The organism is Kribbella sp. NPDC059898, assembly GCF_042730855.1.
Taxonomy (GTDB): domain Bacteria; phylum Actinomycetota; class Actinomycetes; order Propionibacteriales; family Kribbellaceae; genus Kribbella.
In genome coordinates this window covers 116,366-225,409 of sequence record NZ_JBHWKR010000009.1, presented here as the reverse complement: position 1 = coordinate 225,409, position 109,044 = coordinate 116,366, and the positions used below count along the sequence as shown (strand labels likewise).

At 68.7% G+C, this 109,044-nt stretch carries 123 protein-coding genes and 1 pseudogene (2 of these 124 only partly in view); 41 read left to right on the top strand and 83 right to left on the bottom strand.

The annotated features are described in order from the left end of the window. The 5 genes from ACFV9C_RS27335 to ACFV9C_RS27315 all read right to left on the bottom strand — a co-directional run. Nucleotides 1–1,157, bottom strand: the 5' portion of a protein-coding gene (locus tag ACFV9C_RS27335; protein WP_380198038.1) for a tRNA (adenosine(37)-N6)-dimethylallyltransferase. 34 nt of this gene lie to the left of the window's left edge; 1,157 of the gene's 1,191 nt are visible here — the first part of the coding sequence; the start codon lies at nt 1,155–1,157; its stop codon lies beyond the left edge, outside the window. Nucleotides 1,158–1,167: 10 nt separating this feature from the next. Next, the gene (locus tag ACFV9C_RS27330; protein WP_380198037.1) at nt 1,168–1,344 is read right to left on the bottom strand and encodes a hypothetical protein; all 177 of its coding nucleotides are present in this window, start codon (nt 1,342–1,344) and stop codon (nt 1,168–1,170) included. Then, complete coding sequence (gene bioB, locus ACFV9C_RS27325; protein WP_380198034.1) at nt 1,341–2,333, bottom strand: biotin synthase BioB; 993 nt, start codon at nt 2,331–2,333, stop codon at nt 1,341–1,343. Before bioB ends, ACFV9C_RS27330 begins: the two co-directional genes overlap by 4 nt. A 506-nt stretch (nt 2,334–2,839) precedes the next feature. Continuing rightward, nucleotides 2,840–4,540: a GMC oxidoreductase gene (locus tag ACFV9C_RS27320; RefSeq protein WP_380198032.1), complete on the bottom strand. Its 1,701-nt coding sequence runs from the start codon at nt 4,538–4,540 to the stop codon at nt 2,840–2,842. Further along, nucleotides 4,537–6,129 (bottom strand): succinic semialdehyde dehydrogenase, encoded by a 1,593-nt coding sequence (locus ACFV9C_RS27315; RefSeq protein ID WP_380198029.1) that lies wholly within the window; start codon nt 6,127–6,129, stop codon nt 4,537–4,539. Before ACFV9C_RS27315 ends, ACFV9C_RS27320 begins: the two co-directional genes overlap by 4 nt. 94 nt (nt 6,130–6,223) lie before the next feature. Between ACFV9C_RS27315 and ACFV9C_RS27310 the strand changes: the two genes are divergently transcribed. Continuing rightward, nucleotides 6,224–7,672 carry a hypothetical protein gene (locus tag ACFV9C_RS27310; protein WP_380198028.1) on the top strand — a complete coding sequence of 483 codons (1,449 nt, stop codon included), beginning with the start codon at nt 6,224–6,226 and terminating at the stop codon, nt 7,670–7,672. A gap of 46 nt (nt 7,673–7,718) precedes the next feature. Further along, entirely contained in the window at nt 7,719–8,609 is an 891-nt protein-coding gene (locus tag ACFV9C_RS27305) for a TIGR03086 family metal-binding protein (RefSeq protein ID WP_380198027.1), read from the top strand. On the opposite strand, the gene ACFV9C_RS27300 is transcribed toward ACFV9C_RS27305, so the two are convergent. From ACFV9C_RS27300 to groES, 12 genes are all read right to left on the bottom strand, one after another. After that, nucleotides 8,606–9,013, bottom strand: a complete 408-nt coding sequence (locus ACFV9C_RS27300) for a hypothetical protein (RefSeq protein ID WP_380198026.1) — start codon at nt 9,011–9,013, stop codon at nt 8,606–8,608. The two genes, ACFV9C_RS27305 and ACFV9C_RS27300, sit on opposite strands and share 4 nt — an antisense overlap. 69 nt (nt 9,014–9,082) lie before the next feature. Beyond that, nucleotides 9,083–9,529 (bottom strand): hypothetical protein, encoded by a 447-nt coding sequence (locus ACFV9C_RS27295; RefSeq protein ID WP_380198025.1) that lies wholly within the window; start codon nt 9,527–9,529, stop codon nt 9,083–9,085. An 85-nt stretch (nt 9,530–9,614) separates the two neighbouring features. Then, entirely contained in the window at nt 9,615–10,331 is a 717-nt protein-coding gene (locus tag ACFV9C_RS27290) for an acyl-CoA thioester hydrolase/BAAT C-terminal domain-containing protein (RefSeq protein WP_380198023.1), read from the bottom strand. Further along, on the bottom strand, nt 10,328–11,434 hold the full coding sequence (locus ACFV9C_RS27285; RefSeq protein ID WP_380198022.1) for a GuaB3 family IMP dehydrogenase-related protein: 1,107 nt from the start codon (nt 11,432–11,434) through the stop codon (nt 10,328–10,330). Before ACFV9C_RS27285 ends, ACFV9C_RS27290 begins: the two co-directional genes overlap by 4 nt. 24 nt (nt 11,435–11,458) lie before the next feature. Further along, nucleotides 11,459–12,973 (bottom strand): IMP dehydrogenase, encoded by a 1,515-nt coding sequence (guaB, locus tag ACFV9C_RS27280; RefSeq protein ID WP_380198020.1) that lies wholly within the window; start codon nt 12,971–12,973, stop codon nt 11,459–11,461. 136 nt (nt 12,974–13,109) lie between these two features. Beyond that, the gene (locus tag ACFV9C_RS27275; protein ID WP_380198018.1) at nt 13,110–14,822 is read right to left on the bottom strand and encodes a hypothetical protein; all 1,713 of its coding nucleotides are present in this window, start codon (nt 14,820–14,822) and stop codon (nt 13,110–13,112) included. Beyond that, nucleotides 14,815–15,438 carry an RNA polymerase sigma factor ShbA gene (shbA, locus tag ACFV9C_RS27270; RefSeq protein WP_380198016.1) on the bottom strand — a complete coding sequence of 208 codons (624 nt, stop codon included), beginning with the start codon at nt 15,436–15,438 and terminating at the stop codon, nt 14,815–14,817. Before shbA ends, ACFV9C_RS27275 begins: the two co-directional genes overlap by 8 nt. Nucleotides 15,439–15,568: 130 nt before the next feature. Next, entirely contained in the window at nt 15,569–16,615 is a 1,047-nt protein-coding gene (locus ACFV9C_RS27265; protein ID WP_380198014.1) for a CU044_5270 family protein, read from the bottom strand. Next, a complete protein-coding gene (locus ACFV9C_RS27260; protein ID WP_380198013.1) occupies nt 16,612–17,214 on the bottom strand; it encodes an RNA polymerase sigma factor in 603 nt (200 codons plus the stop codon). The genes ACFV9C_RS27265 and ACFV9C_RS27260 overlap by 4 nt, the downstream gene beginning before the upstream one ends. A gap of 37 nt (nt 17,215–17,251) precedes the next feature. Next, on the bottom strand, nt 17,252–17,704 hold the full coding sequence (locus ACFV9C_RS27255; RefSeq protein WP_380198011.1) for a GNAT family N-acetyltransferase: 453 nt from the start codon (nt 17,702–17,704) through the stop codon (nt 17,252–17,254). Nucleotides 17,705–17,785: 81 nt separating this feature from the next. Further along, nucleotides 17,786–19,405, bottom strand: coding sequence for a chaperonin GroEL (gene groL / locus ACFV9C_RS27250; RefSeq protein ID WP_380198009.1), 1,620 nt, complete (start codon nt 19,403–19,405; stop codon nt 17,786–17,788). A gap of 117 nt (nt 19,406–19,522) precedes the next feature. Then, nucleotides 19,523–19,819, bottom strand: a complete 297-nt coding sequence (groES, locus tag ACFV9C_RS27245) for a co-chaperone GroES (protein WP_130384566.1) — start codon at nt 19,817–19,819, stop codon at nt 19,523–19,525. Between the two features lie 214 nt (nt 19,820–20,033). Here groES and ACFV9C_RS27240 point away from each other — a divergent pair, with 214 nt between their 5' ends. Both ACFV9C_RS27240 and ACFV9C_RS27235 read left to right on the top strand, forming a co-directional pair. Further along, entirely contained in the window at nt 20,034–20,588 is a 555-nt protein-coding gene (locus tag ACFV9C_RS27240; RefSeq protein WP_380198007.1) for a peptidoglycan-binding protein, read from the top strand. Between the two features lie 10 nt (nt 20,589–20,598). Beyond that, on the top strand, nt 20,599–21,768 hold the full coding sequence (locus ACFV9C_RS27235; RefSeq protein ID WP_380198005.1) for a methyltransferase domain-containing protein: 1,170 nt from the start codon (nt 20,599–20,601) through the stop codon (nt 21,766–21,768). On the opposite strand, the gene ACFV9C_RS27230 is transcribed toward ACFV9C_RS27235, so the two are convergent. Continuing rightward, nucleotides 21,726–22,679 carry a zinc-binding dehydrogenase gene (locus ACFV9C_RS27230; RefSeq protein ID WP_380198003.1) on the bottom strand — a complete coding sequence of 318 codons (954 nt, stop codon included), beginning with the start codon at nt 22,677–22,679 and terminating at the stop codon, nt 21,726–21,728. The genes ACFV9C_RS27235 and ACFV9C_RS27230 overlap by 43 nt on opposite strands. Before the next feature lie 54 nt (nt 22,680–22,733). On the opposite strand from ACFV9C_RS27230, the gene ACFV9C_RS27225 reads away from it, so the two are divergent. Beyond that, nucleotides 22,734–23,510 carry an AraC family transcriptional regulator gene (locus ACFV9C_RS27225; protein ID WP_380198002.1) on the top strand — a complete coding sequence of 259 codons (777 nt, stop codon included), beginning with the start codon at nt 22,734–22,736 and terminating at the stop codon, nt 23,508–23,510. A 577-nt stretch (nt 23,511–24,087) separates the two neighbouring features. Here ACFV9C_RS27225 and ACFV9C_RS27220 read toward each other — a convergent pair. Together ACFV9C_RS27220 and ACFV9C_RS27215 are read right to left on the bottom strand one after the other, a co-directional pair. Next, the gene (locus tag ACFV9C_RS27220; protein ID WP_380198000.1) at nt 24,088–24,417 is read right to left on the bottom strand and encodes a hypothetical protein; all 330 of its coding nucleotides are present in this window, start codon (nt 24,415–24,417) and stop codon (nt 24,088–24,090) included. Nucleotides 24,418–24,477: 60 nt separating this feature from the next. Then, a complete protein-coding gene (locus tag ACFV9C_RS27215) occupies nt 24,478–24,666 on the bottom strand; it encodes a hypothetical protein (RefSeq protein ID WP_380197998.1) in 189 nt (62 codons plus the stop codon). A 331-nt stretch (nt 24,667–24,997) separates the two neighbouring features. On the opposite strand from ACFV9C_RS27215, the gene ACFV9C_RS27210 reads away from it, so the two are divergent. Then, a complete protein-coding gene (locus ACFV9C_RS27210; RefSeq protein WP_380197996.1) occupies nt 24,998–26,347 on the top strand; it encodes a hypothetical protein in 1,350 nt (449 codons plus the stop codon). 96 nt (nt 26,348–26,443) lie between these two features. Further along, nucleotides 26,444–26,914, top strand: a complete 471-nt coding sequence (locus ACFV9C_RS27205; RefSeq protein WP_380197994.1) for a GNAT family N-acetyltransferase — start codon at nt 26,444–26,446, stop codon at nt 26,912–26,914. 72 nt (nt 26,915–26,986) lie between these two features. Here the strand turns inward: ACFV9C_RS27205 and ACFV9C_RS27200 are convergent, their stop codons facing one another. From ACFV9C_RS27200 to ACFV9C_RS27185, 4 genes are read right to left on the bottom strand one after another with little or no spacing between them, the layout of a single operon-like run. Next, nucleotides 26,987–27,397 (bottom strand): immunity protein YezG family protein, encoded by a 411-nt coding sequence (locus tag ACFV9C_RS27200; protein ID WP_380197992.1) that lies wholly within the window; start codon nt 27,395–27,397, stop codon nt 26,987–26,989. Continuing rightward, nucleotides 27,394–28,314, bottom strand: coding sequence for a DNA/RNA non-specific endonuclease (locus ACFV9C_RS27195; protein WP_380197991.1), 921 nt, complete (start codon nt 28,312–28,314; stop codon nt 27,394–27,396). Before ACFV9C_RS27195 ends, ACFV9C_RS27200 begins: the two co-directional genes overlap by 4 nt. Nucleotides 28,315–28,322: 8 nt before the next feature. Further along, a complete protein-coding gene (locus ACFV9C_RS27190) occupies nt 28,323–28,583 on the bottom strand; it encodes a hypothetical protein (RefSeq protein ID WP_380197989.1) in 261 nt (86 codons plus the stop codon). A gap of 9 nt (nt 28,584–28,592) precedes the next feature. Continuing rightward, complete coding sequence (locus ACFV9C_RS27185) at nt 28,593–28,913, bottom strand: hypothetical protein (RefSeq protein WP_380197988.1); 321 nt, start codon at nt 28,911–28,913, stop codon at nt 28,593–28,595. Nucleotides 28,914–29,332: 419 nt separating this feature from the next. Here ACFV9C_RS27185 and ACFV9C_RS27180 point away from each other — a divergent pair, with 419 nt between their 5' ends. Together ACFV9C_RS27180 and ACFV9C_RS27175 are read left to right on the top strand one after the other, a co-directional pair. After that, complete coding sequence (locus ACFV9C_RS27180) at nt 29,333–30,754, top strand: hypothetical protein (protein ID WP_380197986.1); 1,422 nt, start codon at nt 29,333–29,335, stop codon at nt 30,752–30,754. Next, nucleotides 30,751–31,746 carry an o-succinylbenzoate synthase gene (locus ACFV9C_RS27175; protein ID WP_380198271.1) on the top strand — a complete coding sequence of 332 codons (996 nt, stop codon included), beginning with the start codon at nt 30,751–30,753 and terminating at the stop codon, nt 31,744–31,746. Before ACFV9C_RS27180 ends, ACFV9C_RS27175 begins: the two co-directional genes overlap by 4 nt. A 177-nt stretch (nt 31,747–31,923) precedes the next feature. Here the strand turns inward: ACFV9C_RS27175 and ACFV9C_RS27170 are convergent, their stop codons facing one another. Genes ACFV9C_RS27170 through ACFV9C_RS27125 form a run of 10 tightly spaced genes read right to left on the bottom strand, consistent with a single transcriptional unit; the run spans nt 31,924 to nt 40,506 of the window. After that, complete coding sequence (locus tag ACFV9C_RS27170; RefSeq protein WP_380197984.1) at nt 31,924–32,805, bottom strand: alpha/beta fold hydrolase; 882 nt, start codon at nt 32,803–32,805, stop codon at nt 31,924–31,926. After that, nucleotides 32,802–33,248, bottom strand: a complete 447-nt coding sequence (locus ACFV9C_RS27165) for a GNAT family N-acetyltransferase (RefSeq protein ID WP_380197982.1) — start codon at nt 33,246–33,248, stop codon at nt 32,802–32,804. Before ACFV9C_RS27165 ends, ACFV9C_RS27170 begins: the two co-directional genes overlap by 4 nt. Beyond that, nucleotides 33,245–34,294 (bottom strand): tRNA (adenosine(37)-N6)-threonylcarbamoyltransferase complex transferase subunit TsaD, encoded by a 1,050-nt coding sequence (gene tsaD / locus ACFV9C_RS27160; protein WP_380197980.1) that lies wholly within the window; start codon nt 34,292–34,294, stop codon nt 33,245–33,247. The genes ACFV9C_RS27165 and tsaD overlap by 4 nt, the downstream gene beginning before the upstream one ends. After that, nucleotides 34,291–34,740 (bottom strand): GNAT family N-acetyltransferase, encoded by a 450-nt coding sequence (locus ACFV9C_RS27155; protein WP_380197978.1) that lies wholly within the window; start codon nt 34,738–34,740, stop codon nt 34,291–34,293. Before ACFV9C_RS27155 ends, tsaD begins: the two co-directional genes overlap by 4 nt. Next, complete coding sequence (gene tsaB, locus ACFV9C_RS27150) at nt 34,737–35,453, bottom strand: tRNA (adenosine(37)-N6)-threonylcarbamoyltransferase complex dimerization subunit type 1 TsaB (RefSeq protein WP_380197977.1); 717 nt, start codon at nt 35,451–35,453, stop codon at nt 34,737–34,739. The genes ACFV9C_RS27155 and tsaB overlap by 4 nt, the downstream gene beginning before the upstream one ends. Before the next feature lies 1 nt (nt 35,454). After that, entirely contained in the window at nt 35,455–36,381 is a 927-nt protein-coding gene (gene tsaE / locus ACFV9C_RS27145) for a tRNA (adenosine(37)-N6)-threonylcarbamoyltransferase complex ATPase subunit type 1 TsaE (protein ID WP_380197975.1), read from the bottom strand. Nucleotides 36,382–36,412: 31 nt separating this feature from the next. After that, a complete protein-coding gene (locus tag ACFV9C_RS27140; protein WP_380197974.1) occupies nt 36,413–37,531 on the bottom strand; it encodes an alpha/beta fold hydrolase in 1,119 nt (372 codons plus the stop codon). A gap of 6 nt (nt 37,532–37,537) precedes the next feature. Then, complete coding sequence (gene alr, locus ACFV9C_RS27135; RefSeq protein ID WP_380197972.1) at nt 37,538–38,683, bottom strand: alanine racemase; 1,146 nt, start codon at nt 38,681–38,683, stop codon at nt 37,538–37,540. A 15-nt stretch (nt 38,684–38,698) separates the two neighbouring features. Beyond that, complete coding sequence (locus ACFV9C_RS27130; protein ID WP_380197971.1) at nt 38,699–39,340, bottom strand: HAD family hydrolase; 642 nt, start codon at nt 39,338–39,340, stop codon at nt 38,699–38,701. 17 nt (nt 39,341–39,357) lie between these two features. After that, nucleotides 39,358–40,506 (bottom strand): hypothetical protein, encoded by a 1,149-nt coding sequence (locus ACFV9C_RS27125; protein WP_380197968.1) that lies wholly within the window; start codon nt 40,504–40,506, stop codon nt 39,358–39,360. Between the two features lie 153 nt (nt 40,507–40,659). Between ACFV9C_RS27125 and ACFV9C_RS27120 the strand changes: the two genes are divergently transcribed. Both ACFV9C_RS27120 and ACFV9C_RS27115 read left to right on the top strand, forming a co-directional pair. Beyond that, nucleotides 40,660–41,433, top strand: coding sequence for an META domain-containing protein (locus ACFV9C_RS27120; protein WP_380197967.1), 774 nt, complete (start codon nt 40,660–40,662; stop codon nt 41,431–41,433). Between the two features lie 5 nt (nt 41,434–41,438). Further along, nucleotides 41,439–41,915, top strand: a complete 477-nt coding sequence (locus ACFV9C_RS27115; RefSeq protein WP_380197966.1) for a hypothetical protein — start codon at nt 41,439–41,441, stop codon at nt 41,913–41,915. Here ACFV9C_RS27115 and ACFV9C_RS27110 read toward each other — a convergent pair. From ACFV9C_RS27110 to ACFV9C_RS27090, 5 genes are all read right to left on the bottom strand, one after another. Beyond that, nucleotides 41,864–44,788, bottom strand: a complete 2,925-nt coding sequence (locus tag ACFV9C_RS27110) for a PIG-L family deacetylase (protein WP_380197965.1) — start codon at nt 44,786–44,788, stop codon at nt 41,864–41,866. The two genes, ACFV9C_RS27115 and ACFV9C_RS27110, sit on opposite strands and share 52 nt — an antisense overlap. Nucleotides 44,789–44,883: 95 nt before the next feature. After that, complete coding sequence (locus ACFV9C_RS27105) at nt 44,884–46,380, bottom strand: NAD(P)H-hydrate dehydratase (protein ID WP_380197964.1); 1,497 nt, start codon at nt 46,378–46,380, stop codon at nt 44,884–44,886. 4 nt (nt 46,381–46,384) lie between these two features. Next, nucleotides 46,385–46,735 carry a holo-ACP synthase gene (locus tag ACFV9C_RS27100; protein WP_344191789.1) on the bottom strand — a complete coding sequence of 117 codons (351 nt, stop codon included), beginning with the start codon at nt 46,733–46,735 and terminating at the stop codon, nt 46,385–46,387. A 72-nt stretch (nt 46,736–46,807) separates the two neighbouring features. Further along, complete coding sequence (locus tag ACFV9C_RS27095; protein WP_380197961.1) at nt 46,808–47,812, bottom strand: LacI family DNA-binding transcriptional regulator; 1,005 nt, start codon at nt 47,810–47,812, stop codon at nt 46,808–46,810. A gap of 196 nt (nt 47,813–48,008) precedes the next feature. Beyond that, a complete protein-coding gene (locus ACFV9C_RS27090) occupies nt 48,009–49,856 on the bottom strand; it encodes an alpha-glucuronidase (RefSeq protein ID WP_380197960.1) in 1,848 nt (615 codons plus the stop codon). A gap of 150 nt (nt 49,857–50,006) precedes the next feature. On the opposite strand from ACFV9C_RS27090, the gene coaA reads away from it, so the two are divergent. Beyond that, nucleotides 50,007–50,960, top strand: a complete 954-nt coding sequence (gene coaA, locus ACFV9C_RS27085; protein WP_380197958.1) for a type I pantothenate kinase — start codon at nt 50,007–50,009, stop codon at nt 50,958–50,960. Here the strand turns inward: coaA and ACFV9C_RS27080 are convergent. Together ACFV9C_RS27080 and ACFV9C_RS27075 are read right to left on the bottom strand one after the other, a co-directional pair. Next, nucleotides 50,941–51,315 (bottom strand): MFS transporter, encoded by a 375-nt coding sequence (locus tag ACFV9C_RS27080; RefSeq protein ID WP_380197956.1) that lies wholly within the window; start codon nt 51,313–51,315, stop codon nt 50,941–50,943. The genes coaA and ACFV9C_RS27080 overlap by 20 nt on opposite strands. A 47-nt stretch (nt 51,316–51,362) precedes the next feature. Continuing rightward, nucleotides 51,363–52,004: pseudogene (locus tag ACFV9C_RS27075) on the bottom strand (MFS transporter); the annotation flags it as partial. A 194-nt stretch (nt 52,005–52,198) separates the two neighbouring features. On the opposite strand from ACFV9C_RS27075, the gene ACFV9C_RS27070 reads away from it, so the two are divergent. The 6 genes from ACFV9C_RS27070 (at nt 52,199) to murQ (ending at nt 60,243) form a co-directional block, all read left to right on the top strand. Beyond that, the gene (locus tag ACFV9C_RS27070; RefSeq protein WP_380197955.1) at nt 52,199–52,732 is read left to right on the top strand and encodes a 4'-phosphopantetheinyl transferase family protein; all 534 of its coding nucleotides are present in this window, start codon (nt 52,199–52,201) and stop codon (nt 52,730–52,732) included. 81 nt (nt 52,733–52,813) lie between these two features. After that, nucleotides 52,814–55,369: a glycoside hydrolase family 3 N-terminal domain-containing protein gene (locus tag ACFV9C_RS27065; RefSeq protein ID WP_380197952.1), complete on the top strand. Its 2,556-nt coding sequence runs from the start codon at nt 52,814–52,816 to the stop codon at nt 55,367–55,369. A 10-nt stretch (nt 55,370–55,379) separates the two neighbouring features. Further along, complete coding sequence (locus ACFV9C_RS27060) at nt 55,380–56,654, top strand: exo-beta-N-acetylmuramidase NamZ domain-containing protein (RefSeq protein ID WP_380197950.1); 1,275 nt, start codon at nt 55,380–55,382, stop codon at nt 56,652–56,654. Then, nucleotides 56,651–58,375 (top strand): serine hydrolase, encoded by a 1,725-nt coding sequence (locus tag ACFV9C_RS27055; RefSeq protein ID WP_380197948.1) that lies wholly within the window; start codon nt 56,651–56,653, stop codon nt 58,373–58,375. The genes ACFV9C_RS27060 and ACFV9C_RS27055 overlap by 4 nt, the downstream gene beginning before the upstream one ends. 36 nt (nt 58,376–58,411) lie before the next feature. Next, a complete protein-coding gene (locus ACFV9C_RS27050; protein ID WP_380197946.1) occupies nt 58,412–59,299 on the top strand; it encodes a MurR/RpiR family transcriptional regulator in 888 nt (295 codons plus the stop codon). 59 nt (nt 59,300–59,358) lie between these two features. Next, complete coding sequence (gene murQ / locus ACFV9C_RS27045) at nt 59,359–60,243, top strand: N-acetylmuramic acid 6-phosphate etherase (protein WP_380197945.1); 885 nt, start codon at nt 59,359–59,361, stop codon at nt 60,241–60,243. Here murQ and ACFV9C_RS27040 read toward each other — a convergent pair. Beyond that, nucleotides 60,226–61,392, bottom strand: coding sequence for a low temperature requirement protein A (locus tag ACFV9C_RS27040; protein ID WP_380197943.1), 1,167 nt, complete (start codon nt 61,390–61,392; stop codon nt 60,226–60,228). The two genes, murQ and ACFV9C_RS27040, sit on opposite strands and share 18 nt — an antisense overlap. Nucleotides 61,393–61,402: 10 nt before the next feature. Next, nucleotides 61,403–62,848 carry a ketol-acid reductoisomerase gene (locus tag ACFV9C_RS27035; RefSeq protein ID WP_380197941.1) on the bottom strand — a complete coding sequence of 482 codons (1,446 nt, stop codon included), beginning with the start codon at nt 62,846–62,848 and terminating at the stop codon, nt 61,403–61,405. A gap of 176 nt (nt 62,849–63,024) precedes the next feature. On the opposite strand from ACFV9C_RS27035, the gene ACFV9C_RS27030 reads away from it, so the two are divergent. Then, complete coding sequence (locus tag ACFV9C_RS27030; RefSeq protein ID WP_380197939.1) at nt 63,025–64,263, top strand: LysR substrate-binding domain-containing protein; 1,239 nt, start codon at nt 63,025–63,027, stop codon at nt 64,261–64,263. Here ACFV9C_RS27030 and ACFV9C_RS27025 read toward each other — a convergent pair. Further along, nucleotides 64,187–65,251, bottom strand: coding sequence for a LacI family DNA-binding transcriptional regulator (locus ACFV9C_RS27025; RefSeq protein WP_380197938.1), 1,065 nt, complete (start codon nt 65,249–65,251; stop codon nt 64,187–64,189). The two genes, ACFV9C_RS27030 and ACFV9C_RS27025, sit on opposite strands and share 77 nt — an antisense overlap. Nucleotides 65,252–65,397: 146 nt before the next feature. Between ACFV9C_RS27025 and ACFV9C_RS27020 the strand changes: the two genes are divergently transcribed. Genes ACFV9C_RS27020 through ACFV9C_RS27000 form a run of 5 tightly spaced genes read left to right on the top strand, consistent with a single transcriptional unit; the run spans nt 65,398 to nt 70,244 of the window. Beyond that, nucleotides 65,398–66,627, top strand: coding sequence for an ABC transporter substrate-binding protein (locus ACFV9C_RS27020; protein WP_380197937.1), 1,230 nt, complete (start codon nt 65,398–65,400; stop codon nt 66,625–66,627). A 16-nt stretch (nt 66,628–66,643) separates the two neighbouring features. After that, complete coding sequence (locus ACFV9C_RS27015; RefSeq protein WP_380197935.1) at nt 66,644–67,582, top strand: carbohydrate ABC transporter permease; 939 nt, start codon at nt 66,644–66,646, stop codon at nt 67,580–67,582. A gap of 9 nt (nt 67,583–67,591) precedes the next feature. Continuing rightward, nucleotides 67,592–68,392 (top strand): carbohydrate ABC transporter permease, encoded by an 801-nt coding sequence (locus tag ACFV9C_RS27010; RefSeq protein WP_380197933.1) that lies wholly within the window; start codon nt 67,592–67,594, stop codon nt 68,390–68,392. Nucleotides 68,393–68,407: 15 nt separating this feature from the next. Then, the gene (locus ACFV9C_RS27005) at nt 68,408–69,175 is read left to right on the top strand and encodes a ThuA domain-containing protein (protein WP_380197931.1); all 768 of its coding nucleotides are present in this window, start codon (nt 68,408–68,410) and stop codon (nt 69,173–69,175) included. Then, nucleotides 69,168–70,244, top strand: coding sequence for a Gfo/Idh/MocA family protein (locus tag ACFV9C_RS27000; RefSeq protein WP_380197928.1), 1,077 nt, complete (start codon nt 69,168–69,170; stop codon nt 70,242–70,244). The genes ACFV9C_RS27005 and ACFV9C_RS27000 overlap by 8 nt, the downstream gene beginning before the upstream one ends. 77 nt (nt 70,245–70,321) lie before the next feature. Here the strand turns inward: ACFV9C_RS27000 and ACFV9C_RS26995 are convergent, their stop codons facing one another. Then, the gene (locus tag ACFV9C_RS26995; RefSeq protein WP_380197925.1) at nt 70,322–71,182 is read right to left on the bottom strand and encodes a LacI family DNA-binding transcriptional regulator; all 861 of its coding nucleotides are present in this window, start codon (nt 71,180–71,182) and stop codon (nt 70,322–70,324) included. Between the two features lie 73 nt (nt 71,183–71,255). Between ACFV9C_RS26995 and ACFV9C_RS26990 the strand changes: the two genes are divergently transcribed. From ACFV9C_RS26990 to ACFV9C_RS26950, 9 genes are all read left to right on the top strand, one after another. After that, a complete protein-coding gene (locus ACFV9C_RS26990) occupies nt 71,256–72,464 on the top strand; it encodes an ROK family protein (protein ID WP_380197923.1) in 1,209 nt (402 codons plus the stop codon). A gap of 147 nt (nt 72,465–72,611) precedes the next feature. Continuing rightward, nucleotides 72,612–74,306, top strand: coding sequence for an ABC transporter substrate-binding protein (locus ACFV9C_RS26985; RefSeq protein WP_380197922.1), 1,695 nt, complete (start codon nt 72,612–72,614; stop codon nt 74,304–74,306). Next, entirely contained in the window at nt 74,306–75,295 is a 990-nt protein-coding gene (locus ACFV9C_RS26980; RefSeq protein WP_380197920.1) for an ABC transporter permease, read from the top strand. The genes ACFV9C_RS26985 and ACFV9C_RS26980 overlap by 1 nt, the downstream gene beginning before the upstream one ends. 12 nt (nt 75,296–75,307) lie before the next feature. Then, complete coding sequence (locus tag ACFV9C_RS26975) at nt 75,308–76,216, top strand: ABC transporter permease (RefSeq protein WP_380197919.1); 909 nt, start codon at nt 75,308–75,310, stop codon at nt 76,214–76,216. Next, a complete protein-coding gene (locus ACFV9C_RS26970) occupies nt 76,213–77,055 on the top strand; it encodes an ABC transporter ATP-binding protein (RefSeq protein WP_380197917.1) in 843 nt (280 codons plus the stop codon). The genes ACFV9C_RS26975 and ACFV9C_RS26970 overlap by 4 nt, the downstream gene beginning before the upstream one ends. Beyond that, on the top strand, nt 77,052–77,852 hold the full coding sequence (locus tag ACFV9C_RS26965) for an ABC transporter ATP-binding protein (RefSeq protein WP_380197915.1): 801 nt from the start codon (nt 77,052–77,054) through the stop codon (nt 77,850–77,852). The genes ACFV9C_RS26970 and ACFV9C_RS26965 overlap by 4 nt, the downstream gene beginning before the upstream one ends. A 622-nt stretch (nt 77,853–78,474) precedes the next feature. After that, on the top strand, nt 78,475–78,645 hold the full coding sequence (locus ACFV9C_RS26960; RefSeq protein WP_380197913.1) for a hypothetical protein: 171 nt from the start codon (nt 78,475–78,477) through the stop codon (nt 78,643–78,645). Further along, nucleotides 78,642–79,184, top strand: coding sequence for a DUF6879 family protein (locus ACFV9C_RS26955; RefSeq protein WP_380197912.1), 543 nt, complete (start codon nt 78,642–78,644; stop codon nt 79,182–79,184). The genes ACFV9C_RS26960 and ACFV9C_RS26955 overlap by 4 nt, the downstream gene beginning before the upstream one ends. Before the next feature lie 4 nt (nt 79,185–79,188). Further along, nucleotides 79,189–80,049 (top strand): helix-turn-helix domain-containing protein, encoded by an 861-nt coding sequence (locus ACFV9C_RS26950; protein WP_380197910.1) that lies wholly within the window; start codon nt 79,189–79,191, stop codon nt 80,047–80,049. A 29-nt stretch (nt 80,050–80,078) separates the two neighbouring features. Here the strand turns inward: ACFV9C_RS26950 and glmM are convergent, their stop codons facing one another. From glmM to rplM, 3 genes are read right to left on the bottom strand one after another with little or no spacing between them, the layout of a single operon-like run. Continuing rightward, the gene (gene glmM, locus ACFV9C_RS26945) at nt 80,079–81,425 is read right to left on the bottom strand and encodes a phosphoglucosamine mutase (protein ID WP_380197909.1); all 1,347 of its coding nucleotides are present in this window, start codon (nt 81,423–81,425) and stop codon (nt 80,079–80,081) included. A 7-nt stretch (nt 81,426–81,432) separates the two neighbouring features. Further along, the gene (gene rpsI / locus ACFV9C_RS26940; RefSeq protein ID WP_209692871.1) at nt 81,433–81,954 is read right to left on the bottom strand and encodes a 30S ribosomal protein S9; all 522 of its coding nucleotides are present in this window, start codon (nt 81,952–81,954) and stop codon (nt 81,433–81,435) included. Between the two features lie 35 nt (nt 81,955–81,989). Beyond that, nucleotides 81,990–82,433 (bottom strand): 50S ribosomal protein L13, encoded by a 444-nt coding sequence (gene rplM, locus ACFV9C_RS26935; RefSeq protein ID WP_131286311.1) that lies wholly within the window; start codon nt 82,431–82,433, stop codon nt 81,990–81,992. A 287-nt stretch (nt 82,434–82,720) separates the two neighbouring features. Between rplM and ACFV9C_RS26930 the strand changes: the two genes are divergently transcribed. The 4 genes from ACFV9C_RS26930 (at nt 82,721) to ACFV9C_RS26915 (ending at nt 85,364) form a co-directional block, all read left to right on the top strand. Then, on the top strand, nt 82,721–84,007 hold the full coding sequence (locus ACFV9C_RS26930) for a citrate synthase (RefSeq protein ID WP_380197907.1): 1,287 nt from the start codon (nt 82,721–82,723) through the stop codon (nt 84,005–84,007). 346 nt (nt 84,008–84,353) lie between these two features. Next, a complete protein-coding gene (locus tag ACFV9C_RS26925; RefSeq protein ID WP_380197905.1) occupies nt 84,354–84,812 on the top strand; it encodes a helix-turn-helix domain-containing protein in 459 nt (152 codons plus the stop codon). A gap of 1 nt (nt 84,813) precedes the next feature. Then, a complete protein-coding gene (locus ACFV9C_RS26920) occupies nt 84,814–85,005 on the top strand; it encodes a hypothetical protein (protein ID WP_380197903.1) in 192 nt (63 codons plus the stop codon). After that, complete coding sequence (locus ACFV9C_RS26915; RefSeq protein ID WP_380197902.1) at nt 85,005–85,364, top strand: hypothetical protein; 360 nt, start codon at nt 85,005–85,007, stop codon at nt 85,362–85,364. Before ACFV9C_RS26920 ends, ACFV9C_RS26915 begins: the two co-directional genes overlap by 1 nt. A gap of 67 nt (nt 85,365–85,431) precedes the next feature. Here the strand turns inward: ACFV9C_RS26915 and ACFV9C_RS26910 are convergent, their stop codons facing one another. The 3 genes from ACFV9C_RS26910 to ACFV9C_RS26900 all read right to left on the bottom strand — a co-directional run bounded on the left by ACFV9C_RS26910 (nt 85,432) and on the right by ACFV9C_RS26900 (nt 87,791). After that, nucleotides 85,432–86,076: a hypothetical protein gene (locus ACFV9C_RS26910; protein ID WP_380197900.1), complete on the bottom strand. Its 645-nt coding sequence runs from the start codon at nt 86,074–86,076 to the stop codon at nt 85,432–85,434. Further along, nucleotides 86,073–86,570, bottom strand: a complete 498-nt coding sequence (locus tag ACFV9C_RS26905; protein ID WP_380197899.1) for a SigE family RNA polymerase sigma factor — start codon at nt 86,568–86,570, stop codon at nt 86,073–86,075. The genes ACFV9C_RS26910 and ACFV9C_RS26905 overlap by 4 nt, the downstream gene beginning before the upstream one ends. Before the next feature lie 765 nt (nt 86,571–87,335). Continuing rightward, nucleotides 87,336–87,791 (bottom strand): nuclear transport factor 2 family protein, encoded by a 456-nt coding sequence (locus tag ACFV9C_RS26900; protein ID WP_380197896.1) that lies wholly within the window; start codon nt 87,789–87,791, stop codon nt 87,336–87,338. A 122-nt stretch (nt 87,792–87,913) separates the two neighbouring features. On the opposite strand from ACFV9C_RS26900, the gene ACFV9C_RS26895 reads away from it, so the two are divergent. Continuing rightward, nucleotides 87,914–88,462 carry a TetR/AcrR family transcriptional regulator gene (locus ACFV9C_RS26895; protein WP_380197895.1) on the top strand — a complete coding sequence of 183 codons (549 nt, stop codon included), beginning with the start codon at nt 87,914–87,916 and terminating at the stop codon, nt 88,460–88,462. Next, on the top strand, nt 88,459–89,463 hold the full coding sequence (locus ACFV9C_RS26890; RefSeq protein WP_380197894.1) for a hypothetical protein: 1,005 nt from the start codon (nt 88,459–88,461) through the stop codon (nt 89,461–89,463). Before ACFV9C_RS26895 ends, ACFV9C_RS26890 begins: the two co-directional genes overlap by 4 nt. On the opposite strand, the gene ACFV9C_RS26885 is transcribed toward ACFV9C_RS26890, so the two are convergent. Next, the gene (locus ACFV9C_RS26885) at nt 89,460–91,142 is read right to left on the bottom strand and encodes an ABC-F family ATP-binding cassette domain-containing protein (protein ID WP_380197893.1); all 1,683 of its coding nucleotides are present in this window, start codon (nt 91,140–91,142) and stop codon (nt 89,460–89,462) included. The genes ACFV9C_RS26890 and ACFV9C_RS26885 overlap by 4 nt on opposite strands. 102 nt (nt 91,143–91,244) lie before the next feature. Here ACFV9C_RS26885 and ACFV9C_RS26880 point away from each other — a divergent pair, with 102 nt between their 5' ends. Further along, nucleotides 91,245–91,436 (top strand): hypothetical protein, encoded by a 192-nt coding sequence (locus ACFV9C_RS26880; protein ID WP_380197891.1) that lies wholly within the window; start codon nt 91,245–91,247, stop codon nt 91,434–91,436. Here the strand turns inward: ACFV9C_RS26880 and ACFV9C_RS26875 are convergent, their stop codons facing one another. From ACFV9C_RS26875 to ACFV9C_RS26820, 12 genes are all read right to left on the bottom strand, one after another. Beyond that, a complete protein-coding gene (locus ACFV9C_RS26875) occupies nt 91,437–92,192 on the bottom strand; it encodes a hypothetical protein (RefSeq protein ID WP_380197890.1) in 756 nt (251 codons plus the stop codon). Further along, nucleotides 92,185–92,718, bottom strand: coding sequence for a SigE family RNA polymerase sigma factor (locus ACFV9C_RS26870; protein ID WP_380197889.1), 534 nt, complete (start codon nt 92,716–92,718; stop codon nt 92,185–92,187). The genes ACFV9C_RS26875 and ACFV9C_RS26870 overlap by 8 nt, the downstream gene beginning before the upstream one ends. Nucleotides 92,719–92,734: 16 nt before the next feature. Then, a complete protein-coding gene (locus ACFV9C_RS26865; RefSeq protein ID WP_380197887.1) occupies nt 92,735–93,343 on the bottom strand; it encodes a class I SAM-dependent methyltransferase in 609 nt (202 codons plus the stop codon). Further along, on the bottom strand, nt 93,336–94,148 hold the full coding sequence (truA, locus tag ACFV9C_RS26860; RefSeq protein ID WP_380197886.1) for a tRNA pseudouridine(38-40) synthase TruA: 813 nt from the start codon (nt 94,146–94,148) through the stop codon (nt 93,336–93,338). Before truA ends, ACFV9C_RS26865 begins: the two co-directional genes overlap by 8 nt. A 60-nt stretch (nt 94,149–94,208) precedes the next feature. After that, entirely contained in the window at nt 94,209–94,907 is a 699-nt protein-coding gene (rplQ, locus tag ACFV9C_RS26855) for a 50S ribosomal protein L17 (protein WP_380197884.1), read from the bottom strand. Between the two features lie 68 nt (nt 94,908–94,975). After that, nucleotides 94,976–96,001, bottom strand: a complete 1,026-nt coding sequence (locus ACFV9C_RS26850) for a DNA-directed RNA polymerase subunit alpha (RefSeq protein ID WP_380197882.1) — start codon at nt 95,999–96,001, stop codon at nt 94,976–94,978. A 106-nt stretch (nt 96,002–96,107) separates the two neighbouring features. After that, nucleotides 96,108–96,716 (bottom strand): 30S ribosomal protein S4, encoded by a 609-nt coding sequence (rpsD, locus tag ACFV9C_RS26845; protein WP_380197880.1) that lies wholly within the window; start codon nt 96,714–96,716, stop codon nt 96,108–96,110. A 26-nt stretch (nt 96,717–96,742) separates the two neighbouring features. After that, nucleotides 96,743–97,150, bottom strand: coding sequence for a 30S ribosomal protein S11 (rpsK, locus tag ACFV9C_RS26840; RefSeq protein WP_131286332.1), 408 nt, complete (start codon nt 97,148–97,150; stop codon nt 96,743–96,745). Between the two features lie 35 nt (nt 97,151–97,185). Then, nucleotides 97,186–97,557, bottom strand: a complete 372-nt coding sequence (rpsM, locus tag ACFV9C_RS26835) for a 30S ribosomal protein S13 (RefSeq protein WP_141854777.1) — start codon at nt 97,555–97,557, stop codon at nt 97,186–97,188. Between the two features lie 175 nt (nt 97,558–97,732). Next, nucleotides 97,733–97,846 (bottom strand): 50S ribosomal protein L36, encoded by a 114-nt coding sequence (gene rpmJ, locus ACFV9C_RS26830; RefSeq protein WP_008361054.1) that lies wholly within the window; start codon nt 97,844–97,846, stop codon nt 97,733–97,735. Between the two features lie 32 nt (nt 97,847–97,878). Further along, nucleotides 97,879–98,100 carry a translation initiation factor IF-1 gene (gene infA / locus ACFV9C_RS26825; protein WP_012923661.1) on the bottom strand — a complete coding sequence of 74 codons (222 nt, stop codon included), beginning with the start codon at nt 98,098–98,100 and terminating at the stop codon, nt 97,879–97,881. 92 nt (nt 98,101–98,192) lie between these two features. Next, entirely contained in the window at nt 98,193–98,516 is a 324-nt protein-coding gene (locus ACFV9C_RS26820) for a winged helix-turn-helix transcriptional regulator (RefSeq protein WP_380197877.1), read from the bottom strand. Nucleotides 98,517–98,592: 76 nt separating this feature from the next. Here ACFV9C_RS26820 and ACFV9C_RS26815 point away from each other — a divergent pair, with 76 nt between their 5' ends. After that, a complete protein-coding gene (locus ACFV9C_RS26815) occupies nt 98,593–99,456 on the top strand; it encodes an NAD(P)-dependent oxidoreductase (protein ID WP_380197874.1) in 864 nt (287 codons plus the stop codon). On the opposite strand, the gene ACFV9C_RS26810 is transcribed toward ACFV9C_RS26815, so the two are convergent. From ACFV9C_RS26810 to rpsC, 19 genes are all read right to left on the bottom strand, one after another. After that, complete coding sequence (locus ACFV9C_RS26810) at nt 99,440–100,252, bottom strand: hypothetical protein (RefSeq protein ID WP_380197872.1); 813 nt, start codon at nt 100,250–100,252, stop codon at nt 99,440–99,442. The genes ACFV9C_RS26815 and ACFV9C_RS26810 overlap by 17 nt on opposite strands. Further along, nucleotides 100,249–100,701 (bottom strand): DUF1707 domain-containing protein, encoded by a 453-nt coding sequence (locus ACFV9C_RS26805; protein WP_380197870.1) that lies wholly within the window; start codon nt 100,699–100,701, stop codon nt 100,249–100,251. The genes ACFV9C_RS26810 and ACFV9C_RS26805 overlap by 4 nt, the downstream gene beginning before the upstream one ends. Before the next feature lie 81 nt (nt 100,702–100,782). Continuing rightward, complete coding sequence (map, locus tag ACFV9C_RS26800; RefSeq protein ID WP_380197869.1) at nt 100,783–101,616, bottom strand: type I methionyl aminopeptidase; 834 nt, start codon at nt 101,614–101,616, stop codon at nt 100,783–100,785. 9 nt (nt 101,617–101,625) lie between these two features. Beyond that, nucleotides 101,626–102,198 (bottom strand): adenylate kinase, encoded by a 573-nt coding sequence (locus ACFV9C_RS26795; protein WP_380197867.1) that lies wholly within the window; start codon nt 102,196–102,198, stop codon nt 101,626–101,628. Beyond that, nucleotides 102,198–103,499 (bottom strand): preprotein translocase subunit SecY, encoded by a 1,302-nt coding sequence (secY, locus tag ACFV9C_RS26790; protein ID WP_380197866.1) that lies wholly within the window; start codon nt 103,497–103,499, stop codon nt 102,198–102,200. The genes ACFV9C_RS26795 and secY overlap by 1 nt, the downstream gene beginning before the upstream one ends. Nucleotides 103,500–103,634: 135 nt before the next feature. Next, nucleotides 103,635–104,075, bottom strand: a complete 441-nt coding sequence (gene rplO / locus ACFV9C_RS26785) for a 50S ribosomal protein L15 (protein ID WP_130441472.1) — start codon at nt 104,073–104,075, stop codon at nt 103,635–103,637. Between the two features lies 1 nt (nt 104,076). Beyond that, nucleotides 104,077–104,259 carry a 50S ribosomal protein L30 gene (gene rpmD, locus ACFV9C_RS26780; RefSeq protein WP_130384629.1) on the bottom strand — a complete coding sequence of 61 codons (183 nt, stop codon included), beginning with the start codon at nt 104,257–104,259 and terminating at the stop codon, nt 104,077–104,079. Next, nucleotides 104,259–104,858 (bottom strand): 30S ribosomal protein S5, encoded by a 600-nt coding sequence (gene rpsE, locus ACFV9C_RS26775; RefSeq protein ID WP_380197864.1) that lies wholly within the window; start codon nt 104,856–104,858, stop codon nt 104,259–104,261. The genes rpmD and rpsE overlap by 1 nt, the downstream gene beginning before the upstream one ends. 30 nt (nt 104,859–104,888) lie before the next feature. Next, nucleotides 104,889–105,272, bottom strand: coding sequence for a 50S ribosomal protein L18 (rplR, locus tag ACFV9C_RS26770; protein WP_380197862.1), 384 nt, complete (start codon nt 105,270–105,272; stop codon nt 104,889–104,891). Nucleotides 105,273–105,274: 2 nt separating this feature from the next. After that, nucleotides 105,275–105,817 carry a 50S ribosomal protein L6 gene (gene rplF / locus ACFV9C_RS26765; RefSeq protein ID WP_380197861.1) on the bottom strand — a complete coding sequence of 181 codons (543 nt, stop codon included), beginning with the start codon at nt 105,815–105,817 and terminating at the stop codon, nt 105,275–105,277. A 27-nt stretch (nt 105,818–105,844) separates the two neighbouring features. After that, the gene (gene rpsH, locus ACFV9C_RS26760; RefSeq protein WP_380197859.1) at nt 105,845–106,252 is read right to left on the bottom strand and encodes a 30S ribosomal protein S8; all 408 of its coding nucleotides are present in this window, start codon (nt 106,250–106,252) and stop codon (nt 105,845–105,847) included. Nucleotides 106,253–106,346: 94 nt separating this feature from the next. Continuing rightward, nucleotides 106,347–106,532: a type Z 30S ribosomal protein S14 gene (locus ACFV9C_RS26755; protein WP_012923674.1), complete on the bottom strand. Its 186-nt coding sequence runs from the start codon at nt 106,530–106,532 to the stop codon at nt 106,347–106,349. Between the two features lies 1 nt (nt 106,533). Continuing rightward, nucleotides 106,534–107,106 carry a 50S ribosomal protein L5 gene (rplE, locus tag ACFV9C_RS26750; protein ID WP_380197856.1) on the bottom strand — a complete coding sequence of 191 codons (573 nt, stop codon included), beginning with the start codon at nt 107,104–107,106 and terminating at the stop codon, nt 106,534–106,536. Then, nucleotides 107,106–107,495, bottom strand: a complete 390-nt coding sequence (gene rplX / locus ACFV9C_RS26745; RefSeq protein ID WP_380197854.1) for a 50S ribosomal protein L24 — start codon at nt 107,493–107,495, stop codon at nt 107,106–107,108. Before rplX ends, rplE begins: the two co-directional genes overlap by 1 nt. A gap of 1 nt (nt 107,496) precedes the next feature. After that, nucleotides 107,497–107,865, bottom strand: coding sequence for a 50S ribosomal protein L14 (rplN, locus tag ACFV9C_RS26740; RefSeq protein ID WP_077019238.1), 369 nt, complete (start codon nt 107,863–107,865; stop codon nt 107,497–107,499). Nucleotides 107,866–107,974: 109 nt separating this feature from the next. Next, complete coding sequence (gene rpsQ / locus ACFV9C_RS26735) at nt 107,975–108,271, bottom strand: 30S ribosomal protein S17 (RefSeq protein WP_380197852.1); 297 nt, start codon at nt 108,269–108,271, stop codon at nt 107,975–107,977. Further along, nucleotides 108,268–108,549, bottom strand: coding sequence for a 50S ribosomal protein L29 (gene rpmC / locus ACFV9C_RS26730; RefSeq protein ID WP_380197850.1), 282 nt, complete (start codon nt 108,547–108,549; stop codon nt 108,268–108,270). Before rpmC ends, rpsQ begins: the two co-directional genes overlap by 4 nt. Continuing rightward, on the bottom strand, nt 108,549–108,968 hold the full coding sequence (gene rplP, locus ACFV9C_RS26725) for a 50S ribosomal protein L16 (protein WP_380197848.1): 420 nt from the start codon (nt 108,966–108,968) through the stop codon (nt 108,549–108,551). Before rplP ends, rpmC begins: the two co-directional genes overlap by 1 nt. Nucleotides 108,969–108,971: 3 nt before the next feature. After that, nucleotides 108,972–109,044, bottom strand: partial view of a 30S ribosomal protein S3 gene (rpsC, locus tag ACFV9C_RS26720; RefSeq protein WP_380197847.1) — the 3' end only. 797 nt of this gene lie beyond the right edge of the window; only the last 73 of its 870 coding nucleotides appear in the window; its start codon lies off the right edge, out of view; its stop codon occupies nt 108,972–108,974.

The window sequence follows — 109,044 nt, the reverse complement described above, 5'->3', positions numbered from 1 at the left end:
TCGGGGGCTTTGCCCGAGCCGCGTCCGGACGAGGAGTTGGGGTTGCGACCCGAGGCGCCACCAGTGCGCTCGGTCGGGGAGCCGGCACCGGCGCGGCGGCCGGTCGCGTTGCTCGACGTTCTGCCGGTCGTCGCGCCCGGACCGCCGCCTGAGCGCGGTTTGGAGCGTTGGGCGCCGCGGGGTGGTTCGGGGGCTTCCAGGGTTTTCTTGACCTGGGTGAAGGCGTCGTCGGCGTTGCGGATCGGGCGGACGCCGGTGAGTTTGGGGATGGCGGCGCGTTGCCGGCGGGTGTGGGTCTGGATGCGTTCGACGACGCGGCTGCGGACCTCGGCCTGGTCGGTCTCGTCGAGGTTCTCCACCGACCGGCCGCGGTCGAGTGCCACGTCGAACCACTCGGTGTACCCGTGCGTGTGGACGACCTGGTTCGGCGACTTCTGGCCGAGCCGGCGGTACTGCGCGAGGAGGTCGTACCGCTCCTCCAGCCCGAGCACCTCGTCGCGCAGGCCGCGGGCGACCTGGTGGTCGTACGTCGCGGCGACGCGCTGGTCGATGTCCGTGGGCGAGCGGTCGACGGCGAACACCACCTGCCGGGTGGCCGGGGCGACGGCACGTTCGGGGTCGTTGCCCATGGCCCGTGCCAGCGCGTTCACGACCGCGTCGTAGTTGTTCTCGTGGATCTTCCCGGCGGCCTTCGGGTCGAGGCGGGCGAGTACGGCGTACGCGTCCTCGGCCATGCTCCGCGGGAAGTCGCGGCGGATCGCGTTCCTGGCGTCGGCGACCGCGTCCACCTCCCAGCCCTCGAGCAGCGAGCGGACGTACACGCTGGTGCCGCCGACGATCACCGGGACGCCGCCGGAGGTCCAGCAGTCCTCCATGTGCCGGCGCGCCTCGGCGACGAACGTCTCCAGCTCGAGCTTCCGGACCGGCTCGGTGACGTCGATCATCGTGTGCGGGACGCCGCGCATCTCCTCCGGCGTGGTTTTGCTGGTGCCGATGTCCATGTACCGGTACACCTGCCGCGAGTCCGCCGACACCACCATCGGCGGCATCCCCAGCTCGTCCCGGATCCGCAGGCAGAGATCGACCGACACCGCGGTCTTCCCCGCCGACGTCGGCCCGTACAGGGCGACCAGCAGGCGCGGCGAGGTATCGGGCATACCCCCAACCCTAGCTGGACGCGGTCAGCTCGCCGTGGACGGAGCAGCGGGCGGTCCAGCCGGTGGGGTGGACCTGGACGATCATCCGGCGGCGGCACTCGGTGCAGTACCGGGGTGGTTCCAGGGCCAGCGCCCGGACGCAGGCCTCGTGGCGGCCCTCCTCGCCGCAGCGTCCGCAGTACGTCACAGCGACTTCTGGAGTTCCTTCACCGGCATCTTCAGCTCGGCGAGGAGGTCGAGGTCGGCGGTGGCGGGGCGGCCGAGGGTGGTCAGGTAGTTGCCGACGATCACCGCGTTGATGCCGCCGAGCAGGCCGTCCCGGGTGCCCAGGTCGCCGAGGGTCAGTTCGCGGCCGCCGGCGTACCGCAGGACCGTCCGCGGCATCGCCAGCCGGAACGCCGCGATCGTCCGCAGCGCGTCCTTGCCGTCCATCACCTCGAGGTCGCCGAACGGCGTGCCCGGGCGCGGGTTCAGGAAGTTCAGCGGGACCTCGTGCGGGTCGAGCTCGGCGAGCTGGGCGGCCAGTTCGGCGCGCTGCTCGAGCGTCTCGCCCATCCCGACCAGGCCGCCGCAGCACAGCTCCATGCCGGAGTCGCGCACCATCAGGCAGGTCTCCCAGCGCTCCTCGAACGAGTGCGTGGTGACCACGTCGCCGAAGTACGACCGGGCCGACTCGAGGTTGTGGTTGTACCGGTGCACGCCCCACGACTTCAGCTCGTCGACCTGTGCCTGGGTGAGCATGCCGAGCGAGCAGGCGATGTTGATGTCGACCTCGGCGTTGATCGCCTCGATGCCGGCCTTCACCTGGGACATCAGCCGCTCGTCCGGCCCGCGCACGGCGGCCACGATGCAGAACTCGGTGGCGCCGGTCTTCGCGGTCTCCTTGGCCGCCTCGACCAGCTCGGGGATGTTCAGCCAGACCGCGCGCACCGGCGAGGTGAACTGGCCGGACTGCGAGCAGAAGTGGCAGTCCTCGGGGCAGCCGCCGGTCTTCAGCGAGATGATCCCCTCGACCTCGACCTCCTCGCCGCACCACTTCACCCGGACGTCGTGCGCGAGCGCGAGCAGTTCCGGCAGCCGGTCGTCCGGCGTCCGGAGCACCTCGACCAATTGCTCTTGGCGCAGACCGGTGCCCTGCTCCAGAACCTGCTCACGTGCCACGTCCAGGATTTCCATGCTTCTCCTGCCTCATCAGAACGGTCGGGCTCACAGTAGGTCAGAGTGGTACGCCGGTACTGCGGCGGGCGTCACGTGGAACACCTCGGCGCGAAGTGCCTCACGACCACTCTCCGCACTTCCCGGAAAAGTTTTTGGCTTTTTCTCCGGAACCTCGTAACCCCCCGTAGATGGGCTCGTTGATGTGTGCAGAGGCGGTTACCGCAAGGAAGACCGCCACCCGATTACCAAGAGCGACTGAAGCTGATCATTACAGTCAGCACGCAGAGTGGTCACAAGGCCTGGAGCTCGCGGAAATCGGAGGTAAGGTAGTGACCAAGAGCTCGGGTCGCCAGCCATGGTTGGCGATCCGATCCCAAAGCGCCGGGCGCCTCACCCCGGCTTGAGTGGGTCCCTCGGGAAACGATTTGGGCGGAAACGTTCCCGAGGGACCTGCTCCCTTTTCTGGGCCATTTCGAAAAGCCTCAGCAACTTACTGCTGAGGCTTTTTCATGTGCTTTGGTGTGTTACGGCTCCGTCACAGACTGCTTCGGGAAGATCGGCAGCCGCAACGCCCCCGGGGCAGCGTCCGGTACGACGGGATTCGCCGGCTTCACCGGCGGGATCCGCTTGTACTCCGCCCCGACCGCCGGGCGCGGGTCGTCGGCGCCCATGTTCGGCCAGAAGGACAGCGCACGCTCGGCCTGGGCGGTGATCGTCAGCGACGGGTTCACGCCGAGGTTCGCGGAGATCGTCGACCCGTCGACGATGTGCAGGCCGTCGTACCCGTAGACCCGGTGGTACGGGTCCACCACGCCGGTCGCCGCGGAGTCGCCGATCGCGCAGCCGCCGATGAAGTGCGCGGTCATCGGCACGTTGAACGGCTCGCCGATCGTGCCGCCCGGGGTGCCGTTCATCAGCTTGGCCATCCGCCGGACGACCTGGTTCGCGACCGGGATCCAGGACGGGTTCGGCGCGCCGTGGCCCTGCTTCGAGGTCAGCTTCCAGCGGCCGAGCCGGTCACGCTTGCCGTATGTCGTGATCGAGTTGTCCGCGGTCTGCATCACCAGCGCGATCACGGTCCGCTCCGACCAGTGCTTCAGGTCGTACAGCCGGCGGATGTTCTTCCGTTGCACCCCGAGCTCGCGCAGCCAGGTCCGCCAGCGCGGCTTGTCGCCGTCGCCGTCGGTCAGCACGGTCTGCAGCAGCGACATCACGTTGCTGCCCTTCCCGTACCGGACAGGCTCGATGTGCGTGATGTCGTCCGGATGGAACGACGACGTGATCGCCACACCGCGGGTGTAGTCGACGTCGGTGTCCCGGGAGATTGCCCCGAGCAACGACTCGGAGTTGGTCCGGGTCAGCACTCCGAGCCGGTCCGACAGCCGCGGCAGCTTGCCCTCGTCGCGCAGCCGGTGCAGCAGCTTCGCCGTACCGAGCGCCGACGCGGCGAACACCACCTGCTGGGCGGTGAAGCGGCGGGTGGCCTTCTTGTTCGACGTACGGCGGGTGTCGATCGCGTAGCCGCCGTCCGGCAGCGGCTCGACCGAGGTGACCGTGGTCAGCGAGTAGACCTCGGCGCCGGCCTTCTCGGCCAGGTAGAGGTAGTTCTTGGTGAGCGTGTTCTTCGCGTTGTGCCGGCAGCCGGTCATGCACTCGCCGCAGTCGATGCAGCCGGTACGCCGCGGTCCGGCGCCGCCGAAGTACGGGTCGTCGACCTCGACACCGGGCTCGCCGAAGAACACGCCGACCGGCGTCGGGTGGAACGTCTCCCCCACGCCCATGTCCTCGGCGACCTGCTTCATCACCTTGTCGGCGGGCGTGAACCCCGGGTACGTCGTGACGCCGAGCATCCGCTTCGCCTGGTCGTAGTACGGCGCGAGCTCGGCCTTCCAGTCGGTGATGTGCGACCAGGCGCGGTCGGTGTAGAACGCGGGCAGCGGTTCGTACAGCGTGTTCGCGTACACCAGGCTGCCGCCGCCGACGCCCGCGCCGGACAGGATGATCACGTCCCGCAGCGCGCTGATCCGCTGGATCCCGTACATCCCCAGCTTCGGTGCGAAGAGAAACCGCTTGGTGTCCCACGAGTTCTTCGCGTACGACGCGTCGTCGAACCGCGCGCCCGCCTCCAGTACGGCGACCCGGTACCCCTTCTCGGTCAGCCGCAGCGCCGACACCGACCCGCCGAAGCCGGACCCGATGATCAGAACGTCGTAGTCGAAACTCATGGGCGGCCGATCTTCTTCAGCACCCGCAGTGCGCCGGTCATCAGCTCGGCGAACTTCTCGTCGGAGATGCCGTGCGAGGCCGCGATCGGGATCAGCCGCTGGGTCGCGATCGCCTGTGGCTCGACGTACCGGCGGATGCCCTCGACGCCCTGGCGGCGGCCGAGGCCGGACGAGCGCATGCCACCCATCGGGGTGTCGATCGAGCCGAACGTCGCGCCGTACCCCTCGTTGACGTTCACGGTGCCGGCCGTCAGCTGCGCGGCGACCGCGCGGCCGCGACGGCCGTCGCGGGTCCAGACGCTCGCGTTCAGGCCGTACTCGCCCTCGTTCGCGCGCTGGATCGCCTCGGACTCGTCGGAGAACCGGTAGATCGAGACGACCGGCCCGAAGGTCTCGTTGTCGAAGCACTCCATCGCGGGCGTGACGCCCGACAGGACGGTCGGCTCGTAGAACAGCTCGCCGATGTCCGGGCGCGGCTTCCCACCGGCCAGCACGGTGGCGCCCTTCTCGCGGGCGTCTTCCACGTGCCGGGTGACCGTCTGGAGCTGGGCCTTCGAGATCAGCGAGCCCATGTCGACGTCCCAGCCGGTGCCGGCGGACAGCCTCAGCTTCTTCACCCGGTCCACGAACGCCGTCACGAACGCGTCGTACACCTGGTCCGCGACGTACAGGCGTTCCATCGACACGCAGAGCTGGCCGGCGTTCGCGAAGCACGCGCGGACGGCGCCCTCGGCGGCGCGGTTGATGTCGGCGTCCCGCAGTACCAGCATCGGGTTCTTGCCGCCGAGCTCGAGGCTGCAGCCGATCAGCCGCTCACCGCACTGCTGCGCGACCAGCCGGCCGGTCTTCGTCGAGCCGGTGAAGCAGATGTAGTCGGCGTTCTGGATCAGCGCACCGCCGACCGTCGGGCCGTCGCCGTTCACCGCGAGCCAGGCCTCGCGCGGGAGGCCGGCCTCGTACAGCAACTCGATGCCGCGCAGTGCGGTCAGCGGGGTCTGGCTGTCCGGTTTGTGGACGATCGTGTTGCCGGCCAGGATCGCCGGCAGGCCGTCGGAGATCGCCATCGTCAGCGGGTAGTTCCACGGCGAGATGATGCCGACGACGCCCTTGGGGACAAAGCGTTCCTCGGCCCGGGTGAGCACCGGGAAGATCCCGAGCTTGCGTTGCGGCTCGAGCAGCTCGAACGCCTTGCGGCCGTAGTACCGCGCGGTCAGCGCGACGTGCGCGAGCTCCTCGAACGCCTGCTTCCGCGCCTTGCCGGACTCGCGGATGATCAGGTCCACCAGCTCGTGCCGGTGGTCGAGGACCAGGTCGTGGTACCGCAGCAGAATCGCGGCGCGCTCGGCGAGCGGCACCCGGCGCCAGGTCGCCTGCGTCTTCCGCGCGGCCCGGACCGCGGCGGTCACGTCGTCCGCACTCGACGTCGGCAGATCCGCGATCGGCTGCCCGGTGGCCGGCGCGTAGGACGTCCTGGTGCCCGCCGTCGCCCGCAGCAGCCCCGACAACCGGCGGATGACCGACTGGTCGGTCGCGTACGACGCGGTCGGATCGAGCTCCGGATCAGCTGGAATCGACGTCTGCTCGCTCATAGGTTGAAGGCTACCTGCCGGTAATAGCGGCTGTCAGTATCAGAGAATGGTTAAGCTGATCCGCTGATACAGGGTGAAGGGGTGGAACGTACAGATGGTGGACAGCGGGGGGCTCTGGACGCCTCCTGAGGACGAGCTCAGTGAGGCGCTGCAGACAGCCCAGGTGCTGATCGAGGAAGGCCGTGCCGACGAGGCCGGGCCGTACCAGCAGCGGGTCATCGAGCTGGCCAGGGAACGCGCCGAGGCGCGCCCGAACCACTACGAGGCCAAGCATCTGATGGCCGCGACGCAGTACGAGCTGGCCGGCTCGCTGAACGCGTCCGGCCGGCACGAGGAGGCGCTCACCGCACTGCACGAGGCGCAACTCGGCTACACCGAGCTCCAGGACGCCGGTGTCCTGGACGCCACCTGCTTCCTCGCCGACGTCCGCGCCCGGCGCGCGATGACGCAGGCACACCGCGGCCACGGCGCCACCGCCGTACTGGAGATGGACGGCGCGGTGATCGCGTACGGCCAGCTCGTGGGCGGTGAGGACGGGCTGAAGCACCAGCCGGACTTCGCCCGGGTGCTGGCGATGAACGCGCTCATCCTCCGCCGGTACGGCGACCCCGCGCTGGCGGTCGCGTCCGCGGACGCCGCGACGCAGCTGTTCCTGCAGCTCGCGGACCAGATCAACGAGAGCCCCCAGTCGCTGTCGTACGCCCGCTACCTGTGTACGGCGACCGCGGTGTCCGCCGACGTGCACGCTGCCGAGGGGCGGATGGACCTCGCGCTGGAGGCCGACGAGATCGGGCTCACCACGGCCGACACGCTCGCCGACTCGGACTCGGCGACCGACATGCGCACGCTGGTCGCTGCCCTGGTCCGCAAGGGCAAGCACCTCGGCAGCGTCGGCCGCCTCGAAGGCGAGACGTGCCTGCAAACGGCGTACGACACCGACGCGGAGACGGCGACCCGGGTGGTCGAGGAGCTGGACCGCGGGCTGCCGCTGACGCTGGTCGCCGCGCTGGAGAACGCGGAGATCAAGCTCGGGCCGTTCGAGCAGTACCACCGGCTGGTCGCGTTGAGCGAGCCCGCGCCCGGGATGACGCTGGCGACCGTGTCCGGCCGGACGGACCCCGAGTCGGCGGCGCTGCGCGCGGTCGAGCTGGCTGAGCTGGTCCGGCCGCTGCTGTCCCAGGACGGGGACGCCGCGCTCACGCTCGGGCTGGAGGCGCACTACCTGTTCGCGATCTCGTCCGAGCGCGAGTCCCACCGGATGCGGTTCCAGACCGCGACGTACGTACCGATCTGGGCGCAACTGCTGCTCGACATCTCCGAGGCGTACTTCCAGGTGGGCCGGACCGAGATCGCGCTCGACCTCGGCGGCTGGTGCGCGGAGGTCGCGACCGCGCTGATCCCGTACGCCGACGACGACGAGAAGATGAAGGACCTGGCCGGCGCCTGCTACCGGCACCACGGCAACCTGCTCGCCGCGACCGGTGACGTCACCGCCTCGCATCACGCCCACGAGGCCGCGGAACAACTCCAGCTCGGCCGTTGACGCCCGGCCGTCCCCGGGCGGACGCTGACGCTGGGGGGTGGCGGACATGAATGTCGTCGAGTTGCACAACCGCGCGGTCGCGAACTTCGCGGAACTGGTCTCCGGGGTGGCGCCGGAGCAGTGGACGGCGCCGACGCCGTGCACGGACTGGGACGTCCGGGCGCTGGTGAACCACGTCGTCGGCGAGGAACGCTGGACCACGCCGCTGATGCAGGGCCGGACGATCGCCGAGGTCGGGGACACCCTCGACGGCGATCTGCTCGGGGACGATCCGGCCGGCGCCGCGGCGGCCGCGGCCCGGGAGGCCGAGCTCGCGGCGACCTGGTCGATCGAGAAGGTGCACCTGTCGTACGCCGACGAGGATCCGCCCGAGTACCTGCGGCAGCTCGCGGCGGACCACCTGATCCACGGGTGGGACCTCGCCGTCGCGATCGGCGTACCGCCGCGGCTGGACGCCGAGCTGGTGGCGGAGGTCGGGGCCTGGTTCGAGGACCGGGAGGAGATCTACCGGTCCGCCGGGATGGTCGGCGCGCCGCTCGCGGGCTTCACCGACCCGGCCGACGCGTTGCTCGCGGCGTTCGGGCGTGATCCGCGGTGGTCCCCGGCGTCAGAGGTCATCGAGAGGTTCGGGAACGCGTTCGCCGCCGGGGATCTGGACACGCTGATGTCGCTGGTCACCGACGACATCGTGTTCGAGTCCACCACGCCGCCGGACGGCGGGCGCTTCGAGGGAGCGGACGCCGTCCGGGCGGAGTGGGCGAAGCTGTTCGCGGAGACCACCGACCTGGGGTTCGAGGTCGAGGAGACCGTGGTGCTCGGCGACCGGGCCGTGGTGCGGTGGCGGTACTCGTGGTCCTCCGGGCACGTGCGCGGCGTCGACGTCTTCCGCCTGCGGGACGGGAAGATCGCGGAGAACCTCGCGTATGTGAAGGGTTAGTCGGTGGGCTCGGGGCTTTCGGGGCGGAGGGCGCCGACGAACAGGCCGGCTTCGGCTTCGGTCATGCCGGTCTCGGAGACGACCAGGGCAGTGGCCTGGTGGAGCTCGCCGGCGGCCTTCAGCGCGCGGGTGCGTTCGGCGAGGTTGGTGTTGGGCCTGCGTACGACGGGGGTCTCGGTGGTGGGTGGCACGTACCGGCCGAGCCGGATCTCGTCCACGAGCTCCTTCGCGTGCACCAGCCCGAGACCGGTTCGCTCACGGACCAGCTTGACCGCGTTCACGACCTTCTTCGTGGTGATCAGGAACCGCACCTGATCGACATCGTCCGGGGACAGCAGCGCCCGCCCTACGGCAAGGGCAACGTTGTCCGTGTCCTGGCTGCTACGTCGGCTGAACCATCCCATGCCGCAATCCTTCCAGAACCCGGCAAACCGCGAGCACCATCAGCAGGTCGCCCAGCATCCGGTCACCGGTCAGCTCGCGGCGCCGCCTGCCGGCACATCCTCGTAGTCCGCGACATACGCGTTCGCGAGGTCGAACGACTCCAGCAACTGGAGCGCAGCGTCACTCACCACCAGCTCGGTGCCGTCGTCGACGGCGAAATCATCCTGCCCCGCCGTGCCCGCCGGGACGAGGCGGAACCAGTCGCGCGGTACCTCGCGATCGGACGCGAGCGTGTACTGCTCGCCCTGCGATGCGCTGGCCGGCTCGAGTTCGTACCCGGTGAGACCAGAGGCACGCAGCGCGGCAGCAAGGCGCTCCGTCACGAACCAGAACGGGACCGTGGTGACGAGGTCGTCGCCCATCCAGCCGTCGAAGACAATGTGCAACGGCCCGGAGTCCGCGACCCGCTGATTCTTGTCGCGGCTGCACTCAGGCCCCAAACCACCCGGTACCTCGGCATCGACGTAGTGGAACACGATCTCTCCTCACCGAGTAGGCACGACCCGGTCGCCGGTCTCCAGGATCGTAGCCCGGCACGGTCGGGGGCGATGTCCAGGCAACTCAGCGTCCGGCGAGCACCCGGAGCACCTCCGGCCAGGCCAGCGCGCCCAGCTCGCGGTCTGCCGCGTCCGTCCCCCCGCGCGCCATCCGCTGCCCGGCAGTCTTCGGCTGCTCCCCCGGAAGTACGGCGCGGTGCCCGGCCGTGCCGACCGCGACGACGCTGGTCGGACGCGCGCCGCGCCGCCGGACGATCTCGTCCGCGAACTCGGCCGCCGGCCACACCTGGTCGTCACCGCCCGCGACGAGCAGAACCTCCCCGCGGATCCGCTCCACCGGGATCCGCATCCGGTCGGTCGCCGCGCGCAGGCTCTGCCGGTACAGCCCGGTGAAACTCGGCGGATCGGTCTCCGGCTGCCAGTCCCGGTCGTACGGTACGAACGGCAGCGGCTCGCCCCGCCACGTCCACCCGGACCGCTGGCTGCCGTCCTCCAGGTTCCGGCCCCAGACGTACGCGCTCGGGGCGAACGCGACCACCGACTCCACTCGCGCGTCGAGCGCACCGAGCAGCAGCGCCGCCTCCGCACCCCACGAGCTGCCGATCACGACCAGCCGGTCGTGGTGCGCCAGCTCGTCCAGCGGGAACGACTCCAGCGGCACCTCGTACGTCACCGCCCACGTCGGCGCAAGCACGTCGTACCCCTCGGCCTCGAGCAACCGCGCGCGCTCAAGGTCCGGCGTACCACTTGAACCGTGCAGAAGGAGTACGCCGGTACTCAACCGACGACTACCTCGACCCGCTGGAACTCCTTGAGCTCCGTGTAACCCGTCGTGGCCATCGCGCGCTTCAGGGCGCCGACCAGGTTCATCGTGCCGTCCGGGACCCAGGACGGGCCGAACAGGATCTGCTCCATGGTGCCGGTGACGCCGACCTCGACGCGCTCGCCGCGGGGCAAGTCCTGGTGCCAGGCCTCGGCGCCCCAGTGGTACCCGCCGCCGGGGGCGTCGCTCGCGCGGGCCAGCGGCGATCCGACCATCACCGCGTCCGCGCCGCAGGCGATCGCCTTCGCCACGTCGCCGGAGCGGCCGACCGAACCGTCCGCGATGACGTGCACGTACCGCCCGCCGGACTCGTCCATGTAGTCCCGCCGCGCCGCCGCCACGTCGGCCACCGCGGACGCCATCGGCACCGCGACACCGAGCACCTTGCGGGTGGTGTGCGCGGCGCCGCCACCGAAGCCGACCAGCACGCCGGCCGCGCCGGTGCGCATCAGGTGCAGGGCAGCCTGGTGAGTCGCGCAGCCACCGACGATCACCGGGACGTCGAGATCGTAGATGAACTGCTTGAGGTTCAGCGGCTCCGCCTGGCCGGACACGTGCTCGGCCGACACCGTCGTACCGCGGATGACGAACAGGTCGACGCCCGCGTCCACGACGTGCTTCGCGAACTGCTTGGTGCGCTGCGGCGACAGCGCTCCGGCCACGGTCACGCCGGAGGCGCGGATCTCCTGCACGCGCTGCGAGATCAGCTCGGGCTTGATCGGCGCCGCGTAGATCTCCTGCAGCCGGTGCGTCGCCTGCTGTGCGTCCAGCTCGGTGATCTCGGCGAGCAGGTTCGACGGGTCCTCGTACCGCGTCCACAGCCCCTCGAGGTTGAGGACGCCGAGCCCGCCGGCCTTCCCGATCGCGATCGCGGTCCGCGGCGACATCACCGAGTCCATCGGCGCCGCCAGGATCGGCAGCTCGAACCGGTACGCGTCGATCTGCCAGGCGACCGAGACCTCCTCGGGATCCCGCGTCCGCCGCGACGGCACGATCGCGATGTCGTCGAACGCGTACGCCTGCCGGCCGCGCTTGGCACGGCCGATCTCGATCTCGGTCATCTGGTGATTCCTTAGGTCAGGCGGTCAGCGGCCGGAGTAGTTCGGGGCCTCGACCGTCATCTGGATGTCGTGCGGGTGGGACTCCTGCAGGCCGGCGGAGGTGATCCGGACGAAGCGGCCGTTGTCCTGCAGCTCCGGGATCGTCCGGGCGCCGGTGTACCACATCGACTGCCGGAGACCGCCGATCAGCTGGTGCGCGACCGCGGACAGCGGGCCCCGGTACGGCACCTGGCCCTCGACGCCCTCGGCGATCAGCTTCTCGTCGGACGAGCCGTCGTGCTGGAAGTAACGGTCCTTCGAGTACGACTTGCGCAGCCCACCGGACGACGACATCGCGCCGAGCGAACCCATCCCGCGGTACGCCTTGAACTGCTTGCCGTTGATGAACACCAGGTCGCCCGGCGACTCCTCGCAGCCGGCCAGCAGCGAGCCCAGCATGACCGTGTCCGCACCCGCGACGAGCGCCTTCGCGATGTCGCCGGAGTACTGCAGGCCGCCGTCGCCGATCACCGGGACACCGGCCGGCTTGCAGGCCAGCGACGCCTCGTAGATCGCGGTCACCTGCGGCACGCCGACACCGGAGACGACCCGGGTGGTACAGATCGAGCCCGGGCCGACGCCGACCTTGACGCCGTCCGCGCCCGCGTCGACCAGCGCCTGCGCGCCCTGCCGGGTGCCGACGTTGCCGCCGACGACGTCCACGCCGCGGGTCGCCGGGTCGGCCTTGAGCCTGCGGATGATCTCGATCTGCGCCTTCGAGTGCCCGTGCGCGGTGTCCACCACCAGCACGTCGACACCGGCCTCGACCAGCGTCATGGCGCGCTTGTACGCCTCGCCGAAGAAGCCGATCGCGGCGCCGACCATCAGCCGGCCGGACGCGTCCTTGGTGGACAGCGGGAACTTGTCGCGCTTGACGAAGTCCTTCAGCGTGATCAGGCCGGTGAGCTTGCCGGCGTCGTCCACCAGCGGCAGCTTCTCCACCTTGTGCTTGCTGAGCAGCGCCATCGCGTCGTCGGCGGCGATCCCCTGCCGGCCGGTGATCAGCGGCTGCCTGGTCATCACCTCGCGGACCGGCCGGGACAGGTCGGTCTCGAAGCGCATGTCGCGGTTGGTGACGATGCCGACCAGGACGCCGGCGTCGTCCACCACCGGGACGCCGGAGATCCGGTACTGCGCGCAGAGCGCGTCGGCTTCGCCGATGCTCGCCTCGGGGCCGATCGTGATCGGCTGCGCGATCATCCCGGACTCGGAGCGCTTGACCAGGTCGACCTGCTGGGCCTGGTCCTCGATCGAGAGGTTGCGGTGCAGGACGCCGAGGCCGCCCTGCCGGGCCATGGCGATCGCCATCCGGGCCTCGGTGACGGTGTCCATCGCGCTGGACACCAGCGGGATGTTCACCCAGACGTTGCGGCTGACCCGGGACCGGGTGACCGCCTCGGACGGGATGACGTCGGACTCGTTCGGCTGCAGCAGTACGTCGTCGAAGGTGAGGCCGAGGACGGCGAACTTGTCGGGAACTCCAGCGGGGGTGATGTCCATGGGGAAAACGTGCACCTTTGTACGGCGAGAACGGAACCCCATCCTATCCGCGCCGTGAGCGAGCCCCGAATCCGCCGTCCACAGGCAACCGCCCGCCACGGACGCGCGGCGGGCGGTGACCAGGTGTTACCTGTGCCTACTTGTGCTTGTCCGGCCTCTCGGTCGGCACGTTGATGATGCCGAGGATCTGCAGCAGGCTCGAGTCGTCGGTCGAACCGTGGGTGCGGGAGATCGCGGCGTGCTTGCCCTCCGGGTAGTGGCCGGTCGAGTGCTTGCCCTTGGCGTAGGCCTTCTTCACCGAGCCGGTGTTCACCTCGCCGCTCGAGTGCTTCGCCGCCTTGCCGTGCTCGGACCGGGCGGACTTCCCGGACCTGGCGCTGGCTGTCGGCTTCTCGGCGGTCGCTGTGGGCTTGGCGACGGTTGCCGTCGGCTTCGCAGCGGTTGCCGTCGGCTTCGTGGCGGCAGTCGTGGGCTTGGCGGGGGTTGCCGCTGGCTTCGCGGTGGTTGCCGCGGGCTTGGTGGCGGCCGTCGTGGAGTCTGCCTGCGGCAGGCCGGCCGGCACCGGCAGTACGTCGACGGGCACCGCGCCGAGCGTCAGGTCGAGCAGGTCCTGGATCGCACTCGGGATCACGCCCGCGCCGTCACCCGGCGTAGTCGTCCCGGTCCCGTCCGTCCCGGACGAACCGGTCCCGGTCGAGCCGGTCCCCGCCGAACCTGTCCCAGTTGAGCCGGTCCCGGTTGAGCCCGTCCCGGTTGAGCCCGTCCCGGTCGAACCTGTATCGGTCGAGCCGGTACCGGTTGAGCCCGTACCCGTGGAGCCGGTCCCGCCGGTGTCACCCGCCGGTGGCGTGGAGGTGCCGTTGTCGCCGGCGGCGGGCTGGCCCGTGCCGGTGTCGCCGGTCGGCGCAGTGGTCGGGTCGGCCGACGTACCACCGTCGGTCGTCCCGGTGCCGTCGGTCGTCCCGGTGCCGCCGGTCCCGGTGCCGGTGTCGCTGGACCCGTTGTCCACGTTCGCCGGCGGCGTCGGGGTGGTGTCCGTCGGCGGCGGTGTCGGCGTACCGGTGTCGGTCGGCGGCGGCGTGGACGGATCCGTCGGCTGACCGGTCGTGGTGTCGGTCGGCGTACCGGTCGGCTCGCTGGTCGGCGTGTCGGTCTTGTTGTCCGACGGCAGCGTCGTCTTGGTCCCGGACGGCTCCGGCGTGGTCTTGATGCCGTTCTGGTCGGTCACCAGGTCCTGTGGCGGCAGCGGCTTGACGACCGCCTTGTTGTCGCCGATCTGCGGCGGCACCAACGGCGGGTTGACGTCGTCCCGCGCCTGCGGCTGGTCGGTGCCGGAGTTGTCGCCGTCCTGGTTCGACCCGGCGTGCTCCGCCCTCGCCTTGATCTGGTAGTCCTTGCCGACCTTGACGATCTTCTGCCGGTCCATCACCGGCAGTCCGTTCAGGTCCTGCTTCGGGAAGCTGGTCTGCGGCCGGACCGCGTCGACCATCTTCTCGATGACCTTCTCGTACGGCGACAACGGGTCCCCGGTGACCGCGGCGGCCACCCCGGACACCGACAGCGCGGCGACCGCGGCGACACCGAACGCCAGACCGCGGGTCGCCACCTTGCGGGCGAACGGGTCGGTGATCGGGTTCAGCGCGGCGCAACGCGCCAGGAAGGTCTCCGGGTCGTCGATGGTCTCCACCGGGAGCTCGTCCTCGACCTCCACCGCCAGCCGCAGCTCGGCCAGCAAGGCGACGGCCGGGTCGTGCTCACCCGCCAGACGGGCGGACTCCCCACCGGCAGCCAGCAGATCGAGCAGTGCGTCATCGGCCTCAATCGCGTCGAGATCGAAACGGTCAGCCATGATGCCCCTCCCCTGCTGCTCCTCGTTCCAACTGTGCTTCATGCCCCACGAACCCCCTGAGCGTGATCAACGCCCGATGCTGTGCGACCCTCACCGCCCCCGGTGTCATCCCCAGTGCCCGGCCGGTCTCCTCGGCTGACATCCCCGCAACGACGCGCAGGCGCAGAATCTCGCGCAGCTTCTCCGGCAGCTTCTCCATCAGCCCCCAGGCATGCTGGACCTCGGACTGCCGAACCGCACGCTCCTCCGGCGTCGGTGACTCGTCCGCGCCGTCCGGCAGGTCCGGCGTCGAGACGTCGGCGACCGCGAACGCGCGCTGGGCATCGGCGACCTTGCGGGCCGCGATCCCGTAGACGAAAGCCTCGAAAGGCCTCCCCTCGTCGCGGTACCGGCCGAGCGCGCCGAACACCGCGACACATACCTCTTGAGCGACGTCGTCGACCATGTCGGCGCCGCCCGGATAGGTCCACAGACGGGACCGTACGTAACGGTGCGCCACAGCGCGCACCCTGGTGAGCAGGTCGTTGAGAGCTGTGCGGTCCCCGTCGCCGGCCAGCGCGGCAAGATCCCTGAGCTCGACCCGGTCGTGGGTGTCAGGCACTTTGACCTCTGTCACCCCTCGCCCCCTCGTGAATGTCCGGACCGGTCAGCCTGAAAGATGCTACGGCGCTCATCTCCAGTTGCCTAGTGTCAAGTCAAGGTCAAGCCCTTGTTTTGATCACAATCTGTCACTACTCGCCGGTTAGCTACTTGACGGCGGGCTGTGTCGCGGCAATGCGGGTGCTGACGGCGTACGACGAGACGATGTCGCCGGTCCGCAGCCCGGGACCGTGGTGCCCGGGGACGACGACGTCGCGGCCGCCGAGGAACGCCCCGTTCGCCGGCGCGACGACGATCTCCTTGCGCACGTCCTGGCCGACGATGCCGATCGCGCGGCCGTGGTGCCCGTCCAGGGTGACCACGTCGTTCAGCAGTTCGATGCCGGGGATCTTCGCGGCGGCCCGGTAGAGCGCGGCCCGCAGGTCGGCCGGCACCAGCCCGGACCCCAGAACCGACGACAGGTGCAGGAAGGCCCGGAAGTCCGGAGGCGACGGGTGCCCGACCCCGGTCGTGTCCTGGCGGAGCGCGGCCAGCAGCGCGTCGGGATCACGCGGAAGTTTGGCCAGGAAGCCCGGCGTCGGCGTGGTCCAACCGGCCTCGCACCTGGTGGTGGATTGGTTCAGCGGCCCGACCGGGTCGCTGCAGATCGCGTAGCCGGTCGTCGTCCGGCCGGGGGTGGCGAACAGTTCGGGAGCCAGCTTCCGCGCCGCCGTACGGGCGGCCGCGCTCGGGAACTCGACCCGCACGAGCTTCGTGCCCTGCTGCACGTAGCGCGCCGTGGGCTTGGCCGGGATCCACTTGTCACCACGGCTGAAGATCGTCGCCCGGAGGTCCGGGTTCGAGGTGAAGGTGTCGATCATCGAGGACTGCACGGTGATCTGCCGGAAGTGCCCGGGCGGGATCGGCGTGTCCGGGTTCGAACCGATCCGGGCGGCGGCGTCGTTCAGGAAGGTCCCGGCGTCGGCGGTGGCGCCGAGCGGGGCGGCATGGTCGCGGGTGACCACGTCGGCGATCAGGAAGCCGCCGGCCAGTGTCAGCGCCAGTCCACCGGCGACCAGGACTCGCCGCCGTACGATCCGGCGAGGGTTGGCCGGTTCCGGCGCGGTGAGCAGGTGACGGGTGCGGGCCAGGACGTACGGGTCGGGATCCGGTACGTCGTCGCGGACTCGTTTGAGCAGGTCGATCTCGGTCATGACGGGTTCTCCTCGAAGTCGGGTCCGAGCGCGGAGCGGAGGGCTCGACGGGCTCGGTGCAGGCGGGAGCGGACGGTGCCGATCGGCAGGTCCAGCGCCTGCGCGATCTCGGCGTAGGACAGGTCTTCCCAGGCGTAGAGCAGCAGTACGTCGCGTTCCGCCGGCCGGAGCCGGGCGAGTACGCCGGTCAGCAGCCGGGACGCCGACGCCGCGTCCACCCGGGCCGCCACGTCGGCGGCGAGCAGGTCCGGGTGCCGGTCGGTGCCGGCCCGCGAGTACGCCCGGTACTGGCGTACCTCGTCCCGCCGGCGCCGCCGGACCAGGTTGGTCGCGATGCCGTACAGCCAGGGCAGGGCGCCGTCCGCGGTACCGGCGTACCGGTGGCGACGCTCGAACGCGATCAGGAAGGTCTGCCCGAGCAGGTCGTCGGCCTCGGTCGGGCCGAGCCGCCGGGCGATGTAGCGGTGGATGGTGACGGCGTACCGGTCGAACAGCTGGGCGAACTCCTCGGGCCGGGCGGCCTGGACGGGTTCGGTGCCGGTCGGTGGGCCGGGCACGAGGTCCGGTGGCGGGTGGGTGGTGGCTCGCGGTGGCTGCATACCTGCTTCTGCCCGATCCCCGCGATCCGGTTCCCGCTCAGTCGAGGACGGGCGCGCGGAAGCGGATCAGTTCGGTGGCGTGCTCGCCGCCCCAGTCGATCGGCGTCCGGCCGGTCTCGGTCCAGCCGGCCCGGCGGTACAGGCGTTCGGCGGCGCCGCGGTTGTCCACGACCTCCAGCGACAGCTCCCGCCCGAGTTCGGCGGCCACGGTCACGCAGTGGTCGAGCAGCTGCCGGCCGATGCCGCGCCCGGTCGCGGCCGGATCCACGAACAGCCGCTCGACCTCGGCGCGCTCTCCCACACCCGTCAGCACCACATGCCCCGCGACCCGTCCACTGTCCACCGCGACCCAACATCCCAGCGCAGTCTCTGGTGTCAGCCACAGTTCCGGAGCCGCGGGCCAGTTGATCGGGTACCCGGCCCGTTCGTGCACGGAGCGCAGCAGTTCGACGCAGACGGCCAGGTCCTCGGTACGACGTTCACGAATCACCCGCACATATAAACACCGCCCGGCAACCGAAGCTGCCGGGCGGTGCTGTGTGTGCTGTGCTGTCGAACTACGACCTGAGGCTCAGTGGCCGTGTCCGTGGCCGTGACCGGCCGCGGGGGCTTCCTCTTCCTCGGGCTTGTCGACCACCAGGGTCTCGGTGGTCAGCAGGAGCGCGGCGATCGAGCCGGCGTTGGCGAGCGCGGACCGGGTCACCTTGACCGGGTCCAGGACGCCCTGCGCCAGCAGGTCGCCGTACTCGCCGGTGGCGGCGTTGAAGCCGCTGCCGGAATCGAGGTCCGCGACCTTGGAGGTCACCACGTAGCCCTCGTAGCCGCCGTTCTCGGCGATCCAGCGCAGCGGCTCGACGACCGCCTTGCGGACGATCCGGACGCCGGTGGCCTCGTCACCGTCGAGCTCGAGGTCCTTGTCCAGCACGGTGGACGCGTGCACGAGAGCGGAGCCGCCGCCGGCGACGATGCCCTCCTCGATCGCGGCCCGGGTCGCGGACACCGCGTCCTCGATCCGGTGCTTCTTCTCCTTCAGCTCGACCTCGGTGGCCGCGCCGACCTTGATCACGCAGACGCCGCCGGCCAGCTTGGCCAGCCGCTCCTGCAGCTTCTCGCGGTCCCAGTCGGAGTCGGTGCGCTCGATCTCGGACTTGATCTGGCTGACCCGGCCCTCGATGTCCTCGGCCTTGCCGGAACCCTCGACGACGGTCGTGTTGTCCTTCGAGACCACGATCCGGCGAGCCGAACCGAGCACCTCGAGGCCGACCTGGTCGAGCTTCAGCCCGACCTCGGGGGCGACGACCTGCGCGCCGGTGAGCGCGGCCAGGTCCTCCAGCATCGCCTTGCGGCGGTCACCGAAGCCCGGCGCCTTGACGGCGACCGAGGTGAAGTTGCCGCGGATCTTGTTGACCACCAGGGTCGACAGCGCCTCGGCCTCGACGTCCTCGGCGATGATCAGCAGCGTCTTGCCGGACTGCACGACCTTCTCCAGCAGCGGCAGCAGGTCCGCGATCGCGGAGATCTTGCCCTGGTGGATCAGGATGTACGGGTCCTCCAGCACCGCTTCGCCGGCCTCGGCGTCGGTGATGAAGTACGGCGAGATGTAGCCCTTGTCGAACTGCATGCCCTCGGTGAACTCGAGCTCGGTCCCGAAGGTGTTCGACTCCTCGACGGTGATCACACCGTCCTTGCCGACCTTGTCGAACGCGTCCGCGATCAACGCGCCGATCTCGGCGTCGCGGGCGGAGATGGTCGCGACGTGGGCCATGTCGCCCTTGTCGTCGACCGGCTTCGCGGTGTCCACCAGCTTGGCGGAGATGGCCTCGACGGCCGCCTCGATACCGCGCTTCAGACCCATCGGGTTGGCGCCCGCGGCGACCGCCCGGAGGCCCTCGTGCACCAGCGCCTGCGCCAGCACCGTCGCGGTGGTGGTGCCGTCACCGGCGATGTCGTTGGTCTTGGTGGCGACCTCCTTGGTGAGCTGCGCACCAAGGTTCTCGAACGGGTCGTCCAGCTCGACCTCACGGGCGACGGTGACACCGTCGTTGGTGATGGTCGGGGCGCCCCACTTCTTGTCCAGGACGACGTAGCGGCCCTTCGGCCCCAGCGTCACCTTGACCGTGTTCGCGAGCTTGTCGACGCCGCGCTCCAGCGCGCGCCGGGCATTCTCGTCGAACTCGAGGATCTTCGGCATGAAGAAAACCAGTCCTTTTCTGAAATGTCCGTACGGCGATTCCCGCTGCCCTGACCCACTCCGCCCCGGGTACCAGAGGTAGCCGGGGCGGTGTCAGTCAGGAACAGCGGGCGGTCGTCACTTGCTGACGACTGCGAGGATGTCGCGGGCGCCCAGGATCAGGTAGTCCTGGCCGTCGTACTTGACCTCGGTGCCGCCGTACTTGGAGTAGATGACCTTGTCGCCGACGGCGACGTCCAGCGGGACGCGGTTGCCGTTGTCGTCGATCCGGCCCGGGCCGACGGCGAGGATCTCGCCCTCCTGCGGCTTCTCCTTGGCGGTGTCCGGGATCACCAGGCCGGACTTCGTGGTCTGCTCGGCTTCGAGCGGCGCGACGAGGACACGGTCCTCGAGCGGCTTGATCGTGACCGACACTTGCTGACCTCCACGGTCGATTTCGCTTGTCTGTGGCATGTGGTCGCGCTCCCCTGCCGTCGCGGGGGTCAGAGGCCGGACCGCTGACACCCTCCCACGGAGAGTGCCAACACCGAATCTAGGCCGCGATTAGCACTCGGTCAACTCGAGTGCCAAAGGAATCTCACCCTGAGACGTACTGGCCCGCGTGACCGCCCCAGTACAGAATGTTGCTATGCGGCTCCCCAAGCTGTCCGGCAAGGCCGTCGCCCTGCTGGCGGCGGTCGGCGCGGTCGCCGTCGGAGCCGTCGCGGCCAACGCCTCGAAGCACGACTCCCCCGCGGCCTCCGGCACACCCACCACCACACCCAAGGCCGACCAGCCCACCCCCGAGACCACCGCAGCAGCCGCGTTACCCCAGTGCACGTCCGCCCGGCTGGCACCTGTCAACCGCAGCTGGGGCATCCCGATGCCGTCGCTGCTGGGAAGCACCAGCACCGCCTGCACCCTCAGGTACGGCGACAACCCGTACCGCCGCTCGAGCCGCACAGGTGATCCGGAGACCGCGATCCTGGTCCTCCAGCGCAACCTGAACTTCTGTTACGGCACCAAGCTCGCCGTCGATGGCATCTACGGCAGCAAGACCCGGGCTGCGGTCAGAGCGGTCCAGGGCAAGCACCACCTCGTGGCGGACGGCGTCTACGGCCCGAAGACGCGTTCTGCGATGAACTGGCGCCTGTACTCGATGGCGACCCGCAGCTGGAGCAGGAGCTGTTCCAGCCCCCACTAAAGTTGCCGGCGTGAGTGTCGCTGCGTTGCTCGACGGACCGGGCGCCGAGGTACTGGCTGCCGCGTGCGCCGAGTTCCGCCCCGGCAGCGAGCTGCGACTGGTGGAACAGCTCAGACGCCGGTACGACGCTGCTCTGGTGACAACCGCTGTCACCCAGGCCGCCCTGCGCCACCGTGCGGTCGCCAAGTTCGGCCCTGACGCGGGCCGCATGTACTTCACCCCGGACGGTCTGGAACAAGCCACCCGCACCACCGTCGCCGCCCACCGCGCCGAACGCCTGGCGACCGCGATGCCCGGCGCGAGCCTGGTCGACCTGGGCTGCGGCATCGGCGGCGACCTCATCACCGCCGCCCGCGCCGGACTCCAGGTCACCGGCGTGGAACGCGACCCGGAAACAGCCGCCACCGCCCGCGCCAACCTGTCCGCCCTGCGCCTGCCAGGCGACGTACTGGTGGGAGACGCCGAGTCCACCGACCTCACGCCGTACGACGTGGTCTTCGCGGACCCGGCTCGTCGCGCGGACGGACGGCGGGTGTTCGACCACAACGCCTACTCGCCGCCCTGGTCGTTCGTGACCGCACTGCTGGAACGGACCGCGTGCGTGAAGGTCGCTCCCGGCATCCCGCACGACGCGATCCCGGACGGCGTGGAGGCCGAGTGGATCAGCGACGCCGGCGAGGTGAAGGAGGCCGCTCTCTGGTCCGGACGCCTGTCGACAGGCGTCCCGCGCCGCGCCACTCTCCTACCAGGCGGTGCGACCGTCACGAACGCGCCAGAGGTGGACGCGGGTCCGGTCGGGCAGTACATCTACGAGCCGGACGGTGCGGTGGTCCGGGCCGGTCTCGTCACTGCGGTCGCCGGGGCGGTCGACGGCTGGCTGCTGGATCCGCGCATCGCTTATGTGACGGCAGCGAAGTACGTCGCGACTCCGCTGGCATCGGCGTACGAAGTCCTGGAAGAGCTGCCCTACAAGGAGAAAGCGCTTCGCGCGTGGGTCCGCGGTCAGGGCATCGGGACGCTGGAGATCAAGAAGCGCGGCGTCGACCTGGACCCGGCCCAGCTGCGGAAGAAGCTCGCGCCGAAGGGGTCCGCGAGCGCGACGCTGATCGTCACGCGGATCGGCCGGGATGCGGTCGCCTACTCCTGCCGGAGGGTGACGACCACCTTGCCGGTCGCCTGATCGTCCTCCAGATACCGGTGCGCGGCGGCGATCTCGCCGAGGCCGAACACCCGGTCCACGTTCGGCCGGTACGCACCCGCCTCGACCTCGTCGACGATCCGCTGCAGCACATCGGCCCGCCCCCGCATCGTCTCGCTGTGGAACGCGGTCAGCCGGGTCCCGGTCGGGATCATCGCGATCGGCTCGAACGCCTCGATCAGCCAGCCGCTGAGTGACCCCGCGACGCAGACCGTCCCACCACGCCGTACGACGCGCAGCGAGTCCACTGCCGTCCGCGCGCCGACGAGATCCAGCACGTAGTCCGGACCGTCCGGCCAGACGTCGAGCACCGATTCTTCGATGAGCACGTGATCGGCCGTGAGCGCGGCGGCCTTCCGCGCCTGCCGGGTGGTGACCGCGGTCTCCACGCCGAGACCGGACGCGATCGCGGCCGCGGCCATCCCGACCGACGACGTACCGCCGCGGATCAGAAACCGTCCGCCGTGCTCGATCCCCAACGTGTCCAACGCGCCTTGCGCGGTCAGATAGGTCTCGGGCAGGGCCGCCAGCACCTCCCACGGCAACGTCGTCGACAGCGGCATCAACGTTGCGTTGGGCAACAATGCGTACTCCGCATACCCGCCGTCGTACGCCCGTCCCATCTCCCCCATCACCGCCGCCACCGTGGTCCCTTCCGGTACGGCGGGATCCGTCGAGGCCTCGACCACGCCGACGCACTCGATCCCGAGCACCCGCGGGAACACCACCGCCGGCGAATGCCCCTGCCGGGTCCGCAGCTCCGACCGGTTCAGCCCGGCCGCCCGCACCCGGACCAGGCTCCACCCGTCCCGCACCGCCGGCACCGGCAGTTCGCGAATCTCCAGCACCTCCGGGCCACCCGCCCGTACACACACCGCCGCACGCATCGTCATACGTTCACTCTCGCCGCCGGACGCCGTGGCCGACCACCGATAGAATGCCAAGCTATGCCCGATGGCCGCCAACCTGTCCGCTCGGACCTCTTCCCGTCCGCGGGCGCACACCAGTGGACCTCCGGCGGCATCAGCCCGGTGCACGCCCACGACGAAGGACACCTCGTGTACGCCGCCCGCGGCGTACTGTCCGTGCACACCGACTACGGCACCTCGATCGTCCCGGCCAACCGCGTCGCGTGGACCCCGGGCGGCACCACCCACCACCACCGCGCACACGGCGAGACCGACATGCGCATCGTGTTCCTGCCGCTCGCACTGTCCCGCCGCCTGCAGGATCGTCCCGCGGTCTTCCTCGCCTCCGGTCTCGCCCGCGAGGTACTGCTCGCCCTCACCAGCCGCCACCTCGAACCCCAGGCCCGCGCCCGCCTCCAACGGGTCCTCGTCGACGAACTCCACGAAGCGACGGAGCAGCCGCTGCAACTCCCCGAACCCCGCGACGACCGCCTCCGCGCGATCGCGCGACTCCTGCACGACAACCCCGCCGACAACACGCCACTCACCGAACTCGGCCGCCAGGCGGGCGCCGGCGCCCGCACCCTGAGCCGCCTGTTCCGCAACGAGCTCGGCATGACGTACTACGAGTGGCGCACCCAGTTGCGCATCTACCACGCGCTGGTCCTGCTCGCCGCCGGCCACGAGACGACGTACGTCGCCCACGCCTGCGGCTGGGCGAACCCGAGCGGCTTCATCGCGGCGTTCGCCCAGATCATCGGCACCACACCCGGCCGGCACCGGGCACTTGCGCTCGACCTACACTCGAACATATGATCGACCTCGCGTGCGGGTCTCCGGACGACTTGCCGACGGACGAGGTGCTGCGCCCGTTGCCGCGCTCCCCGGAGACCCGCCACTAGCCAACGCGCTACGTCAGGTGCATGTGGTGGGTGGTGGAGGTGGTCAGCCCCGCGTGCTCCGCAGGCGCTCCGGTCGCGCCGCTCCCTCCCGCACCCGCTACGCGCGCCCCCACCCACCCACCGGCTGCCGCCGGCAATCTTGCCCGCTGCCGCGGGCGAGTTGCGAGCTGCCGCTCGCGAGCGACTGCTTAGCCGGCGCACTCTGTAAAGCCGGGCGTGGTGAGTGGTACGCGTGGATCTAGTCGGTCCGCTACTCATGAAACTCGAACGAGGAAGGTTGTTCGTGGCGCTCTGATTGGAGCGGCTGGCGCAGGACGGACTCGCTTCACGTCCCGCACCAGCCGATCTTTGGGGTCCCTGCCCGAGCCAGGAGGGGAGCCAGGGGACTCGGGGAAGGCTCAGACAGGGACAAGTGCGACGGGGTCGACGGTGACTCGCGACGATCCGCGGCGAGTCTGCTGTGAGGAGCAGCGCCGACCGACCCCGTCAGATCAGGGACCGCCGGCCACCAAGACGCGAGCGTTCGTGTAGTGCTCGACGTGCTCCTTCATTCCGGTTGTGGCCGCTGCCTCCGATAGATGGGTCAAACTCGGCACGACGACTGCGGCGGCTTCGAGGCGGACGGCTGTGTCCATCAGCGCTTGAAACGCCGCTGGTGCGGTCTCGATCTGATCGACAAAGATCGCGTGCAACGTGAACCCTTCGCGATGCGCGAACGCGACCAGCTCCGCCTTGACTTGCCCCAGCGCAGTTGGCGTCATGAGGAAGTGTTTCCGGACGTAGCCGAGGAGCAGCGGTTTTGTCTGGTCAACCTCGCCCATTGCCGCCGCTCGGCTCTGGAGCGTAAGGAAGGCTTGCCGAGCTGCACAATGGCCGCACTTTCACGATGGCTCGGCATCCGAACTGCCGATCGGCTCGTTGGTGACTCGAAGCCCAGCGAATCGGCGACGCATGGCTGCTTCGTATCGGGCGGCAAGCGCTGGCTCGGCGACATAGGTTGCGATCGAGTGCTCGCCGAACCAGACCCGAACGCGGCGACGACGCTCGATCAACTTCATCGGCATGCTCATCAGTCGCCTCTCACCTCGCGCCAGATGTCGCGAAGTATGAACACGTAAACGCCGGCAGCCAGGGCATAGCTGATAACGACCGGCCAAGGACCGCTGATCAGAACCACCATGTCCGCCTCCCTTCCTTGATCGTTGTGCTGACCAACTAAGTGGATCACCGAGCGTCATGTGTGAGTAACCTGATGGAACGGTGAACGGTGCGAAGTCCGCTGCAGGGGGCGTGAAGGTCGTGAACCTCGCGTCCGTACTCCCTTCCATGCGCCGCGAACCCGTCTGCCGCTTGCAATGGGCGTAAGTTGTCATTGTGAGTAGCGGACACGGGACTGCGGGTATGCGTGACCCGGAGGTGCGCCCGGAGTCCCTGCAAGAAGCGCTGCAGGTGATCGGCTGGGGGCCGCGCGATCTGGCACGTGCAGTAAATGCCTGGCTCACAAGGCGCGGCCGTGCGTCGGAGCGGGTCGATATCACGGCGGCATACCCGTGGGTTCGAGTCAACTATTGTCCGCACGGTTCGATCCCCGAAGTCGTCGCCACCGTCCTGACCGACGAGCTCGGTGTGTATGTCTCCGCTGAGCAGTTGTGGCCGGGACATGCACGTGCTCAACGATCAACGGCCAAGACTGCAGAAATCGCGACGAGTGCCAGCTTGGACGGCGTGGTCCGGTCGCTTGAACAACTCGTCAACGGCTCGCGGCCACTTCCGACTGATGGCCCGGACCTGCTCGCGGCGATTCTCGACGGCATTCACACCACGGTTACATCGATCCCGGCTCAGAACAGGCGAGACCGGGTTCGGCAACCGCAGACGGAACTCATTGCGTCGCACGTCAAGGCACTCCGGCATCTCGACGACCGCCAAGGCGGTGGAGCGCTCAGCCTCCGCTATGTCACGCACGAACTGGCTGGCGTTCTCGATCTGGTGCGCAGTGCCAGCTACGACCCGGAGGTCGGCCGCGACCTCCTCACGATCGTCGCTGATCTGGCTCAGCTCGCTGGCTGGATGCAGTTTGATGCCGGTGAGACGGCGATAGCTCAGCGATACCTCTTGCTGGCGATCCGCCTGGCCCGGGCGGCTCGTGACGACGGCCGCATGGTGAACAACGTTGGCATGTTGGCGTACGTGGCGTCCTACACGGGGCAAGGCGCAGACGCGATTCGGATCATCGATGCCGCAAACAGCGTCCAGACCGCCAGCCATCTGCTGCAAGCTCGCACGGCTGGGCGTGCCGCCACCGCACACGCCAGCGTGGGCGATCTTGGCGCCTTCCGGATCGCTGCTGACCGTTCGCAGGAGCTACTTGCGTCCGCGGGCCAGGACGAACTGTCGTCGTATTTGTACTACCTCACCCCAGACCAACTGTCGGCCGAGGCCGGATACAGCCTGCTGGCCATCGCCATGCACACCGATCTCTACCAGCAGCCCCTGCTTAAGCAGGCGATCGAATTGCTGACGCCACTGTCGAGTATCGGAGATGACCCGGCCTATCAACGCTCGGCTTTGTTGCACGGGTGCCAACTGGCTCGGGCGTACATGCTGCGCCGTGACCTTGACGGGACGGTTGCGACTGCGCGCACGGCCCTCGCGCGTGTCTCGGAGGTGCAATCGGGGCGCTGCATGGCGACGCTGCGAGAAGTTGCGCAGGAATCTGTCTCAACGCCGCAGGGCGACCGTCGTGGCTGATTTCCTGCCGGAACTTGACGCGGCGCTGGAGGGGCGGTGAGCGCGACCGAGACCTCGTGTAGTGGCTGGAGGCATCCCCAGGCTAGTGTCCTGTCAGTGATCCGGCTCGTGGCCCGCCCGTTCGACTCCCCAGACGCGCAGCGGTTGATCCGAGCTCTCTATGCTGAGCAGCTTGATACGTACGGCTTTGCCGACTCGCCCGATCGCGAAGCGTCCGGCGACTACGACCCGCCACGCGGACTGCTGTTGGTTGCCTACTCGCCCGCAGGCGAACCGATCGGTTGCGGTGGCTATCGAACCTACAACCAAGCTGAGCAGGTCGCTGAAGTGCGCAAGATGTATGTCCGCCCAGCCGAGCGCGGGCAGGGAGTAGGGCGCCAGCTACTAAGCCAACTCGAACAGGAGGCCGCAGAGCATGGTGCCTGCCGCATGCTCCTCGAGACCGGCTCCCTCAACAGCTCTGCCATCGGGCTGTACGCCGCCAGCGGCTACGAGGCGATCCAGTCCTACGTGACAGGCCGTCGTCTGACAAACCGGGCGTTCGCTAAGCAACTCTGCCAGGGCTGAGCACCCCACGGATGCGCTGGTCCCTCAGTGACCTTCTGGAGCCGAGCCGTGTTCTGCTGCGCACGCGGAGTCTCAGCCGGTCTTTGCGGGGTGCCATGGTGGTAGGTGTTCGGGATCGCGTGGGAACAGCCGGTCGTCTTCGATCAGGAGGTCAGAGTCTGCGTCGCCTTCGAAGGGCGGGGTGTCGTAGTCGAAGTTGGCGGCGAGTTTGCCGGTGTGGGTCAAGGTGATGGTGGCGTTGTACCAGGCGCCTTTGCCTGGCTGATACATCTCCTTGCGCAGGTCGTCGGCAGCATCCTGGCCATCGTGATCGAGAGCGATCTTGTGAGCAGTCGAGTTGTCCCCGGCGGTCGCTCGGAGCGTCGTACCTGACATGGGACCTGCGCCGGTGATTCTCAGCTCGGTTTGCTCCCACCCTGACGGCGCTGACCGAGCCATCGACCTGCCGATCCTGCTCAGAAGCTCCTGGGACTTCTCGGTCATGGTGTGCCTTTCGGTGAGATCGAGTCGTTGCTGATCCGGCGGGTGACCAACTCGTCGCCATCCTCGTACTCGACCCAGATCGTATCTGGCCGGCGACTGCCCTCCGGGTAGCGGAACGCGACGAACACGTTGACGGCGTTTCCGGATTCGATCATGCGGCGCCAGTGGTTTTCCAAGGTCTTGTACATGCTCAAGTTGACGGTCTTGCCGGCCATCGGAAGCAGGTTCAGGTTGCCGAGCGGGCCGCCGAAGATCCTGGCGAAGATGTGACCTGCGTGGTCTCCTGGGAGCTTGCCGACGAGTTTGCGCTGTGCGGACTTGTCCCTGGGATGGTCCAGGTCGATCAGGTCGAGATCGGCGCGCGCCTCTATCACGCGTCCAGAGCCGTCTGTTCTGTACGTGAACTTCTTGTCCACTCTGATGGTCGTGTCGGCAGGTGGTGCCTTGAGCAATGGGCGGTCGCCAGGCTTGGTGCTCGACAGATCGTGATCTGGCACTTGTGCGGCGCCGGAATTCCTGTCCCGCCTACCCAGGTCGATATCGCTCAGATCGAGTTCGATGTCCGATGCGGTGTCCTCAGTTGTCTTTGGCTCGCCGTCCACAGCGCGCCGGTGGCAATCAGGGAATGGCGATCGCTCACGGCTCGTTGTCGGATGCTTCGTTGAGGCGTCCCGAACCGCGCGGTCTGCCCATTCGCGGGCCTTCGGGGCCGCTTGAGCAGCAACGTGGGCTGCCTGTTCGCATGCGCGGGCGGCGGCGTCCAGATAGAGGGCGGGCTGCTGGGCGCCGAGTTGCGCTGCGAACGCCGCGTTGTCGCGGCACCTTTGAGCTGTCCGTTGGAGGTGTGCCACGACGGCCGGAACCTGGTCCAGGCACTCGACCAAGCCTTGGGCGACTCGCTCCAGATCCGACGCCACGTGGGTGACTAGATTTGATCGGCGTAGCGCGCGCAGGCGGCAGACGCGATGGCCAGCGACTCTGCTGCCTGTTCAACCGCTCGTCCGGCGGCATCCAGGATCTCGGCAATGGATCGGTCGGCGCCGGTCGTGGTTCCGGCGATGAGGGCTTGGACCTGCTGCGAGCTCTGAGTGAAGCGAAGCTTGAAACCGGCTAGACCGCCACCGGCTTGGTTGGCATCCGATGCGATGTGGTGCAGTTGTTCCTTCAGCCGTTGCACGTCGGACATGCCGGTTCCTCACTGTTGGGGCGGGTTGGGCAGAACTGGTGAGTCCTGGAGCAACGCGCGGGTCATCCACTGCACGAATGCCAGCTCAATGTCGCCGTGGGGGCAGCACTCAAACGCGTCGGCGAACATCATGGCCATCACGTCAGCCGCCACCTCGCCGTCTGCGGCGTCAGCCTCGGGCGGGAACTCTTCGTCGAGGTAGGACAGCAGCAGACCACCGAGCGGCGGATTGCCGGCGACGAAGCCCCGCGCGTACCAGTAGGACCGGACCTTGTCGATGATCACCGGAGCCTCACCGGTGATCTGCTCGTCGATCGGTAGATACGTCATGTGGATGCTCTCTTTCGGTGTACGGGGCGCCGGTCGCGGCAGAGGCGCCGAGACCATGTGCGCCGCGGTCCCCGCTCGCAGCGAGAGGAGGGGCGCTGCGAGCGGGGAGGTGGAGGGCGGGGGCTGACGCGGGCGCAGGGACCGGCACGCCACCCCCGCCAGTCAGTGGGCGGCTGAGTCCGCGAGGCGGGGCTCGTCGTGTCTCATGGTCACTCGGACAACCTCGATTTCATGTTGTTGGAACCATCGAAGACCACGCAGTTCACGGGCAGCAGTCCCGTGGGAGCACCACAGGAGCCGATGCGGTCTCAGGGGTCTCACTGGGGTCCCACTCGAGCTGAGCATCTTCCCCTCCGAGGGTTCGGAGGCCGACAATCGACTACGGTGAGCAGTCAGTTGACCACTGGAGAACACAGGCGATGTCCGGCGATTGCGGTAACCCAGCGCTGCGCGCGTTGCTGGCGGAAGCGGCCATCAGCAACGCGGCGTTGGCGCGTGCTGTGGTTGCGTCAGGCGCGGAGGAAGGTGTTCATCTAGGTACGACGCCGACCTCTGTGCGTCGCATGCTGGACGGTGCTCAGCCGCGATGGCCGGTTCCCAGGTTGGTGGCCAAGGTCGTGGGCCGACGACTGCGGCGAGAGGTCAGCCTCGCGGAGTGCGGCTTCGCCGACAACGGCCCGCCTGCAGAGGATCCGCACGATGGCCTGCGTAGCTCGGGAACTCTCGACGGGACTCTTCAATCGGTGATCATGCTGTCCAGCAGGGATTTGAGTCGTCGCAACTTCTTGATCGGGTCGTCATTCGCGGCGGCTGCGTTCGCCGAGCCGGCTCTGCACGCGTTGACCGTGCCGCCGGCAAGGATCACCGACCATGGCGGCAGAGACTGCATCTCCGTCGCGGACGTGAGCGTTCTGCAGGATCACTTCAACCATCTGCGGCGCCTGGACCACCAGTATGGCTCTGGGAGGATCCGTGAGCAGGGCGTACAGCTGCTCCATGGTGAGGCCACACGCCTGCTCCACAGCAGCTACTCCGCCAAGGTCGGCAGCGCGTTGTTACGCGTGATCGCACAAGTCTCGTGGCTTGCCGGCTCCATGGCCGCCGACGTCGGACGTCACGCTCTCGCCCAGCGGTACTACATCCAGACGCTCAACCTGGCCTTGTCGAACGGTGACATGGCCTACGCGGCCAACATCCTCGGGCACATGAGTCGACTGACCGTGCACATCGGGCACGGCGCCTTGACTGACGCAGATCGGACGGCGAATGGCCGCCATGCCGTGGCCCTGGCCCGAGCCGGACGCTCGTTGGCAGGCAGCGCGACCGCGCCGGTCCTCGGAGCGTTGCTCCTGGCCATCGAAGCCCGCGGACACGCGTTGCTTGGCGATGCCAAGGAAGCCAGGCGTGTGGTCTTGGAGGCCGAGCGGACGTTCGAGCGTTCGCGACCTGACAGCGAGCCGCGATGGCTGGACTTCTATACCCAAGGTGAGTTCTTCGCCGATGTCGGTCGGAGCTTACGAGACACAGGGGAAACTGAACATGCTGCTCAGCTGATCGATCAGGCCTTGACAAGCTACGAGCCCTGGCGAACGCGTAGCCGATCCTTCGTCCTGACAGATCTGGCAACCACGCATCTGCTCTCGCGAAACGACGAGCAGGCACTGATCTATGGCGCGGATGCCATGAAAGCAACCACCGCGGTCGCCTCCAGGCGGGCTGTGGATCGCATCCGTACACTTCACCGACAGGTCCATCCCTTGCGCGCAAAGTCATCACACCTGCGCGCTCTTGACGACCGTCTGACGGCCTTTCGCACAAGAAGCGAGGCGGCTGCTCCCTGACGCTGTCAGCCCCCGATCTGAATGCGCACGTCTACTCCATCCCGCTCCGGTCGCAACTTCGAGACCTGACCGCCCGCGAAGGCGTACTGCTCGAAGGGCCAGCCGGATGGGGAGAATTCTGCGCCTTCGTCGAGTACGACGATCTCGAATGTATTGCGTGGTTGGAAGCGGCCGTCGAGCAATGCACGACCCCGTGGCCGGCGCCGGTTCGCGACCGGATACCGGTCAACTGCATCATCCCGACCGTCGGCCCCGACGAGGCGCGCCGCATTGCTGCCGAGACGACCTGCCGCACCGCAAAGCTCAAGGTCGCCACCCATCCCGACTCGCTGGCCGAGGACATCGCGCGGGTTGAGGCCGTGCGCGACGGCCTGGGACCTGGTGGTGCGATCCGCATCGACGCGAACTGCCTCTGGGACGTCGACACCGCCGTACGGAACATCAAGCAGCTCGATGTCGCGGCCGGCGGACTGGAGTACGTTGAACAGCCCTGTGTGACGCTCGAAAAGCTCGCGGCCGTCCGGCGCCGCGTCGATGTCCGCATCGCGGCAGACGAGTCGATCCGCCGCGCCGAAGATCCACTCAAAGTCGCCGTCGCAGGCGCCGCCGACCTGGCAATCATCAAGCCGGCACCATTGGGCGGCATCCGCCGCTCACTGGAGGTCGCAGAGGCCGCAAAGCTGCCCTGCGTCGTCACGTCGACCATCGGTACCAGCATCGACGTAGCCACAAGCGTCGCACTCGCCGCAGCTCTGCCTGAACTGGACTTCGCCTGCGGACTCGACACACTCTCCCTCCTCACCGGAGATGTCATCGCCGACACCACAACGTTCCGCCCAGTCGACGGCTTCATCACAGTCCCTTCAACGAAGCCACAGCCGACTCCCGAGCTGCTTCAAGAGTTTGCGCCAGCAGACCAGGCCCGGATTGAGTGGTGGCTGAGCCGACTGCATCGCGTGACAGCTGAGCTCAACCGTCGCCATGACAGGTAGTGCCTCGGCCGGTCTAGTGTCTTAAGCCGGTGGTTCATTGAGCAGGTGCTCTGTGCGGTTGGCGCTCAATCACCAGACAGGCCCTCATCCGTCACCGCGTGTTCATCTGGGTTGGTCAGGCTGGCAGGCAGAACCGGGTGGCCGCTGACCGTTCGCCTGGGGAGCAAGCGGTGCGCGTTACCCCCAGGCCTTTGTCCGAAACCGTTCCTTCACCGGTAGCCGGATCCGCGCCGCCGCGATCCCCGCGACCGCCGAAACCACCTGAACGCCCGCCACCGCCAACTGCACGCCGGTCACCGTCCCCGCGCCCGCCACTGCCTGCGGCCCCGCGCCCGTCCCCGCCTCCGCACCGGTCCCCCCGCGCGCACCCGCCCCCGCGCCGGTCATCGTCTCCGCACCCGCCTCCGCGCCAGTCACCGTCTCCGCACCTGTCTCCGTGCCCCTCGCCGGGAGGTGGTTGTCGCCGGTGGCGGGGTCTCCGTGGACGAACTCGCTCACCAGTCGGTTCCAGTCCTTCGGGCGCTTGAGCATTGCGTGGCCCTCGCCGGCGAGTGTGTACGTCGTCACCGCCACCCCGGTCGCCCGCAGCCGCTGCGCGTACGCCGTCGTACTCGCCGGATCCGTGATCGTGTCGTCGGTGCCGTGCACGAAAGTCACCGGCGGGCGGAGCGCGACGAGCGGCTCACCGGGCGGCAACCAGGGCGCCAGGGCGAGCACCCCGCCCACCCGTGGATGGTCGCCGACAGCAACGACCGCGCGACCACCCATCGAGTGCCCGATCAGCAGCACCCGCTCGAACGGCAGCTCGTCGAGCACCGCGCGGAGGTCGACAGCCGGATCACCGTCCTCGTTCCAGCCGCGGAACCGGTAACGAGCGAACCCGATCGCGGCCTCTGGTGCCGCCGACCGCGCGGCCGCCGCGAACGGCCACATGCGCAGCAGCGCCGGCCGCCACAGATGCGGTTCGGCCTTCGAGTGTTCCTCGCCGCCGTGCGCCAGGAGGACCAGTTCGGTCGCCCCGGCGGGGTGCCGGACGAGGTCGACACCCGGGCGTCTCACGGCCGTGCGTACAGCTCGGCCGGCTCCTTGCGGATCGCCATCATCCGCCCGGGCGGCGTCTCGGTGAAGCCGTACGAGCGGTACAGCTCATGGGCGTCCGCAGTCGCCAGCAGGACCTGGCGCAGGCCCTTCAGGTCCGGGTGTTCCAGCAACGTCGACACCACGAACCGCCCGAGCCCGTGCCCGCGGTGCGACTCCAGCACGAACACGTCGGCCAGCCAAGCGAACGTGGCCCGGTCCGTCACCATCCGCGCGTACCCGACCATCGCGCCGCTCGCGTCGTACACCCCGAGGTTCAGCGAGCCCGCGATCGCGCGCTCCACCACCTCGTGCGGGATGTCGGTCGCCCAGTACGACGTACTCAGGAAGCCCTGCACCACCGCGGGGTCGATGCGCTCGGCGTTGTCGTCGGCCTCGAAGCCGTCGGGTCCGGTCCATTTCATCTGTTGAGTATCTCCGTGATCGGCATCGAGGAGTCGGCGGGCAGGTCCAGCGGCGACGGCGTCCGGCCGGCGCGGACGAGTTCGGAGCCGAGGGCGGCGACCATCGCGCCGTTGTCCGTGCACAGGCCAGGGCGCGGCACCCGGACGGCGATCCCGGCGGCCGCGGCGCGCTCCGAAGCCATCGCCCGCAACCGCGAGTTGGCCGCGACGCCGCCGCCGATCAGCAGGTGCTCGAAACCGCGGTCCTTGCAGGCGTCGATCGCCTTCCGGGTCAGTACGTCGCAGACCGCCTCCTGGAAGGCCGCCGCGACGTCGTTCACCGGAACGTCCTCGCCGTCGCGGCGTCTGGCCTCGACCCAGCGCGCGACCGCGGTCTTCAAGCCGGAGAACGAGAAGTCGAACCGGTGCCGCTCTAGGTCCCGCGGCGAGGTCAGCCCGCGCGGGAACGTCACGTACAGCCGGTCGCCGTCCTGCGCCGCCTTGTCGATCCACGGACCGCCCGGGAACGGCAGCCCGAGCACCCGCGCGACCTTGTCGAACGCCTCGCCCGCGGCGTCGTCGATGGTGCTGCCCATCGGTACGACGCCGTCGGTGATGTCCTCGACCGCGAGCAGCGACGAGTGCCCGCCGGACACCAGCATCGCGACGCAGCCCTTCGGCAGGTCGCCGTGCTCCAACGTGTCCACCGCGACGTGCGCGGCCAGGTGGTTGACGCCGTAGATCGGCTTGTCCAGCGAGACCGCGAGGCCCTTCGCGGCGGCGACGCCGACCAGCAGCGCACCGGCCAGACCGGGCCCGCTGGTCACGGCGACCGCGTCCACGTCGGTCGGCTGGATCCCAGCGGTCTCGCACGCGCGGCGGATCGTCGGCACCATCGCCTCGAGGTGCGCACGACTGGCCACCTCGGGTACGACGCCGCCGAACCGGGCGTGCTCCTCGACACTGGAGGCGACCGCGTCCGCGAGCAGCGTCTGCCCGCGCACGATCCCGACCCCGGTCTCGTCGCACGACGTCTCGATCCCCAGGACCAGGGGCTCGTCCTTCATGATTCCTCCCGCCACCGCATGATCACCGCGTCCTCGCCGCCCGGGTAGTACCCGCGCCGCCGGCTGATCTCCACGAACCCGAACCCGGCGTACAGCCCGATCGCCGACTCGTTGCCCGCAGCAACCTCCAGCAGCACGGTCCGGCCCGCGCAACGGTCCAGCGCCATCACCATCAGTTGCCCACCGACGCCCGTACGCCGCTGCTCCGGAGCTACCGCGATCCGCAGTACCTCGACAACATCGAGCGCCACCGGGGGGACCAACAGTACGACGTACCCGACGACCGACCCGCTGTCCGCGACCAGCACCACCCGGTCCTCGGTCAGCCGCTCGAACTCGTCCGCCCACGCCACCTCGCTCCAGGCGCTCGCCCCGAAGCACACCTCGTCCAGCGCCACGAGCGCCGGCAGGTCGTCGGCGACAGCCGCGCGGATCGCTGGTCTCACAGGACGCTCTTCGGCCCGCTGGACATGGTCACGTCCGGTCGGCGCAGGTACAACGGCTCCGGCGCCACAACCTCCAACGTCCGACTCGCGACCCCAATCGCCAGCACCTCCGCCGAGGGGTACTCGGCCACGCCACCGCCCGCAGCCGCACCACCCACGCCACCGTCCGCGGCTGCGCCGACCGCGCCTGCCGATCGCTCGACGCCCAGCACCTCGGCGTACAGCACCGCACCCCGCCCGATCACCGGCAACCCGGACAGCACGTGTGCGACCTCCGCAGGCTTGTCCACGGCCGGTCCCTCCAGCCGCCGGCGGCTCCCGTCCGCCGCAGGCCCGTCGTACAGCGCCCAGTAGATCTCCTTGCGCCGTGCGTCCGTGGCGACCGCGACCGGCAACGTCGACGACGACTGCCGTGCGAGTACGTCGAGGCTGCACACGCCGGCGACGTCGATGCCGAGCACTTCGCCCATCGTCCGCGCGGTCACCAGCCCGACCCGCAGCCCCGTGAACGGACCTGGCCCGACGCCGACCGCGATCCCGGTCAGGTCGCGCGGCGTCACGCCGGCACTCGCCAACGCGGCCGCGATCGCCGGCGCCAGCAGCTCGCCGTGCCGCAACGCGTCCACCGTCGTCGACGACGCGACGATCTCCCCGGCCGGCGTCGCCAACGCAACGGTCACCGCGGCACTCGAGGTATCGAAGGCAAGCAACATGTCAGTTCTTCTCCAGTGCAGAGACCCGTACGCCGGATGCCGCCCAGCGTGGGCCGACCGGCGTGATCCGGAGCGAACGGGTCTCGTCGGTGTCGTCGTCGCCGCGGGTCACCACGACGTCGAGCCGGTCCGGCGCCAGCCCCTCGGCCAGCCCGTGCCCCCACTCGACCACGGTGACCGCCTCCTCCAGGCTCGCGTCCAGGTCAAGGTCATCCAGCTCCGCGAACCCGCCGACCCGATAGGCGTCGACGTGCACCAACGCCGGCCCGCCGACGAGCGACGGATGCACCCGCGAGATCACGAACGTCGGCGAGGTGATCGCGCCCCGCACCTTCAGCCCGGCGCCGAGCCCCTGGGTGAACGTGGTCTTCCCGGCCCCGAGATCGCCGGACAGCACGAGTACGTCGCCGGCGCGCAACTGCCCGGCCAGCCCCTCGCCGATCGCCTGCATGTCGTCGGCGGTCGGCACCGTCAGCTCGACCGGCATGGCCTTCGCGTAGATCAGGTTGTGCGCCTGCCGGTCGACAACCGTGTACCCGCGGCGCCGCCAGAACTCCACGGTGTCCGGCAGTTCGACCCGCGCGATCAGGTTCACCCGGCTCAGACCACGCCGTACGGCGACCTCCTCGGCGCAGCCGACCATCGCGGACGCGACCCCGTGGGACTGGTTCCGCGGGTCGACCGAGACGCGACGCAGGTTCAGGATGTCGCCGGTCTGCTCGAACAGCATCGCGCCCGCCGGCACCCCGTCGGTGAGCACCAGCAGGCCGCCGTGCTGCTCGATCGCGGCGGTCACCGAGGCGACGTTCTCCGACAGCTGCGTCGACGGCGGGTCGAGCACCCGGCGCGCGGCGAACGCGTGGTGGATCACCGCGACGATCGCCTCGGCGTGCTCGGGAGTCGCGTCCAGGACGCGCAGATCGGTCATCTCGGGGTCATCTCACAGGCTCAGGGCAGGGTCAGGAGGGTGCCAACGACTGTTCGGCTCGCTCGATCATCCCAAGCAGCGCCGCGGTGAACTCACGGTGGTGCTCGATCAGGCCCAGGTGCCCGCAGTTCTTCACCTCGACCAGCTCCGCGCCGGGCACCCGGCGGACGATCTCCTCGGCATGGTCGAACGGCGTCAGCTGGTCCTTGTCGCCGCCGATCACCACGCACTCGACCTTCTGCAGCGGCTCCAGGGCGTCGTACTTGTCGTGCAGCGCGAAGAGCGGGTAGAAGTCCGCGATCACCTCGATCGGCGTCGCCGCGATCATCTCGTTCGCGAACTCGGTGAACGCCGGCGGCACCTCGGAACCGAACGCGTACTTCCGGGTCAGCAGGTAGATCAGGTCCGACCCGGCCTTCCGGCTGCGCTCGACGATCTCCGGGATCCGGGCCAGCGCGGCCACCGTCGGGTTGGCCAGCGAACGCGCCAGCATGCCGGCCTTGCCCGGGAACACGATCGGCACCTGGTCCAGCCGGCCCGCGCTGGTGGAGCACAGCCCGACGCCGATCACCCGGTCCCCGAACAGCTCCGGGTGCTGCTCGGCGAGCGCCATGATCGTCATGCCGCCCATCGAGTGCCCGATCAGGATCACCGGCCCGGTCGGCGCGAACCGCTCGACGATCCCGTACAGGTCCTTGCCGAGCTGGTCGATGCTGACGCCTTCCTTCGGCGACCTCCCGGACCGGCCGTGCGAGCGCTGGTCGTAGAACACCATCGTGCCGATGCCGGCCATGTCGCGGCGCTCGAAGTGCCAGAGGTCCAGGTTCAGCCCGTAGCCGTGGATGAAGATCACAGTCAGGTCCTCGGGCGGCACCGGCAGCTTGCGACCTAGCTTCCGCTTCGGCGGCGGCGCAGGCCGGCGGGAACGCTTCAGTTCGTCGACCTCGACGTACAGCTCGACGCCGTCGTCGGCGGTGAAGATGTACGGCGTCCCGCGCTGGGTGCCGAACGGCTCCGCCTCCAGCTGTTTGCGCAGCCCCGACCGGCGGCCGATCACCTGACGCTCGACCGCGACCCCGGCCGCGGCGCCCGCGGCCAGCACTCCGACCGCGGCCCCGATCAGACCAGCAGTCCGCCCTGCTTTGGACATGCTGATCTACCTTTCGCTATCGACGTACCTGCGGGGGATGCGTGCGCCCAGGCGGGTGACGATCTCGTAGTTGATGGTGCCGGCCGCGTCGGCCCAGTCGTCCGCGGTCGGCTCGCCCGCCGTCCCCGGGCCGAACAGCACGACCTCGTCGCCCGCCCCGGCCTCGTCGTCCTCCAGGTTCACCACGCATTGGTCCATGCAGATCCGGCCGACGATCGTCCGGCGGTGCCCGCCGACCTGGACCGGTCCGCCGTTCGAGGCGTGCCGCGGCAGCCCGTCGCCGTACCCGAGCGGGACCAGGCCGAGCGTCGACGGCCGCGGCGCCGTCCAGGTCAGCCCGTACGAAACGCCGGCGCCGGTCGGCACCCGCTTCACCATCGCGAGCCGGGCCTTCAGCGTCATCGCGGGCCGCAGCCCGAGCTCGGCCGACGGCAACGCGTGCCCGAACGGCGAGAGGCCGTACGTCGCGACACCGGGCCGGACCAGGTTGAAGTGTGTCTCGGGCAACGCGAGCGTGGCGCCCGAGTTCGCCAGGTGCTTGAGCTCGGCGTCGATCCCGAACGACTCCGCCACCTCGATCGCCTCGGTGAACGTGGCCAGCTGGGTCTCGTTGACCGCGCTCTTCGGCTCGTCCGAGGACGCCAGGTGCGACCAGATGCCCTTGATCTCGATCCGCCCGGCGGCCTGCTCGCGGAGCGCGGCCCGGATCAACGCCGGCCACTCCTCCGGTACGGCGCCGCCGCGCGACATCCCGGTGTCGATCTTCAGATGCACCCGCGCTGGCCGGTCCCGCACCGCGGCGGCCAGCTCGTCGATCTCCCACGGCGCGCCCGCGGACAGGTCGATGCCGGCGTCGATCGCGTCGGCCAGCGGCTCGCCCGGGGTGGTCAGCCAGCAGAAGATCGGCCCGGTGTCGCCGGCGGCCCGCAGCCCGAGCGCCTCCTCGAGCACCGCGGCCCCGATCCAGGCCGCCCCGGCCTCGCGGGCGGCACGGGCGACCGGCACCATCCCGTGCCCGTACCCGTCGGCCTTCACCACGGCCATCACCTGCGCGCCGGCCGCGCGCTCACGCAGCGTACGCACGTTGTGGCGGATCGCCGCCAGATCGACGACCGCCTCAGCGCGGACCGGGTGTGACTGAAGAGTAGACATGGTCAGCCCAGTGTCTCAGGCTCCGTCGATCAGGTCGGGCAGGGCGGTCATGTTGTGGAAAACCGTGTCCGCATCGACAAGTTTCGCGGGGTCGGTCATCCCGGCGTACCCGAAGACCTTCATCCCCGCCGCGACCGCGGCGGCGACGCCGAGCGGGCTGTCCTCGATCACCAGGCAGTCGGCCGGCTTCACCTCCAGCGTCGCGGCCGCGTGCAGGAACAGGTCCGGCGCGGGCTTGCCGTGCGCGACGTCCTCGGCGCTGAAGATCCGCCCCTCGAACCGGCCCAGGAAGCCGACCGCGGTCAGCGCCGTACGGATCCGTCGATGGGTGCCCGAGGACGCCAGGCAGTACGGGACGCCCCGCGCGTCGAGGTGGTCGAGGACCGCCTCGACGCCGGGGACGGCCTGCAGATGCGCGAATCCGTCGAACAGCCGCTGGTGGTACCGGTCCTCCAGATCCGCCGGCAACGGCCGCCCGAGCTTCGCCTCGGTCTGCTGCCGCATCGACGCCATGGATCCACCCATGAAGTCCCGCACCGTCTCCTCGAAGGTGTACGGCAGCCCTGCCTCGGTCAGCAGCTCGGAGAGAATCGTGTTCGCGAGCCGCTCGGAATCCACCAGCACGCCGTCGTTGTCGAAGATCACCAGTCCGGTCACACCGGAAACCCTAGATGTCAGCTCTCCTGAATGGCGAAGTCGTTGAAGGTGAAGCGCTGCTTGGTGTTCCCGGTGGACACGACCTCGACGCCGTAGTCGACCTGCCAGGTGGTCGCCTTCGGCGCCCAGCCGCGACCGGTCATGTCGTTGAAGAAGTCGGCCAGCGGCATCGTCCCGGACTTCTGCGTCACCTGCGAGACGTACGCCGTGTAGCCGTCCTCGTGCCAGACGTCGTAGGTGAAGCCGCCGAACGTGACCGTGCCGGCCTTCTTGCCGGCCGGCTCCTGGCCCTTGTTGTCGGTCCAGATCATCAGCTCGTTGTTCAGCCCGTCGCCGATCCAGATGTCGAACGCGACGTCGTAGATGCAGGCGCCGCAGTTCGTGGGCGTGGACGCGGCGAACTTCGCGGACTTGATCTTCGTCAGCGGGACGTCGTTGTAGTCCTTGTGGACGTTCGGGTACGCCTGCACGCCGCGGTCACCCGGCAGCGGCTGGGTCGCGTCGAGGAACCAGTTGTTGTAGTTGCAGGCGCTGAGCGTGTAGGTGCCGTTGCTGTTGTTCCACATGTTGTTGTGCACGTAGTACGCACCGAAGTCGCGGCCGTCGCCCTGGTTGTTCGTCGACGTGGTCACGAACGACGGGTTCGTACAGGTCGCGCTCGGGCTGCCCGTCGACGTAGGCGTCGTCGCGGGCGAGGTGGGCGGTGTGGACGCCGGCGGTTTGGTCTGCGTCGTGGTGGGCGTCGGTGCCGGAGTCGTGGGTTGCCCCGCGACGGCAGCGAAGTCGTAGTGAACCGTGAAGGTCAGCTTGGTGCCGGCGCGGTACGGCTTGCCGTCGTACCGCAGGGCGCGTAACCGGTAGCTCTTGGCGGTGGTCCGGCTCGGGTCGATCGACACCATCGCGGGGCCGGCAGCGGTCGCGATGATCGCGACCGGCTTCTGGCCGAAGCCGTGCAGGACCGTACAACCGGAAGCGGCGTCCAGGACACAGGTTTCGACGCGTCCGACGCTCGGCAGGGCCGTCACCGAACCGTCTGCCGCGTTCGCGGTCGCGACCGGCGAGTCCTTCGACGCGTGGACGGCGACCGGGACCGCGACGAGGCCGCCGACGGCCAGCACGACTGCCGAGACCAGCAATCGGCTCCGAGTGATTCGGATGGTGGGCATACCAAACCTTCCTCCGTTACTGGCGATCCCCCAGGAAGATTTCCGTATGGCGATTGACGTTATCGAACCGTGATCACGACATGTCAACCCCGGGCCCCGATTTTACAAAGCATTCACCTGCAACGGAACGACCTTCGCCGGCGTCCTCGGAGTGTGAACAAACGGATGATCGCGCTCGCCGCGACCGGCCTCCTCGCGCTGACCGCCTGCGGCAACGACGCCACGCCCGCGTCCGGCTCCGGCCTGAGCGGACGCACGTTCCTGTCCACATCCGTGCTCGAGAACGGAAAGCCGAGGACCCCGGCCACCAAGGTCCGGCTGCAGTTCACCACCGATGGCCGGCTGTCGTGGGACGCCGGCTGCAACTCGTCGGAGACCTCGGTGTCGACCGCGGACAACCGGCTGAGTCTCGGCAGCGAGATCACGTCCACGGCGATGGGCTGCCTCGGCCCGGCGGCCGGTGCGGACAAGTGGATCGGCGGCGTCCTCGGCGCGAAGCCGACCTGGAAGCTCGACGGCGACAAGCTCGTGGTCAGCACGGACAGTACGACGATCTCGCTCGTCGACAAGCAGACCGCCGAGCCCGCGGCGGCGCTGGACGGCACCAAGTGGGCGCTCTCCACGATCGTCGCCGGCCAGACCGCGTCGCATCCGGCCGGGGCCGAAAAGGCGTGGCTGACGCTGAACGGCGACCGGGTGACCGGCTCGACCGGGTGCAACGAGTTCCAGGGCGTGGTCGCGAACGCCCCCGGCAAGCTGACGTTCGGCGAACTGGCGACCACCCGGCGGGCCTGCAAAGGCGACGCCGCGAAGCTGGAATCCCTGCTCCTGAACGGGTTGAAGGGCGAGGTGACCTACCGGGTCGACGGCTCGGTTCTCAGCCTGCGGAACTCCGGCGGCGGTCTGGACTTCACCGCGCTACGCTGACCCGAGTGAGTGAGGAGCGGTACTGGACGGGTCTGGTGATTCGGCCCGACGACTGGCTGGACAACGACCTGCTGGCCGCGATCGCGCTGGCGACCGGCAGTACCTTCGAGCGGATCGGGCGGTCCGAGCTCGGCCTCGTGTTCGCCGCCGGGACCGAGCAGATCATCGAGGTGGAGTGCCACGGCGCCAAGGCGCTCTTCCTCCGGACCCGCGGCCGCGCTCGCGGCGCCGCGATCATCGAGAGCATCGGCCGGCACACCCTGACCTGGACCGAGTCGATGCTGCGCAACCAGCTGGACCTGGAGACGGACCCGTACGGCCTGATTCCGTTGCTGATGGCAACAGGTGGCGCGCCGCCCCAGCCCGGCACCGCGGACCTGCTGCGCCGGGCCGAGGAGCACCCGGACGCAGCGGTCCGCGAGGCGGCCGGTTACGCGATCCGGATGTCGAAGGCCTGGACCTCGTTGTTCGTCGTTTCGTAGGAGACGAGCAGGTGGCCGCGGTCCGTCAACTGCTGACGCTGGGCCGCGGTCAACGGGATCGTCCAGTGCTGGACGCCACGTGTCACCTGCCGGCTGGTCTGTTTCACCAGGTGCCCGCTCATGTCCGGTGACCACGGCGGCGTCGCCCCGTCGGTGATCGCGCACGGCGTGAACCCGTAGTCCGGCGCGGGGTCCGACGTACACGAGGTCGTCCACACGGGGATCGCGCCGAGCTCGCCGGACGTCAGGAACGCCCGTGCGGTGCCGGATCCCTTCGACGACGTGACGAGTTGTACGGCGTTCCCGTCCAGGGCGGCGTACTGGATCTTCAGGTCGTCGGTCGGGACGCGTCCGGAGATCGGTACGCCGTTCCGCGCGGACTGGGCGATCGTCTGCGGCGACAGCGCACCGTTCAGGTTCGGGTTCGACACGTCGGGCGGTGCCGGGGTGGTCGGCCGGCCCGCGGGCGGCGTGTACCCGGGCAGCGTGGCGATTCCCCAGCGGTACGGGTCGGACTGCACGGACCCGAGCGCCGACCAACCGAGCCGCGTGCTCATGTCGATGTGCCGGAGCGTCGTCGTACCGGGTGCCGAGGTGTTGTCGTTGTCGTACGGCGTGATGTTCAGGCCGAGGTGCGACGGGTCGACCGCGGCGGGCAGATCCGCCATCGGGATCTTCACCTCGAGGTCGTACCCGCCACCGGCGTACGCGTGCGGCACCGTCGTCTGGTTGCTGCCGACCCACTGGGCCGTCGACGCGACCTGGACGCCCGGCGCGTTGCCGGTGTCGAGGGCGCCGCTGGAGTAGCCCTGGTGGTTGTCCGCGTCGCGTTCCCAGCAGGGCCCGCCGCTCTGGGTGAACGGGAAGATGCCCAGCTTGAACGTATTCGCGGTGTCCTTGAGGCTCTGCGACGCGTTGCCGCGCGGGTCGAGCAGGATCTCGACGGAGTCGGCCTGCCAGTGCCCGACGCATTCGGCCGGCGTCACGGCGTACGACTGGTAGTCGTCGCGGATGTGGATGAAGAAGTACAGCGCGTCGTCGGACCAGCTGACCTTCGCCGTATTGCCTTCGCCGGTTGACGAAACGCCGCAGTCGTCGACGCCCGTACAGGTGCTCGCACCCTGCCAGATCCGCCCGAGGTCGAGCGTCGGGCCCGGGTACTCACCCGGCTCCGCCTTCCCGTCGACGACGGGGGTCGCCTGCGGAATCACCGTCGTCGGCACCAGCGTCAGTGTGAGCGTCTCACTTCCCGTCGCGGTCCTGATGGGGATCGTGACGTTCTGCTGGGCCGGCAGCGTCGCGTCGGTGTTCGTCAGCTTGAACGTCACGGTTACGTCCGCATCGGGCGCCACGTCGTACGGCTTGTTGTTGGCGTCCACCGTGAAATTGCTGGGGAGATCAAGGGAAACCGCACCGGTCTGCTGCTTCGCCGACCAGTTGTGCACGACGACCGGTACGTCGATCGTCTGCCCGATCCCCATCGACTGGATCGCCTGCGACCGCCCGAGCCGGTCCGCCTGCGGCGCGGTCTTCGCCAGCCACTGGTCGTACTCCAGCCAGTTCCCCCAGCGCTGGAACCGACCCTCCGCCGCGGAAACGATGCGTACGACGTTGTCCGTGTATCCCGTCGCATGTTTCTCCGTGGTGTACAGCGCGGAGATCTTCGCGTTCTGGTCGACCGTCGCGTTCGCGGCCGGCGTGACGGTGAACGTGACATCGGCACTCGGCCCCGCCTTCACCGGCTTGGGACCGTCGACGGTCCACCCGGCCGGCACCGTCAGCTGGACGTTGCCCTTGGCAAGCTTTCCGCGCAGGTGCAGGGTCGCCTGGAACGGCTCACCCGCGACGTTGTAGAACCGGCTGAACGTCAGGTACTCCAGCGTCCCGAGCGGCAGCCCGCCCGGATCCGGCCTGGTCGCCCCGAACAGGATCGCGTCGTCCCGCCCCGCCGCCGGACTGCTGTTCGGCTGGAACGGTACGAACGACTCGGTCATCCCGAACCGCGGACACGCCGGCACCGACACGCCCTTGTACATCACCCGGCTCTGCGTCGGGTACGCCGAACGGCCCTCGTCGGACACCTGCTGCCAGATCTTCGGCGTACCGGCGGTCTGCCCCTGGGAGTTCCCGGCCGGCCAGCTGTACGGCGAGTTGTACCCGGTCCACACGCCCGCGACCGGGTCGAGGCCGGACGGGGTGAACCCGGTCGTGCAGTTCGCGGACGTCGTCGTACCGCCGGTGCCCGCGGTGCTGCCGCCGGAGAAGACCTTCTTCACCTGCCAGGTGCTGAGCGCGTGCGGACCCTTCAGCTGCTCCGGGAACATGGTCGGGTCGGCGGCCGCGAGCACGCCCTCCCAGATCAGCCGGCCGGCCTGCTGGTGGTTGCCGTGCCCGGCCGCGAGCGTCGGCGTGAAGCCGATGTACACCTCGGGCTGGGTCTCCCGGATCACCCGCGTGACCCGGCGGAGCGTCTCCTGCTCGTCCCAGAAGTACTGCGTCAGCGGCGCGCTCTGGTTGTAGAAGAAGTCGATCCGGTCCAGGTTGAAGATGTCGATCGTCCCGGACCGGTAGTGCGCGACGCGGTCCTCGTTCTCCCGGCGGAGCCCGAGGTCGGGCCCGAGTTCGGTGCCGGCCGCGTTGCCGCCGCCCTCACCCCGGGTCACCATGATCACGCCGCATTTCACGCCGTACAGCTGATGCCAGACGCCGCACGGTCCGATGAAACTCGTGTCGTCGTCCGGATGGGCCCACTCGCCCATCACGTCGATCTTCGTCTTCGCGTCCGCGACGTACTGCTTGGTCTGCTGTGCCTGAGCGGGCACCGGCAGAACGGCCAGCAAGGCAAGAACCAACAACCCCACGATTCGCTTCACGAGCACACTCCAAAGGCGGCGGAGGCACCAGCAACTCTCCAGTCCTACGTCCGCGGTGCGGGGCTCGCAACACCAGACCGCGCGCCTCGCGCGGATCAGCCGAGGAGTAGCCGGGTGGCCTCGGGGAGTGCCCGCGCGACGGACATCGCGGTGATCGGCCCGGCCGACGCGGCGAGGGTGCCGGCGGCGGCGTGCAGGTACGCCGCGACCGCCGCGGCCTCGAACTCCGGCAGCCCGCCCGCGAGCAGGGCACCGCAGATGCCCGCCAGGACGTCGCCGGACCCGGCGGTGGCGAGCCACGGACTCGCGATCGGGTTCACGAACACGGACCCGTCGGGCGCGGCGACGATCGTGGTGGCGCCCTTGAGCAGGACGACGAGTTGCCGGTCCGCGGCGACCTCGCGCGCGTAGTGCAGGCGGCGCGCCTCGATCTCGGCCCGCGGTACGCCGGTCAACTGGGACAGCTCGCCCGCGTGCGGCGTGATCACGACCCGCCCGGCCCGGTCGTGGTCGAGAGCCGCGATCGCGCCGGCGTCGACGATCACCGGGACGTCCTGCTGCTGGGTGATCCGGTGGAACCGTTCCAGGTCGACGTTGCCGGTCGACGTACCCGAGCCGACGGCCCACGCCTGCACGCGGCCCTCGCCGACGACGACCTCCGGGTGGAGGGCGAGTACGGCGTGCGCGACCGGGTCGGGGCCGACGTACCGGACCATGCCGACCGGGCCGGCGAGTGCGCCGGAGGTGGCGATCACCGCGGCACCCGGGTACTGCGTGGAGCCGACCATCAGTCCGAGGACGCCGCGCGAGTACTTGTCGGACTCACCGTGCGGCACGGGGTAGAGCGCCCGTACGTCGGCAGCCTGGAGGGACTGGACCTCGGCAGGCGGGAGGTCCAGCCCGATGTCGACGAGGTGCACCGGCCCGCACGCGGACGCGGCCGGGTCGACCAGATGGCACACCTTGTGCGTCCCGAACGTCACAGTCAACGCCGCCCGGACATGCGGCCCCGGCGTCTCCCCGGTGTCGACATCCACGCCGGACGGAGTATCCACGGCCACAATCGGCACGCCGTACTCCTCCACCACCCGCAGTACAGCAACCGCCTCGACCCGAAGCCCCAGCCGCCCCCCGATCCCGACAATCCCGTCCAACACAACATCGGCGACGGCGATCGCAGCCTCAACCTCCCGCCCAACACCCCCGGCATCCGCGCCGCCGGCACCTCCGGCGCCGACCCCACCGCCCGCACCCCCGGCGCCCGCGCCGTCGCTCGGTGTTGCGGCGTACGTGCGGCCGCCTGCCGCCCGGAGGGCGGCGAGGCCGGGTTGGTGGAATGTGGAGGAGAGGAGTACGGCGGTGACCTGTGCTCCACGTCGTGCCAGCAGGGCGCCGGCGTACAGGGCGTCTCCGCCGTTGTCCCCGGAACCGATCAGCAGCACCACGCGGGCGCCGTACGTACCGCCAAGAAAGTTGCTGACAGCAACTGCCAGCCCAGCGGCCGCGCGCTGCATCAGCGTCCCCTCGGGCAGCCGCGCCATCAGCTCGCCCTCAGCCGCCCGAACCTGCTCGACGGTGTGCGCGTGGCGCATAGGCTCAGCCTTCCAGAATGACGACAGCCGAGGCGATCCCCGCATCGTGACTGAGCGACAGATGCAAACTCTGCACCCCGAGCTTGGCAGCCTGCGCCGCGACGGTCCCGGTGATCTCCAGCCAAGGCCGCCCGGTCTCGTCGGTCTGCACCTCGGCGTCGTGCCAGTGCATCCCCGCCGGCGCCCCCAACGCCTTCGCCAGCGCCTCCTTGGCCGCGAACCGAGCCGCGAGCGAAGCGGCAGGCTTCACCGCCTCCAGCTCCGTGAACACCCGATCCCGCAACCCCGGCGTCCGCTCCAGCGTCCGCATGAACCGATCCACGTCGACCACATCAATACCCACGCCGACGATCATCCCCACACCCTAACCGCCCACCCCACGACCACCGCACCCCCACCACACGCCCTCGCCGCATTCGAGGGGACGCTAGTGCGGCCGGCCGGTGGTGGATTGGCGGACCTTCATGTCGACGGCCAGGTCGAGGCGGAGGGCGGTAGGGGTTTTGCCCTTGGAGAGGTCCAGGACCACCCGGGCGGCGAGTTCCGCCATCTGGTGAAGGGGCTGGTGGACGGTGGTGAGCGCCGGCGTGACCCACTGCGCGACGGGAAGGTCGTCGTAGCCGACGACCGACAAGTCACGGGGGATGTCGAGGCCGAGCTCGCGCGCCGCCTGGTAGACGCCCAGCGCCTGCATGTCGCTGCCGGCGAAGATCGCGGTCGGACGGTCGGGCAGCCGGAGCAGCTCCAAAGCCTCGCGGTAACCGCCGCCGACCTCGAAGTCCGCCCAGCGGATCAGCTCCGGCGCGACCTCCACCCCGGTCGAGCGCAACGCGTCGGTGTACCCGTCCACCCGCTGCCGCGAGCACAGGGTGTCGATCGGCCCGCCGATCATCCCGATCCGCTCGTGCCCGAGCGTGCGCAGATGCGTGGTCGCCATCCGCCCGCCGTTCCAGTTCGCCGAGCCGATCGACGGTACGTCGTCCCCGACGTCGCCGACCGGATCCACCACCACGAACGGGATCCGCCGCGCCTCCAGCTGCGCGCGCTGGTCGGCGTCCAGGTCCGAGAACACCATGATCACGCCGACCGGCCGCCGGTTCAGCACGGACTCGATCCACTCCTGCCGCGGCCGCAGCGCGCCGCCGCACTCGGACAGCACCAGCTCGACGCCCTCGGACCGGGCGACCTCCTCGACGCCGCGGATCAGCTCCATCGCCCACTCGCCGCCGAGCTGGTTGAACACCAGGTCGATCATCGGCCCGGCCGCCGTACTCGCGCTCCGCCGCCGGTACCCGTGCTCCTGGATCAGGCTCTCGATCCGCGCCCGGGTGGCCGCGGCCACGTCGGACCGCCCGTTCAGCACCTTGGACACGGTCGGCACCGACACCCCGGCCTGTTCCGCAATTTTCGCAATCGTCGGCCGCTCGCTCACCACACCTCCCGGCCCGAAACTTTCGGCCAGCTTAGCGTGCCGCGAGCGCTCTGGGCTGAACGCTAGCGGTGTCCAGGTGCGTGCATCGGGGTGCTTGGTCAGTGGCCTCGATGCGGAGCATCGTGGGCGCTGGGCAAGTGCCGCGAGGTGCGTGCCTGGACACCGCTAGCGTCAGGCCAGAGCGCTCGCGGCACGCTCAACGGTGAATCGTCCTGCCGTGGGCGTCCGGTACGCCGCTCAGCCGGTAGAAGTACGTGTTCACCTGATCGCGCCACTCCCGCGCGGTCGCCAGTTGTACGTCGAACCGCGCGCTCACGTTCTCCCGTACGGCGGGCGCGAACCGCTCGGCGATCACCCGCCAGCGCGCGACCATCGCCTCCACCTCGGCGTACCCCTGGAAGTGGGTGTCGTAGATGTGCTGCAGCACGGTGCTCCCACTCTGCAGCACGTGGTCGTACGGAACGTGGTGGAAGAACAGCAGCAGCTCGTCCGGACAGGTGTGGACGTCCTCGTACACGCTCGCGAGCGGCTCCGGGTACTGCCCGGTGAATCCCGATCCGCTCTTCACGGTCCGGTCGACGCCAACGCCGTACCGGTCCGCGTAGTGGTACGTCCCGCGCCCGGAGTACTCGTACCCGTTGACGTTCGGTCCGTAGTGCGTCTCCGGCGTGACCATGTACCCGACGCCGAGCGGGGCGGTGTACCGCTCGTACGTCTGCCACGAGCCGGCCATGATCGTGACCAGCTCGCTGCGGGTACGGTCGTCCATCGCGAACGTCGCGGCCGCCCACTCGTGCAACAGGCTGACCGGGTCCGCCGCCGGGTCCCAAGCGAGCCGCCCGAACGCGTAGAGGTTGCTCTGCGCAAGCTTGTGGCCGGTCCAGTTCGGGTCGTCGCCGACGTTGGAGACGGCAACGACCGCACCGATGCGGTCGGCAACGGTTGTCCCAGAAACAGCATTGTCGCCGCCGGTGGTATTGAACTGCAGGATCTCCCGCCACCACGGCCCGAGGTAGCAGAGGTCCCGCTGCTGCCCGGAGAACTCCTGCGTGACCTGCAACTCGATGCCGAGAACGGTTTCCTGGATTTCCCCGAGCAGCGGCGCGACCGGCTCCCGGACCTGGAAGTCGAGCGGCCCGTGCCGGACCTGCAGCACCACGTTCTCCTCGAACCGCCCGTCCAGCGGGACGACCTCGTCGTACGCGGCCCGCGCCCGGTCGGCCCGCCGGTCCCGCCAGTCGCGATCCGGATCCGCGCCGGACACCCGCCAGAAAACAGTTCCGCCGTACGGCGCAACCGCCCGGGCGAGCAGGTTCGCGCCCGCCACCTCGCGCGCCGACCGGACGACCAGGCCGCCGAGGTCGGGCACCACGTCGTACACGCGGGACAGCGCGGTCGACCACCAGCGCTCGACTCTCTCGTCGCGCGGGTCGTCGATGAAGTCGATCGCCAGGCTGACCGCGATCCCGTACTCCCGGAACACGCCGGCCAGCCGCGCGACGTCGGGCAGTTCCGCGTTGGCGAGCGCGACCGCGTTGATCCCGATCGAGGCGAGCAGCCGCGCGTACGAGCGCACCCGGCTCAGGTCCGGCAGCACCGCGCCGTCGCGGAAGAAGATCGACCCGCCCGAGTACCCGCGGCGGACCGCGCCGGACAGCTCGTCCCAGTGGTCCAGCATCCGGATCGGTACGGCGGGCCGCTCGACGACGGTGAAGTCGCCGCTCATCCACTCGCAGTACCGCAGCAGGTAGAAGTACCCGTACAGCAGTCCGTGCCCGCCCTCGGCCGCGACCACCAGGTCGTTGCCTCGTCGCACCACCACGAACCCCTCGACGCCGAGCCCGTGCTCGGGCAGGGCCGCCTCGACCTGCTGCCGGAGCGCGGTCTCGCGGATCCGGCTCATTGTGCAGATCGCCACCCGCACGTCGGTCCGGAACCGCCGGATCTGCCGCAGTTCGGCCCGGATCGTCTGGGCCAGCACACCGGAGGCGTGCACGGTCACCTCGGGCAGCCGCTGGGTCGCCAGCCAGGCCAGATCATTCATCGGAGGTGATGCTGACATATCGGTCGGTCACGGAACGGTGACCGAAAGTTTCGAGACCGTACCGTAGCTGAGACACTGTGCCGGAGCTGAGACCAAGGCCACGCCCGCCCGATGTGGGTGCATCGCGCGCCGATGGGAACAATGGGCCACATGCTGCAGCCGTCGCGGGAGGTGACTCCCTATACCGAGCTCGACCGGTCCACCTGGGCCCAGTTGGCCGAGACCACGATCTCCCCGCTGACAGCCGGCGAGGTGGAACGGCTGCGCGGCCTCGGGGACGAGATCGACATGGACGAGGTCCGCGAGGTGTACCTGCCGCTGTCCCGGATCCTGTCGCTGTACGTCCGGCACGCCCGCGCGCTGCACGCCGACACCGAGAGCTTCCTCGGCAAACCGGCCGCCACCCGCACCCCGTTCGTGATCGGCATCGGCGGATCGGTTGCCGTCGGCAAGTCGACGACCGCGCGGCTGCTCCGCGAACTGCTGGCCCGCTGGCCCGAGCACCCGCGGGTCGCGCTGGTCACCACCGACGGCTTCCTCTGGCCGAACGCCGAGCTCGAGCGCCGCAACCTGATGCAGCGCAAGGGCTTCCCGGAGTCGTACGACCGCAAGGGCCTGCTGCGCTTCGTGGTCGAGGTGAAGTCCGGGATGGACACGGTCGAGGCGCCGGTCTACTCGCACCTGCACTACGACCGGATGTCCGGCGTCCGGACCACGGTCGAGCAGCCTGACATCCTGCTGCTCGAGGGCCTGAACGTGCTGCAGCCGGCACCCCGGCACGCGGACGGCAAGAGCGGGCTGGCCGTGAGCGACTTCTTCGACTTCTCGGTGTACGTCGACGCGGCCGCGGACGACATCCGCTCGTGGTACGTCGCACGCTTCCTGAAACTGTGGGAAACAGCGTTCCGCAATCCCGAGTCGTACTTCGTCCGGTACGGCGAACTGAGCCGCGACGAGGCGGTCAAGAAGGCCGAGTCGCTCTGGGACGGCATCAACGGCCCGAACCTCCGCGAGAACATCCTCCCCACCCGCCCCCGCGCCACCCTGGTCCTCCGCAAAGGCCCCGACCACGCAGTCCGCTGGGTCAGGCTAAGGAAGCTTTGACCGCAGGTACGACGGCCAGCGCCACCACGCCCGCTGCCAGCGCGAACGCCAGCGGATACCCGACCCCGGAAACCACCAATCCGAACACGATCGCGCCGAGTCCCCAGCCGCCGTCGTACGCGAGGTTCCAGAGCGCGCTGACCTGTCCGTAGCGGCTGCGGTCCACCCGGTTGTACATCAGCGTCAGCGTCAGGTTCTGCGCGGCGCCGAACCCGATCCCGAAGCACGTCGAGCCGACCAGGACCGCCACCGGACTCGGCAGGAACACCAGCGACCCGGCGCCGACAGCAGCGAACAATAGTGCCGGAGCGAGGAGCTTCGCCGGGCCGACGCGATCGGCGTACCGACCGGCCACCCACCGGCCAGCGGCGCCGCGATCGCCTGCAGCAGAAGGGCTGTCGCCACCATCGACTGCTTGCCGGCAGCAACCGCCAACGGCAGGAAGGTCACGCTGATCCCGGCCGCGACCGTGACCGCCGCGAACACCAGCGACGGCATCAGCAGCCCACTCCGCCGTACGCCGCCCAGCACCTGCACATGCTGCTCTTCCGCGCCGGCCTTCGCCGGCAGCCCGATCAGCGCGACCAGCCCCGCGAGCGAGGCGACCGCAGCGAGTACGAACAGGGCCGCGAACCCGATGACGTGCGTCAGGTAGACGCCGAGCGGCAGACCGATCACCGCGGGAACGCCGACCGCCACGCCGTACACCCCGAGCGCCTCGCCACGACGGGCCGCCGGGGTCAGGTCCGCGACCAGTGCGACCGCGCCGACGACCAGGATCGCGAGCCCGGCGCCGCGGACGACGCAGACCGCGAGGACAACCGGGAGCGAGGCGGTGGCGAGCAGCACGAGTGCCGGCGCGCCGAGCAGGACCAGCCCGAGGCCGAGGACGACCCGGTAGCCCCAGCGGGCGAGCATCCGCGGTACCAGCAGTTCGACCGCGACCGCGGCGAACATCATCGCGGCGGTGGACAGCCCGGCGCCGATCCCGCCGGCACCGTTGGCCGCGAGGTACAGCGGGACGACGGAGGTCAGCAGGTACATGCTGAGCCCCGAGCCGAACACCATCGCCAGCAGTTTGGCGAACGACGTGTCGACGAGGCGGACGGTGGGGAGCTCGCATACGGCGGTCATAGCTCGAAGTTAGAGCGCAACCGGTACGCACTACAGGTCCAGTCGCGGACCGCTGCAGAGGACCAGTTCGGCAGGGGTATTTGTCGACAAGTTATCTTCTAGCCGTGGCCAGCCCGGTGCACCTCCGACTCGCACCGACCGGCGCCGAGCCCCGTCCGGCCGCCCACGCACTCCTGCTGGACCTCGCGAGCACCCTCGTCGACGACCCGGTCCTCACCCACGACGGCACCGGCCGCCCGCGGGTCGCCGGCCTCGCGGTGAGCATCAGCTACAGCCACCAACTCGTCGCCGTCGCCGCATCCTACGACGGCCCGCTCGGCATCGACCTCGAGGAGGTCCGCCCGCGCGACGTGGACCCGATCGCCAACCGTTGGTTCGCCCCACAAGACCTGGAATGGCTGGAACGGCAGCCGGACCGACTGCGGGCCTTCCTGCAGTTGTGGACGGCCAAGGAGGCAGCGGGGAAAGCGCTCGGAACGGGTTTGGAAAACGGCGGCCTGCGACGCCCGACACCCGCCGGCTTGACAGTGGTGCACCTGCCGACGACCGAGGCCGCCGTACTCGCCGTCGCGCTCCCCACTCCCGGCGCGGGGCGCGGCGCGTCACTGACTCTTGACCCACCGTGCGCGTGTGGGTAACTTTCACGTTTCGGGGGAGTATGAGTAATTCAATTACTTTGGCGTTCGCCCCTGCCCGCCCGGACTGAGTTGGTGACACCGATGGAACTGACCCGACGCCAGACTCTCGGACTTGCGGCGGCCGCCGTCGCAGGTACGACGGTCGCCGCTTCTCCCGCCGCCACGGCCGCAGCCGCGCACCCCGATCGCTGGGTCCGCGACACGCTGCGCCGGATGACCCTCGAACAGAAGGTCGGCCAGCTGTTCGTCTGCTACGCCTACGGCCCGACGGCCGCCACCGCCGACGCCCGCAACACCAGCCTGTACGGCGTCGCCACGCCGGCCGAGGTGGTCGCGAAGTACCACCTCGGCGGCGTCATCTACTTCACCTGGACCGACTCGGTCCGTACCCCGGAGCAGATCGCCGGGCTGTCCAACGGCCTGCAGGCCGCGTCGCTGGCGAACACCGGCGTACCGCTGCAGATCGGCACCGACCAGGAGTACGGCTCGGTGGTCCGGGTCGGGCCGCCGGCGACCCAGTTCCCCGGCGGGATGGCGCTCGGCGCGACCCGCTCCCCCGCGTTCGCGCGGTCCGCGGGCGCGATCGCCGGCCGCGAACTCAAGGCGCTCGGCATCACCACCGACTTCGCGCCGGACGCGGACGTCAACGTGAACCCGCTGAACCCGGTGATCGGCGTCCGCTCGGTCTCCTCGGACCCGGCGCTGGTCGCACAGCTGGTCAGTGCCCAGGTCAAGGGCTACCAGCGCGACGGCGGGATCGTCTCGACCGCGAAGCACTTCCCCGGTCACGGCGACACCGCGACCGACAGCCACACCGGCATCCCGGTCATCGACCACACCCGCGAGGAGTGGACCCGGATCGATATGCCGCCGTTCCAGGCCGCGATCCGAACCGGGATCCGGTCGATCATGACCGCGCACATCGTGGTCCCGGCGCTGGACCCGTCCGGCGACCCGGCCACGCTGAGCCGGCCGATCCTGACCGGCGTGCTCCGGCAGCAGCTCGGATTCGACGGCGTGGTGATCACCGACTCGCTCGGCATGCAGGGCGTCCGCGACAAGTACGGCGACGCCGAGATCCCGCTGCGCGCGCTCGAGGCCGGCGTCGACCAGCTGCTGATGCCGGTCGATCCGGGGCTGGCGTACAACTCGGTGCTGAACGCCGTCCGCGGCGGCCGGATCAGCGAGGCGCGGATCGACGAGAGCGTCACCCGGATTCTGCAACTGAAGTACGACACCGGACTGGTCGAGCGCCCGTACGTCGACGTGTCCCGGATCGGGAAGATCGTCGGTACGCCGGCCAACTACGCGGAGGCCCAGCAGATCGCGGACCGCAGTACGACGCTGCTCCGCAACGACGCCGACCTGCTGCCGCTCTCCCCCGCGCCGCGGAAGATCCTGGTCACCGGGTACGGCCCGGCCGCGCTGGCGACCGCGCTGCAGGGCCGTGGCGCGACGACGGTCGTGAAGGACACCGGCACCACGCCGACCGACGCGAAGATCGCCGACGCGCTGGCCGCCGCCGGGACCGTCGACCTGACCGTTGTCCTGACCAACAAAGCGTGGGACACCACGGTCACCGACAAGCTGGCCAAGCAGCAGAAGCTCGTCAACGGCCTCCTCGCGACCGGAAGCCCGGTCGTCGTCGTCCCGGTCCGCGACCCGTACGACGTCGCGTACTTCGATGCGCCGCAGACCGCGCTCGTCACCTACGGCAGCACGGTGGTGTCGATGGAGGCGCTCGCCAAGGTCCTGTACGGCGAGATCGCGCCGACCGGCAAGCTGCCGGTCTCGATCCCCGACGGCAGCCAGATCCTGTACCCCTTCGGGCACGGGCTGACCTTCGACCCGCGGGACACCCGGCTGACCGTTGCCTCGTACAACATCCATGCCGGCGCCGGCGAGGACAACGTGTTCGACCTGGACCGGACCGCGCAGGCGCTGAAGGCGCTGGACGCGGACATCATCGGTCTGCAGGAGGTCGACGTCCACTGGGACAAGCGCAGCAACTGGCTGGACACGATCGCGGACCTGGCGGCGAAGCTGGGCATGTACCCGGCGTTCGCGCCGATCTACGACTTCGACCCACCGGCCGCGGGACAGCCGCGGCGGCAGTACGGCGTCGGCGTACTCTCGCGCTTCCCGATCGTGCGCAGCGAGAACCACCCGATCACCCGGCTCTCCACCCAGGACCCGAACCCGGTGCCCGCGCCGGCGCCCGGGTTCCTCGAGGTGGAGGTCGACGTCCGGGGCCGGCGGCTGCACGTCTACTGCACGCACCTCGACTACCGCGGCGACCCGACGGTGCGCCGAATGCAGGTGGCCGACACGGTGCGGATCCTTGCCGAGGACCCGTCAGCAGACCTGCAGATCCTCGTGGGTGACTTCAACGCTGAAGCTCAGGCAGCGGAACTCGGTGGGTTGTGGACCCGGTTGACCGATTCGTGGGCTGTGGCCGCACAGACGATCGGCGGGCCGTTCACCTACCCGGCGGTGGCCGCGAACAAGCGGATCGACTTCGTCACCGTCGGCGCGGGCCTGACCGTCCGGCGCGCCGAAGTACCGGCCGAGGTGCCGATCGCGGAGGCTGCCAGTGACCACCGGCCGATGATTGCCGACCTCTCGTTCCGTTCCTGAGGAGACCGACATGAAGCGACGCAGTTTGCTCGCCGGGGCCGGCGCACTGGCCGCCGCCCCGCTGATCGACGGACCGGCCGCGAGTGCCGTGACCAACCGCAAGGTGATGACCGGCGCCGAGGTGCTGGCGAACGACGGCTGGCGGGCGCTGGCCGGGCAGAAGGTCGGTGTGATCAGCAACCCGACCGGGATCCTGCCGGACCTGCAGCACATCGTCGACACCATGCACGCCTCCGGCGCGGTCGACGTGGTCGCGGTGTTCGGACCCGAGCACGGTTTCCGCGGCACCGCCCAGGCCGGCGGTTCGGAGGGCGACCACGTCGACCCGCGGACGGGGATCATGGTGTACGACGCGTACGGCGCGAACGCGGACAAGCTCGCGACGCTCTACGCGAAGTCGGGCGTCGAGACTGTGGTGTTCGACATCCAGGACGTCGGCGCCCGGTTCTACACCTACATCTGGACGATGTTCGAGGCGATGCTGGCCGCCGTCCGGACCGGCGCGAAGTTCGTCGTCCTGGACCGCCCGAACCCGGTCGGCGGGTACGCTCGCGGCCCGATGCTGAAGCCCGGCTACACGTCCGGCGTCGGCAAGAAGGAGATCCTCCAGCAGCACGGCATGACGGTCGGCGAACTGGCCCGGATGTTCGACGCGGAGTACCTCCCGCTGGAACCGAACGGCGGTCGCCTGAAGAGCCTCGAAGTGATCCAGGTGAGCAACTGGAAACGCGACCAGCTGTACGCCGACACCGACCTGACCTGGGTGATGCCGAGCCCGAACATGCCGACCCCGGACACCGCCCTGCTCTACCCGGGCCTGTGCCTGTTCGAGGCGACGAACATGTCCGAGGGCCGCGGCACCACCCGCCCGTTCGAGCTGATCGGCGCGCCGTACGTCGACTACCGCTGGGCGCAGGCGCTGCAGACCAAGGACATCCCGGGCGTCGCGTTCCGCGAGGCCTACTTCACGCCGTCGATCAGCAAGAACGCGAATGTGCTGTGCGGCGGCGTCCAGGTGCAGATCACCGACCCGCACCGGGTCGAGGCGATCACCGCGGCGACGCACATGATCGTCGAGGCCCGTAAGCTCTACCCCGACTTCACCTGGCGGGCGGAGACCCCACCCGGCCGGTGGATCGACCTGCTGACCGGATCCGATCGGTTCCGGACCATGCTTTCGGCCGATGCGTCGGCCGAGGAGATCGTGGCAGCCTGGAAGTCCGAGACGGACGCCTGGACGGCCCGGCGCGCGAAGTACCTGCTCTACAAGGGAGCTCACCGATGAGACGGTGGGCCGCAATCACGACGATCTCTGCGGTGATACTCACGATGGCCACCCCTGCAGTTGCCAGCGGCAACAACTCCGGCCGGTTCGACCACCCGTACGCCGGGTACGCGCCGAAGTCCACGCTGCTCCGCGACGAGACCCCGGCGAAGGCGGGCCTGGACCCGGCGCCGATCGACGCCGCACTGGCCCAGGTGGCCGGCTGGACGAAGGCGAGCGGTACGGCGAAACCGTTGTACGCCGGGGCCGTCACGCTGCTCGGCCATGACGGCAAGATCGTCACCCGGACCGCGACCGGTATGGCCCTGAAGTACGCCGACGGCGCCGGCACCGAGCTGCCCGCGGACCAGCAGATCCCGATGCGCACCGACACGATCTTCGACATGGCGTCGGTGTCCAAGCTGTTCACGTCGATCGTGGTGATGCAGCTGGTCGAGAAGGGCAAGGTCGACCTCGACGCCCCGATCGCGACGTACATCCCGGAGTTCGCGGAGAACGGCAAGGAGAACGTCACCGTCCGCCAGGCCTTGACGCACACCAGCGGTTTCCCGTCCTGGCTGCCGCTGTGGAGCTCACAGCCCGACCCGGCGTCGAGACTTCACATGGCCCTGACGGCGAAGCTCCAGGACCCGCCGGGCACGAAGTACCTGTACAGCGACCTGAACCTGATCGCGCTCGGCGAGCTCGCGCACCGGGTCACCGGCAAGACCCTCGACAAGCTGGTCGCGGACGGGATCACGAAACCGCTGCAGATGCGGGACACCGGCTACAACCCGGACCCGAAGAAGAAGCCGCGGATCGCCGCCACCGAGTACCAGTCCTCCCCGCCGCGCGGGATGGTCTGGGGCGAGGTGCACGACGAGAACGCCTGGTCGCTCGGCGGTGTCGCCGGGCACGCAGGCGTTTTCAGTACTGCGGACGACATGGCAGTACTGGCGCAGACGTTCCTGAACGGCGGCAGCTACCGCGGTGCGCGGATCCTGAAAGAATCCTCAGTCACCGCGATGATCACGAACTTCAACCAGGCGTTCCCAGGCAACGACCACGGGCTCGGCTTCGAGCTCGACCAGCGCTGGTACATGGGCGGTCTGTCCGGCCCGCGCACGGTTGGCCACACCGGCTACACCGGGACCTCGATCGTGATCGACTTCGACTCGCGTTCGTTCGCGATCCTGCTCACCAACCGCGTGCACCCGAGCCGCAACTGGGGCAGCAACAACCCGGCCCGGCGTGCTGTCACCCAAGGCCTCGCGCTGGCGCTCGGCGTCGGCCCGCGGCACGGCAAGGACGCCTGGTTCTCCGGTACGACGGACAACGCGACGACCACGCTCGCGACCGCGGTCGACGTACCGGCGGGCGGAGCGAAGCTCGCGTTCGACCTGTTCGTGGACACCGAGGACTCGGATCTCCTGTATCTGGAGGCATCCACGGACGGCACGACCTGGACCAAGGTGCCGTTCGCGGTCCGGGACCGCGGGTCGGTGATCGACACCGACGGCTCGATCAGCGGGTCCGGCGACCGGCACTGGCACCAGGTCACCGCCGAGCTCGCTCCAGGCCCGCAGACGATCCGCTGGCGCTACACGAGCGACCCGCTGTACCAGGGCCGTGGGGTGTACGTCGACGGTGTGAAGATCACGAGTGGGAGTGGTCTTCTTCTCGACGGTGAACGAACGCCTGAATCATTTACCGCAACAGGTTGGAGACTTTCGCGTCGGTGACCCCATCTCGTGCATGGGCGCCGTACCGTGGCTGTCATGAATTCAACAACCTCTCCAGAACCCACGGGGCCGCTGCTGGTCCGGGTCCGCGCGGTGATGCCCGCGCTGGCGCCGGCCGAGCAGCGGGTGGCGAACGCGGTCCTCGCGGACCCGGGCGGAGTGGCGGCGATGACGATCTCCGAACTGGCCGAGGTGGCCTCCACCTCGGAGACCACGGTCATCCGGTTCTGCAAGCAGATCGGCGTCCCCGGCTATCCGCAGCTCCGCCTGCAGCTGGCGGCCCAGTCGGCGCAGGAGAGCATCCGTCCCGAGGTCGGCGGGGACATCGAGCCCGGCGACTCGCTGGCGGACGTGGTCAGCAAGGTGTCGTTCGCGGACGAACGCGCGGTCCGGGAGACCGCGCAGCAGGTCGACGTGGACGCGTTGGCGAAGGTCGTGGACGCGGTCGCGAAGGCGCCGCGGGTCGATCTGTACGGGTTCGGCGCCAGCGCGTTCGTGGCGATGGACCTGCAGCAGAAGCTGCACCGGATCCGGCGGGTGGCCTTCGCCTGGAACGACGTCCACGTGGCGCTGCCGAGTGCGGCGCTGCTGGGCGACGGCGACGTGGCGATCGGGATCTCGCACACCGGTACGACGGTCGAGGTCGTCGAGGCGCTCGGGGAGGCCGCCAAGCACGGCGCCACCACCGTCGCGGTGACCAACTTCCCGCGGTCCCCGCTGGCGAAGACGGCCGACCTGGTGCTGACCACGGCCGCGCGCGAGACGACGTACCGCTCGGGCGCGATGTCGAGCCGGATCGCGCAGCTGACGGTGATCGACTGCCTGTTCATCGGGGTCGCCCAGCAGGTGCTGCCGGACGCCCGGAAGGCGCTCGAGGAGACCGCGACGTCGGTCCGCGGTCACCGGTTGAAAGGATCCGAGTAGCAGCCTGTCAAGATTCCACCGAATTGAAAAATCTTCAGTAGAAAACTAACATCGATTCCGTGACCTCACCGACCGAGCAGCGCAACCCCCGGACGCTGGCCATCGACGCGGTGGGCACGTCCGAGATCCTCCAGCTGGTGAACAACGAGGACGCCCTGGTCGCCGGGGCCGTCGGCGCTGTGATCCCGGAGCTGACCAAGGCCGTGGACGCGGCGGTCGAGGCGATCCGCGGCGGCGGCCGGGTGCACTACTTCGGCGCCGGTACGTCGGGACGCCTGGCAGTCCTGGACGCGGCCGAGCTGCTGCCCACCTTCCACGTCCCCGACGGTCTGGTGGTCGCCCACCACGCCGGCGGCATGCAGGCGCTGCTCCGCGCGGTCGAGAACGTCGAGGACTCCGAGGAGGGCGGCGCCTCCGACGCGGCCGCCGTCACCGGCCAGGACCTCGTCGTCGGCCTCGCCGCTTCCGGGAGTACGCCGTACGTCGCCGGTGCGCTGAAGGCCGCCCGAACCGCCGGGGCGACCACCGTGCTGGTGACCTCGAACCCGGACGCCCCGCTGGCCCCGCTGGCCGACATCGTGGTCGCCGCGGACACCGGGCCCGAGGTGATCGCCGGCTCGACCCGGCTGAAGGCCGGCACCGCGCAGAAGATGATTCTGAACGCGTTCTCCACCACGCTGATGATCAAGCTCGGCCGCACCTGGTCGAACCTGATGGTCGACCTGGTCGCCACCAACAAGAAGCTCCGCGGCCGGATGGTCCGGATCCTCGGCGAGGCCACCGGCGCCGACGAGGCTGCCTGCGAGACCGCGCTGGCCGCGGCCGACGGCGAGCTCAAGCCGGCCCTGGTGCATCTGCTCACCGGCGCCCCGATCCCGGCCGCCAGGGCTGCCCTGGAGACCGCCCACGGCCGGGTCGCGACCGCGCTAGCCGAGCTCGGCTGACCGTCGTACCGGCGGCCTGAGCACCAGTGTCGCGACGACGAGCGCCATGAACACCGCGGTCAGCGCGAACGGCACCGGGATCAGCGGATCCAGCAGCACCAGCACCGCACCCAGCGGTACGACGACGTTGACCACCCGGTCGGCGTTGTCGCGGAGCGCGATCCACCAGATGCCGAGCACGAAGATCGCGATCGGGATCGTCACCGTGTAGGACGCCGCCACCTCGCTCAGCTCGGTGTGGTGGGTGATGCTGTCGATCTCCACCTCGATCCCCGCCGAGAACGCACCGGCGGCGGCGAACACGAAGTAGTGCACGTACCCGTACCGCAGCGACCGCCACAGCGACGTGATCGCGGTGTGGTGCGGCGGCCAGAAGTAGATCCACCACAGCGACGCGGTGACCACCAGCGTCAGCACCGACAGCGCGATCAGCGGGCCGAGCGACTCGTGGTCGTGCACCGCCTCGATGATCGCGTTCGCGGACGCGAGCAGGCTCTCGCCGAGCAGGATCAGCGTGAACAGGCTGTACCGCTCGGTGATGTGGTGCGGGTGCCACGGCGTCATCCCGCGCTGCTCGGCGATCACCGGTACGGCGAGCTCGGCGGCCACGAACAGCACCCAGGCGTACAGCTGCACCGATTCCGGGAGCAGCAGCATCACCAGCCAGAGCACCTGGACGATCGCGATCCCGCCGGCGTAGTACAGCGTCGCGCGGCGCGCCGTTCCAGCCGAGTGCGAAGCGCGCAGCCACTGCGCGATCATCGCGACGCGCATCACGACGTACGCGAGGACGACGATCCGGAAATCATGCTCGGTGAAGACGCGTTCGATCCCGGCGGCGAGCACGAGCACGCCGCTCATCTGCACGATCGTGAGCAGCCGGTACAGCCAGTCGTCGGTGGCGAACGAGGTGGCGAACCAGGTGAAGTTCATCCACGCCCACCAGATCCCGAAGAACACCATCACATACGACAGCACACCGTCGCCGATGTGCTGCTCCGACAGCGCGTGGTGCAACTGCGAACCCGCGACGCTGACCGCGATCACGAACACCAGGTCGAAGAACAGCTCCAGCGACGACGCCACCCGACCGGGCTCGTGCGGATCTCTCGGCCACATCGGCACCAGTCGGGAACGCGTCGTCTCCATGCGCCTTAGGCTAAACGGAGATGTCGACGGACGGACGGAGCCTGGCGGCTGCGGCGAGGGCTTCGTGGGCGGGGTTGTCCAGGAAGCCCTTGATCTCGGCAGGATCCGCGGGCCGGTGGAGGTGCGGCAGGGCGATCTGTTCGTACGCCGCCTGGAAGCGCGGGCCCCAGCGGCGGGTGCCGAGGCGCGCGGTCCGGGAGCAGTTGTCGACCATGTACGCGACGTCGCGGGCGTGCATGTACGGCAGCAGCGAGTCGACCGCCTCGATCACCGACTCGTTCACGATCTCCGACCAGGCGTGCCCGCGGGCCGCGAACTCGTCCACCTGCGCCATCATCGTCGCCACGAACAGCCCGGCCGTCACCGGATCGATCGCGGTCGCCGCCGGGTCCCGGCGGGCATGGACCGCGGCGCTCTGCGACCACATCGGGCTGCCGCCGATCTCGGTCATCGGCCGATCCGCGAGCCGCTGCTCGGCGAGGATCACGCTGCGCAGTTCGGTGCCGTCGGCAACCTCGTCGTAGATCTCCGCGACCAGGTCCCGGGCCGGCCCGTACGCCGCCGAGTACGCCCGGTCGAACAGGTCCTCGTCCCCGGACGCCGACCGTACCGCCGCGATCCCGTCGTTCGAGATGGTCCGCGCGATCGGGCCGGTGATCGCCTCGGTGGACCGCTCGTACGCCGTGACCGGGTCCGCGCCGTCGATCCGGAAGTACCGGTAGAGCGCCTCCACCAGCCCGTGCACCGCGCCGAGCAGGATCGCCCGCTCGCCGACGATGTCCGAGTGGTACTCGGCGGACAGCGTGGTCGCGAACGTGTACGGCGACCCGAGCGCCACCGACCACGCCAGCGCCCGGTCCCACCCGTGCCCGTCCGGGTTGGCATGTACGGCGATGCTCGCGTTGATCCCGGCGCCGTTGACGGTGGCGCCCTGCTGGTACAGGCGGCGTACCGAATCCCCCATCCCCTTCGGGCAGACCGCGATAACAGGATGGCCGGCCGGGAACGCGCTGCCGCGTTCGCGCAGGTGGCCGAGCAGGAAACCGTGGGACAGGCCAATGGTCGCACCGGGTTTGAGGACCGCGAAGATCTCCTCGTGGTGCGCCGCCAGCGCCGCGTCCGCGATCAGCAGGATCACCAGGTCCGCACTCGCCGCCACCTCGAGCCAGTCCCCCAGCGTCCCGTCGTCCTCGCTGAACCCGTTGCGCCGGGCATCGTCCACGGACCGCGACCCCGGCCGCAGCCCGACCGCGACAGCAATCCCGGTCCCGGCGAGCGAGTCCCGCAGGTTCAGCGCCTGCGCCCGGCCCTGCGGCCCCCACCCGAGCACCCCGATGCGCTCCACCCCGTGCAACGCATCCGGCAGCAACGCAAACAGGTCCCGCCCACCCCGCACGATCGCCTCGGTCCCACCCGGGACCCCCATCGACTCCACCCGAAACACCGAACTCTCCATACCCACCAGTCAACGTTCCCCCGACCCGTTGCAGCAAGCGCAACCTCCGCACCGCACCGTTGCAGGATCTGCAAGACTTGCGAACTGACGATAGGCGCCGGGGTCGTAGAACAAGCTATTCCTTGTCGTCCGACCCCATGGGCTGTGGCGAGTACGGGCGCGGACGGAGGGTTGAGGTGGAGCAGCGGGAGCTGGAGCTGTTCTTGCACTTGGGGCAGTCGCTGAACTACGGGCGGACGAGCCTGGAGTGTCATGTGAGTGCGGCGACCTTGACGCGGACGATTCAGCGGCTGGAGGCGCGGGTCGGGGCGCGGCTGCTGGACCGGGGGCCGCGGGGCGTGATGCTGACCGCGGAGGGTCGGCGGTTCACGGCGTACGCGGAGAAGGCTCTGGAGCTCTGGGCCGGCTACCGGGACGCCGTCGAGGAAGACCTGACCGGCGAACTGCGGATCTTCGCAACCGTGACCGCCTGCCAAACCCTCCTCCCCGACCTCCTCCGCCCGTTGCGCGACCAGCACCCACAGATCCGCCTCGCCCTCCGCACCGGTGACGCGGCCGCCGCCCTCGCCCGACTCGACGAGGGCGAGGTAGACGCCGCCGTAGCCGGCATCCCCCACCGCCTCCCCCAAACCCTGGTCACCCGCACCGTCGCCGTCACCGACCTAGTCCTGGTCAAGTCCCGCAACACCCCACCCGTCACCCCCACCGACGCACGGCTCCGCGCCACCAACCACCGACCAACCGATCCCCCCGGCCCGTCCGATCCGCCCGGTCCACGGGGTACCCCGTCCACCCCACCGCCCGGTCCACCCGGTCCACCCGGCCCAACCGATCCGCACGGTCCAACCGACCCGCCCGGTCCACGGGGTACAGCGTCCGCCCCACCACCCGGTCCACCCGGTCCACCCGACCCAACCGGTCCAACCGGTCCAACCGGTCCGCACGGTCCGCACGGTCCGCACGGTCCAACCGGTCCGCACGGTCCACGGGGTACGCCGTTCGCCCCACCGCCTGGTCCGCCCGGTCCAACCGATCCGGCGGGTACACCGCTCGCCCCAACCGGTCCGGCCGGTTCAACCGGTCCGGTGGGTACGCCGTCCGATCCATCGCTTGAGGTGCCGTATGTGGTGCCGGCGCGGGGGCTGGTTCGGGAGGCCGCGTTCCGGTGGTTTCGGAGAATGGGGGTGAAGCCAACGATCGCGGCGGAGCCCGACGGGCACGAGGCGTTGCTTGCCCTGGTGGCGCTGGGATGTGGCGTCGGCGTCGTACCGCGGCTGGTGCTGGAGTCGTCCGCCGTCCGCGATCAGCTGGAAGAGCTGCCGGCCGACCTCGAGCCGCTCACGATCGGGCTTTGCGCGCGCCGCGCCGACCTGCACCGGCCTTTGGTCGCGGCGCTCTGGGCGCTGCGACGGTAGCGCCCGGCCACAGCTTGGCGGGGACGAGCTGCGGCGGCGGCGGATCGTCGCCCTCGAGCTGCCGGATCAGCGCCTCGGTGCCGAGCTGCCCCAGCTCCGGACCCGGCGTCCGCATCATCGTCAGCTCCGGATCCGTCATCGCCGCCGTCTCCGGCACCATCAACAGCGACAGCACCGACACGTCCCCCGGTACGTCGTACCCCGCCCGTTTCAACCCCGACACCACCCCGAGCGCGGCGTACTCGTTCAGCACCAGCACCGCCGTCGTCTCCGGATACTCCGCCAGCAGCCCCTCCACCGCGGCCTTCCCCGCGGACGTCGTGTCCGAACACGGCAGCACCACCACGGGCAGCCCGTACTCCGCCGCCACCCGCCGGTACGCCGCGTCGATCCGCACCCACGGCCCGTACTCGTGGAACCGCGGATCGTCCAGATCCCCCGAAATCAAGGCGAGTTGCCGATGCCCGTGCTCGTACAGGTGCCGGACCGCCTCCTCGACCGTGGTGTCGAAGTCGATGTCCACGTGCGGCAACCCGGCCGGCTCGGTCGTCCGCCCGATCAGCGCGAACGGTGTCGCGGACTTCCGCAGTACGTCGATCCGTGGGTCGTCGAGCTGCACCTCCATCAGCACGACGCCGTCGACGAGGCCCTGCCCGAGCAGCTCCCGGAGCTCGACGCCGTCGTTGCCGACCGGCCACAGCACCAGGTGATAGTCCTCCTTGCGGGCCGCCTCGGCCGCGCTGGTGAAGAACTCCGCGGTCGACATCCCGAACTTGTGCTCGAGCGCCGGGTACGCCATCGCGATGATGTGCGTACGCCGGGACGCCAGCGCGCGGGCGACCATGTTCCGGCGGTACCCGAGGTCGAGCATCGCCTGCTCGATCCGGGCCCGGGTCGCGGCGGTCACCGGCTTGGTGTCGTTGAGCAGGAACGAGACGGTCGCGATCGAGACACCCGCCCGCTGAGCGACGTCCTTCATCGTGACCATCGATCCTCCTCCGAACCCTTGACAGCGATGTGACGTAGGGAACATAGTCCTTCAACACCTCAGTTAAGCGGTTTACCGCCAAATCCACAAGCAACTCCCCACCGCCCCTCGTCCATCGGTTAAACGCTTTGAAGGAGTCCGATGTCATGATCAGCAAGCGGATCGCCGCCGCGCTGGCGGGTGCGACGACGGTGTCGCTCCTGCTCGGCGCCTGCGGCAACAACGGCGGCGGCCAGGCGGCCGGCTCCGGCGACAGCGTCAAGAGCCTCACGATCCTGGACTACTACAACAACGATCCGGACAAGTCCCTGGTCCAGAAGGGACTCGACGGCTGCGCGACACAGCTCGGCATCACGATCCAGCGGGAGACGGTGCCTGGTGACACCTTGATCCAGAAGGTGCTGCAGCAGGCGTCGTCGAAGACGCTGCCCGACGTACTGATGCTCGACAACCCCGACGTCCAGCAGATCGCCGCGACCGGTGCGCTGGCGCCCTTGAACGACATGGGCCTGAACGGCGACGGCGTCATCAAGGGCATGGTCGACGCGACGTCGTACCAGGGCAAGCTCTACGGGCTGGCGCCGGTGACGAACACGATCGCGCTGTTCTACAACAAGGACATGCTGGCCGAGGCCGGCGTCCAGCCGCCGAAGACCTGGGACGAGCTGAAGGCGGCAGCCAAGAAGCTCACCAAGCCCGGCCGGTACGGGATGGCCTTCAACGCGAACGCGACGTACGAAGGGTCCTGGCAGTTCCTCCCGGCGATGTGGACGAACGGCGGCGACGAGACCGACCTGAACAGCCCGCAGGTGGCGGAAGCCCTGCAACTGTGGGTGGATCTCGTGAAGGACGGCTCCGCGTCGAAGAGCGTGATCAACTGGACCCAGGGCGACGTCAACGACCAGTTCATCGCCGGCAAGACCGCGATGATGGTCAACGGCCCGTGGCAGATTCCGGCGCTGAACAAGAATCCGAAGATCAAGTGGGACGTGGTCACGTTCCCGCTGAACAAGCCGGACCAGACTCCGGTCGCGCCGCTCGGCGGTGAGGCCTGGACGGTCCCGCTGAACAAGGACCAGGCCAAGCAGCAGAAGGCTGCCGACTTCGTGAAGTGCCTGAACTCGGACGAGAACGAACTGGCCTGGGCGAAGGCCCGGTTCACTCTCCCGACCAAGCTCGCGCTGCTCGACCAGTACGCCAAGGATGTCCCGTCGATGAAGGCCTTCGCCGAGCAGGTGAAGACCGCCCGGGCGCGGACCGGCAAGCTGGGTGACAAGTGGCCGGACGCCGCCAAGGTCATCTACCAGGCGATCCAGCTGGCGCTGACCGGCAAGGCCACCGCGCAGGACGCGTTCAAGCAGGCGTCCGGCGGCTGATCGGCGGGATGACAATATGGTGACGCTCACACGGACCAGGGTGACCGGCCGCGCGAAGGTGCGCGGCCGGCACTACCGGGGCGAGAGCCTGACCAAGGTGATGTTCGTACTGCCGGCCGCGGTCGCGATGCTCGCGCTGTTCGGCTATCCGGTGGTGAAGAACCTGCTGATGAGCCTGCAGGACTACGGGCTGAAGACTTTCTTCACCGGCGTCGCGCCCTGGGTCGGCCTGCAGAACTACAAGACGGTCGTGACCGACAAGCTGTTCTCCGACGCGATGCTGAACACGGCGCTGTTCACGATCGGCTCGATCGCGTTCCAGTTCGCGATCGGGCTCGGACTCGCGCTGTTCTTCCGCAACCGTTTCCCACTCAGCGGCGTACTGCGGTCGTTGCTGCTGCTGCCGTGGCTGCTGCCGCTGATCGTGTCGAGTGCGACCTGGCGGTCGATCCTCGAGCAGGACAGCGGGATCCTGAACCGGACGCTGATCGGGTTGCACCTGATCGGTGACCCGGTGCCGTGGCTGAACTCGCCGTCGGTCGCGCTGATCGCGGTGATCGGCGTGAACATCTGGATCGGCATCCCGTTCAACGTGACGCTGCTGTACTCCGGTCTCGCGGAGATCCCGGACGAGTTGTACGAGGCCGGCCAGTTGGACGGTGCGACCGGGTGGCGCTCGTTCTGGTACATCACCTGGCCGAACCTGCGTTCGGTGGCGAGCGTGCTGCTGATGCTCGGCGTCGTCTACACGATCAAGGTCCTGGACATCATCCTCGGCCTGACCGGCGGCGGCCCGGCGAACGCGACACAGACGCTGGCCACCCAGTCCTACGAGAAGTCGTTCGTGGACTTCCGGTTCGGCCAGGGCGCGGCGTTGTCCAACATCCTGATCGCGATCTCGTTCGTGTTCGCGATCTTCTACCTGCGCGGCACCCGTCGCGCCGTCGACGAGTAGGAGGGCACGATGCGACGTACGGCGTACACCATCATCGGCGTGCTGATCCTGTGCGTGATGCTGTTCCCGGTCTACTGGATGCTGAACGCCTCGCTGCAGCCGTCCGGAAACACGCTGACGGCCGGCTTCCTGCCGTTGCATCCGACGTTCTCCGGCTACAAACGGGCGCTCGACGAGCAAGGCGGGAACCTCGTCACCAGCCTGATCATCGCGGCCGGAACCGTCGTCCTGAGTCTCGCGATCGCGACGCCGTGTGCGTACGCGCTCTCGCAGTTCCGGTCCCGCTGGGTGTCGATCGGGCTGCTGGCGATCCTGATCTCGCAGATGATCCCCGGCATCGTGATCGCGAACGCGCTCTACACGGCGTACGAGCGGATCGGGCTGCTGAACTCGATCCCGGGCCTGATCATCGCGAACTGCGCGAGCGGGATCCCGTTCGCGATCCTGATCCTGCGGTCGTTCATGCTCTCGCTGCCGCCGTCGCTGGTGGAGGCGGCGCGGGTGGACGGCGCCGGGCTGTTCCGGGCGTTCGTGGCGATCGTGCTGCCGATCAGCAAGAACTCGCTGATCACCGCCGGCCTGTTCAGTTTCCTGTTCTCCTGGAGCGATTTCCTGTTCGCGCTGACGCTGACCACCAAGGGCGGCGTGCGGCCGGTGACGCTCGGGATCTACCAGTACCTCGGCACCCAGGTGCAGAACTGGAATGCGGTGATGGCGACCGCGGTGCTGTCCGCGGTCCCGGCCGTCGTGCTGCTGGTCGCCGCACAGAAGTACATCGCCGCCGGTGCCATCGGCGGAGCCGTCAAATAACCCTTAAGGACAACGATGAAGATACTGGTCTGGGGCGAGAACCGGCACGAGCAGGTCGAGCCGCACGTCCGGGAGATCTATCCCGACGGCATGCACTCGACGATCGCGGCCGGCATCGCCGAGAACCTGCCCGGCGCGCAGGTCTCCACCACGACACTGGACGAACCCGAACACGGTCTGACCGAGGACGTTCTCGCCGAGACCGACGTCCTCGTGTGGTGGGGGCATGCCGCGCACGGTGAGGTCGACGACAAGGTGGTCGACCGGGTATACCAGCACGTGCTGTCGGGGATGGGGCTGGTCGTGCTGCACTCCGGCCACTGGTCCAAGATCTTCGGGAAGCTGATGGGTACGACGTGCACCTTGCGCTGGCGCAGTGAGCGCGATCGTGAGCTGGTCTGGACGGTCAACCCCACGCACCCGATCGCCCAGGGCGTGCCGCACCCGATCGAGATCGAGCAGCAGGAGATGTACGGCGAGTACTTCGACATCCCGGTGCCGGACGAGCTGATCTTCGTCTCCTCGTTCTCCGGCGGCGAGGTGTTCCGCTCCGGCTGCACGTTCCGCCGCGGGCACGGGAAGATCTTCTACTTCTCCCCCGGCGACCAGGACTACCCCGTATACCACCACAAGGACGTCCGTAAGGTGATCGCGAACGGCGCCGCCTGGGCTCGGACCGACCTACCCCAGCGGGAACTGCCGACGCTGCTGCGCTACGAGACCGACGATTTCTTCCACGGACACGGGTACACCGGACCCATCGAGGAGCCTGCCGATGCCTGAACCCCTCCGCCTGCTGCAGGTCGGCGCCGGCGGCATGGGCCGCGCCTGGCTGCGCACCATCGCCGCCAACCCGTCCGTGCAACTGGTCGGGCTGATCGACCTCGACGTGAACGTCGCCCGCGCCGCAGCCGACGAGAACGGCCACCCCGACGTACCCGTCGCCGCCTCGATCGATGAACTTGCTGTTGATTTCGAGGCACTCATCGACGTGACTGTGCCGGTAGCGCATCCGAAAGTCAGCGTAGAAGCACTCCTCCGCGGAGTCCCAGTACTGTGTGAGAAACCGCTGGCCGAAACGGTCCGCGAATGTCTGCAGATGGCGGCTGCATCCGAGGTCAGCGGGCAGCTGCTGATGGTCTCGCAGTCCCGGCGGTACTTCCGGGCAGTCGACGCGTTCCAGCGGCAGCTCGCCGAGCTCGGGCCGATCGGGACGCTGTCCTGCGAGTTCTACAAGGCCCCGCACTTCAGCGGCTTCCGCGAACGGATGGCCGAGCCGCTGCTCGTCGACATGGCGATCCACCAGTTCGACCTGTCCCGCAAGCTGATCGGGTCGGAGCCTGTCTCGGTGTACTGCGACTCGTACAACCCGTCCTGGAGCTGGTTCGACGGCAACGCGGCGGCGTCCGCCATCTTCACGTACGCCGACGGCACCCGCTTCACCTTCGTCGGCAGCTGGTGCGCACCGGGCCTCGAAACATCGTGGAACGGCCTGTGGCGGGCCAGCACCCCCGGCGGTACAGCAACCTGGGACGGCGACAACGCCCCGGTGGCGGAACCCGACGTACCGGCACCGCTCGGGGACGAACCCGAAGAGATCGCCGGCTCACTGGTCGAGTTCGTCAACGCCGTCCGTACGTCGACCACGCCCCAGTCCGAGGTCCACTCGAACGTGATCAGCCTCGCCATGGTCGAAGCCGCCGTACGCTCCGCGAACACCGGCGTACCGGTCCGCATCACCGACATCATCACCGAAGCCCACACCGAAGCCCTCTCCACCACCCAAAACCCCGACCTACTCGCCGCCCTCAAATCCTGGACGAACCCGTTAGCCGCGGTCGGCCTCGCCTAACCCCCCGCGCCGCTCCGCGGCGCGGCGCGGCGCGGGGGAGGTAGCAGCGCCGTGGTGTGGGGAGATGGGAGCGAGCTCTACCGCGACCCTGACGGGGCGACCGGCGCCGGCGGCGCGGTGGAGCGGTCCAGGCGGATTGTGGGTTTGGGGACCTGGTAGGTGGTGGGGGCTGCGCCCTGGATGACGTTGAGGATTGCTTCGCCGACGATCGTGCCCAGGCCGTGGACGTCCACGGTGACGACGCTGAGCGGTGGTGTGGCCAACCGCGCCACCGCGGTGTCGTCCCAGGCGATCACCGATAGCTGCTCGGGGACCGCCACCCCCAACTCCTTGGCTGCCGCGAGTCCGCCGATCGCCATCAGGTCGTTGTCGTAGACAACCGCCGTCGGCACCCGGCTCCCGGTCAGCAACTGCGCCATCGCGTCCCGCCCGGAGTCCTCCGAGTAGTCGCCCTCGATCACCCGCGCCCGCACGTCCCGCTCGGCGCACGTCGCCATGAACGCGTCGTCCCGCGCCTGGCAGTGCAGCATGTCCCGCGGCCCGCTCACCCGCGCGATGTCGGCGTGCCCGAGATCCGCCAGCGCCCGTACCGCCGCCCGGGCCCCCTCGGCGTTGTCGACCAGCACGTTCGTGATCGGCGCCTTCAGCTCGGGCCCGCCGAGCAGCACCGCCGGTACGCCGAGCCGCTGCAACTCCTCCAGCCGCGCATCGGTCGCCCGCAGGTCCACCATCACGATGCCGTCGACGTGCCGGTTCGGCACCCAGCGCCGCCAGATCTCGATCTCGGCGGTAATGTCCGCGGCGAACTCGATCAGCAGACTGCAGCCGCGCCCGGCGAAGACCTCTTCGATCCCCTGGACGACATCGGCCATGAACGGCTCCATCCCGAGCAACCGCCCGGGACGCGCCAGGACCAGCCCCGCGATCCGCTCATGCATACACTGCCCTCCAAGGCCACCGAAGCCACTATATTCACAGACCTAACAAACTCGACAGATTGCGGATGTTCCTATGCAGCGGGCCGGCGACGCGTCGTACGCCCCGGGTTACGACCCGGCTCCGACGAACAGCCGTGCGCTCATTGTGGACAGCATCCGCTCCGCGGGCACGGTCAGCCGGGTCGAGCTCACCCAGATCACCGGCCTCACCGCCCCTTCGGTCACCACGCTGGTCCGGCGGCTGATCGACGACGGCCTGGTCGACGAGGCCGGCCGCGGCTCGTCCACCGGCGGCAAGCCGCGCACGCTGCTCCGGATTCGCGCCGCCGCCCGGTACGTCGTCGGCGTCCACCTGAGCCCCGACAGCCTGACGTACGTGCTGGTCGACTACGCGGGCGGGGTGCTCGCGCGCTGGCGGCGGGCCGGTCCGGGCGACGAGAGCGACCCGGAGCAGGTGGTGGAGCGGATCGCCGCCGAGACCACCGAGCTGATCGAGCGGGCCGGCGTCGACCCGGGCCTGATCCTCGGACTCGGGTTCGTCTGCCCCGGCCCGCTGATCCGCAACCTGGGCGTCACCTCGGCGCCGCCGAGTATGGCGAGTTGGGTCGGCTTCCCGATCCACCAGCGCCTGGAGGAGCGGCTCGGCCTGCCGGCGCTGCTCGAGAACGACGCGACCGCGGCCGCCGCGGGGACGAGGCTCACCACCAGCCACGACGTGTCGGTGATGGCCGGACTGTTCATGAGCGAGGGCATCGGCTCCGGCCTGCGCCTGAACGGCCACGTCTACCAGGGCGCGCACGGCAACGCCGGCGAGGTCGGCCACATCTGCGTGCAGATCGGCGGCCCGCAGTGCTGGTGCGGGAGTACTGGTTGCCTCGAGGCGATCGCCGGTCCGGCCACGGTCGTCGCCAAGGCCCGGGCCGCGGGCCTCGACCTCGGATCCCAGCGCCGTACCGGGGTCGCGGCGTTCGCCGCCATCGCCCGACTGGCGCTGACCGGGGACTCGCGCGCCGAGGCGATCCTGAAGGACTCGGCGTCCTGGCTGGCGCTCGGCGCGCAGACGATCACCAACATGTACGACGTCCAGCTACTGGTGCTGACCGGCCCGGCGTTCGCGGTGGCCGGGACGATCTACCTGCCGATCATCCAGGACCGGATCATGAGCTCTGCCTTCGGCCGGGCCGTGAACACCGAGGTCGTGCTGGACGAGCGCGGTCACGACGCGGCCGCGATCGGCGCCGCGCTGATGATGCTGCGCTCCGAGCGCGCGATCTCCGCCTAGCAACCCCTTTCCAGCCACTCCCGGTGTCGAAATCGTTACCGCGCTGACCTCTTGCGCCTTCTTTGTTAGGCGAACTAAGTTACGGCCAGCTTCCCTGGCGGGTGCCGGGTGACGCGTTCGAAGACCGCGTTGGAAAGGAATTGATCAATGCTCCGGAACCCGACGAACCGAACCCGCGGCCGGCGCCTGGTGAGCGCCGCTGCCGTCGCGACCGCCACCGCCGTCCTGCTCGCCGCCTGCAACGGCGCCGCCACCGGCAACCAAGGCACCACCAAGGACGCCTCGATCACGGTCGCGGCCGGCGACATCACCACCGAGAACTTCAACCCGTTCAGCAGTACGGCGCTGCAGCCGACGCTCGGCGTCATCTACGAGCCGCTGTACTGGTACAACTTCGCGAAGCAGTCCGAGCCCACGCCCGTCCTCGCGTCGAGCTTCTCCTGGAACGCCGCCGGCACCGAGCTGACGATCAAGACGCGGCACGACGTGAAGTGGAACGACGGCCAGCCGTTCACCGCGAAGGATGTCGCTTTCACGTTCAACCTGGTCGCGAAGACGACCGCGCTGAACCCGTCCGGCCTCGCCGCGACCGCGAAGGCGACCTCCGACGACACCGCCGTACTGACGTTCAAGTCCAAGTCGCTGATGCAGGAGCCGGCCGTGCTCGCCAACCAGGCGATCGTGCCCGAGCACATCTGGAAGGACATCAAGGACCCGACGACGAACCTGAACAAGGACCCGGTCGGCACCGGCCCGTTCAAGGTGAAGTCCTACACGCCGCAGAGCTTCGTACTGACCAAGAACGACCAGTACTGGGAGGCGGGCAAGCCCACGATCAAGGAGGTGCGGTACCTCCCGGTCACGTCCGCGGATGCCGCGAGCGCCGCTCTCGTCGCGGGCAAGGTCGACTGGGCGAGCGCGTACCTGCCGGGCATCGACAACATCATGAAGTCCGGCAAGAACCTCACGTACGTGAACACGCCCGTGATGACGACCGTCATCGTGACCTGCTCGAACTCCGCCCTCGGCTGCACCGGCCCGCAGACCGATCCCGCCGTACGCAAGGCGATCTACCTGGCGATGAACCGCGAGCAGTTGGCGAAGCTGGCCGGCGGCGGCGTCGCGGGCGTCGGCTCGCCGACCATGCTGCTCCCGGGCCGCGACGACCAGTGGATCGCGGAGGCCGGTACGGCGAAGCTCCCGCAGAGCGCCGACACCGACGCGGCGAACAAGGCCCTCGACGCGGCCGGCTGGACGAAGGGCGGCGACGGCGTACGGACGAAGGACGGCAAGCGGCTGTCGCTGACCGTGCAGACCGTCACCGGGTGGAGCGACTACATCCTGATCAACGACACCCTCAAGCAGCAGCTCGCCGCCGTGGGCATCGAGCTGAAGCCGAGCCAGGTGTCGTGGAACGAGTGGAACGCCGCGCAGACCAACGGCAAGTTCCAGCTGTCGCTGGACTCGGTCGGCCTCGGCGCGTCCACGAACCCGTACTTCACCTACGACAGCAAGCTCGCCACCACGAACACCGCGCCGGTCGGCAAGAGCGCCTCGGCCGGTAACCAGTCCCGTTTCTCGAACCCGGCCGTCGACGCCGCGCTCACGGCGGCCGCCGGTACGACGGACCAGGCCGCGCAGAAGGCGGCGTACGCGAAGATCCAGGGCATTGTCGCAGAGCAGCTGCCGTACATCCCCGTGTACGTGAACTCGATGCTCACCGAGTTCAACACCTCGCGCGCGACCGGCTGGCCGACCAAGGACAACCTGTACGTGCTGCCCGCGGCATGGAAGGCGTGGGACGCCGGCATCGTCCTCAAGACGATCAAGCCCGCCAGCTGATGCGCTACCTGCTCCGGAAACTCGCCTTCTACGTGGTCGCGCTCTGGGCGGCGCTGACGCTGAACTTCCTGATTCCCCGGCTGATGCCGGGGAACCCGGTCGACCTGATGCTGTCGAAGCTCGCGACGAAAGGCCCGGTCACGCCGACCACCCGGACCGCGATCCAGGCGCTGCTCGGCACGGACACCAGCTCCTCGCTCTGGACGCAGTACTGGCGGTATCTGCACCACCTGCTCACCGGCGACCTCGGTACGTCGATCGCGTACTTCCCGGCGCCGGTCTCGCAGGTGATCGGGCAGACGCTGCCGTGGACGGTCGGGCTGATCGGGATCGCGACCGTGATCTCGTTCGCGGTCGGGATCCTGCTCGGCCGCGCGGCCGGCTGGCGGCGCGGCTCGTGGATCGACAACCTGATCCCGTTCACCACGATGCTGCAGTCAGTGCCGTACTTCTGGCTCGCGCTGCTGCTGCTCTTCCTGCTGGCCAGCAGTTGGCCGGTGTTCCCGCTGAGCGGGGGGTACGACGTGTACTCCGTGACGCCCGGCTGGAGCCTGCCGTTCCTGCAGTCGGTGCTGTACCACGGGGCGCTGCCCGCCCTGACGATCGTGATCTCGTCGATCGGCGGCTGGATGCTCGGGATGCGGAACATGATGGTCTCGACGCTGTCCGAGGACTTCGTCGTGACCGCCGAGGCGAAGGGCCTGACGCCGCGCCGGATCCGGTCCCGCTACGTGGCCCGGAACGCCATTCTGCCGTCGGTGTCCGGGTTCGCGATCTCGCTCGGCTTCGTGGTCGCCGGGTCGATCGTGACCGAGGCGGTGTTCGGGTACCCGGGCATCGGGTCCGCGCTGTTGCTTGCCGTCGGCAACAACGACTACGCGCTGATGCAGGGCGTGTTCCTGATCATCACGCTCGCCGTCCTCGGCGCGAACCTGCTCGTCGACCTCCTGTACGGCGTCATCGACCCCCGCACGCGCGCGCGGTCCTGAGGAAGGGGCTCCATGACTGTCACCACTGAAGGGGCGGTCGCCGTCGCGACCCCGTCCCGGCGCCGGCTGCCGCCGATGACGCTCAAGCTGGCGGTCGGCCTGACGATCGCCGGTGTGATCGTCCTGTTCGGCGTACTCGGCCCGTTCCTGGTCGGCAATCCGTCGACGGTCCGCGACGTCGGTCTGGCCGGCCCGGGCAACGGTTTCCTGCTCGGTACGACGCAGAGCGGGCAGGACGTCTTCGCGCAGCTCGCGTACGCCACCCGCGGCTCGCTGATCATCGGCGTCGTGGTCGGTGCGATCACACTCCTGCTGTCCTCGTTCTTCGGCGTCGTCGGCGCGTTCGTCGGCGGCTGGGCGGACGAGGCGTTCTCCTTGTTCACCAACATCATGCTGGTGATCCCCGGGCTGCCGTTGGTGATCGTGATCTCCAGCTACGTACCGAACAAGTCGATCTGGCTGGTGGCCGCCGTACTCGCGATCACCAGCTGGGCCGGATCCGCCCGGGTACTGCGCGGATTCACGCTCAGCGTCCGCAGCCGGGACTACGTGCTCGCGGCAAGGATCGGCGGCGAGAAACGCTGGCGGATCCTGCTGGTCGAGATCCTGCCGAACCTGATCCCGCTGCTCGCCTCGCAGGTCGTGTTCGCGGTGATCTTCGCGATCCTCGGCGAGGCCGGGCTGTCGTTCCTCGGGCTCGGCGCGTCCGGGTCGTTCACCTGGGGCACGATGCTGTTCTACGCGCAGAACGGGCTCGCTCTGCGGCTCGGCGCGTGGTGGTGGTTCGCACCGCCGGGGCTCGCGATCGCACTGTTCGGCGCGGCGCTGTCGCTGATCAACTTCTCGATCGACGAAATCATCAACCCGAAGCTGCGCTCGCAGACGCGCGCCGAACGCAACAAGTGGAGCGTGCAGGCATGACCGCCGTCCTGAGCATCGAGGACCTCAGCATCGACTACCTCGCCGAGACCACCGTGCACGCCGTACGCGAGGTGTCGCTCACTCTGGAGCGCGGCGAGATCCTCGGTCTCGCGGGAGAGAGCGGGTGCGGAAAGTCCACCCTGGCGTACGCGATCACCCGGCTGCTGAAGCCGCCGGCCCGGATCACCGGCGGGCGGGTGCTGTTCTCGTCCCGCGAGGGGTACGACCTCGACCTGTCGGCGCTGACCGGCGACGACCTGCGCGCGTTCCGCTGGGACAAGATCGCGATGGTCTTCCAGGGCGCGATGAACTCGCTCAACCCGGTACTGCGGATCTCCGAGCAACTCGAGGACGTCTTCCTCACGCACCGGCCCGAGCTGGGCAAGACGGAACGGCGCGAACGCTGCGGCGAGCTGCTCGAACGGGTCGGCGTCGACCGCGACCGGCTCCGCGCGTACCCGCACGAGCTGTCCGGCGGGATGCGGCAGCGCGTGATGATCGCGATGGCGCTCGCACTCGAACCGCAGGTCCTGATCATGGACGAGCCGACGACCGCGCTGGACGTCGTCGTACAGCGGGAGATCCTCCGGGAGATCACCCGGCTGCGGGCCGAGCTCGGGTTCGCGGTCGTTTTCATCACCCACGACCTGCCGCTGCTGCTGGAGATCAGCGACCGGATCGCGGTGATGCGGGAGGGCGTGATCGTCGAACTGGAGGATGCGCTGACGTTGTACACCAAGCCCCAGCACCCGTACACGAAGCGATTGCTGTCGTCGTTCCCGAGCCTTACCGGTGAACGCGGTGCCTTTGTCCGCACCGGCGTCGAGGAGGCAGTATGAGCGCGCTTGAGATGCGCGACGTGGTGAAGGAGTACCGGCTGCGCAACGGCCTGCGGACCAGGCGGCTGCGTGCGGTCGACAAGGTCAGCTTCGACCTGCAGCCCGGCCGGACGATCGCACTGGTCGGCCAGTCCGGCTCCGGCAAGTCCACGATCGCGAAGCTCCTGCTGCAACTGGAGCGCCCGACGTCCGGCGAGATCCTCGTCGACGGCCAACCGATGCAGTACCGCGGCGCGGCGGCAGCGACGTACCGCAAGGCCGTCCAGATGGTGTTCCAGGACCCGTTCGCGTCACTGAACCCGTACCACTCGATCGCCCACCACCTGGCCCGCCCGATGAAACTCCACCACCCCACGTTCACCGGCGCCCAGGTCGACGAGCGCGTGGTAGAACTCCTCCACCGCGTCCGCCTCGACGAAACCTACGCCCACCGCAAACCCCACGAACTCTCCGGCGGCCAACGCCAACGCATAGCCATCGCCCGAGCCCTGGCCCCCGAACCAGCCATCCTGGTCGCCGACGAGCCGGTCTCGATGCTCGACGTCTCCATCCGCCTAGGCGTCCTGAACCTCCTGGCCACCCTCCAACGCGAGGAAAACCTAGGCGTCCTCTACATCACCCACGACCTGGCCACCGCCCGCCACTTCAGCGACGAAATCATGGTCCTCTACCAAGGCCAGGTAGTAGAACAAGGCCCCGCCGACAACGTGATCCTCACCCCCCAACACCCCTACACCAAACTCCTAGCCGAAGCCGCCCCCGCCCCAGAACGCCGCCTCACCCAACTCAAGCAGTAGGCAGAGAAGAACAGAGGATATAGATGGTTTGGCTGGGTGAGAGTCGGCCTGTGGGTGACAGCTGGGTGCTTCGTGCACGTCGAGTCTGTTCTGGGTGATCGGCTTCGTGCTACTGCCCGCCGTCTATATCTGGTCGCCCGTCGAGGCCCGCAACGCCACGAAGCGCTGGAACACCTAGCACGGAATCCTGTCCTGAAAGAGCGGTGTTGGATGCAGAGACGTGTGTGGAGGGCAGGGCTCGGCACGCACGCCTCTGCGATCGGGGGCCTACTCGGCATCGAGCCATTCGGCGCCGGCGGCGTCGCGGTGATAACCGTGGTGATAACCGAGGACACAGCTGCGGCCGGTCTCGGGGTTCGCGCCGCCGCAGGGTTCCGCCCGCGACGGCCGGAGCGTCGGCCACGCGCCGCTGGGCGATTCTTCAACCTGATCGAGTGACTCGTTTTGACTCACAAGTCCTGAGGATGATCGCCTCCCATGCATCCTGTCAAGCGGGCCAGAATGGGTTGACCACCGACCGCACATCTGCCAGCGTTGACGAGCTGACTCATTTCGAATCACCGGAGGCGAGATGCGACTCATCCACCGTGCTGGGCCATGTGATGAAGGCCCCTGCCCCAACGTGTTCGACACCGACGACGGTTCACTCGTGGCGGTGCAGGGTGCGCAGTTGGTTGATGCCGACGCTCTGGCGCAGCTGAGCAAGATGCCCGCCCACGAAACGGTAGTCCTGGTGCCGAGAGAACTTTTGCTGGAGTACGCCAAGAAGGTGCAAGACGGAGTCGCCGGGTGAACTTCGACGATTTCGATGCCCACTTCGATCGGTTCACCTCGGATGTGTTCCGGCTCGAGAATCTCCAGCAGTATGCAGTCAGCTCGGAAGATGAGCGGCTGAAGGCGTTCCGGGAAGGTACGGCTCGTTCGGTGCGCTCGGTGCGGACCTCGCCGTGGCTGGCCCGGATCGCCGTGACGACGGTCGCCGGCAAGAGCTGGGAGCGAGTCCACGTCGTCGATCACCCGCTGTCGGAGTACTTGCGATACGAGCTTGAGGGGTACGTCGAATCGCAGGCGGCCGGCGAGCAGATCAACATCGCGGATCGGGCGGCAGACGAGTCGCTGTCCGAGCTGGGTGAAGATTTCTGGCTGTTCGACGCCGACTCGCCGGAGGCTTACGCCGTACTGATGCACTATGACGACGAAGGGCATTTCGTAGGCTTCGACCACACCACCGAGGTCGCAGTACTCGAACGCTGTCGGACGGAGCGTGAACTCGTCCTGCAGCACGCGGTGGACTTGAACACCTACCTCGCCGAACGGAAAGCGGACCTATAGCTGAGTGAGTACGTCTGCCCAAACCCCAAGAACTCCACGGCAGCGCCTCGGGGCCGAGTTGAGACGGCTCCGAGCGCTGGCGGGCGTGAGTGGGCGGCAGCTTGCCCAGCGCACGGGCATGAGTCAGTCGAGGGTCAGTCGGATCGAACGTGGTGAGGCTCTTGCCTCCATCCCTGAGCTCATTCAGTGGCTGGAGCAGTCCGGCGCAACCGACCGTCTGGAGCGCATGGTCTCGGCCACCGAGGAGGCGCTCAACCAGACCGATGGCTGGCAAGAGTTCATGCAGGAAGTCAGCTTCGCCGACATGCAAGAGCAAGTTCGACTGCGAGAAGCGACAGTCAGGACACGACTGTCCTTCCTGTCGTCGCTGGTTCCTGGGCTGCTGCAGACGGCCGAGTATGCGCGGCTCGTCTTCATTGCGTCGGATCTGACCGGCGAGCAGGACTATGCGGCGGCTGTACAGCGGCGGCTTGATCGACAGCAGATTCTGTACGACCAGTCGCACAGGTTCGAGTTCATCCTGACCGAGGCGGCCGTCAGATGGCGGCCCGGACCACGCGAGCTGATGGTTGCACAACTGGATCGCATCGCCAGCGTGGCGACGCTCAGCAACGTGACCATCGGCGTCGTTCCGCTGGAGGTCGAAGCGCGCGCGATTCCCTGGCACGGGTTCACTCTGAACGAGGAGGTCGACGACGGCGAACCGTTCGTACAGGTCGAGACGATGCACGCCTACCTGACGGTCGAACGGCCGGCGGACGTGGACATCTATCGACGGCAGTACGCCGTACTGCGGGAGTCTGCCCTGGTCGGGCAGCAACTCTCGGACTTCCTGAGTTCGCTTCGCGCGGAGCTTCAGACATAAAAGTGCGCCGGATTTCTCCGGCGCATCTTTCAGAGCTTCAGGGAAGTGGCGACCACGTCGGCGAGCGTGTGGGCTATTTCGTGGGCCGTGTCGGAGGACTCGGCTTCGACCATGACGCGAACGAGGGGCTCGGTGCCGGAGGGGCGGAGGAGGACTCGGCCGGTGTCGCCTAGGCGGGTGGTGGCCTCGGTGACGGCGGTTTGGACTGCCGGGTCGGTGCCGGCGCGGGTCTTGTCGACGTTCTTGACGTTGACGAGGACCTGCGGGAGGCGGGTCATCGCGCCGGCCAGGTCGGCCAGGCTCTTGCCGGTCTGGGCCACCCGGGCGAGCAGGTTGACCGCCGTGAGGGTGCCGTCGCCGGTGGTGGCGTGGTCGGAGAGGATCACGTGCCCGGACTGTTCACCGCCGAGCTTGTGACCGCCCGCCTTCATTGCCTCGAGCACGTACCGGTCGCCGACCTTGGTCTGCTCGACCGCGATCCGCTCGCGCACCATCGCCTGGACGAAGCCCAGGTTGCTCATCACGGTCGCGACCACGGTGTCGTTCGACAGCCGGCCGCTGTCCCGCATCGCCAGCGCCAGTACGGCGAGGATCTGGTCGCCGTCGACGAGTTCGCCGTTCGCGTCCACCGCCAGGCAGCGGTCCGCGTCGCCGTCGAGCGCGATGCCGACGTCGGCGCGGTGCCCGACGACCTCACGCTGCAGGCCGTCGATGTGCGTGGATCCGCAGTTCAGGTTGATGTTCAGGCCGTCCGGCGAGGCGCCGACCGTGATCACCTCGGCGCCCAGCCGGCGGAGCGCCTCCGGAGCGGTCTCCGAGGCGGCGCCGTTCGCGCAGTCGATGACGACCTTCAGCCCGTCGAACCGGTTCGGCGCCGAGCGGACCAGGTGCGAGACGTACGTCTCGAAGCCCTGTCCGTCGTCGGTCACCCGACCGACGGCCGCACCGGTCGGGCGCTGCCACGACTCGCCCATCCGGGCCTCGATGGCGTCCTCGATCACGTCGTCGAGCTTGATCCCGCCGCGGGCCAGGAACTTGATGCCGTTGTCCGGCATCGGGTTGTGGCTCGCGGACAACATCACACCGAGGTCGGCACCGGTCGAACCGGTCAGGTACGCGACGGCCGGGGTCGGCAGTACGCCGAGCCGGACGACGTCGACGCCGGCGCTGGCAAGACCAGCGACCACGGCGGCTTCGAGGAACTCACCACTGGCACGAGGATCCCGGCCCACAACGGCGCGTGGCCGGTGCCCTTCGAAGGCACCGGCCTCGCCGAGTACGTGAGCTGCCGCGACCGAGAGGTCGAGCGCCAGCTCCGCGGTCAGGTCCACGTTCGCCAGGCCACGGACTCCGTCCGTACCGAACAAACGCCCCATCAGATGATCAGCGCTTGCTGTACTGAGGCGCCTTACGGGCCTTCTTGAGACCGGCCTTCTTGCGCTCCTTGATCCGCGCGTCGCGGGTGAGCAGACCGGCCTTCTTCAGACCCGGACGGTTCGCCTCGAGGTCCGCCGCGTTCAGGCAGCGGGCCACGCCGAGCTGCAGCGCACCGGCCTGGCCGGTGATGCCGCCACCGTTGATCCGGGCGATCACGTCGTACGAGCCCTCGAGGCCCGCGACGACGAACGGCTCGTTCACGTGCTGCTGGTGGACCTTGTTCGGGAAGTAGACGTCGAGGTCCTTCCCGTTGATCTTCCACTTGCCGGTGCCCGGGACGATCCGCACGCGGGCGACGGCCTCCTTGCGGCGACCAGTGGCGCCGGCCGGGTTGATGACCGCGACCCGACCCGTTTCGGCGCGCTGCTCCGGAGCCGGGTTGGTCTCGGAGGTGTAGGCGACCGGGCCCTCGGTGTCGATGGGGACCTCGGTGTCGAGCTCTTCGGTCTCGGTGGTGATGTCGCTCACGCTGTGAATCCTCGTTTACCTGGTTCGTCGATCGCTTACTGGGCGATCTGGGTGATCTCGAACGGCTTCGGCTGCTGGGCCGTGTGCGGGTGCTCCGGACCGGCGTACACCTTCAGCTTGGTGAGCAGCTTCCGGCTCAGGCGGTTCTTCGGCAGCATGCCCCAGACGGCCTTCTCGACGGCCTTACGCGGGTCCTTGTCGAGGATCTCGCCGATCGGCGTCGCGGTCAGACCACCCGGGTGACCCGAGTGGCGGTAGGCCAGCTTGTCGGTCCGCTTGGTGCCGGACAGGGCCACCTTGGAGGCGTTGACGACGACGACGAAGTCGCCACCGTCCACGTGCGGGGCGAACGTCGGCTTGTGCTTGCCGCGCAGCAGGGTTGCGATCTGGACGGCGAGCCGACCGAGCGTGACGTCGGTGGCGTCGATCACGTGCCACTCGCGAGTGACGTCAGCAGGCTTCGGGCTGTACGTGCGCACGGTCGTTGACCTTCGTTTCTCAGAGATTGACTAGAACTGGACGTCGGCGAGCGGTCAACCGACAAGACAGACGTCTGTACTGGACCTGATACGCACAACAGCAGCCCAGAATACCGGTGACGGCACGCGCGGGTCAAAGTGAGCTGACCCGCCGAACCGACCCCGGCTTGGAACGAGCTGAGGACCGCACTAGTTTAGCGGTGAAGATTGCAGTCCAGACCCGCGTCCCGCCGGCTGATCTACCCTCATTCATCCAGGCGATGACGCCAGCTTCCGAAGAGGGCATCGTGACCGAACAGTCGCTCACCGTCCGGGACAACCGGACCGGCAAGGACTTCGACCTTGCCATCACCGATGGCACCATCCGTGCCGCAGATCTCAAGCAGATCAGTGCAACCGACGGCGACGGTGGCCTGGCCACCTACGACCCGGGCTTCGTCAACACCGCCTCGACCCGGTCGTCCGTCACCTTCATCGACGGCGACAAGGGCATCCTGGAGTACCGCGGGTACCCGATCGAGCAGCTCGCCGAGCAGTCCAACTACCTCGAGGTCGCGTACCTGCTGGTGAACGGCGCGCTGCCGAACAAGGCGGAGTACGAGGCGTGGGCGCACGACGTGACGTATCACACGTTCGTGCACGAGAACCTGAAGACCTTCATGCAGGGCTTCCGGTACGACGCGCACCCGATGGGCATGCTGCTCGCCTCGGTGGGCGCGCTGTCGACGTTCTACCCGGAGTCGCGGGAGATCTTCAACGAGGAGTCGCGGGCGCTGCAGATCCGCCGGCTGATCGCGAAGATGCCGACGCTGGGCGCGTTCGCGTTCCGGCACGCGCAGGGCAAGCCGTACGTCTACCCGGACAACGAGCTCAGCTACGCCGCGAACTTCCTGTCGATGCTGTTCAAGATGAGCGAGCCGAAGTACGCCGCCGACGACCGGCTGGTGCGGGCGCTCGAGATCCTGTTCATCCTGCACGCCGACCACGAGCAGAACGCCTCCACCAACGCGGTCCGGGCGATCGGCTCGACCCAGGTCGACCCGTACAGCGCGGTCACCGGCGGCATCGCGGCGCTCTACGGCCCGCTGCACGGCGGCGCCAACGAGGCCGTGCTGAAGATGCTCCGCCGGATCGGCACCGTCGACAACGTGCCGGCGTTCATCGAGGGCGTGAAGAACGGCGAAGAGCGGCTGATGGGCTTCGGCCACCGGGTCTACAAGAACTACGACCCGCGCGCCAAGATCATCAAGAAGGCCGCCGACGACGTCTTCGAGGTCACCGGGATCAACCCGCTGCTCAAGATCGCCGTCGAGCTGGAGAAGATCGCGCTCGAGGACGAGTACTTCGTCTCCCGGAAGCTCTACCCGAACGTCGACTTCTACTCGGGCCTGATCTACGAGGCGCTGCAGTTCCCGCCGGAGATGTTCACCGTCCTGTTCGCGATCCCGCGAACCTCCGGCTGGCTCGCCCAGTGGCTGGAGATGCTCGGCGACAGCGACCAGAAGATCGCCCGCCCGAAGCAGATCTACACCGGGGCGCGCGGCGTCCAGTACGTCCCGATGGGCGACCGCTGACCCCACTCCCAACAGCCGCCACGAAACCGACCGTTTCGCGGCGGCTGTTTCTTTTGTGTCGTCCCGCGAAACGGACCCCGCTTCGCGGCGGCTGACTCATTGGCGCGACGCGTGGATACGACTGGAGGTGACCGGCGCCGACGACATGCCCTCGACGGGCTCGCAAGCCGACGATCTGATGACCCACGCCCCTCAGCGCTTCGGCAACTCACCCTCACCGTGGTCGAGAGCCAGGCTCTGCTGTCCATCATGGAGTCCGAGCCATTGATTGCGTTTACTGCGTTTATTGCGGATACTTCAGTTGTGGTCGGTTGATGAGGCCCGGCGATCCGCACAAGGAGCAGACATGAGTGCCACACAACGCACCCCGATACCCCCGGACGCCACTGCGATCGAGGCAGCCGACATCGCAGTGCGTCGCGTCAAGCGCTACCTGTCCACCCACGCCGACGAGCACGACATCCGCGTGGTGGTCGGCGGTGACCCGGACAACACCCTGTCCCTGCCACGGGGCGCCGTCGAACTCCTGGCGCGGATCCTCGCACACATGGCCGCCGGCCAAGGCGTGTCGGTGGTCCCGGCCCACGCTGAACTCACGACTCAGCAAGCAGCCGATCTGCTGAACGTCTCCAGGCCCTACCTCATCGGGCTGCTGGAAGCCGGCGAGATCGAGTATCGGAAGGTAGGAAAACACCGCCGGGTGCAGGCCGCCTCCTTGATGAACTACAAACGCAAGGACGATCAGCAGCGCCGCCAGGTCGCGGACGAGCTGACAGAGCTCAATCAGGACATGGGCCTGTCCTGACGTGCCGCTCATCGCCGTCTACGACGCCAACGTTCTCTACCCGAACAGCCTGCGCGACCTGCTCATCCGGGTCGCGCAGGCAGGTTTGGTCCAAGCCAAGTGGACCGAGCAGATCCTCGACGAGACCTTCCGCAACCTCAAGAAGAATCGGCCCGACCTCGACTCGGCCAGACTCGATCGGACCCGACAGTGATGAACAGGGCGATCCGAGACGCGGCCGTCACCGGGTACGAGCCGCTGATCGAGTTTCTCGATCTACCTGACGTGGACGACAGGCACGTACTCGCCGCCGCGATCAAGGCCAACGCCCAGGTCATCGTCACCGAGAACACGAAGGACTTCCCGCCCACGAAACTGGCAATCTGGAACATCGAGGCGCAAGCCGCGGACGACTTCATGCTCGACCTGATCGACCGCAATCAGCAGGCGGTCTACGCCCAGGTCCAGCGCATGGCCGACGCTTGGAGAAACCCACCCGGCACAGTCGAAGACGTGCTCGGCTCGCTTGAGCACCTGGGCCTGATCGGCAGCGTTGCCGCACTGCGCGGCTGAGTCCAGGGACAAAACAGCTGACGATCTAAATAGCCGCCAGGCAAGCGCATGAGGGCGGCCTGGTCGACTACCGCGCGGGGCTGATGTTGCCGACCATCCAGAGGTGGCCGGCGAGGCAGTCCCGGCCTGTCCAGGTGTCCTGGAAGTGGTCGACGCCGCCACCGCCGATGGTGATGGGTACGCCGGACCGCGCGACCACCTGGCCGCCGGAGTCGAGGATCTCGAACGACTGAGCATCGCCCTTGACCGTGTACCCGCGGGGCCACACGAGTGTCACCGCAGGGCCGCCCGCGCTGGGGCGAACGCACCCGTTCGCGTCGAGGACCAACGTGGCGTACAGGGCTGCCTCCATTCCGCTGAGACCGTCGTAGTCCGACGTGACGATGCGCGGAGTTGCCGATCCGCTCACAGCCGACGACTGCCCGATGCCGGGCGACGACTGCCCGGAAACCGTCGGTTGCACGGTGCGCGTCGCTTGCCCGGTGCCCGTCGGTTGGCCGGTGTCCGAGGTCGGTTGCACGGTGCCGGGGAGGACGGACCACGCCGTACCTGCGATGGTGGCCACGGCGGCGATCGCCACACCCCCGGCCTCGAATCGGCGCCGCTGGGCCCGCCGGTGCCGGATGCGCTCGGCGACGGCGTCCTCGGCGAGGTCGACCCCGTCGCTGCCGTCAGCGGCCGCGGCGCGGAGCAGGTCTCGTAGATCGTTCATCGGGCACTCTCCTCGTTGACGGCGAGTTGTACGGCGAGCTTGGCCCTCGCATCCGCCAGGTGACGTTTCACGGTGCCCTCGGCACAGCCGAGCTCATCCGCGACCTCCGCAACACTCAGGTCCTCGTAATAGCGCAGGACGACACAGGCCCGCTGCTTCGGCGACAGCGTCGCGAGGGCCCTCCGAACCTCGTCCGCGACCACGATCCGGTCGTCGTCGTGGTGGGGCAGGTCGATCAGCAGGTGCCGTTTCGCGTGCCACCGCTTGAGGCGCCGGCGACTGTCGACGTACTGGTTCAGCATCGCGCGCCGGACGTACGCCTCGAGCTCGTCGATGTCGTCACCGATCCTGCGTCGCCCGAACACCCGCGTGAGCGCCTCCTGAACCAGATCACCGGCCGCCACGGGATCACCGGTCAGCAGGAGCGCATAACTACGCAACGCCCCACCCCGAGCCGCCACCAGCCCCCGAAACGCCCCCTCCCAGTCGGCCATCCCACCACCGTCCTCTCCCCACCCCAGACGAACAACCAACCCACCACGTTGGGGGACACTAGAACAATTCTCAGAACCCCCTCGCGTCGACCGACGGTGCAACGCCCGCCAGTCCGAATCACCCCGCCACGAGTCCACCCCGAGACGCCCACCTAGTGCCTCGTCCAGAGACGTTGAGGTCTGACCCACGCCCCAACCCAACGCCGTGAGCTCCAGGCGCGTCCCCGCTGAGAGGTCCACCCGTGAACTAGCGGCTGTACCACCCGCAGGCAAGCTGCGAGCCCGCCATCTACGAGGTGAACCCCGAAACGCCCGACCACAACCACCCGCGGGACGCGGGTAACTCGCCGCCGTGGAGGTTGGGGAGGATCTCCCGCCCGAATCGGCATGTGATGTGAAGGGAGATGTCGGACAGGGTGTGAAGGGACATGTCGGACACGGGCTTGGGTTATTTGGTTGAGGGTAGGGGCTTGGTGGGGCGGCGTGTGCGGGGCAGGCCGGACGGGACGTCGTTGAGGTCCGGGTCGGCGCACACCCCACCAGAGGCGCCAAACAGACAGCGGCGACCTCTCCGCAGCCAGCGGCCCGTGCCCCCAAGTGGCACGCTTCCAGCGCCCCGGGCGCGACAGCACCCGGCGCCGACCACCCCGCGCGCCACCAACACCCGCGCACGCCGCCGAAGGCGGGCGGTGGTGGTGTTTGGGTTGGAGATGGCCCCGGGCGGGCTTGGTGCCTCGGTCCGGGGCCGTCTGGCGCCTCTGGGGGCTAGGACGCGGGCGGGGCGGGTGCTGGTTCCCGGAGGTGGGTGATGAGTTGGTCGGCCTGGCCGCGGGCGCGGATCATTGCCAGGTGGTCGATGTAGTCGCGGGACTCCACGATCAGCCCGTCGCGGACCCGGAGGACGAAGATCGCGGGCACCCGGAACGGTTCGCCGGTGGCGATGGTCGTGCCGGCGTACTCGAACTCCGCGACGATCACCTCCGGGTCCTCGGTCCGGTGCACGCGGATGTTGTCGGGCTGGAAGCGCACCACCTCGGTCACCCGCGGGCCGACGCCGCCGAAGTGTTCACGGAGGGCGTCGCGGGTGCGCAGCGGGTGGTCGCCGTACGGGTTCATCGGGTGCCGGACGTCGGTCTGCTCGGCGTACAGCTCGGGCAGTACGGCGAAGTCGCGGTCGGCGACGCCGTGGACCAGCTTCAGGAAGACCTCTTCGGGAGTCATCGGAATCCTCACAGGAGTTAAACGGAGTAACGACTATCGAATATATGGAGTCGTAACTTCGTTTACAACCGGATAAGGGTTCCCGGCGTCTTCTAGGCTGAGGGCGACGGAGGGGAGCTGGGGTGCGGGCAGACGCGCGGGACAACCGGGCCAGGATCATGACGGCGGCGGACGACGTCTTCGGACGGTCGCCGGGGGCGTCGACGGACGATGTGGCGAAGCTGGCCGGGGTCGGGATCGCGACGGTGTTCCGGCACTTCGCGACCAAGACCGAGCTGCTCGAGGCGGTCCTTACGTTGCGCCTGGAGCGGCTGCGGGACCGGGCGCTGGACCTGGCCGGCAGCGCGGACCCCGGGGCCGCGTTCTACCGGTTCTTCACCCAGGTGGTGTCGGAGTCGGCATCCAAGCTGGCGATCGCCGAGGCGCTGACCGCGTCCGGCGCGGCCGCCGGCGAGGAGGCACGGGCGGCGGGGCGCGGGATGCGGGAGGCGTTCGACGGCCTGCTCACCGCCGCGCAGAAGGCCGGCGCGGTCCGCCTGGACGCGCACTTCCCCGAGGTGTACGCGCTGCTGATCGGCGCCTCTCGCGGCGCCACCGCGGCCGGCCTCCAACCCGACGTACGGGACCGGATGCTCGCCCTTGTGTACGACGGCCTGAAGCCGCGTACGTGAGACGCCGGCGATCCTGGTCACGCCCGCGCCGGATCACGGTCGCGGTCGTCCTGGCGATCGTCCTGCTGGTGGTCGCTCCGCTCGGCACGTACGCGATCTCGCTCCGAGTCCAGTACGCCGGAGACCCGTCCGCGGACGCCCGGACACGGGATCAGGACGCGTTGTGGCTCGGCCACGCCTGGGTCGACGGCCGGAAGACCGCCGCCGACGTCAGCGCGCTCGCGGAGCGCCTGAAAGGAACGGGCATCCACGACCTGTACGTGCACACCGGCCCGCTCGAGCACGACGGATCGTTGCCGCTGGCAAAGGTCTCGCCGAAGGCGCGCTGGTTCGTCGACGCGGTGCACGCGGCGATGCCCGGCATCCGGGTGCAGGCCTGGCTCGGCGACGTCGTACAGCCGGGCAAGGAGCACGGGATGAACCTCGACGACGCAGCGGTGCGCCAGCGGGTCGTCGCGTCGGCGAGAGCCGTTCTGCAGCAGGGTTTCCAGGGCATCCACTACGACTTCGAGCCGGTCCGGTCCGGGTCGAAGGGCTACCTCGCCGTACTCGACGAGACGCGGGCGCTCGGTACGACGCTGTCGGTGGCGGCGGCGCAGATCGACCCGCTCTGGTACCTGCACGCGATCCCGGTCGAGAAGTGGTGGTCGCAGGACTACTTCCGCCAGGTCGCCGAGCGCGTCGACCAGATCGCCGTGATGACGTACGACACCGCGATGCCGCTGGAGTCCCTGTACGGCGGGTACGTCGCCAAGCAGACCGAGCTGGCGCTGGAGGTCACTCCACCGGCCACGGACCTGCTGATCGGGCTCCCGGCGTACTGGGAGAACAACGCCGCCCACTGGGGCCACGCCGAGACCGTGAGCGCCGCCGTACGCGGCGCCCGCCTCGGACTGGGCGACTCCTCCCGCAAGAACTTCGGCCTGGCCCTGTACGTCGACTTCGCCGCCACCGACGACCAGTGGGCCGCCTACCGCGACGGCTGGTGCCTACAGCCCTAGCGAGCGCGGTCTACGCGGCCCTCGTCCCACACGGGCTCGTCCGGTTCGTAGACGGAGCCGTCGGCGCCGAACACGAGGTACCGGTCGAAGCCGCGAGCGAACCAGCGGTCGTGGGTCACGGCGAGGACTGTTCCGTCAAAGGAATCCAGGCCCTCCTCCAGCGCCTCTGCGGACTCGACGTCCAGGTTGTCAGTGGGCTCGTCGAGCAGGAGCAGCGTGGCACCCGACAGCTCGAGCAGGAGGATCTGGAAACGGGCCTGCTGACCGCCAGACAAGCTGTCGAAGGTCTGCTCGGCCGCATGCGCCAGCTCGTACCTGTCCAGCTTCCGTGACGCCAGCTCACGCCCCATGCCGTCACGGTGGTCGTCACCGCGGTGCAGGATCTCCAGCAACGTCCTACCGACCAGCTCAGGGTGCTCGTGCGTCTGCGCGAACCAGCCAGGCCGTACGCGCGCACCGAGCTTCGCGTTGCCCGTATGCGCCACCGGTGCGATCTGCACCTCCCCGATCGGCTGATGCTCCACGTCCGGGTTAGAGCCGCCAGTAGCGAGCAGCCGGAGGAAGTGCGACTTCCCTGACCCGTTGGACCCCAGCACGGCCACACGCTCGCCGTACCAGACCTCCAAGTCGAAAGGCTTCATCAGACCGGTCAGCTCGAGCCCTGTGCACACAACGGCGCGCTTACCGGTACGGCCGCCGGTGAGGCGCATGCTGACCTTCTGCTCGCGCGGCAGCGCCTGCGGCGGGCCTGCCTCCTCGAACTTGCGCAGCCGTGTCTGCGAGGCGCGGTACCGCGACGCCATGTCGGAGTTGTACGCCGCCTTCTGCTTGTACATCAGCATCTGTGCGCGCAGCTTCGCGTGTTCCTCGTCCCAACGCTTCCGGAGCTCCTCGAAGCGTTCGAACCGGTGCTCACGAGCCTCGTGGTACGTCGCGAAGCCCCCGCCGTGCGTCCACGCGTTGTTGCCGGCCGCGCCGAGCTCCACCGTGACGATGCGGGTGGCCGTGTTGGCCAGCAGCTCCCGGTCGTGGCTGATGTACAGCACGGTCTTGTCCGACGTACGCAGCTGCTCCTCGAGCCACCGCTTCCCCGGTACGTCGAGGTAGTTGTCCGGCTCGTCCAGCATCAGCACCTGCTCCGGCCCGCGCAGCAACGCCTCCAGCACCAGGCGCTTCTGCTCGCCGCCGGACAGTGTCTTCACCTCACGCCAGCGGCAGCGGTCGAACGGGATACCCAACGCTGCCGTCGTACAGACGTCCCAGAGCACTTCGGCGTCGTACCCGCCGACCTCGCCCCAGTCCACCACCGCCTGCGCGTACCTGAGCTGGGTCTTCTCGTCGTCGGCCTCCATCATCGCCAGCTCGGCCTTCTCCAGCTTGGCCGCCGCCGCCCGGATCGCCTCCGGCGCGACGCCCAGCAGCAGGTCCCGGACCGTCGACTCGTCCCGCACCGACCCCACGAACTGCCGCATCACGCCCAGCCCGCCGGACCGCGAGATGCTCCCGCTGTGCGGTTTCAGGTCGCCGGCGATGATCCGCGTGAGCGTGGTCTTGCCCGACCCGTTCGCGCCGACCAGCGCAACCTTCGCCCCGTCCCCCACCCGAAACGTGATGTCGTCCAGCAGCACCCGCCCGTCCGGCAACTCGTACCCGATCCCGGCGACATCCACGTGACCCATTCCCCCAGTCTGTCAACAGTCCGTGGACCGGGCGACCGGTTATCGCCTGGCGCCCCCGGTCATTCCCTATGATCGGGTGGAGCCAGGTGAGGAAGAGGTGCGATGGACGGGCAGGAACCGGACCGCCCGGCCGGGCGGGCGAAGGCGCCGGACGAGGCGGAGCTCAAGCGGCTCCGGGGGTTCCTCGGGAGCGCCACCGGCCCCGGTAGTCATGGCGTGTACAAGAGCACTGGTGAGCGGCCCGACAACGTGCGGCGGCTGGAGAAGCCCACGCCCAAGCGCGAGATCGACTGACTACCAGCCCTGCAGCGCGTTCAGGTAGGTGCCGCCGGTCGGGCGGACCGTGCCGACCATGAACAGCTTCAACGGCGCGGCGTACAGGCCGTACGTGTGGGTCCCGGTGAAGAAGCCGGGCGACTCGCACCCGTCGTACTCGACCCAGATCTCCCGTACGCCGTCTGCCGTGCTGAAGCGCAACACGATCGCCTCGCCCGGCTTCGCGGTCTGCGGCGCGCACTTGAAGACCGGGAGCGCCGGGTTGCGCTCCGGGAGGACCTTGATCGCGTCGACGACCTGCTGCGCGACGGAGGCGTTGAACGACTGCTGACCGAGCACGGTGCCGTCGGACATGCGGTAGCGGCACGCGGTCAGGCCTGTTACCGGCGTACTGAGCTCGAGACCTGTCCCGGCAGGCAATGCGTTCGGTCCAGCAGCCTGTTGGATCGCAGGGGCGCTAGGGCACACAGTTTGTTCCCGCGGGCCGACAATTCCCTGGTTACTCTTCGCCGTACCAGCAGCTGCAGCCGACCCAGCATCGCTGTGACTGGAAGCAACCGGCGACTCGCTCCCCGCGAGACCCCAGACGCCGCCGCCGACCACGGCGACCAGCACCGCGCCGGCCGCGACCGACCACGCCTGCCGGCGCCGGTGCACTCGGCGACGGGCCTCACGCGCCAGCCCGCTCTTCTGCATGCCTGTGACGCCGGCGTGGTCATGGAACGCCGAGGTGATCTTGGGGCCGAGCTCCTGCTCAGGGTCGTGCTCAGGCATCCTCGGCTCCTTCCGTGCTCTCTTGATCGCTCAGTGTGGTCTTCAACGCCGCCAAGGCTCGGTGTACGTGCGACCGTGCCGTCGCTTCCGCACAGTGCAGCAGCTGGGCGATCTCGGCGTACGACAGCTCCTCGTAGAACCGCAGTACGACGGCTGCGCGCTGCTTGCCCGGCAACGTCGCGCACAGGTCCCAGATGGCGTCCGCTTCGGCCCGTTGCGCCGTACCGTCGCCAACCGCGCGCGCCGTACGCACGGGGTCGTCAACAGGAGCCTCCCGCCGCCGGAACTTCCGCCACCACGAGATGTGCGCGTTGACCACCATCCGCTTCACGTACGCCTCGGGGTCGTCCGCACGGCTCACCCGCCCCCAACGGGCGCAGGCGGTCGTCAGGGCGTCCTGTACGGCGTCCTCGGCCAGGTTGGCGTCCCCGGTCAGCACATAGGCGAACCGCAGCAAGGCGTCGGCCTTCTCGGTGACCCACGCCTCGAAGTCGACGGGCTCGACCCGCACCTCCGCTGCGGCCAAGGCTGCCTCCATGTCCTCAGGACGGCGCTGTACCCGCGTTCGTTGCACGCAGCACCCGGAAACCCTTGGCGCTGGCGACCCGGGTGCAGGGATAGCCCTGATCGGTCATCCAACGCTGCAGGGAGTCGCCGCCCAGGTTCTTGCCGACGACGAACCATCCCACGCCGCCGGGGGCAAGCCGGCCGAGCCAGTGCAGCAGCATCTTGTGCAGCTCCGCCTTGCCGATGTGGATCGCCGGGTTCGACCAGATCTGGTCGAACAGCAGGCCTTCGGGTACGTCGTCCGGCAACGCGACGTGCACCGTGACCCCCGCGGCCTTCGCGTTCAGCTCAGCGAGCTCCAGCGCCCGGTTGTTCACGTCGACCGCCCACACGGTCGCGTCCGGCGCCTCGGCCGCCAGCGCACAGGCGATCGGCCCGTACCCGCAGCCCAGGTCCAGGAACGTCCCCGCACCCGTTGGCGCGTCCACCGAGCGCAACAGAACCGACGTACCGATATCCAACCGGTCCCGGGAGAACACCCCGGTAGCCGTCGTGAACACATAGGGCTTGTCCCAGATCCGTGCCTCGACAGTACGGCGTACGTCCGCAGACGCAGGCTCTGCCGAGAAGAAGTGATCACCCACGCTGATGTACCTCTCCTCGCACCTGCCGTGCCTGCAACGCCCGCGCGGCCAGCTCGTCGTCCGCCGGGTACCGCACTTCCTCCAACGTGAGCCCGTGCGCCGGCAGCACCGACACAGCCGAGTCCCGCACCTTTCCGGCGAGTACTGCGCCCGGCCACGCAACGTCCCGCCGCCCGTCCCCCACCGGGAGCATGGAACCCACTAGAGCGCGCACCATCGAGTGGCAGAACGCGTCCGCGATCACAGTGCCCTCCAGCAGCCCAGGACCCGTCCGTTGCCACGAGAACTCCAGCAACGCCCGTACGGTACTGGCACCCTCCCGCTTCTTGCAGAACGCGGCAAAGTCGTGCTCCCCGAGCACCCTGGCGGCCGCGGCGTTCATCCGCTCCACGTCCATCGGCCGTCCCACCCGCAGCACATAGCCCCGTGTCAGCGGATCCCAGCCGGCCGGGTCGTCGCACAGCCGGTACACGTACCGCCGGTCCAGGGCCGAGAACCGCGCGTCAAAGCCCTCTGGAGCGGCCGTCACGGCGGTAACAGCCACGTCCGCGGGGAGTACGCCGTTCAGCCCTCTGAGGAGCCGTAGCGGATCCACAGCGCCGTCAACGTCCACATGGGTCACCTGCCCACGAGCGTGTACGCCGGTGTCCGTCCGCCCGGCACACGTCACGGTCAACGGCTCCGGCAGGCGCAGTACGACGCGCAGGGCCTCCTCGAGCGACCCCTGCACGGTCCGGAGACCCTCCTGACGGGCCCAGCCGTGAAAGGCCGTTCCGTCGTACCGAAGATCAATCCGCCAGCGCACACGCCAATCTAACGCAACGAGGCCCCCGCACCGTGCGGTGCGGGGGCCTCGTCAGGAGACTTACTTGTCGTCGGCGTCCGAACCGCCGGCCTTGGCGAAACCAGCCGCCTCGGCGTCCTCGGCGGTCTTGAACCAGACCTCGGCGACGGTCTTGTCGTACCACGGCGACTCGGTGGTGTGGTACTTCATCGAGTCCTCGTTGCCCTTGACCGTGTAGCCCTCGGGCGCGGAGCCGTCGGCGTTCGGGGCGGCGGAGTTGTCGTACTTGCCGGCCACGACGTCCTGCACCTTGGCGTCCTCGGCCGGCGCGTCCTCGACCTTGTCCTCGACCTTGGTCTCGGCCGCGGCAGCCTTCTTCGCCGGGGCGGGTGCGCTCTGCTTCTTCGCCTTCGGCGAGTCGGACAGCGCCTCGACCAGCTCGATCTTCACCATCGGGGCGTTGTCGCCCTTGCGCGGGCCGAGCTTGGTGATCCGGGTGTAGCCGCCCGGACGGTCGGCGTACCGCTCGCCGATCTCGGTGAAGAGCACGTGCACGACGCTCTTGTCCTTGATCCGCTTCATCACCTGACGGCGCGAGTTCAGGTCACCGCGCTTGGCCTTGGTGATCATCTGCTCCGCCAGCGGCTGCAGGCGCTTGGCCTTGGCCGCGGTGGTGGTGATCGCGCCGTGCTCGAACAGCGACGTCGCGAGGTTGCTGAGGATCAGCTTCTCGTGCGCCGGGCTGCCGCCCAGGCGGGCACCCTTGGTGGGGGTTGGCATCTCGTAACTCCAGGAATCTAAGGCCCGTCGGGCCGAAGGGATGTAGGGCCCGACGGGCCTTGGTCAGCTCAGTACTGCTCGGTCTCGGCGAAGCTCTCGTCCTCGTCGTCCGCCTCGTTGCCGTAGGCACCGGACGCGGCGCGGAGGTCGAACCCGGGCGGGGAGTCCTTCAGCGACAGGCTCATCTCGGCCAGCTTCAGCTTGACCTCGTCGATGGACTTGGAGCCGAAGTTCCGGATGTCCAGCAGGTCCTGCTCGCTGCGCGAGATCAGCTCACCCACGGTGTGGATGCCCTCGCGCTTCAGGCAGTTGTACGACCGGACGGTCAGCTGCAGGTCCTCGACCGGCAGCGCCAGGTCGGCGGCCATCTGCTCGTCGACCGGCGACGGGCCGATGTCGATGCCCTCGGCCTCGACGTTCAGCTCGCGGGCCAGACCGAACAGCTCGACCAGGGTCTTACCGGCCGACGCGACGGCGTCGCGGGGCAGCATCGACGGCTTGGTCTCGACGTCGACCACCAGCCGGTCGAAGTCGGTGCGCTGCTCGACCCGGGTCGCCTCGACCTTGTAGGTGACCTTCATGACCGGGGAGTAGATCGAGTCGACCGGCATCCGGCCGATCTCGGCGTCCGCGGACTTGTTCTGAACGGCGGACACGTAGCCGCGGCCCCGCTCGACGACCAGCTCCATCTCGAGCCGGCCCTTCTCGTTCAGGGTGGCGATCTTCAGGTCCGGGTTGTGCACCTCGACACCGGCCGGCGGCGCGATGTCGGCGGCGGTGACGTCACCGGGGCCCTGCTTGCGCAGGTACATGGTGACCGGCTCGTCGTGCTCGGAGGAGACCACCAGGTCCTTCAGGTTCAGGATCAGCTGGGTGGCGTCTTCCTTCACCCCGGCCACGGTGGAGAACTCGTGCAGGACACCGTCGATCTTGATGCTGGTGACCGCCGCCCCCGGGATGGAGGACAGCAGGGTCCGGCGGATCGAGTTCCCGAGGGTGTAACCGAAGCCCGGCTCCAGCGGCTCGATCACGAACCGCGAGCGGTACTCGTCGACGACCTCTTCGGTCAGGGTGGGGCGCTGTGCGATAAGCACTTCGTGTTCTTCTTTCTGATTCCGCGACGACCACTATTTGAGGCCGCGAAGAGTGAAGAACCGACCTTGCCGGCCGGCGGCCCGGAAGCCACCGGCCGGAGCAGGATCAGTTCTTCGAGTAGAGCTCGACGATCAGGTGCTCGGCGACCTGGGTGTCGATCTGCTGCCGGGTCGGCAGCTGGTGGACGAGGATCCGCAGCCGCTCCGGCATCACCTCGAGCCACGCCGGGACGACACGCTCACTGTGCGTCTCCCGGGCGATGATGAACGGCGTCGTCTCGACCGACTTCGCCTTGACATCGATGATGTCGTGGGCGGCGACGCGGTACGACGGGATGTTCACCTTGACGCCGTTCACGGTGAAGTGACCGTGCACGACGAGCTGGCGGGCCTGGCGGCGGGTACGGGCGAGACCGGAGCGGTACACCACGTTGTCCAGCCGGGACTCCAGGATCTGCAGCAGGTTGTCACCGGTCTTGCCGGAGCGCCGCGAGGCCTCCTCGTAGTACCGGCGGAACTGCTTCTCGAGTACGCCGTACGAGTAACGCGCCTTCTGCTTCTCACGCAGCTGGAGCAGGTACTCACTCTCCTTCGGGCGGCCGCGGCCGTGCATACCCGGCGGGTACGGACGACGCTCGAACGCCTTGTCGCCACCGACGAGGTCGACCCCGAGACGGCGCGACTTCTTGGTCATAGGTCCGGTGTAACGGGCCATGGTTCGCTACCTTCCTCTCTCTGGGATCAGACCCGGCGCCGCTTCGGCGGGCGGCATCCGTTGTGGGCGACTGGGGTGACGTCCTGGATGGTGCCGACCTCGAGGCCGACCGCACCCAGCGAACGGATCGCGGTCTCACGGCCGGAGCCGGGACCCTTCACGAACACGTCGATCTTGCGCATGCCGTGCTCCATCGCCCGGCGCCCGGCGGCCTCGGCGGCCATCTGCGCGGCGAACGGGGTCGACTTGCGCGAACCCTTGAAGCCGACGGTGCCCGCGGAGGCCCACGAGATGACCGCGCCGGTCGGGTCGGTGATCGTCACGATCGTGTTGTTGAACGTGCTCTTGATGTGCGCGTGGCCGGCGGCCACGTTCTTCTTCTCCTTGCGGCGCACCTTCTTCGCGCCGGCCGCGGTGCGGCTCTTGGGAGGCATAGGTCAGTTGCTCCTGGGGTTGACGGTCATCCGGGTCACTTCTTCTTCTTGCCGGCGATCGCCTTACGACGACCCTTGCGGCTACGGGCGTTGGTCCGCGTGCGCTGACCGCGCACCGGAAGCCCGCTGCGGTGCCGGCGACCCTGGTACGACCCGATCTCGATCTTGCGGCGGATGTCCGCGGTCACCTCGCGACGGAGGTCACCTTCGATCTTGTAGTTGCCTTCGATCCAGTCCCGGAGCTTGACCAGCTCGTCGTCGCCCAGCTCGTGGACGCGCTTGTCCGGGGAGACCCCGGTGTTCTTCAGCGTTTCCTGGGCGCGCGTACGGCCCACACCGAAGATGTACGTGAGAGCGACCTCGATGCGCTTGTCGCGCGGCAGGTCGACTCCAACGAGGCGTGCCATGTGGCGGTGTTCCTTTCGTCGGCAGAGGTGTGGTGGCGCGCTGCGTCCTTGCCCGCCTCGGTGAGATTCACCGGCAAGGCCCTGGCCTCTGTTCCAGGGGCAACGTCCAGAACGGATCCTGGACGAGCATGCGCGCTGTGGTGCGAAAGTGCCGTGTTACTGCGTGAAGGCTTTGTCAGCCCTGCCGCTGCTTGTGCCGCGGGTTCTCGCAGATCACCATGACCCGGCCGTGCCGGCGGATCACCTTGCACTTGTCGCAGATCTTCTTGACGCTCGGGTTGACCTTCATCGAGCTACTTTCTTCGACAGGTGTTGGTGGTGTTACTTGTACCGATAGACGATCCGACCCCGGGTGAGGTCGTACGGCGACAGCTCCACGACGACCCGGTCCTCGGGGAGGATCCGGATGTAGTGCTGCCTCATCTTGCCGCTGATGTGCGCGAGCACCTTGTGCCCGTTGGACAGCTCAACACGGAACATCGCGTTCGGCAGGGCCTCGACGATGGTGCCCTCGAGTTCGATTACTCCCTCTTTTTTGGGCATGTCCTCGCACTTCTGTAGACGTGACTGGCTATGGCTACAAAGAGCCAAGGAAAAAGTGTACGCCACGCGCGCGATTGAACCCAATTGGGCCCTCAGCGGGTACTCTCCAGCTCCGCCAGGTGCTCGGCACCCCAGTCGTCCAGTGGCATCAAGGCGACGTTGAGTGACTCCCCGAGTTCGGTGAGTGAGTACTCGACCTTGGGTGGCACCTGGTGGAAAACCTCGCGGTGCACGATGTCGCGCGACTCCAGCTCTCGCAGCTGCTGGATCAGCATCTTCTCGGTCACCCCGGAGATCTCCCGGCGCAGCTCCCCGAACCGCATCGGCCCGTGGTGCAGCGCCCACAGGATCCGCGGCTTCCACTTCCCGCCGATCACGTCGGCCGCCGCGTCCAGACCACAGGTGTACGCGCGCATACTTACCTTTCCGTCAGTACCACACTATTTAGTGGGTACTTGTCCATCCTAAAGCGTTGTCGCCAGGGTGGACGGCATGAAGACACCTGTCACGGTCCTGGGGCTCGGCGCGATGGGAACCGCCCTCGCCCGCGCCTTCCTGGCCGCCGGCCACCCGACCACCGTCTGGAACCGCACCCCCGGCCGCTCCCCCGAACTCGACGCCCTCGGCGCCACCCGCGCCGCCACCGCCGCGGACGCTGCCGCCGCCAGTCCGCTGGTCGTCGTCTGCCTGCTGGTCGACGCGACCGTCCGCACGGCCCTGGACGGACTCGACCTCACCGGTCGCACCGTCGTCAACCTCACCAACTCCACCCCGGAGCAGTCCAGGGCCACCGCGGAACGACTCGCCTCGGCGGGTGCTTCGTACCTCGACGGCGGCATCATGGCCGTTCCCCCGATGATCGGCACACCAGGCGCCTTCATCTTCTACAGCGGCCCGCAGGACGTGTTCGAGCAGCACCGCCCGGCGCTCGAGGTGCTGGCGCGACCGGCGTACGTCGGCACGGACCCCGGGCTCGCCGCGCTGTACGACATCGCGTTGCTGAGCGGGATGTACGGCCTGTTCGGCGGTGCCCAGCACGCCCTCGCCCTCATCACCAGCGCAAACATCCCGGCAGCCGACTTCACCCAGCAGTTCCTGCTCCCCTGGCTGACAGCCATGCTCACGAGCATCCCGAACATGGCTAGGCAACTCGACAACGGTCCTGTGGATACGGCCGATTCGAATCTGGCGATGCAATCAGCTGCCTACGAGAACCTGGTCACGACAGCACAGAAGCAAGGTGTCGACCCAAGCCTGCTGACCCCGATGGGCGAGTTGCTGCGGCGGGCGGTGGCTGCCGGCCATGAGGACGAAGGGCTGTCCGCGCTGGTGGGGCTGCTCAGGACTGCTGGCTAGCCGCCCACTGTTCGCCGGCGCGCCAGACCTGCTCCGGCATCAGGTCGAGCAGGTCGCAGGCCGCGTCCAGCTGGGCGAGCGCGGTGCCGGAATCGCGGTACGCCGGAAGAATCGCGATGAACCGCCGCCCCTCGCAGCTGAACCCGAACTCCGGTACGTCGGCCAGCGCCTCGGCCGCCCGCGGATGCAGCACCGCCAGCGCGTGATCCTCACGCCCGTTGAACAGCCGGTACTGCGTGGACAGCCCATCGACCACGATCGGCAACGGCAACAGGCTCGCCGCCGCGACCGGGGCGAGCCGCGCGGGCAGCACCTGCAACGGCGGGAGCGGCCGGTCCACCTGCAGATCCAGGAAGTCGAAGCCGAGCTCACGCCGCCGTACCTTGTGCCGGAACCGTCCGGTCCAGAACTCCCGCCCGCGATGCCGGCCGGACGTCACGTCCGTGACCTCGGCGTCCGGGTCCGCGTCGAACGGTGGGAACGGCCAACGATCCAGCAACTCGTCCGCGGACGCACTGACCCGCCAGCCGAGCTGGCCGGCGGCGTCCACCCACTCGCGGCGCCGGCGGTTCTCCCCCAGCCGCAGGCCGAGGGTCAGCCCGACCAGCGCGAGGAACCAGACCAGCACGAACCACCCGACCCAGCGCGGCTCCAGCAACAGCCCGGCGATCGCCAGCGGTACGGCGACCACGAACCAGATCACGTAGACGATGGCGGCCCCTTGGTGCAGCTGCCACGCCCAGACCGGCCGCAGCCGCGGACCACTCGCTCGGCGACTGACCCGGGCCGACGTCAACGGCGCCTGCCGAGACCGCCCAGGGCGATGATCGCCCACGGGATCAGCAGCCAGACCGGCCAGAAGTGCGGCCAGTGCCCGCCGTTGCCGAGGCCGATCACGAACCAGATCACGACGTTGATCGCCACCACGCCGGTGAAACCGCCCCCCAGCGCGCCGATCCCGTGCCGGTGCGGGCGGCGGTCCCGTTGCCGCTCCGGGAAGTTGCCCGGCTCCGGCGCGGGCTTGGGGTCCTGCACCGCCGCGGGCGTCTCGTACGTCCGGACGGCCGGCAGGTCACGCACCAGCGGCTCGAGCTCGCCGTACGTCTGGACCGTGTAGAGTCGGTCGAGCCGGGACGAGAACTCCGGCTGGTCCAGCCGCCCGTCCGCGAACGCATCCCGCAACCGCCCGGCGATCTTGTCGCGGTCGGCTTCGGTGAAACGCTGGTGCGGCTGGTACTGAGGCATGTCTCAAGTGTGCCTCAGCTCCGGTCCCCTCCGCGTCCCCCGACGGGTGGACCCACAGGGTCCGTCAGTCGGGTGCGGGAGTCAGTCGGCCAGGGGGCCGATCTTCACGCCGAGCTTGGCGAGCTCGGCCTCGCCGCCGTCGAGGGCGGTCAGCACCCACGGGCCTTGCGGAGTGAGAGTGAACGTGTGCTCGGTGTGTGCGGCGGCCTGGCCGTCGTCGGTGACCACGGTCCAGTCGTCCTCGAGCGTGTGGTTCTCCTGCTTGCCGAGCGTGAGCATCGGCTCGACGGCGAGTGCCATCCCCTCGACCAGCTTCGGTCCCTTGCCCGGGCGGCCGAAGTTCGGCACGTTCGGCGGCTGGTGCATGGCCGAGCCGATCCCGTGCCCGACGAAGTCCTCGACGATCCCGTACGACGAGTTCGCGCGGACGTGCGCCTCGACGGCCGCCGAGATGTCGGACAGCCGCCCGCCGAGCCGTGCGGCGGCGAACCCGTGCCACATCGACTCCGCGCAGATCCGGGCCAGCTCGAGCAGCTCGTCGGCGACCGCCTCCGGACCGCCGACCGGGACCGTGATCGCGGCGTCGCCGTGCCAGCCGTCGACGATCGCGCCGCAGTCGATCGAGATCAGGTCGCCGTCGGCGAGCACCCGGTCTCCCGGGATGCCGTGCACGATCTCGTCGTTCACCGACGCGCAGATCGACCCGGTGAACCCGTGGTACCCCTTGAACGACGGCGTCGCGCCGGCGGACCGGATGTTGTCCTCCGCCATCGCGTCCAGCTCGCCGGTGGTGATGCCGGCCTGCACCGCCCCGCGGAGCAGCTCCAGCGTGCGGCCGACCACCAGGCCGGCCTTGCGCATCGCCAGAATCTGCTCGCGGGTCTTGATCTCGATACCGCGGTCCCTGAAGATCACGTGCGCTCGTTACTCCGTGATCGACTTGAGGGCGGCCAGCACCCGTTCGCTGACCTCGTCGATCTCGCCGACGCCGTCGACCTCGACCAGCAGGCCGCGCTCGGCGTACACCGCGAGCAGCGGCTTGGTCTCGGCCGCGTAGACGTCCTGCCGGTGCCGGACGACCTCTTCGGAGTCGTCCGACCGGCCCTCGGTGTGCGCACGCTTCGTCATCCGCTCGACCAGTACGTCGATGTCGGCGACCAGCGCGACCACGGCGTCCAGCTTGTGGCCGTGGTCGGCCAGGATCGCGTCCAGCGTGCTCACCTGGGCCAGCGTCCGCGGGTACCCGTCGAGCAGGAAGCCGTCGCCGGCGTCGGCCTCGGACAGCCGGTCCCGCACCATCGCGTTCGTGACCTCGTCCGGGACGTAGTCGCCGGCGTCCATGTAGCGCTTCGCCTCGACACCGAGCGGCGTCTCGTCCTTCACGTTCGCACGGAAGATGTCACCGGTGGACACGGCCGGGATATTGAGGCGTTCCGCAAGCACCTTTGCCTGCGTGCCCTTGCCCGCCCCGGGCGGACCCATCAGCAACATTCTCATCAGCGCAGGAACCCTTCGTAGTTACGCTGCTGCAGCTGACTCTCGATCTGCTTCACCGTGTCCAGCCCGACGCCGACCATGATCAGGATCGACGTACCACCGAACGGGAAGTTCTGGCTCGCGTTCAGCAGGACGAGAGCCACCAGCGGGATCATCGAGATCGCCGCGAGGTAGATCGCGCCCGGCAGCGTGATGCGGTCCAACACGTACTTCAGGTATTCCTCGGTCGGCCGCCCCGCCCGGATGCCCGGGATGAAGCCGCCGTACTTCTTCATGTTGTCCGCGACTTCCTTCGGGTTGAAGGTGATCGAGACGTAGAAGTACGTGAAGAAGATGATCAGGGCGACGTACGTCACCATGTAGATCGGGTGGTCGCCCTTGACCAAGTTGCCCTGGATCCAGTTGGACCAGCTCTTGCCCTGCTGGAACTGACTGACCAGGACGGGGAGATACAGCAGGCTGGAGGCGAAGATGACCGGGATGACACCGGCCTGGTTCACCTTCAGCGGAATGTAGGTCGACGTACCGCCGAACATCTTCCGGCCGACCATCCGCTTGGCGTACTGCACCGGGATCCGGCGCTGCGCCTGCTCGATGAAGATGACCGCGGCCATGATGACCAGACCGATCGCGATCACCACGACGAAGGTGGTGACGCCCTTCTGCTTGCGGATGCTCCACAGCTGGGTCGGGAAGGTGGCGACGATCTGGGTGAAGATCAGGATCGACATGCCGTTGCCGACACCACGGTCGGTGATCAGCTCACCCAGCCACATGATCACGCCGGTACCGGCGGTCATGGTCAGCACCATGACGGCGATCGTGAACCAGTCGTCCTTGTAGAGCAGCGGCTCGGTGCAGCCCTGGAACAGCCGGCCCGGCGTCCGGGCGAGCGCCACGAACGCGGTCGACTGCAGGATCGCCAGCCCGACCGTCAGGAACCGGGTGTACTGGGTGATCTTGGCCTGTCCCGCCTGGCCTTCCTTCTTCAGCGACTCCAGCCGCGGGATCACCACGGTGAGCAGCTGCAGGATAATGCTGGCGGTGATGTACGGCATGATGCCGAGCGCGAAGATCGCGAGCTGCAGCAGTGCCCCGCCGGAGAACAGGTTGATCAGGTTGTACAGGTTGGCGTTCGCGCCGCCCTGGGAGATCTTGATACAAGTGTGCAGCGACTGAACGTTCACACCCGGAGCCGGCACCACGGAGCCGATCCGGAAGATCACGACAATGAAGAGCACGAACAAGATCTTCCGGCGCAGGTCCGGCGTCTTGAACGCGTTGGCGAAGGCGCTTAACACCCTGTCCTCCCACAAGTTTCCCTGGCCGCGGGCACGGCAGGGGCCTAGCTAAGCCTCTGGGCAAGAGACGAGCCAGGGCCCGTCCGACCGGCGCAGGATATCAAGCACCGATCGTTACGAGCCCTGGACCTCGTGTCACACCTCGGTCGTGGTTCCCCCGGCCGCCTGGATCTTGTCCGTGGCGGACTTGGAGAACTTGTGTGCCGAGACCTGCAGTGCCACGGTCAGTTCGCCGTCACCCAGCACCTTCACCGGCTGACCACGACGTACCGCGCCCTTGGCGACCAGCTCGGCCACGCCGACCTCGCCACCCTCGGGGAACAGTTGTCCGAGCTTGTCCAGGTTAACGACCTGGAACTCCACTCGGTTCCTGCTCTTGAAGCCCTTCAGCTTCGGGAGCCGCATGTGCAGCGGCATCTGGCCACCCTCGAACCACTCGGGGATGTTGTTCCGCGCCTTGCTGCCCTTGGTACCGCGGCCGGCGGTCTTGCCCTTGCTGCCCTCACCACGACCCACGCGGGTCTTGGCGGTCTTGGCACCGGGCGCCGGACGCAGGTGGTGAACCTTGAGCGCCATGTCAGTCGACCTCCTCGACGGTGATGAGGTGGCGAACCGCACGAACCATGCCCCGGACCTCGGGCTTGTCCTCGTGGACCGCGCTGTCGCCGATCCGCTTGACGCCCAGGGTGCGCAACGTGTCGCGCTGGTTCTGCTTGCCACCGATGCCCGAACGGGTCTGGGTCACCTTCAGGCGTGCCATCAGGAAGCCACCTCCGCCCGCGCCTTCAGCAGCGCTGCCGGAGCGACGTGCTCCACCGGCAGGCCACGGCGCGCGGCCACGGCCTCCGGGGTCTCCAGGCTGCGCAGCGCCTCAACGGTGGCGTGCACCACGTTGATGGAGTTGGACGAGCCCAGCGACTTGCTGAGGATGTCGTGGATCCCGGCGCACTCCAGTACGGCGCGCGCCGAGCCGCCCGCGATCACACCGGTACCGGGCGCGGCCGGACGCAGCATGACCACGCCGGCAGCCTTCTCGCCCTGGACCGGGTGCGGGATGGTGCCCTGGATCCTCGGCACCTTGAAGAACGCCTTCTTGGCCTCCTCGACACCCTTGGCGATCGCCGCGGGCACCTCCTTGGCCTTGCCGTAACCCACACCGACGGTGCCTTCACCGTCACCGACGACCACAAGGGCGGTGAAGCTGAAGCGCCGACCACCCTTCACGACCTTGGCGACCCGGTTGATGGCTACCACGCGCTCGATGTAGGCGGTCTTGTCCGCCTGCTGACCACGACCTCCGTCGCGGCCACGGCGCTCACCACCGGCGCCGCCTCCGCGACGCTGCTGGCCTCCGCTCATTTCGAACTACCTTCCTTTGTGTACGCCATGTCAGAACCCGAGCCCGCCCTCACGAGCGGCATCGGCCAGGGCCGCGATCCGGCCGTGGTACTTGTTCCCGGCGCGGTCGAAGACGACCGCGTCGATGCCGGCTGCCTTGGCGCGGTCGGCGATCAGGCCGCCGACGGTCTTGGCCTTGTCGGTCTTGTTGTCCGCCGCGCCGCGCAGGTCGGTCTCCATGGTGGAGGCGGAGACCAGCGTCTTGCCGGCGACGTCGTCGATCACCTGAACGAACAGGTGCCGCGACGACTTGGTGACCACCAGGCGCGGCCGGTCGGCCGTGCCGTTGATCTTCTTCCGGACGCGAATCTGGCGCCGCGTACGCGAGGCCGTCTTCTTGGCGGAGTGCTTGTTGTGCCGCAGTCCGATCGCCATGGTTACTTACCAGCCTTTCCGACCTTGCGACGCACCTGCTCGCCCGCGTAGCGGACACCCTTGCCCTTGTACGGCTCGGGCTTGCGCAGCTTGCGGATGTTGGCGGCGACCTCGCCGACCGACTGCTTGTCGATACCGATCACCGAGAACCGGGTCGGCGCCTCGACGTTGAACGTGATGCCTTCCGGCGCGTCCACCGTGATGGTGTGGCTGTAGCCGAGCGAGAACTCCAGCTGGGTCGGGCCCTTGGAGATCACCCGGTAACCAACGCCGACGATCTCGAGCTTCTTCTCGTACCCGTCCGTCACGCCGGTCACCAGGTTGGCGATCAGCGTGCGGGACAGCCCGTGCAGTTCCTTGCTCTTGCGCAGGTCGTCCGGACGCGTGACGGCGATCGCGCCGTCGTCGTCCCGGTTGACCGCGATCGGCTCAGCGACGACGTGCGACAGCTGACCCTTCGGACCCTTCACGGTGACCGTCTGGCCGTCGATCGTGACGTCGACGCCGGACGGGACCGTGACCGGGAGCTTACCGATGCGAGACATTTCTGAGGTCCTCCTTCCGGTTCTTCGTCACCAGACGTAGGCGAGGACTTCCCCGCCAACGCCCTTGTTCTTGGCCTGACGGTCGGTCAGCAGGCCCTGGGACGTCGAGATGATCGCGACGCCCAGGCCACCGAGGACCTTCGGCAGGTTGGTCGACTTCGCGTAGACCCGCAGGCCCGGCTTCGAGATCCGGCGAACACCCGCGATGGAGCGCTCCCGGCTCGGGCCGAACTTGAGGTCGACGATCAGGGTCTTGCCGACGGCGCCCTCCTTGGGCTCCTCGACCTTGTAGGAGGCGATGTAGCCCTCCTGCTGGAGAATGTCGGCGATGCCCTGCTTGATCTTGCTGTACGGCATCGTGGTCGACTCGTGGTACGCCTGGTTGGCGTTCCGCAGACGCGTCAACATGTCTGCGATCGGGTCGGTCATCGTCATGGCCTGGGGCCTCTTTCCCGCCGTGGTTTCGCCGTTCGGCGACCTACGGTGACTAGATGGTGGTGAATGGGGAGAAGTTCGGGGGTGGAGACGGTCACCAGCTGGACTTGGTGACACCGGGCAGCTCGCCCCGGTGCGCCATTTCCCGCAGGCAGATCCGGCAGAGGCCGAACTTGCGGAAGACCGCCTTCGGCCGGCCGCAGCGCTGGCAGCGCGTGTAGCCACGCACCGCGAACTTCGGCTTCCGGGCCTGCTTGACCTTGAGTGCTGTCTTCGCCACGTCAGTTCTCCTTGAACGGGAAGCCGAGCGCCCGCAGCAGGGCCCGACCCTCGTCGTCGTTCGTCGCGGTGGTCACCACGGTGATGTCCATACCCCGGACCCGGTCGATGCGGTCCTGGTTGATCTCGTGGAACATCACCTGCTCGGTCAGACCGAAGGTGTAGTTCCCGGTGCCGTCGAACTGCTTCGGGGACAGGCCGCGGAAGTCGCGGATCCGGGGCAGCGCGAGCGCCAGCAGTCGGTCCAGGAACTCCCACATCCGGTCGCCGCGCAGCGTCACGTGGGCGCCGATCGGCATCCCCTCGCGCAGCTTGAACTGCGCGATCGACTTGCGGGCCTTGGTGACCTGGGCCTTCTGGCCGGTGATCGCGGCCAGGTCCTTCACCGCGCCCTCGATCAGCTTCGCGTCCCGGGCCGCCTCGCCGACACCCATGTTCACCACGATCTTGGTGAGCCCGGGCACCTGCATGACGTTCTCGAACCGGAACTGCTCCTGCAGCTGGCCGACGATCTCCTCGCGGTACTTCGTCTTCAGCCGCGGCTGGACCTTGGTCTCGGTAACTGCCGTGCTCATCAGATCTCCTCGCCGGTACGCCGGGCGATCCGGACGCTCCGGTAACCGGTGTACGTCGAACCGTCCGGACGGCGCTTCTGCACCTCGACGCGGTTGTAGCCGACGCGGGTGGTCACCTTCTGCTTCTTGCCGTCCTTCTCGACCTCGACGACGAGCATCACGTTCGAGACGTGGATCGGGGCTTCCTGGGTGACGATGCCACCGGTGGTGCCGCCGCGCTGGGCCTGCTGCACCTTGGTGTGCTTCTTCACCCGGTTGACGCCCTCGACGATGACCTTCTCGTCGTTCGGGAAGACCTGGATGATCTTGCCCTCGAGGCCCTTCGAGCGACCCGAGATCACGCGGACCTGGTCACCCTTCTTCACGTGCAGCTTCTTCTGCTGAGCCATCTCAGAGCACCTCCGGTGCGAGCGAGATGATCTTCATGAAGCGCTTCTCACGCAGTTCCCGGCCCACCGGGCCGAAGATACGGGTACCGCGCGGCTCGCCGTCGGCCTTCAGGATCACCGCGGCGTTCTCGTCGAAGCGGATGTAGGAGCCATCCGGACGCCGGCGCTCCTTCACGGTCCGCACGATGACCGCCTTGACGACGTCACCCTTCTTCACACCACCGCCGGGGATCGCGTCCTTGACGGTGGCGACGATCGTGTCACCGACACCGGCGTAGCGCCGACCGGAGCCACCGAGAACGCGGATGCAAAGGATCTCCTTCGCGCCCGTGTTGTCGGCGACCTTCAGTCGCGACTCCTGCTGGATCATCTGTTGATCTCCTGGTTGTCTCGCTGGTTCTCAGCTGCGCCGAGCCTTGCGGAACGAATAATTTCGATTGGTTGCCGATCGCACCTGTGCTGTCCGGTGCGGGCGGGAACTACTTGGCCTTCTCGAGGATCTCGACGATGCGCCAGCGCTTGGTCGCCGACAGCGGCCGGGTCTCCATCAGGAGGACGCGGTCGCCGATACCGGCGGCGTTCTGCTCGTCGTGCGCCTTGAGCTTGCTGGTACGCCGGATGACCTTGCCGTACAGCTTGTGCTTGACGCGGTCCTCGACCTCGACCACGACGGTCTTGTCCATCTTGTCGCTCAGCACCAGACCCACCCGGGTCTTGCGGTGGCTGCGCGCCTCGGGCGTCGTGCTCACGGTCTCGTCCTTCACGTTCTCGGTCATGCGTTGGCCTTCTCACTGTCGTCCGCAGCGTCCTCGGCCGCGGCCTCCTCGGCCGGGGCGTCGACCTCTTCGGTGATGCCGAGCGCACGCTCGGACAGCACCGTGTAGATGCGGGCGATGTCCTTCTTGACGGCACGCAGCCGACCGTGGGACTCCAGCTGGCCCGTGGCAGCCTGGAACCGGAGGTTGAACAGCTCCTCCTTGGCTTCGCCGAGCTTGGTCATCAGCTCGTCCCGCCCGAGGTTGCGCAGCTCGGCTGCGGTCACGGTGGTAGCCATCAGTTCTCACCTGCCTCTCGGGAAATGAAGCGGCACTTCATCGGCAACTTGTGGATCGCGCGGCGCATCGCCTCGCGAGCGATGTCCTCCGGTACGCCGGACAGCTCGAACAGCACGCGTCCGGCCTTGACGTTGGCGATCCACCACTCCGGCGAGCCCTTGCCGGAACCCATGCGGGTTTCGGCCGGCTTCTTGGTCAGCGGGCGGTCCGGGTAGATGTTGATCCACACCTTGCCGCCACGCTTGATGTGCCGCGTCATCGCAATGCGCGCGGCCTCGATCTGCCGGTTGGTGACGTAGTGGTTCTCCAGCGCCTGGATACCGAACTCACCGAACGCCAGCGTAGTACCGCCCTTGGCGGCGCCGGAGCGCCCCGGGTGGTGCTGCTTGCGGTGCTTGACCTTGCGGGGGATGAGCACGGTTCAGCTCTCCGTTCCGGTCGTCTCGGCAGCCTTGTCGGCAGCCGGCGCAGTCGTCGTCTCGGCGGCCGCAGCC

What these genes read in the sequence shown, in the direction of transcription:
- bioB (WP_380198034.1), bottom strand. Translation starts at nt 2,333, where the DNA reads ATGGAAATCCTGGACGTGGCACGTGAGCAGGTTCTGGAGCAGGGCACC.
- ACFV9C_RS27320 (WP_380198032.1), bottom strand. Translation starts at nt 4,540, where the DNA reads ATGAGTTTCGACTACGACGTTCTGATCATCGGGTCCGGCTTCGGCGGG.
- ACFV9C_RS27315 (WP_380198029.1), bottom strand. Translation starts at nt 6,129, where the DNA reads ATGAGCGAGCAGACGTCGATTCCAGCTGATCCGGAGCTCGATCCGACC.
- ACFV9C_RS27310 (WP_380198028.1), top strand. Translation starts at nt 6,224, where the DNA reads ATGGTGGACAGCGGGGGGCTCTGGACGCCTCCTGAGGACGAGCTCAGT.
- ACFV9C_RS27305 (WP_380198027.1), top strand. Translation starts at nt 7,719, where the DNA reads ATGAATGTCGTCGAGTTGCACAACCGCGCGGTCGCGAACTTCGCGGAA.
- ACFV9C_RS27300 (WP_380198026.1), bottom strand. Translation starts at nt 9,013, where the DNA reads ATGGGATGGTTCAGCCGACGTAGCAGCCAGGACACGGACAACGTTGCC.
- ACFV9C_RS27285 (WP_380198022.1), bottom strand. Translation starts at nt 11,434, where the DNA reads ATGACCGAGATCGAGATCGGCCGTGCCAAGCGCGGCCGGCAGGCGTAC.
- guaB (WP_380198020.1), bottom strand. Translation starts at nt 12,973, where the DNA reads ATGGACATCACCCCCGCTGGAGTTCCCGACAAGTTCGCCGTCCTCGGC.
- ACFV9C_RS27275 (WP_380198018.1), bottom strand. Translation starts at nt 14,822, where the DNA reads ATGGCTGACCGTTTCGATCTCGACGCGATTGAGGCCGATGACGCACTG.
- ACFV9C_RS27265 (WP_380198014.1), bottom strand. Translation starts at nt 16,615, where the DNA reads ATGACCGAGATCGACCTGCTCAAACGAGTCCGCGACGACGTACCGGAT.
- ACFV9C_RS27260 (WP_380198013.1), bottom strand. Translation starts at nt 17,214, where the DNA reads ATGCAGCCACCGCGAGCCACCACCCACCCGCCACCGGACCTCGTGCCC.
- groL (WP_380198009.1), bottom strand. Translation starts at nt 19,405, where the DNA reads ATGCCGAAGATCCTCGAGTTCGACGAGAATGCCCGGCGCGCGCTGGAG.
- ACFV9C_RS27240 (WP_380198007.1), top strand. Translation starts at nt 20,034, where the DNA reads ATGCGGCTCCCCAAGCTGTCCGGCAAGGCCGTCGCCCTGCTGGCGGCG.
- ACFV9C_RS27230 (WP_380198003.1), bottom strand. Translation starts at nt 22,679, where the DNA reads ATGACGATGCGTGCGGCGGTGTGTGTACGGGCGGGTGGCCCGGAGGTG.
- ACFV9C_RS27225 (WP_380198002.1), top strand. Translation starts at nt 22,734, where the DNA reads ATGCCCGATGGCCGCCAACCTGTCCGCTCGGACCTCTTCCCGTCCGCG.
- ACFV9C_RS27220 (WP_380198000.1), bottom strand. Translation starts at nt 24,417, where the DNA reads ATGGGCGAGGTTGACCAGACAAAACCGCTGCTCCTCGGCTACGTCCGG.
- ACFV9C_RS27215 (WP_380197998.1), bottom strand. Translation starts at nt 24,666, where the DNA reads ATGAGCATGCCGATGAAGTTGATCGAGCGTCGTCGCCGCGTTCGGGTC.
- ACFV9C_RS27210 (WP_380197996.1), top strand. Translation starts at nt 24,998, where the DNA reads ATGCGTGACCCGGAGGTGCGCCCGGAGTCCCTGCAAGAAGCGCTGCAG.
- ACFV9C_RS27200 (WP_380197992.1), bottom strand. Translation starts at nt 27,397, where the DNA reads ATGACCGAGAAGTCCCAGGAGCTTCTGAGCAGGATCGGCAGGTCGATG.
- ACFV9C_RS27190 (WP_380197989.1), bottom strand. Translation starts at nt 28,583, where the DNA reads ATGTCCGACGTGCAACGGCTGAAGGAACAACTGCACCACATCGCATCG.
- ACFV9C_RS27185 (WP_380197988.1), bottom strand. Translation starts at nt 28,913, where the DNA reads ATGACGTATCTACCGATCGACGAGCAGATCACCGGTGAGGCTCCGGTG.
- ACFV9C_RS27180 (WP_380197986.1), top strand. Translation starts at nt 29,333, where the DNA reads ATGTCCGGCGATTGCGGTAACCCAGCGCTGCGCGCGTTGCTGGCGGAA.
- ACFV9C_RS27165 (WP_380197982.1), bottom strand. Translation starts at nt 33,248, where the DNA reads ATGAAATGGACCGGACCCGACGGCTTCGAGGCCGACGACAACGCCGAG.
- tsaD (WP_380197980.1), bottom strand. Translation starts at nt 34,294, where the DNA reads ATGAAGGACGAGCCCCTGGTCCTGGGGATCGAGACGTCGTGCGACGAG.
- tsaB (WP_380197977.1), bottom strand. Translation starts at nt 35,453, where the DNA reads ATGTTGCTTGCCTTCGATACCTCGAGTGCCGCGGTGACCGTTGCGTTG.
- tsaE (WP_380197975.1), bottom strand. Translation starts at nt 36,381, where the DNA reads ATGACCGATCTGCGCGTCCTGGACGCGACTCCCGAGCACGCCGAGGCG.
- ACFV9C_RS27140 (WP_380197974.1), bottom strand. Translation starts at nt 37,531, where the DNA reads ATGTCCAAAGCAGGGCGGACTGCTGGTCTGATCGGGGCCGCGGTCGGA.
- alr (WP_380197972.1), bottom strand. Translation starts at nt 38,683, where the DNA reads ATGTCTACTCTTCAGTCACACCCGGTCCGCGCTGAGGCGGTCGTCGAT.
- ACFV9C_RS27125 (WP_380197968.1), bottom strand. Translation starts at nt 40,506, where the DNA reads ATGCCCACCATCCGAATCACTCGGAGCCGATTGCTGGTCTCGGCAGTC.
- ACFV9C_RS27105 (WP_380197964.1), bottom strand. Translation starts at nt 46,380, where the DNA reads ATGCGCCACGCGCACACCGTCGAGCAGGTTCGGGCGGCTGAGGGCGAG.
- ACFV9C_RS27100 (WP_344191789.1), bottom strand. Translation starts at nt 46,735, where the DNA reads ATGATCGTCGGCGTGGGTATTGATGTGGTCGACGTGGATCGGTTCATG.
- ACFV9C_RS27090 (WP_380197960.1), bottom strand. Translation starts at nt 49,856, where the DNA reads ATGAATGATCTGGCCTGGCTGGCGACCCAGCGGCTGCCCGAGGTGACC.
- coaA (WP_380197958.1), top strand. Translation starts at nt 50,007, where the DNA reads ATGCTGCAGCCGTCGCGGGAGGTGACTCCCTATACCGAGCTCGACCGG.
- ACFV9C_RS27065 (WP_380197952.1), top strand. Translation starts at nt 52,814, where the DNA reads ATGGAACTGACCCGACGCCAGACTCTCGGACTTGCGGCGGCCGCCGTC.
- ACFV9C_RS27060 (WP_380197950.1), top strand. Translation starts at nt 55,380, where the DNA reads ATGAAGCGACGCAGTTTGCTCGCCGGGGCCGGCGCACTGGCCGCCGCC.
- ACFV9C_RS27055 (WP_380197948.1), top strand. Translation starts at nt 56,651, where the DNA reads ATGAGACGGTGGGCCGCAATCACGACGATCTCTGCGGTGATACTCACG.
- ACFV9C_RS27050 (WP_380197946.1), top strand. Translation starts at nt 58,412, where the DNA reads ATGAATTCAACAACCTCTCCAGAACCCACGGGGCCGCTGCTGGTCCGG.
- ACFV9C_RS27040 (WP_380197943.1), bottom strand. Translation starts at nt 61,392, where the DNA reads ATGGAGACGACGCGTTCCCGACTGGTGCCGATGTGGCCGAGAGATCCG.
- ACFV9C_RS27035 (WP_380197941.1), bottom strand. Translation starts at nt 62,848, where the DNA reads ATGGAGAGTTCGGTGTTTCGGGTGGAGTCGATGGGGGTCCCGGGTGGG.
- ACFV9C_RS27025 (WP_380197938.1), bottom strand. Translation starts at nt 65,251, where the DNA reads ATGGTCACGATGAAGGACGTCGCTCAGCGGGCGGGTGTCTCGATCGCG.
- ACFV9C_RS27020 (WP_380197937.1), top strand. Translation starts at nt 65,398, where the DNA reads ATGATCAGCAAGCGGATCGCCGCCGCGCTGGCGGGTGCGACGACGGTG.
- ACFV9C_RS27015 (WP_380197935.1), top strand. Translation starts at nt 66,644, where the DNA reads ATGGTGACGCTCACACGGACCAGGGTGACCGGCCGCGCGAAGGTGCGC.
- ACFV9C_RS27010 (WP_380197933.1), top strand. Translation starts at nt 67,592, where the DNA reads ATGCGACGTACGGCGTACACCATCATCGGCGTGCTGATCCTGTGCGTG.
- ACFV9C_RS27005 (WP_380197931.1), top strand. Translation starts at nt 68,408, where the DNA reads ATGAAGATACTGGTCTGGGGCGAGAACCGGCACGAGCAGGTCGAGCCG.
- ACFV9C_RS27000 (WP_380197928.1), top strand. Translation starts at nt 69,168, where the DNA reads ATGCCTGAACCCCTCCGCCTGCTGCAGGTCGGCGCCGGCGGCATGGGC.
- ACFV9C_RS26995 (WP_380197925.1), bottom strand. Translation starts at nt 71,182, where the DNA reads ATGCATGAGCGGATCGCGGGGCTGGTCCTGGCGCGTCCCGGGCGGTTG.
- ACFV9C_RS26990 (WP_380197923.1), top strand. Translation starts at nt 71,256, where the DNA reads ATGCAGCGGGCCGGCGACGCGTCGTACGCCCCGGGTTACGACCCGGCT.
- ACFV9C_RS26985 (WP_380197922.1), top strand. Translation starts at nt 72,612, where the DNA reads ATGCTCCGGAACCCGACGAACCGAACCCGCGGCCGGCGCCTGGTGAGC.
- ACFV9C_RS26980 (WP_380197920.1), top strand. Translation starts at nt 74,306, where the DNA reads ATGCGCTACCTGCTCCGGAAACTCGCCTTCTACGTGGTCGCGCTCTGG.
- ACFV9C_RS26975 (WP_380197919.1), top strand. Translation starts at nt 75,308, where the DNA reads ATGACTGTCACCACTGAAGGGGCGGTCGCCGTCGCGACCCCGTCCCGG.
- ACFV9C_RS26970 (WP_380197917.1), top strand. Translation starts at nt 76,213, where the DNA reads ATGACCGCCGTCCTGAGCATCGAGGACCTCAGCATCGACTACCTCGCC.
- ACFV9C_RS26965 (WP_380197915.1), top strand. Translation starts at nt 77,052, where the DNA reads ATGAGCGCGCTTGAGATGCGCGACGTGGTGAAGGAGTACCGGCTGCGC.
- glmM (WP_380197909.1), bottom strand. Translation starts at nt 81,425, where the DNA reads ATGGGGCGTTTGTTCGGTACGGACGGAGTCCGTGGCCTGGCGAACGTG.
- ACFV9C_RS26925 (WP_380197905.1), top strand. Translation starts at nt 84,354, where the DNA reads ATGAGTGCCACACAACGCACCCCGATACCCCCGGACGCCACTGCGATC.
- ACFV9C_RS26915 (WP_380197902.1), top strand. Translation starts at nt 85,005, where the DNA reads ATGAACAGGGCGATCCGAGACGCGGCCGTCACCGGGTACGAGCCGCTG.
- ACFV9C_RS26910 (WP_380197900.1), bottom strand. Translation starts at nt 86,076, where the DNA reads ATGAACGATCTACGAGACCTGCTCCGCGCCGCGGCCGCTGACGGCAGC.
- ACFV9C_RS26905 (WP_380197899.1), bottom strand. Translation starts at nt 86,570, where the DNA reads ATGGCCGACTGGGAGGGGGCGTTTCGGGGGCTGGTGGCGGCTCGGGGT.
- ACFV9C_RS26900 (WP_380197896.1), bottom strand. Translation starts at nt 87,791, where the DNA reads ATGACTCCCGAAGAGGTCTTCCTGAAGCTGGTCCACGGCGTCGCCGAC.
- ACFV9C_RS26885 (WP_380197893.1), bottom strand. Translation starts at nt 91,142, where the DNA reads ATGGGTCACGTGGATGTCGCCGGGATCGGGTACGAGTTGCCGGACGGG.
- ACFV9C_RS26880 (WP_380197891.1), top strand. Translation starts at nt 91,245, where the DNA reads ATGGACGGGCAGGAACCGGACCGCCCGGCCGGGCGGGCGAAGGCGCCG.
- ACFV9C_RS26875 (WP_380197890.1), bottom strand. Translation starts at nt 92,192, where the DNA reads ATGCCTGAGCACGACCCTGAGCAGGAGCTCGGCCCCAAGATCACCTCG.
- rplQ (WP_380197884.1), bottom strand. Translation starts at nt 94,907, where the DNA reads ATGCCAACCCCCACCAAGGGTGCCCGCCTGGGCGGCAGCCCGGCGCAC.
- rpsD (WP_380197880.1), bottom strand. Translation starts at nt 96,716, where the DNA reads ATGGCCCGTTACACCGGACCTATGACCAAGAAGTCGCGCCGTCTCGGG.
- rpsK (WP_131286332.1), bottom strand. Translation starts at nt 97,150, where the DNA reads ATGCCTCCCAAGAGCCGCACCGCGGCCGGCGCGAAGAAGGTGCGCCGC.
- rpsM (WP_141854777.1), bottom strand. Translation starts at nt 97,557, where the DNA reads ATGGCACGCCTCGTTGGAGTCGACCTGCCGCGCGACAAGCGCATCGAG.
- rpmJ (WP_008361054.1), bottom strand. Translation starts at nt 97,846, where the DNA reads ATGAAGGTCAACCCGAGCGTCAAGAAGATCTGCGACAAGTGCAAGGTG.
- infA (WP_012923661.1), bottom strand. Translation starts at nt 98,100, where the DNA reads ATGCCCAAAAAAGAGGGAGTAATCGAACTCGAGGGCACCATCGTCGAG.
- ACFV9C_RS26820 (WP_380197877.1), bottom strand. Translation starts at nt 98,516, where the DNA reads ATGCGCGCGTACACCTGTGGTCTGGACGCGGCGGCCGACGTGATCGGC.
- ACFV9C_RS26815 (WP_380197874.1), top strand. Translation starts at nt 98,593, where the DNA reads ATGAAGACACCTGTCACGGTCCTGGGGCTCGGCGCGATGGGAACCGCC.
- ACFV9C_RS26805 (WP_380197870.1), bottom strand. Translation starts at nt 100,701, where the DNA reads ATGCCTCAGTACCAGCCGCACCAGCGTTTCACCGAAGCCGACCGCGAC.
- ACFV9C_RS26795 (WP_380197867.1), bottom strand. Translation starts at nt 102,198, where the DNA reads ATGAGAATGTTGCTGATGGGTCCGCCCGGGGCGGGCAAGGGCACGCAG.
- rplO (WP_130441472.1), bottom strand. Translation starts at nt 104,075, where the DNA reads ATGGCGCTCAAGGTTCACCACCTGCGTCCGGCGCCCGGTGCCAAGACC.
- rpmD (WP_130384629.1), bottom strand. Translation starts at nt 104,259, where the DNA reads ATGGCACGCCTGAAGGTGACCCAGACCCGTTCGGGCATCGGTGGCAAG.
- rpsE (WP_380197864.1), bottom strand. Translation starts at nt 104,858, where the DNA reads ATGAGCGGAGGCCAGCAGCGTCGCGGAGGCGGCGCCGGTGGTGAGCGC.
- rplR (WP_380197862.1), bottom strand. Translation starts at nt 105,272, where the DNA reads ATGGCGATCGGACTGCGGCACAACAAGCACTCCGCCAAGAAGACGGCC.
- rplF (WP_380197861.1), bottom strand. Translation starts at nt 105,817, where the DNA reads ATGTCTCGCATCGGTAAGCTCCCGGTCACGGTCCCGTCCGGCGTCGAC.
- rpsH (WP_380197859.1), bottom strand. Translation starts at nt 106,252, where the DNA reads ATGACGATGACCGACCCGATCGCAGACATGTTGACGCGTCTGCGGAAC.
- rplE (WP_380197856.1), bottom strand. Translation starts at nt 107,106, where the DNA reads ATGAGCACGGCAGTTACCGAGACCAAGGTCCAGCCGCGGCTGAAGACG.
- rplX (WP_380197854.1), bottom strand. Translation starts at nt 107,495, where the DNA reads ATGGCTCAGCAGAAGAAGCTGCACGTGAAGAAGGGTGACCAGGTCCGC.
- rplN (WP_077019238.1), bottom strand. Translation starts at nt 107,865, where the DNA reads ATGATCCAGCAGGAGTCGCGACTGAAGGTCGCCGACAACACGGGCGCG.
- rpsQ (WP_380197852.1), bottom strand. Translation starts at nt 108,271, where the DNA reads ATGACCGAGAACGTGAAGGACGAGACCGTGAGCACGACGCCCGAGGCG.
- rpmC (WP_380197850.1), bottom strand. Translation starts at nt 108,549, where the DNA reads ATGGCTACCACCGTGACCGCAGCCGAGCTGCGCAACCTCGGGCGGGAC.